Below are 110,212 nucleotides of genomic sequence, written 5' to 3'. Positions count from 1 at the left end.
GGTCCGGCACGCCGTCGCCGTCGGTGTCGGCCTCGGCGACCGTGGACGCGAAGGAATCGTTCTGGGCCGCGACGCGCTGGATGGTCGAGATGGGCCCGAGGATGCGGGGCTCGCCGTCGGCGAGCGTGATGACCGTCTCGCTCTCGCTCGCCCGGTCGCGGACCTGCTGGACGCGTTCGAGCGTGTCCGGGGCCGCGACCGACCCCTGGACGAGCAACTCCGCCTGCGAGGACTGGTCCTGCTGGAGGAACTTCCCGTTGAGGTACTCGGCGTTCTGCCGGATGTTGTACTCGCCGGGCGCGAACGGTTCTGGTAACTCTTTCATCCAGTCCGGCGGCTCCTCGGTGAGGAAGTCGCTCCGGTCGAAACTGGTGTCGACCTGGGTCGCGCCGTAGGCCCCGCCGGCGCTGACGAGCAGCGCGACGAGCAGCACCGCGACCGGGGCGCGCTTCGCGCCGATGCTCCCGACCGCGAGCAGCCTGCCGACGCCGCGGCCCTCGCCGCCGAAGGGCTTCTTGCGCCGGTCGACGCCGAACCGTTCGAGCAGGCCGTCGACCTCCACCTTGAGCGCGGGGATGAGCGCCCCGAAGACGAGGAGGGAGGCGACGATACCCGCGGCGCTCGCCAGCCCGAAGTTCTGGAGCGGCGGGAGGGGACTGGAGAGGTTCGAGAGGAACCCGATGGAGGTCGTCACGGTCACCCAGACCAGCGCGACGCCGACCCCGGCCAGGGCGCGCTTCATCGTCGCGCCGACCGAGGCGTCGGGGTCGGCCTCCCGGGCCTCGCGGTGGCGCATGAACACGTGGATGGCGTAGTCGATGGCCAGCCCGATGAGCAGGATGGGGACCGCGATGAGCGTCGTCGAGAAGTCGATGCCCATCCAGCCCATGAACCCCTGCATCCAGACCAGCACGAGCCCGATACCGAGGGTGCTGAGGACGATGTCGACGAGGTCGCGGTACGCGATGACCAGCGTGACGATGACGAGGAGGAGCGCGAGCGGCCCGATGATGGTGAAACTGTCCCCGATGGACCGGCCCGTCTCGTCGTCGACGATGCCGACGCCGAAGACGAACGACTCCTCGCCGAGGTCCTCGGCGGCGATGTCCTGCACCGCGAGCTGGCCCGCGGCGACGTCCTCGGGCAGGTCGGTGCCGCTGGTGTCGGCCGGGACCGACTGGAAGACCAGCAGGACGCGGGCGTCGGCGGTGGTCGACCCGGGCTCGTAGTCGACCGGCATGAGCGTCAGGGCGTCACCGCCGGGGGTGCGTCCCGACGAGTCGGGGCCGAGCACCCGCCCGACCAGTGCGTCGACCTCGGACTCGTTCAGGGACTCGACGGCGGATATCTGCTCGTCGAGGGTCGGCGGCGCGGCGGGTTGGCCGTCACCGCCACCTGCCGAACCGCCGGCTGCTCCGCCGCCGTCACTCCCGGCGCGTTCGCGCTGGATGGCCGCGATGGCGACCGCGTTGGAGACGTCGACGACCGCCGGCGCCTCGGCGAGCGTCCCGTCGACCGTCTCGTTCTCACGCAGTGTCTGCTGGAAGCGCAGGGTCGCGAGCAACGAGTCCTTCGAGAGGACGTTGTCGCCCCGGACGACCACCTGGACCGTGGTCCGGTTCTGGCCCTCCGTCCGGAAGTTCTCGCGGACGTAGTCGAGCTTGTCCGCGGCCTCCGTCTCGGTCTGGAAACTGTCGGTCGAGGTCGACTGGTCGACCTGCGAGGCGGCGCTCCCGACGACGAGCGTCGCCACGAACAGCAGGACGATGACGACCTTGCTGTGGGCGACGATGGCCTCGGCGATGCGGTCCGCGTTCACGGCGAGACCACCCACCCGGGCGGGCCGGACGACGGTCGGTGCGGTATCATGGTCCGGGGTTCCACGGATGGATAGAAAACCGTTATGATAAACAGGTTAGTGTATAATCCGAAACGGATTATGATTTGGCGAGCGACACGACTTTACCCCGGTCCGCACTACCCCGGCGTGTGCAGATAGTGGGGTACGAGACCGAGCGCGAGTCGCGCTTGCCGGCGCTCGTGTTCGCCGCGGACGGCGAGCCGACGCGCCAGCCCCTCGACCCCGGGACCGAACTGGCGTACACCCTCGGCGACCGGTGGTGTGCGGGTGCCCTCGCCGACGGGGAACACCGGGCCTGCGACCGGGCCGACGCGCCGTACTGTTACCAGCACCAGAGCCGCTGGCCGTGTGCGCGCTGTACCGGGGGCTGCGACAAACCGCTCGACACCTGCGAGGAGGAACACGCGGTCTACCTCGCGGCGTTCGCCCCGGACACGTTCAAGGTGGGCGTCACCCGGTCCTGGCGGCTGGAGACCCGCCTCCGCGAGCAGGGCGCCGACCGGGCGGCCCACGTCCACACCGTCTCGGACGGGCGCATCGCCCGCCAGCTGGAGGCCGAACACGCCCGCGAGGTCCCTCTCCCCGACCGGGTCCGGGTCCCGACGAAGATCGCCGGCCTGGCCGAGCAGGTCGACGAGGTGGCCTGGGAGCGCCTGCTCGGGGAGTTCGACCCCATCGAGACGTTCTCGTTCGACTACGGCCTCGACCTCGCGGCGAACCCCATCCCGGAGACGCTCCTCTCGGGGACCGTCGTCGGGGTACAGGGCCGGGTCGTCGTCCTGGAGACCGGCGGGACGACCTACGGCGTCGACATGCGCGACCTCGTCGGCCACGGCGTCGAGGAGACGGCGACCGACCGGGACCTGCAGTCCAGCCTCGGCGCGTTCGTCTAGACCGCGACCTCGCCGGTGTCGACCGCGAACTCGCGCTGCCCCACGGTGAATGTCTGGTCGCCGACCGAGAACGACGGTTCGAGGAGCAGGCTCCCGTCGACGGCCAGCGTCGACTCCCTGTCCGCTTCGCCCCCGCCCTCCTCCGCTTCGGCACTCTTCTCACCGGGGGGTGCCGGCCCGGACACCTCGACGGTCCCCTCGCCCTCGCCGGGGACGACCTCGGTCGAGAGCCCCGACGGCTGGTGGTCGAACGCCGGCGGCCACGTCACCGCCGAGAGGGTCCGCCCGTCCTCGCCCCGGCGCAACTGGAGGTTACAGCCCGCCACCGAGAGGTCCAGCCACGTGGCGTTCTCGACCGTGAGGTCGACCGTGACGGACCCGTCCTCGCGGGTCGCCGCGACGTCGACCACCGAGAGGCGGTCCTCCACCGGGCCGAACAGCCGTTCGTCGTACGACCGGGCCGCCCAGTGCCCGGCGATGGGTATCAGCCGGAGGAGATAGAACCCGACGACGATAGCGAGACGAGCGAGGAGGTAGAACGCGACCATCGCCCGCCCCTAGTCGGACCCGGCGGAAAAACGTGGGCGACCGGGGCGATACCCGGAACGAATCCGAGAGCGCCTCGGATTCCCGGCCGTTGCTCGTCCGAACCGTCCGGACAACGCGCGAGAAAAACCCTTTTCGGTCCGGAGATGGAACCCGAGGGTATGGCAGACGACGAAGACCACAGCGAAGAGGCCCAGGGCGGAGAAGCCAGCGAGGACGACGGCGAGTCCAAGTCGTTCCGCGAGCGCGTCGAGGAGATCCGACAGCGCCGCGAGGAGGAGTCCGACGAGGACCGACGCGAGCGCATGGAAGAGATGATGGGCGGCGGCCCGGGCGGTCAGGGCGGCCCCGGTGGCCCCGGCGGCATGGGCGGTGGCAACCCCTTCGCCCAGATGATGGGCGGCATGATGGGTGGCGGCCCCGGCGGCCCCGGCGGCATGGGTCGTGAACAGGAGTCCGGCTCCGACAACGAGGAACTCGTCCGCGAGGTCCGCCAGGTCCGCGACGAACTGCGCGACCAGACCCGCGCCCTCAAGCGCATCGCCGACGCGCTCGAGGACCGGTAAGCGTACCGCCACTTTTTTGCCGCAGTCCGGCACAACTTGTGTGCCGACATGTCACTCTCGGCAGTGCTGCTCTACGCGGTGCTCGACGACCTGCCAGCGCTGCATACGAGAGTCGCCCTGTCGCTCCTCCCGGTCGCGCTGCTCGGGACGGTCGTCAGGGTCGCCCAATCGTCCCCGGCCAGTGAGCGACTCGGGCTGGGACTCGCGGTCATCGCCGTGGCGCTGCTTCTCGTGACGGTCTGCGACGGGCTCAGACGGACGTGGTCGGTCAGCCCCGACCCTTACGACACGTTGTCGTAGAGCGAGGCGAGGCGGTCGACCGCGTTGTCGATGCTGACGCGGTCACGACGGGCCAGACAGTTCTCCGAGAGCCGCTCGTGGTCGGCGAGGGCCTGCTGGATACCCTCCCGGAAGCCGGTCACGTCGCCGCGTTCGAAGTGGTAGCCGGTGACGCCGTCGTCGACGGTCTCGGCGAGTGCACCGTCGTTCACGCCGACGACGGGGGTCCCGCAGGCGTTGGCCTCCAGCGCGACGAGGCCCTGCGTCTCGACCGGCGAGGGGAAGGTGAACACGTCGAGTGCGGAGTAGAAGGCGGGCATCTCCTCGCGGTCGAGGAAGCCGAGGAACCGGGCGTCGACGTCGCGTCGTCGCGCCTCGCGTTCGAGGTCCGAGCGGGCGGGGCCGTCGCCACCGAAGACGACGGTCGCGTCCAGCCCTTCGGCGGCGGCGAGGATCTGGTCGAGTTCCTTCTCGTAGCCGTGGCGGCCGGTGTAGCCGACCAGCGTCCCCGAGAGGTCGTAGCGGTCCCGGAAGTCGGTCGGGTCGACGGGCCGGAACTGCTCGATGTCGATACCGTTCGAGACGACCCGGACCGGGGTGTCGACGCCGACGACATCGGTGAGGTGTCGGCGGGTCGGCTCCGACGGCGTGATGACGAGGTCGGCCCGGTCGTAGAACCAGCGCTCGTAGCGCTTGCTGAGCTTCTGGAGGCCGCCCGCGAGCGTCTGGGAGGGGGAGATGTACTCGGCGTACTCGGCGGTCGGCGTGTGGTAGGAGGCGACGAGCGGTTTGTCCTCGGCGCGGGCCAGTCGCAGGCTGGCGAGGCCGAGCGCGAACGCGGTGTGGGCGTGGATGACGTCGGCGTTCTCGACCGCGTCGGGGATCTGGGGGGCGCCGACGCGGAAGCCCTCGTAGAACGGGAAGGGGACCGACCGGACCGGGTACTCTCCGGCATCAGGAGAGTGGCCCTCGGAGTCGGGGTAGACCACGTCCATCCACCCGTCCTCGCGGTTCCACCGGTCCCGCCAGGACTTGATGGTGTAGGTCACGCCGTTTACCGTGGGGAGATAGGTATCGGTAAAGGCCGCAACCTGTTCTGTCATTATGGCCGTAATACCCCGACGAACACTTAAAAGACGTGACTTCACTCGGAAAGGAGGTCCCGGTACGTCGCGGCCAGCTCCTCGCCCACGGTCTCGAGGCTGTGTTCCTCTGCGGTCTCGCGAGCGTTCTCGCCGAGTCTCCGTCGCAGGTCCGGGTCCTCGGCGAGGCGGTCGAGCGCCGCCTCGAACTCCGCGCTGGTCTCACAGAGCAGGCAGTCGTGACCGTCCTCGAAGTACTCGCGGAAGACGGGGATGTCCCGGAGGACGACCGCCTTCTCGCAGGCCATCGCCTCCAGCACGACGAGGCCCTGGTTCTCGACCTTCGAGGGGAAGCAGAACACGTCGCCGGCGGCGAAGGCGGCGCGCTTGTCGTCGACCCAGCCCGTGAAGGTGAGGTTCTCGGGCGGGTTCTGGGTCCACCGTCGGACGGTCTTCGAGGCGTGTGGCCCCTCGTCGTAGGTGCCGAACCAGGCGAAGTCGTAGTCGGTCGCCTGCGCCAGTTCGCAGAAGGTCGTCAGGCCCTTGCGCTCGAAGACGCTGCCGACCGCGAAGACGACCATCCCGTCGAGGTCGTACTCCTCGCGGGTCTCGTCGCGGAAGGGTTCGTGGCCGGCCATCGAGTCGAGGTCGATACCGTTCGAGATGGGCTCGATGGGGGCGTCGAGTGGATAGTCCTCGAGGACGCCCTTCGTGTACTCGGAGGGACAGAGCACGAGGTCGGCCTGCGAGTAGAACCGCTTCAGGTAGGCGCCGAGGGCGGGTGCGACCGCGTTCGAGAACCGGAAGGAGCCACGGAAGTCCTCCTTCGTCACGTGGGCGTGCAACACGAGCGGGATGTCGTTGCGCTTCGCGTGCCGGGCCACCGCCAGCGACGTCGGCCCGATCATGTTGCAGTGGGCGAGGTCGTAGTCGGCGAAGAGGTCCTCGTCGAACGCGAGGTGGGCGAAGGCGGCGTCCGGGATGGAGCCGTCGGTCCACGGCGACTCGACGACGTCTATCTCCGGGGCGGCCTTCGCCAGCGCCGCGCGCTGCTGGTCGGCAGCCGTACCGATGCCGCTTCGCTCCAACTGCGACTCGAGTTCGAGGTGATTGAGGACGCGCACTGTCGTGTCGGTCCTCGGACGACAGAAAAATAGCTTGCGACTCGCGGTGCCGGCCGACCCGACAACGGAACCCCTTTTCCCGTCCGACGGAAAGGTGCGGACAGATGACCATCGCGGAGGAGCGCATCGACCGGCTGGACGCCCTCGCCCGCGAGGCGACCCGCGCCGGCGAGTACGACCGGGCTCGCGAGTACGTCCGTCTCGCGAGACGCATCGCCGAACGGAACCGCATCCGGCTCCCCTACCGGTTCAAGCGCTTCACCTGCGATGCCTGCGACGCCTACCTTCTCCCGGGCACGAACGCCCGGACCCGCCTGCAGGACGGCCACGTCGTCGTCACCTGCGACTGCGGGCACCACACGCGATACCCGTACCGCTGAGGACGGGTCGCACGACGGGGCAACGCCCGTCGTTTGGTGAAACATTGAAACCGTTGGCCCCGAAAGCCGGGGGTATGAGTAACGAAGAGCTCCGTCGACAGGCCCACGAACTCGACGTGACGGTCTGGGTCGGCAAGGGCGGAATCGACGCGGTCGTCGACGAGTTGAAAGACCAGTTGCAGGGGAACGACCTCGTGAAGGTGAAGTTCCTGCGGGCGGCCCGCGGCGGCACCTCCACGGAGGAGCTCGCCGAGGAGCTGGCGGACCTCACGAACGCCGACCTCTTCGACGTGCGCGGGAACACCGCGGTGTACCGGTGATGTTCGGGGGAATCGTCCTCCAGCCGAGCGGCGAGGGCCTCACAGGGCTCGCGCGCACGCTCTGGCAACTCGGCGTCCCGGCCAGCTACGCGGAGGTCGTCGCGGACATCCTGCTGTTCGTCGTCGCGTTCGTCGCCATCTACGCCATCGGTCGCATCCTCGTCACGCCGGTCGTGGAGCGGTTGATGGACCGACGAGGGCTCGACAGGCACGCCAGAGTCCCGCTGCGCAAGCTCACCAACTTCGCGCTGTTCTTCGCCGCCATCGGTATCGCGTTCGCGGCGGCCGGCTTCGGCAACATCCTGACCGCCATCGCGACCATCGGCGCGGCAGCCACGCTCGCCATCGGTTTCGCGATGCAGGACGTCATCGCGAACTTCGTCGCTGGCGTGTTCATCTTCACGGACAAACCCTTCCGCATCGGCGACTGGATCGAGTGGGACGGCCACTCCGGCATCGTCGAGGACATCAGCCTGCGGGTCACCCGGGTCCGCACCTTCGACAACGAGCTGCTGACGGTCCCGAACTCGCAGCTGACCAACGGCGTCATCAAGAACCCCGTCGCGAAGGACCAGCTCCGCATGCAGTTCCTCTTCGGCATCGGCTACGACGACGACATCGACCAGGCGACCGAGATCATCGTCGAGGAGGCCGAGAAGCACGAGGACATCATGGACGACCCCGAGCCGACCGTCCGCCTCACCGAGCTGGGTGACTCCTCGGTCGGGCTCAAGTCGCGCATCTGGATCGAGGAGCCGTCCCGCGCCGACTTCGTCCGGACGCGCGGCGAGTACGTCCAGGCCGTCAAGGAGCGCTTCGACGAGGAGGGCATCGACATCCCCTACCCGAACCGCACCATCGGCGGCTCGCTGGACGTCGAACAGCTCGCACAGGTCGCCACCGCGGACGACTGACGGGCGAGACGGTCCTCTTTCTCTCTCGGGTATCGTGGATATCACCGGATAGCGACGGCGTTCCTCGGTCTGGCCGACCGGCAGAGCGACCGACGGTGCCGCCGCTATCGAACGTGAATGCGGTATGAATGGTGGACGCCTGAGATTGCCCGGCGTTCCCGGACGGGGAATCTCGGTCGTCTCCTCCACCCCGCGACCCATCGAGCGACGGGTGTCCGACGGTGAGCTGCTCACTTCCGTGCCTGACTCATTACCGCCGACCAACGACGGAGGACCATCCCTGCGGATGGGCCCCGTCGACCGCCGTCCCCGACGGACGAGGCTTCTACGTCGACTCCCGAGGCCCGTCCGGGTCTGACCGGACGCCCTCAGGATTCGGTCCCCGCTGAAGACCATATCGCGGGTAGCGAGCAGGGCCTAACTGCCCGACCTAGTCCATCCCATCGTAGCTGCTTGCCTCTTAAGGACCTTTCGACTCGGGTCGTCCACGGTGGCGAGAAATCGACCGACGCGGGCGAGACTCAGGCCGACAGCAGCCCGAGCACACGGGCGTACCAGAGGCTACAGAGCGCGATGAGGGTGCTACAGAGGAAGACGGCCCACGGGTGGTACTCCATCCAGTCCTCGGTGCCGAGGCTGCTGACGACGGCGCCCGCGTCGAGCGCCCAGAACAGCGTCAGCGCGGCCATCACGACGCCGAGGACGAGGGTGACGCCGGCGGCGAGGTCCGGTTCGGTCCGGCCCTCGCGGCCGGCCGCGAAGACGATGGCCGCGACGAGCGCGAACAGTGTGAGGTACGTCGGGGCGACGACACCGACGCCGTAGTACGTCCCGAGCCCGGAGATGGCGGTCTCGGAGAGGGTGACGTACGGGACGAAGACGGCGACCAGGAACGCGATGGCGGCGGCGATGCCGACCGTCGGCGGGGTCCGGAACCGGTTCATGGCCGAGACTCGTTGCGGGCGGGACATAAACGCCGCGAAGGCAGCAGCGCAACAGCGCGGCTGCCCCGGGCACGAGTTCGTCCCGGGTCCGGCCCTCGGTTCCGGGTTTGAAGTGTGTCGCACGTGTACAACCGCCAAAGGATGCGAGACGACTCGAAACGCGGGGCGTCCGGGCGGTCTCGCGCGCTCGCCGACAGACGGTCGCTCCTGCAGGTCGCGGCCGGCCTGGGCGTGGGCTTCGGACTCGGGACGCTCGCAGGGGTCGAACTCGCGGGCGACGATGACGGGGACGACGGCGACCGGTCCGCGTTCGGGGTGACGGAGACGACCACGACGACGCGGGAGACGCGCACCGACGAGGACCAGCCCACGAAAGTCACCATCGCCGCGGACAGCAGACTGGCGGAGGCGAGCGCCGAACTGCTGGACGAACTTCGCGCAGCAGGGCTGCCGGCCGAGGTCGAGGTAGAGGTCCTCGAGCCGCCCCAGACCACCGTCACGCGAAAGAGCCGGTACCGGCAGTTGCTGAACGCCGAGGAACCCGAGCCGACCATCCTCATGATGGATTCGGGCTGGGCCATGCCGTTCGTCCGCCGGTTCCCCTTCCCGAACCTCTCGGAACGGCTCGCCGACCCGGTCGCCTCGCGGGTCGAGGGCGAGGCCGTCGACCAGCTGCTCGCGACCGTGAGCGACGGAGCCGGGAACCTCTACGGGCTCCCGATGTTCGTGCAGGCGCCGACCATCCAGTACCGGAAGGACCTGGTCGAGAAGGCAGGCTACGACCCCGAGGGCGCGAACTGGGCCACCGACCCGCCCGACTGGGAGCTGTTCTCGCAGGTCACGAAGGACACCATGACCCAGACCGGCAAGACGGGCTACACGTTCCAGGCGAAGCAGTACATCGGGCTCCCGTGCTGTACCTTCAACGAGGTCATGTCGTCGCTGGGCGGCGCGTACTTCGGTTCGCCACGGGAGCACCTGTTCGGGCCGGTGGGGGAGCGCCCCATCACCGTCGAGGAACAGCCGGTACTGGACGCCATCCGGCTGCTCCGGTCGTTCGTCCACGGAACCGACGCGCCACACACCCTCGACCGGGTCGCCGGGGACATCGCCCCGCCCGAGGTCATCCAGTACAGCGAGGAACCGTCGCGCGAACCGTTCACCGCCGGCGAGGTCGTGATGCACAAGAACTGGCCGTACGCCATCGAGATCAACGCGAAGGAGGAGCACTTCGGGCAGGACCTCGGCGTCATGCCCCTGCCGGCGGGCGTCCCGCGGTCCGAGGCCCGCTACCCGGGGACCGGCGGGTCGGTCGCGGCCCTCGGCGGGTGGCACTTCCTGGTGAACCCCTACGCCCCGTCGAACATCAAAGAGCAGGCGTACGCGGTACTGGAAGCCTTCGCGAGCGAGCAGGTCCGACGGTTCCTCTTCACCGAACTGGGGTGGCTCCCCCCGGAGACGAGCCGCTACGGGTCGCTCCCGACCGACGCGAACCGGCTCGGGCCGTATCTCCCGCAACTCGCCTACGCCGTCGAGAACACGATGCCGCGGCCCGTGACGCCGGTCTGGCCCCCGGAATCCCAGCGGGTCGCAGAGCGCGTCCACGCCGCACTCCGGGGAGATTCGGACCCGGCGGCGGCGATGGGCTCCCTCGCCAGCGACCTCGAGACGCTGGAGTCCGAGTACGAGTGAGCAGTGCTTCGGCCGGGAAACACGTGTCTCCGAGGCGGAACGCACAACATCCCGGGGGTCGATTATCTCAGCATGGGACTCGGTTCGACCGCGAAGAAACTCCAGACGCTCGCAGAACGTGCAGAACAGCTCTACGCCCAGCTCAAGGACGTCCGGGAACGGCTCACCCAGATAGAGCAGGACGTCGACGAGACGTCGAACACCGTGCAGGGCCTCGAGACGGAACTCGCCGAACACCGGATGCTCCTCGAAGCCCTCGCCGAGAAGGAGGGCATCGACGTGGACGAACTCCTCGCCGACGGCCTCATCACGGAGGCCGAAGCGAAGGGCGACGAGGCGACCGACGCGCAAGCCGCGGCGGAGCAGCAGCCGACAGACCAGGGTTCGTCGACCGGCGACCAGGGCTCGGTCGGCTCCAGCAGCAGCGAGTAATAACACCTATCGGGCGGCGGCAACAATTGCCCGCTACATGACGACCCACGAGGAACCGCTGGACTCGGTGCTGGAGACGGTCGGTGAGACGCCGCTCGTGCGAGTGCACACCGCCCCCGACGAGGTCCCCGTGTACGCGAAGCTCGAATCGTTCAACCCCGGTGCCAGCGTGAAAGACCGCATCGGGAAGTACATGCTCGAACGCATGCTCGAGGACGGCCAGCTCGACCCCGGCGGCACCGTCATCGAGCCGACCGCCGGCAACACCGGCATCGGGCTGGCGGTCGCCGCCGGCCAGCTCGGGCTCGACGCCATCTTCGTCGTCCCCGAACGCTTCTCACTCGAGAAGCAACAGCTCATGCGCGCCCTCGGCGCCGAGGTCATCAACACGCCGACCGAGGACGACATGGGCGGCGCCATCCAGCGCGCCCACGAACTCGCCGAGGAGCTCGACAACGCGGTCGTCCCCCAGCAGTTCGAGAACCCCCTCAACACGGAGGCCCACTACGCGACCACCGGCCCGGAGATCTACGACGCCCTCGACGGGGAGGTCGGGGCGGTCGTCGCCGGCTGTGGCACCGCCGGGACGCTCATGGGTATCGCGAAGTACCATCGCGAGCAACACCCCGACACCTACGTCGGCGCCGTCGAACCGGAGGGCTCGCTCTACAGCGAGTTCAAAGGCGACCACCCGGAGGCCGACGCCTACAAGATAGAGGGCATCGGCACCCACGACATCGAGACCAACCAGCTGTTCGAGCCCGACCTCGTCGACGACGTCATCCAGGTCTCGGACCGGGCGGCCCACGAGGAGGTCCAGCGCCTCGCCGCCGAGGAGGGCCACCTCGTGGCGTCCTCGGCAGCCGCCGCGAGCGTCGCCGCCGTCGGCGTCGCCGAACGCATCGCCAGCGGCGAGATAGATGCGCCCTACGACTCGGTCGTCACCGTCTTCCCCGACTCCTCGGAGCGATACCTCTCGAAGGGGCTCTACCGGTCCTACGAGGAGTGGGAGGGCTGACCGGCCCGTCGTCGCCGCGCCGTCGGCTCAGGCGAGCCGCGAGTGCTCGACCTTGAGGCACCTGTCCTGGACGACCCGCTTTCCGGCGTCCTCCGCCTTCTTCGCCGCGTCGTCGTCGCGGATGCCCAGTTGCGTCCAGATGACCTCCACGTCGTCACGCGCCAGCGCCTCGTCCACGATGTCGGCGACCTCCTCGGACGGCCGGAACACGTCGACGACGTCGACTTCCTCCTCGACCTCGCTCAGGGAATCGTAGGCCTTCTCGCCCAGTATCTCGTCGGCGAACGGGTTCACTGGCACGATGCGGTACCCGTTCGACTGCATGTACTTCGGGATGTCGTGTGCCGCTTTCCCGGGCGAACTCGAGCAGCCGACGACCGCGATGGTGTCGTACTCGAGGATGTCACGGAGTTCCGCGTCGCTCTCGACTGGCATGGGTGAGAAGACGGGAGCGTGGCCGAAAAGGGTGCTGGTGGGAGGAACCGGCGGACGGTCTCGAATGGGCCTACTGCGTCGGGATGCCGGCCGTGTGGAGCGTCGGTTCACCGTCGTCGCTCTCCTCGACCTCGATGACGGCGTCGAACAGCTGCTTGAGCGTGTTCATCGTCTGGTCGTCGTGGGCGGTGGAGTCGATGATGTAGACGCCGAGTGCGTCCGCGGACTGGACGCGTCCGGTGAAGACGTGGAGGAAGCGGAAGACGGTCTGGAGGTCTGAGTACATCAGCAGCGTCGAGACGGAGTGGAGGAGGATCCGGTTCTTCCGGTGGCCGCGTACCTCGTAGAACTCCTCCAAGAACTCGGAGAGTTTGATACCGATACCGGTCATGTCGACCGGCGAGGACGCGTACTTGATACGGGCGTCGTCGGTGACGTTGTTCACGCCGCGCTGTTTGGTCACGCAGTCGACGATGCCGATGTCGACCGCATCGACGTCGTCGACGAGCCCCTCGTACTGGTCGAAGATCTTCTGTGCGCTGTCCTTGGTGGTGACTATGATGGTTCCCTCGCCCTGCTTGGAACCACTCGCGAGGAGGTCCAACGCGATCTGTCGTTTCCCCGTCAGCGGCGGTCCGGCGATGAGCAGGTTCGTGCCGGGAGAGAGTTCCGCGTCCGGAAGAACGTCGGCCAGGTCATACATGGCGTGTCTACATCCTCGGGTCGGGCGTCACACGGTGTCGAGCCCCGGTCCCTCGTATGGTATGAGAATACAGTATCCGGCTTATAGTACTTTTGATTAGAAGCCTCAGACCCCCATCAGGACGCGTCGCCGTCGGTGATTTTCAGCAGTTAGCCGAGCAGGACGGCGACCCGGCCGACGATGAACGCGGCGGCCGCGACGAACATCCCGTACTTGAGGTGGTTCTGGCTCGCGGTCGGGTCCGAGAAGCTCTCGTACGCCGCATACAGCATCAACGCGTCGGCCGGGGCGACGGCGACGAGGTAGGCGACCCCGAGGGTCTCCCGCAGGAACGGGATCGGACTCGCGAGTACGGCCACCACGAGCGCCCCCGTCGCGAGGACCAGCGCCCGTCGCTCGCCGATGGCCAGCGGGAGCGTCCGGAGACCCTCCTCGCGGTCGCCCTCGATGTCCTCGACGTCCTTGATTATCTCGCGGCTCACGGTCGAGAGCGCGGCGAGGGCGAACAGCGTCGCCGAGGCAGCCGGGTTCCCGACCGCCGCCCCGCCGAACAGGAAGGTGCTCCCGCCGAGGTACGCCACCAGCAGGTTCCCGAAGCCGGGTGTCCCCTTGAACCACTCCGTGTAGACCCACAGTGCGACGAGGTTGAACACCGCGATACCGATGGCCAGCGGCGGGAGGACGAGCGCGAACGCCGCCGCGACCCCGAACAGTACGACGCTGAACACCAGCGCCCCGCGAGGGCTGACTGCCCCCCGCGGAATCGGGCGGTCCGGCGCGTTGATCCGGTCGATGTCCCGGTCGAAGTAGTCGTTGATGACGTTGCCACCACCCGCGGCCAGGACGGTGGTGACGGCCGCCGCCGCGGTCCTGACGGCCGGCGCGGTCAGCCCACCCGCGGTCGTCGTCACGTCGCCACCGACGGCCACGAACGCCCCGATGAAGGTGAGGACACCGGCGACGACGGCGTTCACCGGCCGGGTCAACTCGACCAGTCCGGAGACCCGGTCGTGCACACTCATACTCCCCAGTGGCCAGTGGCACAGCAAAAAAGGCGTGATTGGTCGCGGCGTGACGGGTGTAGGGTCGCAGGCTGCGGCCACCGGTCCCGTCAGACCGCGGGTCGTGCCCGGGAGGCCGCGTGGAGCGTCAGCGAGGGACCGGCCGGCTGGCTGGCCGACAGCGTGGCGTCAGCCGGTGGCATCGTCGCGTCGGGAACGACGGCGATGCGGTTCGATTCGTTGTCGCCGATCTCGATGGTGTCCTTGTCGACGTCGACGACGTAGCTGTTGTCGCTACTGGAGTTGCTGGCCGCGTCGTTCGAGTTGTTCGACCCACCGGGCGGAACGGGATACGAGACCGAGGTGTCGTAGGCGTCGAAGTGCAACACCACGAAGTCCGTGTCCTCGGAGCCGTGGTTGAGCCTGACGACGATGATGGCGTCGTTCTCCCCGAGGTCGAACGTCCCCGACGACTCGTCGATGAGGTCGAGGCCGGTCTGGCTCTCGTAGTTGCTGATGACGTCACGGAACGGCGTCGAACTGTCCTTGTACCAGCCCGCGGTGAACTCCGAAGACGGCGGGACCGTCTCGCCGTCGACGTACGTCTCGTGGTACGTGTCGGAGGCGTTCGACTGCGACTGGTAGGTCGGGTTCGAGCTGTTGATGCCGTCGCAGGTGACGTGCCCGTACTCCTCGCCGTCGTGGGACGTGTTCTCCCACGGGTCGGTCATGTCCTCGCAGTTGTGCGAGGTCGCCGAGACCGAGAAGTAATCCCCGACGTCGATGGCGGAGATGTCGGCGGACTCGATGGTGTCGGTCCCGTCCGGTTCCACGCTGACGTTCTCGAGTTCGACGGACTGGCCGCCGAAGTTCAGCGAGAGGCTGGTGTTCTTGTGCTGGATGACCTTGACCTTCTCCTTGGTCACCTCACCCGCGATCTTCCGGAACGTCTCGTTGAGGTCCGCGGAGTCACCGACCTGCGAGAAGTTCCCCTCGGTCGCGTCGGCCATGTCCTGCAGGAGGTCCTCGTCGGTGTTGCCACCGAGTCCGATCGACTGTATCTGGATGTCTTCGGGCAGGTCCTCGGCCGCGTCGAGGACGTCGTCCTTGTCACCGTCGGGCTGGCCGTCGGTGAGGAACACCATGACCTTCTTGTCGTTGTCGCCCTGTTCCAGTTCCTGCTCTGCACGTTCGATCGCGTCCTCCATCGGGGTCCCGCCGCCGGACTGGAGGTTCAGGCTGGTGTTCGCCCCGTCGAAGTACGACCCGGCGGTCTGGATGTCGTGGCGGACCTCCGCGTTGGGGGAGTTGCTCGTGGTGAACGACACGACACCGACCCGGTCACCCCGGGACGCGTTCAGCATCCCGATGAACGTCTGCATGGCGTCCTCACGCTCGTCGTCGGGGTCGTTACCGAGGCTGTAGCGCTCGTAGTAGTTCCAGTTCGCGGATTCGAACGTCTCCCCGGGGAAGAACCACTCGGTCTGGTAACTCGGGTCGCCGATCTCCCACTCGTCCGGGTCGGGGTCGGTCGAGACGAGCCAGACCTCGCCGCTGGGGACCTGGTAGGTCTTGCTGCTGTTCTCGACCCGCCGACGGACCTGCTCGACGGCGTCCCTGTCGCCACCGTTGTCTTTCCTGAAGTCAGCCTGCCGACCCGGACCGAGCACCTCCTGGTCGGGGTCCATGTACTGTGGTTGCAGGTACTGGACCTCCCACTGCTGACCGGAAGGAACGACGTCGAAGCCCCACTTGTGGTCTCCCGGATGGACGTACGACGCGTTCTCCGGAGACTGCCACTCGCTCCAGTTCCCGTAGGTGCCGGTCGCCTCGTAGTACCCGTTGTGGAGCTTGTTGACCTCGGGACTCCCCATCGAGCCGGAGTCGTCGATGACGAACACGACGTCGAGGGGTTCGCGTTCGCCGACCTGCTTCGTCGTCTCCTCGACGTCGGCGACGACCGAGCCGGCGACGTTCACGCGCGCCTTCGACTGGTTGACGACGAGCGCGTTCTTCGACTCGTCCTCGTCGACGCCGGCACAGCCGTTCTCACCGGTGGCGCCCGAGGCACCGTCCGGACAGTCGTCGTAGTAGTCCGGGACACCGTCGAGGTCACCGTCGGAGACGTTGTTGTTCGGGTCGGCGGAGTCCGGAATCCCGTCGCCGTCGGAGTCGAGGTTCCCGGTTCGGACCGCCTCGTCGAAGTGGAGGAGTGCTCCCTTCTCGATCTCGACCTGTCCACCGACGACCGCGCCGTAGACCTCGGTGCCTCCAGTGGCGCCTTGCCCTTCGAGCACCGTCTCACCAGACGGTCCGGGTGCGTAGACGACACCGGTGTACTCAGCATCCTGCTGGAAGGTGACGTCCGCACCGGCGCGTGCGAAGGTCCAGAAGCTCGTCGAATCGTTGGTTAGATTCCCGCCGTCCAGGGACTTCACCTCCCCGCCGACCGTCACGTCGTCCATCACGAACAGGCGAACCTGCCCGTCACCTTCGACCTCGATGCGGCCCTGGATGTCCGCCGACCGGTTCACCGCGACGACAACGCTGCCGTCACTGGTGTCGAAGGTGACCGATTCGCCACTGTCGACGTCGAAGTTCTCGGTCAGGTAGACGCCGGACTCGACGGTCCCCGACTGGCGGACCGAATCGGAGTAATTCGCATCGAACACCGGCGTCTCCCGGTTGTGGTTCGAGAGCACTGCCGAGTCGACGGTGAAGGTGACCTCGTCGTCGATCGCCGGGATGACGTTGTCGGCATACTCGAAGCCACTGTACCACTTTCCAGTGACGGTCCCGTCCTTCTCTGCCGTTCCGTTGTAGGAGATGTTCCCGTAGACCTCCGAGTTCGGCTGGGAATCGACTGGCCCATCAGCCGCGATGTCGCCCTCGACGACCGCATGAGGGAGGAGCGTGACCGGCCCGTTGTTCACGATCATCGATTCCTCTCCGTTCTGGACGGGGTAGGGATTCACCGTGGAATTGTAACTGTCGATGGTTGTCCCCTTGTGGGGAGAGTTATCGCCGTTCAGTTTGATTTCGGTCGTTCCGGTCCCCCAGAGCGCGGCTCGAACCTGCGCATCACCGACGACGAACTCGTCAGGGTGGATGCTCTGGCCGAGCGGAACCGTGTAGGACATCGTGCCGTTCGAGGGGTAGTAGTCGCTCTCGAGGATGTTGCCCGCGAGTTCGTCCTGCAGGTACCGGTTCCAGGCCTCGCTGTAGGTCGAGTTCTCGACCGTTATCGTGATCGTCCGGACGCGGTCGAGCGTGCTGTTCTCGGAGACGGGGAGACAGAGGCCGCGTTCGAACGCCTCCCGCTGGCTCCGGTTCGTCGTCTTGCGCGCGGTGACCTCACCCGAGTCGTCGATGCGACCCTCGACGTCCACCACCGGGAAGTCGAGGGTGTGGATCGGCCGCTTCTCGTCCGAACTGACGCGGTACTGGAGGCTCGGTGCAGAGACCATCACCGAGCCAGCGGTCGTGTTCTTCCAGACACCACCGGCCTGGTAGGCGACGGACTCGCCGTTCTCGTTCTCGTAGATGACGGACCCGAGGTCCATCGACGCCCGGCAGGCGTCGTGCCCGTTGAGCTGGAACGATATCCGTCCGTCGTCCCGTATCTTCGCGTCCTGTGTGTCCTTTCCGGTGAGGTCGAGCGAGCTGACGTCGCCGACGTCCTGGTAGGAGAGCGTTCGCAACTTGGCGCTGGCCTCCGCCAGCGTCAACTCGGCGCTCCGCATCTCCGTACCCTGCTGGACCGAGTCGGTGACAGTCGTGGCATTGAGCAGGATGAGCCCCGACGCGATCGCGACGAGGGCCATGAGGACGACGAGGCCGACGATGGGGGAGACCCCTCGGCGCTCGCGTGTGGGTGATGGTGGTGAGGTCATGTCTCTCGGTAGTTGCTGTGTTAATACATCTCGACCTTGGATATAACTCTACTGGGGCATTAACAAAAGACATACCCCGTGGTGAAACGAGTTATTTACTTTTCTATCTGGGCCGTAACCTAGGCAGGGGACCGACCCCCTCGAAACCTCGGCCACAAGATATAAGTTGGCTATACTGTACAGGATTCGATACAATCGAGAGCGAATTCATTCGTGCTGTGAATCGAATAAACAGAAAAACGGATTGTTTCTGTTACTGTGAACGGAATGAACAGTCCGCACCCACTCGGTCACACCGGTTCAGTTATAAACGAGACGGGTCGTCAGTCGAGGAGCCCCTCGGGTGGCCCACCCGCGAGGGAGTCCCGGTCGTGTGACCCAGCGAAGTCGGGGGCGGGTCCGACCGGGACGAGCTTCTTCGGGTTGACGTCACCGTGGGTCGTGTAGTAGTGCTCCTTGATGTGGGCCATGTTCACCGTCTCGGCGACGCCCGGCAGCTGGAACAGCTCGCGGGTGTGACCCCACAGGTGGTCGTAGTCGGTGACGTGGCGGACGTTGCACTTGAAGTGGGTGTGGTAGACCTCGTCGAACCGGACGAGCGTCGTGAACAGGCAGACGTCCGCGAGCGTGAGGCGCTCGCCGACGAGGTAGCGCTGGTCGGCGAGCACCTCGTTCCAGTGGTCGAGCGCCCCGAAGAGGTCGGCCACCGCCCGTTCGTGGGCGGCCTGCGAGTCGGCGAAACCGGCGCGGTAGACACCGTTGTTGATCGGTTCGTAGATGTCCTCGATGACCGCGTCGATCTCGTCGCGGAGCGCGTCTGGGTAGAGGTCGACGCCGGTGGTCCCGAGGCCGGCCATCGCGTCCGCGAACATCTTGATCACCTCCTCGGACTCGTTGTTGACGATGGTCTCCTCCTCCCGGTCCCACAGCACGGGCACGGTCACGCGCCCGGTGAAGGAGTCGTCGGCCGCGGTGTACACCTCACGCAGGTAGTCGGCGTCCATGATGGAGTCGGTCGTGCAGTCGTCCTTCTCGGGCGTGAACTGCCAGCCGTCGGTGTCGCGGTACGGGTCGACGACGTCCATGGAGACCACGTCCTCCAGACCGAGGAGCCGGCGGACGACCATCGCTCGGTGTGCCCAGGGACACGCCCGCGAGACGTACAGATGGTATCGGTCGGCCTCGGGCTGGAACCGGGCGTCCTCCTCGTTCGAGATACAGTCACGGAAACTGGTCTCCTGCCTGTCGAACTCTCCGTCCTCGTTCGTGGTCTGGTACGCGCCTTCCCGCCACTCGCCGTCGACGAGCATGTGCATGCCCGACCGTACCCAATCAGGAGGATTAACCCCTCCGCACCCCCCAGCGACCTTCCGGTATCGACGACATCGACATGGGCGGGTTCGATGACACCTGAGGAGTTACTGCTGTTCGTCGTCCCGATGTCCGGGCCGCCCTCCTCGCCACCTGAAGCACCTACCAGCCCGCGGGCCCAGCCTCTACCTGCGGTTCGTCCCGCGGACTGCCCTATCTCGTGCGCCAGTCGCCCTGGAACATCACCCGGAGTCCCGCCCGCGAGGCGAGGTCCTCCAGTCGTGCCCGCTGGGTCTCGAGGTCGCCACCCGTCCAGAGGAACGGTCCGCTCTCCAGTTCGACAGCCGGTCGCATCGGTCGTCCATCGGGATGGACGGGCTCCCGGTGGAGGACGGCGGTCTCGTCCTCGTCGGGACAGTACGGGAGGGAGATGGACCCGGCGAGGTGGTGCTGTTCGACGAGGTAGTCGACGATCTGCCCCATCGCCCCTTCGACCGTGGAGCAACCGACCGCTCCGACGGAGGTCCGGTCCCTGAAGAACCGGGCGACGAACTCGCCGTCCCCGCCGGCCGAGGCGGCCGCGACCGTCTGGACACCGTCCTGTCTGTCGGAGGCCGAGGCAGCGTCGTCGACCGACTCCTGTGCGGGCTCGACCGAGGTCTCGGTGTCCTCTGTTTCTGCCTCGACTTCCGCAGCGTCGGAGACACCGGCTGGACCCGCTTCTGTGCCGTCTCGCGGAGTCCCGGTCGGACGACTCCCTGTGCCGTCATCCGACCGGAACGACTGGACCAGTCGCTGCACGAACTCGCGTGTCGCGGTCTCGAGGTCGGCAGCGGCAGCCCCGTCGGTCGCCGCCTGCAACTCCGTGGTGAGCGCCTCGACCAGTTCGTCGCCCGCGTCTTCGAGACGTTCTGCGGCAGTCTCGCGCTCGGCCCGGGTACGGGTGCGTGCTCGCTCGATGGCCCGCGCTCGCGTGTAGTGTTCGAGGACCGTCGACCGCTCCGGTAGTCCCTGCAGGTCGCACTCTGCCCACTCCGTCTCCCCGTCCTTCGAGCCGGCGAAGGCGAACTGCCGACCGTTCGTGAGCACGCCCCACGATACCCCGGCTGCTCGCATGGCCTCGGAGAGCTGGTCGGTGTCGTCTGTGCCGAGCGATTCCTCGGCCGGGCGCGTGAAGACGAACACGGTCGGTCTGCCGTCCGCGAGGAGCGCGTAGTCCACGGTGGCCTCGGCACCGGGGACGTGGAACGCGGCCTCGACCTCGGGGGCCCTGACGTTCCAGCCGAGGGCCTCGAGGAACGGTTCGACGAGCCTGAGCTGGGTGTTCCGCAGGCCTAGCTCCGGCGAGGTAGCGACGACCTCCGTGGCGTGTTCGACGTACTCCGTCAGGTCCGCGGGTCCCATCGTCACCTCGTTCGTCTGTGACCCGCTTGTACTTTATCACGCAGGGTCGGGTCCGACGAAGGTTTTGCCGAGACCGAAAACGGCCGTCAGGTTAATGTGGGGGTGCCGAGCCCGCCGGTATCTCCGGTTTTCACAGGTGATAATCTCCGGTGTTGTTTTATATTCTGGTACCTACCGTTTCGACCATATGCTGGGCCCGCTTCGTCGACTCATACCAAACTTTATTCGGAGAAGTTATGCGCTGAAATTCGGTATCGCGCTCCTCATAATGGGCCTGGCTGTCGGGGCGGTGGGGTTCGTCGCGACTGGCCAGATCACAGAGGAGGTCGAGAACAGCGTCAACGACAGACTCGAGGACCGTGCAGGACAGGAAGCCCGTAACTTGCGCCAGTGGGACGAACGGAACATCGTCATCACACAGAACATCGCGTTACGGGAGGAGGTAGAGAACGGCAACGAGACGCGTATCGACGCCACTCTGGAGGGGCGGACGCAGGTGTTGCAGTTCGAACGTGGCGTCCGGGACATGTACTACGTGAAGCTCCCCTCCAACACCGTCACCGCGACCACGCACAACGACCAGGAGGACGCCAAACTCGGCCAGTTGCAGACGCCGTGGGCGTCGACCCTCGCCGAGAAGACGACCGTCGACGGCGATAGTGGTATCATCTACAGCTCCTACGTCGACCACGAGGGGACGACCGTCGTCGCCTACGCCTACCCCGTGAAGGCGAGCAGTGGGAGCGAGGTCATCGTGACCACCGTCGACGTGGCCAACTACGCACAGACCATGGCCGTCGAGGACGGTGAGACGACGATGATTCTCGGTGACCAGAACGAGATCGTCTTCGCGAACACCGGGAACATGGAGGACGGCACCGTCGTCGGCAACCAGTTCACCGGCGCCAACTTCTATCAGCTCTCGCAGTCCGGGACCGGCGTCGAGCAGTTCGGGTCGGCACCGGAGCCGGTGGCACAGACGGTCGGCGGTGACTACGGCGACGACGAGTACGTGACCAGCTACGCGGCGGTGCCGGGTCGGAACATGGTCGTCACCGTGAGCGCCCCGACCGGCAACGTCTACGGCTTCGTGAACGACGTGAGCCAGTGGGGCCTGTACGCGACCCTCGCGGGGATGACCCTCATCGTCCTCGTCGGGACGGTCATCGGGCGCAACACCGCGTCCGCCATCGACCGCCTCACCTCGAAGACCACCCAGATGGAGGAGGGGAACCTCAACGTCGAGTTCGAGACCCACCGCATCGACAACATCGGGCGGCTGTACGACGGGTTCGGGTCCATGCGTGACGCGCTCCGTGAGCAGATCCAGGAGGCCCGTGACGCTCGCGAGCAGGCGGAACTCGCTCGCGCCGAGGCGGAGCAGATGAACCGCCACCTAGAGCGCAAGGCCGACGAGTACCGCGACGTGATGCAGAGCGTCTCCGACGGGGACATGACCCAGCGGATGAACGCCGAATCCGAGTCCGAGGCGATGGCCGACATCGCCCGGGAGTTCAACCACATGATCGGCGAGATCGAGGAGACCACGGCCCAGCTCAAGAACTTCGCGAACGAGGTCGCCACCTCCTCCGAGGAGGTCACGGCCTCCAGCGAGGAGGTCCGGTCCGCCTCCGAGCAGGTGACCGAGTCCATCCAGGAGATCTCCGACGGTGCGGACCGGCAGAACGACAGCCTCCAGCGCGTCAGTCAGGAGATGTCCGGCCTGTCGACCACCATCGAGGAGATCGCGTCGTCCTCGAACGAGGTGGCGGACCTGGCAGAACGGACCGCAGAGACCGGCCGCGACGGTCGCGAGGCCGCACAGGAGGCGATCGACCGGATGCAGGCACTGGAGGACAACCGCGAGGTCGTCACCGACCAGATGGGCGACCTCGAGAAGGAGATGGAGCAGATCGACGAACTCATCGACTTCATCTCAGAGATCGCCGAGCAGACGAACATGCTCGCGCTGAACGCCAACATCGAGGCGGCACGCTCGGGCAGTTCCGGCGAAGGGTTCTCCGTCGTCGCACAGGAGGTCAAGGAGCTGGCAGAGGAGACCAAGGACGCGGCCGAGGACATCGAGAAGCGCCTCGAGACCATCCAGTCGAAGACCCAGCAGTCCGTGCGCTCCGTCGAGGGCGCGAGCGAACAGATATCCGCGACGACCGAGGCGGTCGAGGAGACCGTCACGGCACTCGACGAGATTGCCGACTACGCGACGTCGACCAACACGGGTGTCCAGGAGATCTCCGCGGCGACCGAGGAACAGGCGGCCTCGACCGAGGAGGTCGTCGCGATGGTCGACGAGGCAGCGACCATCTCCGAGGAGACGACCGCGGAGGCCGAGAACGTGGCGGCCGCCGCCGAGGAGCAGACCACGGCACTCACCGAGGTCAGCAAGTCCGCGAGCGACCTCGCGAACCAGGCGTCCCGCCTCAGCGAGGCGCTGGACCGCTTCGAGACCGACGTCGACGACGTGTACGAGTTCGGCACCAGCGAGGAACTCTTCGAGGACGTGGAGACCCGCGACCCCGAAGAGATCGAGGCAGCGACCGAAGCCGTCGGCGAACTGACCGCCGGCGACAGCGACCTCGACCTCGGCGACGCGGACCCGGCACCGGCCGAGGAGCAGGAGACGGAAGCGCCGATGGACGCGCCAGCCGAGGGTCAGGGCGGGCTGGGCTCGCCGGCGACCTTCGGCGAGGAGACCACGCCGAGCCCCGACGCCGGCGACGGCGCCGCCGACGACTTCGCGCCGGTCGACGACGCGAGCTTCGGTGAAGAATCCGACGAGGACGAACTCGGCCTCGACGACGTGGACGACGTGAACGCGGACGACTACGACCTCGACGCCGCGGCGACTGCCGGGGCAGCAGCCGAGGACGACTCCGCCGCGGACTCCTTCGGTGCAGAACCCGCACCGGAGCCCGCCGACGTCGAAATCGAGGGTGACGCTGTCGAAGCGGAGGCCGGTGCGGTCGACGCAGAGGCTGAAACCGACGCACAGACGGAGTCGACGGACGCCGTCGCACCCGAGGACACCGACTCGCCCGGCATCGCCTTCGGCGAAGAGGAACCCGACGAGGCGGAGACGGCGACCGAGACCGACGAACCGGTCGAGGCCGACGACGGCCTCGAACTCGACGCGGACGCGGTCGAGGACCCGGATTCGACCGCCGACGACGAGCCGGTCGAAGCCGAGGCCGCGGCGGAATCTGGCGCCGAAGCCGACCCGCTCGCCGACTCCGCGGACCCCGGCGACTACGAGGCAGACATCGACCTCGGCTCCGACGCTGACGACGAGTTCGAGGGCTTCGAACCGTTCGAGGGCGGCGAGGAGACCGAGCCGGCAGGTGACGAGGCCGAGGTCGACGCGGCCGACGCCGAGACCCAGACCGAGACGGAAGCCGGGGTCGACACCGAGCCGAGTACCGACGACGAGGGAGAGACCGACCTCGACGCCGACGCCGGCGCCGAATCCGACGCTGCCGGCATGGAACCGGACGAGTCCAGCGACGAGTGGGAGACGGTCGACGCGGCAGCGGCGTCGGAGTCCGCAGACTGGGAAGCCGGTGAGGACGCCGACGCCGAAGGCTCGTGGGCTGCGGACGACGAGTTCGCCGCGGACGAGACGGCCGAGGCCGACTGGGAGGTCGGCGAAACCGCCGACGCGGACGCCGAGCCCCAGTACGGGGCCGACGACGAGTGGGCCGCCACCGAACCCGCAGACGCCAGCTGGGAGACCGACGAGGCACCGCCCGGCTGGGAGACCGACGACACGGCCGTCGAGGCCGACCCCGCAGACACGGACGCGGCTGTCGACAGCGACGACGCCGTCGAAGCCGACGCCGTCGAAGCCGACGCCGTCGAAGCCGACGCCGTCGAAGCCGACGCCGTCGAAGCCGACGCCGCCGAACCCGAGGCCGAGGCGGAGTCCATCGAAGCCGAGCCCATGGACGCGGCCGACACCGAGGCCGGCTCGGCTCCCGAGGCCGACTCGGTTGCCGAGGACGACTCGGAGTCGACGACGGGACTCTCCTTCGGGGCCGACGCCGAAGCGGAGACCGAGGACGAGGCCGACCGGGATACCGACGACATCGACCGCGAGCTCGGCGAGGCGCTCGACTTCGACGACGACCCGCTCGCGGAGACCACCGACGACGGCCCCGAGGAGACCGAGACGAAGGAGGTCCCCGGGATGGACGACATCGACTTCGGTGACGAGTCCGACGAGGAGGACCTGGACGTCGACGAGGAGGATGGCAGCGAGGACGACATGTTCTCGTTCGCCCAGTCCGAGCCGAACGACGACGAGTAATCCCGCGGCGCGGTCACTCTTTTCTGCTGCTCGGTCGCGTAGCGTGGGCTGTCGGCCCGAGACGTTGCTGCGGACGCTCGTGGACGGTGTGAAGGATACGGACGAGGAAGAGGTGCGAGCTACTCGCGCTGGTAGATACGGAGGCGACCGTCGAGCACGGAGAACGCCGACTTGAGCTGTGGCGGGATGGTCTCTGCCTTCCCGATGACGAGGTAGCCGTCGGGGCGGAGCGACCTGGCGATGGTCTCGAGGACCGGCTGTTTGTACTCGTTGTCGATGTAGATGAACAGGTTCCGGCAGATGACGAGGTCGAAGCCCGACTTCGACCCGTCGTTGATCAGGTCGTGCTTCGCGAAGGTGACCTTCCGTTTGACCCGGTCGGTCACCGCGAAGCGGTTCTCTCGCCTGTCGACGTAGGCGTGGAAGTTCGAGAGGAAGGTGAGCTGGTCCTCGATGTCGACGGTGCGGGTGCTGTGGTAGACGCCCTGCTGGGCGGTCCGGAGCGCCTCGTCGTTGATGTCGGTCCCGTAGATGTGGAACTTCTCGGCGTCGACCCGGGGGTCGTCGAGCGCGAGCATCGCGAGCGAGTAGGGCTCACGGCCGTCCGCACAGGCCGCAGACCAGACGTGGACGCGGTCCTCTTCGGCGGAGAGGTCCCGCAACACCGACCGGATGCCCTCCCAGACGTCGGGGTTCCGGAAGAACCCGGTGACGTTGATCGAGAGCGCGTCCAGCAGCTCCTTGGGTTCGTCGGGGTCCTCGCGGAGGATGTCGAAGTACTCGTCGTAGTCGGCCGCGCCCGTCCGGCGCATGCGCGAGGAGAGCCGCCGCTTGAGGTAGCTGTCGTTGTAATGACTGGTCGCGAACCCGATCTCGTCTTCGACGTACTGGGTGACTCGGAGAAACGCGTCCTCCTCCGTCACAGTTCCTCCACAGCGTGTTCGCTGTCCGCGGTGCGGATGCGGAGCGTGCCGGTCTCCACGTCGAACTCGACGGTCCGGCCACGCTGGCCGCCCACGTCCTCTGCGATGATGGGGACGCCGAGCTTCTCCAGTTCGTCCTTTGCGGCGGCGACGTTTCGCTTCCCGACGCCCTCGCCGAAGGACTCGAACTGGAACATGTCGCTGCCGCCCGCGATCTTGGCCTCGACCGAGGTGTACGCCGCGCCCTTCTCGACCATCCGGCGGAGCATCGCGCGGATGGCGGTGTCGGCGTACTTGCCCGGCTGGGTGTCGGCACCGTCGGCTGCGTCGCCGTCGGGGAGCATGACGTGGGCCAGCCCGCCGATACCGGAGTCGGGGTCGTACAGCGCGATGGCCAGGCACGACCCGAGCCCGTAGGACTTCAGCGTCTCCTCTGACTCCTTTCCCCGGACGACGAACTCCGAGATGCCGACCTGGACCGGCTCCGGCGCGCCGGGTTCACTGCCGTAGGTCTTCATGAGTTCTCCACTTCATCGATGGGGAAGTCTGCTTTCGTCTCGGCGTCTTCGATGCGGTCGATGTCGAGGTTGTTGAGCGCCCGTTCGAGGTCCTCCTCGTCGGGGATGGCGTAGATGGAGCAGTCGAACTCGCGGTCGTCGGCCTTGATGACCGTGTCGAAGACGAACGCGAAGTCCTGGTTCTCCCCGAGCTGGATGATGACCGGGTCGATGACCGCCGCGCCGAAGTCGTGGATGTACTGCGGGGGCGAGTGGTCGATGGTCGTGTCCAGCACGTTCGCCCACCCGTCGATGAACCCGGAGGCCATGATGTTGCCGAGTTCCTTGATGGCGCTCTTCCCGAGGTCGCCGAACTCGTCGTCGGGCGGGTTCGGGACCGTCGCCTCGACGACCTCCCGGGCCGAGCGCTCGTCGAACAGGAACAGCAGGTAGCCCGAGGGTGTCCCGTCGAGTTCGTGGGCCACGCCGACGAGCATCTCGTCGTCGATCTCCTGCGGGATGGCCTCAAGCGAGGCGAACTTCAGCCGCCGGATCTTCACGCTCGTCTCGATACCGGTGAGCGTCGTGATGTTCGAGGCGACCTCCTTCGCCCCCTGCTGTGCCATCTCGTCGAAGCCCGCGAGTTTGTCGTACTCGATGCCCCGGCTGTCGGGGTCCCCGTGCTGTTCGAGGATGTCGGCCATCGAGTCGCGTTCGGGGAACAGGTAGTGCTTGAACCCGATCTCCGTGTCGACCGCCTCGATCTGGCTCTGGAACAGCAACGCGAGGTCGCCCTCGTCGGGTGCCGCCTTGAGGTCGCCGATGAACGGCTCGGCCGTCGTCCCTTCGACGAACTCGGGGGTGGACACGTCGATGACGGTACCGAGCACGTCGGCCCAGCCGTCGATGAACCCGGCGTTCATGATCTGGCCGACCTCGGTCATCGCCGACCGGTTCATGTCGTCGAAGCCGTCGGCGTCCGATTCACCCACCAGTGTCTGGACGATGCTGAGCGCGGCGTCGCGCTCGAAGATGATCAGCGAGTGCCCCTCGAGGCCGCCCGAGAGTTCGACCCGGATGCCGACCTTGGGCACGTCGTCCTCGAACTCGGTGCGGATCTCCGAGCCGCGCATGAAGTTCAGTTTCGTGATGCCGACGCGGGTGTCCACGTCGGTCATGCGCGTCAGGCGACCCGCAGCGAGACCGGCACCTTCCCGGGCCATGTCGTAGAAGGTCCCGAGTGCGGTGATGTCCAGTTTCATGTGGGCCTGGCTTCGATGTTGTTCACCATCTCCACGAACTCTTCGAGGTTCGGGAATGCGTATATCTCCGCGTTGATGTCGTAGCTCGGTACGGTCAGGTTGGAGTCGAAGAACAGCGCGAGGTCCTCGCCGCCGAGGCCCGCGGTCCGTTCGACGATCTCGCCCGCCGGTGCGTACACCAGTTGCGGGGTCGCGATGTCGATGGTGCGGCCGAGCACGTCCGCCCAGCCGTCGATGAAGCCCGACGCCATCATGTTGCCGAGCTCCTCGACGGCCGAGCGAGCCATCTCGCCCGACACCTGCGACATGTCGTCGACCATGTCCGAGAGCATGAGCGCGGTGATCTTCTTCGCGCTCGACTCCGGGAACAGGATGAGGATGTGCCCATGGGGGGGCTCCATCAGCCGCACCCGGACGCCGACGCGCTTGCCGGCGTCCAGTTGCTTCTTGATGTCCTGGATGTCGATGAAGTTCGTCTTCGTCACCTCCATCCGGGCGTCCTCGCCTGTCAGTTTACTCATGTTGTCGGCGACCCCGTTGGTCCCGACCTTCGCCATCTCGTTGATGAAACTCAACTTCCGAATGTCGACCATCAGACTCATGATTGCCTCCTGTGATTTCGTCCGTTCATAGTGTCTTCACGTCCAGGATGTTCACGACCTCACCTTCGCCGAGCACCGTCGCCCCGCTCAGGCCGGGGATGCCGCCGAGGACGCCCTCGAACGGCTTCACGACGACCTCTTGCTGGCCGCGGACCTCGTCGCAGTGGACCGCGATGGGGCGGACCTCACCGCGGATGCGCAGGTACATCCCGTCGCCGTTGCGCGGGGTACCCGGTGTCTCGAGGGCCTCGTTCAGGCGGACCAGCGGGAGCGTCTCGTCGCCGTCGACGATGACCTCCTGTCCGTCCTCTTCGCGCACGTCGACCGCGGGGCCGATGTCGCGCACGACCTTCACCGGCACGCCGAACTCCTCGTCGCCGGACTCCACGAACAGCACGTCCGCGATAGCCACGGTGACGGGGAGCAGCAGCCGGATGGTGGTGCCCTCGCCCGGTTCGGATTCGATGCTGACCGAGCCGTCGAGGTCGTTGACGGTACTCTTGACCACGTCCATCCCCACACCGCGGCCGGAGACGTCGGTGACCTCCGACGCCGTCGACAGCCCGGGGTGGAAGACGAGTTCGAACGCCTCCGAGTCCGAGAGGTCCTCGGCCTCCTCGGCCGTGAGGATACCTTCCTCGACAGCCTCCTCGCGGAGGCGGTCGGGGTCGAGCCCGCGGCCGTCGTCTTCGACCTCGATGACGACCTGGTCGCGGGCGCGCTCGACGCTGAGGGTGATGTGCCCTTCGTCGGGCTTGTCCAGCTCTGCGCGTTCCTCGGGGGATTCGATGCCGTGGTCGACCGCGTTGCGCACGATGTGGACCAGCGGGTCCGAGATCTGGTCGAGGATGGACCGGTCGAGTTCGACCGACTCGCCCTGCATCTCGAAGGCGACCTGCTTGTCCTGTTCGCGGGAGATGTCCCGCACGACGCGCGGGAGCTTGTTCGCGACCATCTTCACCGGGACCAGTCGGACGTCCATGACGGTGTCCTGGAGTTCACCCGTCAGGTCCTCCAACTCGTCCAGTTCGTCGTCGAGTTCGCCGGGGTCGGCGCCCTCCTCGACGGTCCGGCGGAGCCGGACGCGGCTGGTGACCAGTCCCTCGACGAGGTTGAGCAGTTTGTCGACCTGTTCGACGTCGACACGGATGGACTGTATCTCGCTCTCCGTGTCGCTCTCGCTCTCCTCGTCGCCGAGGGTCTGGATGTCGACCTCGTACTCCGAGGCGTCGACGACCGGGCCGGTCGGGCCGGCGTCGGCCGTCTCGGCGTCGTCACCCTCGTCTGCCGACGGCGCTTCCGGTTCGTCGAAGTCGCCGTAGTCGAGGCCGGGGTCGTCGAAGCCGCCGCCGTAACTGCTGGCGTCGGCCGCGGTGTCGGGGCCGGCATCGAAGTCGCCGTCCCCGAGGTCGTCGCCGAAGTCGCCGGTGTCGACCGACGCCGCCGCGGTGTCGGCCTCCTCCGGCTCGTCGAGTTCGAACTCGCCGACCTCGACGTCGTCGAGGTCCGGGTCGGAGCGAGCGCGGGCCCGCTCCAGTGGCGTGAGTTCCTCGTCATCGCCGGCGGCGTCGGCGGACTCGCCGTCCGCGTCGGCCGCGTCGACGTCTTCGAGCGACGCTGCCTCGGCCTGTTCTGCGGACTCGATGTCGGCGTCTGCCGCCGCGGCATCGTCGGACTCGCCGTCCGTGATGCTCGCGTCGGCGGCCGCGGCGGCCGTCTCGGACGGGTCCGCCGCGTCGAGTTCGAAGTCGTCGCCGAGGTCGTCGCCGAAGGCATCGCCCTCGGTCGAGTCGGCGTCGAACCCGGTCGGCTCGTCGAAGCTCCCGGCCCCGAAGTCGTCCGAGTCGTCGGCCGCTTCCGGCCCGGCCGGCTCGTCGGCCTCGATGGGTGCCTCGGCCTCGACGGTGTCCGCCGGGGGACTCTCGTCGGAGACGTCCGCGTCGTCGGGCTCGTCGAGGTCGATTTCATCGACTTCCTCGGGTGCGGGAGTCTCGTCGGCCGCCTCGAGGTCGAGGTCGTCCTCGTCGGTGGATTCCTCGGCCGCCGCGGCTGCCTCGGTCTCGACGGCGTCGTCGGCCTCCGTGAGTTCGACCGGTTCCTCGTCGGCGAGGTCGTCGCCGAACTCGGCGGTGGCCGACTCCTCGGGTTCGTCGAACTCGGCGACCTCGCCGAAGTCGTCCGCCTCGTCGGCGTCCTCGAACCCGGTGTCGGTCGGCTCGTCAGCATCTTCGAACCCGATGTCCGCCTCGTCGGCCTCGGCCGCTGCGTCGGCAGACTCGGCGTCGGCCGCGTCGGCCGCTGCCGGGTCCGCCTCGATGGGGTCGGCCGTATCAGCATCGGCCGGGTCCGTCTCCACAGCGTCGGCCGGTTCGTCGCCGGTGTCGAACGCCTCGTCGACGTCGAGGCCGGAGTCCGCGTCGGCCAGTGCCGACTCGCCGTCGTCGGCGAAGCCGTCACCGAAGTCGAGGTCGTCGGACTCCTCGGCGGTCGGTTCGTCCGCGTCCTCGAACCCGGCGACGTCGTCGCCGACGAGTTCGTCCATCGTGACCTCGTCCTGGCCACTGCTGACGGCGGACTCGCCCTGGGCGAAGAAGTCGTCGTCTCGCTCCTCGAAGTCGTCGCCGAGGAGTTCGTCGAAGCCGACCTCCTCCTCGTCGGAGTACTCGTCGAACTCGAGTTCGGCGAGTTCGTCCTGGAGTTCGTCGAAGCCGACGGGGTCGACCTCCTGTTTGAGTTCCGCGAAGGTCGCCGCCGCGTCGTCGACCTCCTCGTCGGGGTCCTCGGCGGGTGCCGGTTCCGGTTCGGAATCGGCGGCGGGTTCGCCCTCGTCCGAGTCGGCCTCGTCGAACCCGAGGTCGGCCTCGGCGGCGGGTTCGCCCGTGCCTGCGGGCCCCTCCTCGAGTTCGTCACCGAAGTCGATGTCGTCGAAGGAGCCGGCGTCGCCGAGGTCGTCGAACCCGGAGACGTCGTCCATCTCCTCGACCATCGCGTCGAGGTCGTCGTACTCGTCGAACTCCGAGAGGAGGTCGTCGACGGACATGTCCTGTGCGGTCTCGGCGTCGATGTCCGCGCCGGGGTCCTCCTCGAAGAGGTCGTCGAACTCGTCCTCGACGACGGTCTGTTCGACGTTGGCGTCCTCGTAGCGGTCGGTCACCTCCGTGATGCGGTCGTCCGCGACCGCGTCGACAGGGTCGAGTGCAGCGGAGATGGCCGCCTCGCCGACGGCGCTGCCGAACACCGCGTCGACGGTGCCGTCGTAGTCGCCCGAGGCGAGGGCGTCCTCGTCCGGGACCGTCCCGAGGAGGTCGAACGCGTCCGCGAGCGCCTTCACGACCAGCCGGCCGTTCTGGCGCTCCTCGTTCTCCTCGATGGCGAGGCGGACGTGGTAGACGTCGTGGGACTCGTCGGTGAGTTCGCCGGCGGCCTCGACGGCCTCGTCGAGGGCCGGGCCGTCCGGGTCCGTGATGGTCGGGACGCCCGTCTCGGCCTCCTTGACCTCGCGGAGGCGCTCGATGGTGTCCGAGGCGTCGGTGCGGATCTCGCCGTAGGTCCGGAGGTCGTCGAGCATCGTCTCCAGCTCGTCGACGCCCGCGAAGACCTCGTCCATCAGTTCCGGCGTGACGTCGACCTCCCCGGAGCGCACCGCCTCGAGGAGGTCCTCGATGGCGTGTGCGAGGTTCGATGCTTCCTCGAACCCCATCGCACCCGCGTTGCCCTTGAGGGTGTGGGCCATCCGGAAGATGCGGCCCATCGCCTCGTCGTCGTCGGGGTCGCGCTCGAGTTCGAGGAGCGCGTTGTTCAGCTCCGTGATGTTCTCTTCGGACTCCTGCACGAAGTCCCTGAGGTACTCATCCATGGCTCTGTGCCTCCTGCGTGAAGACCGAACAGATGCCCTCGGGGATGTCGGTCGCCGAGAGCACCTGGTCGACACACCCGGTCTCGATAGCCTTCTGCGGGATACCGAAGACGGGGCTCGATGCTTCGTCCTGCGCGATGGTCGCGCCGCCGGCCTCCTTGATGGCGACCATGCCGGCCGCGCCGTCCTTGCCCATGCCGGTGAGCGTGACGCCACAGAGCGGGTCCGAGACGCGCTCGGCCGCCGTCTCCATGGTCACGTCGATGGCGGGGCGGACGCCGTGGCGGCGCTCGTCCTGGGTGAGCCGGACGCGGACGTTCCCGGCCACGTTCGAGACCACCTCCATGTGGTAGTCCCCGCGCGCGATGGCGATGTCGCCGTCGCGCAGGCGGAGCCCGTCGGTCGCCTCGTGGACGTCGTAGTTCGACAGCCTGTCGAGGCGGGCGGCGAGGCGGTCGGTGAACGAGGCCGGCATGTGCTGGACGACCAGTACCTTCGCGCCGAGTGCGACCGGCAGGTTCGTCACGATCTGCTCGACGACCTTCGGGCCGCCCGTGGACGCGCCGATGACGACGGTCGGGTGCTTGACGTACGACCGGCTGGTCGTCGCTCCGTCGCTCGATTCGTCCGTTCCGGTGCGGTCCCCGGTCTGGCCGCCGCCGGCTGCCGCCCGCGCCTTCGAACGCGACTTCATCGACGACGCGTCGACGCTGGCGACGGCCTGGACCTTCTCGACCAGCCTGTCCGCCAGGCTGGCGATGTTCGGTGAGACCTCGCCGCTCGGTTTGGCGAGGAAGTCCACCGCGCCCCGGTCCAGGGCTTCGAACGTCTCGTCGGCCCCCTTGCTCGTGTGTGCGCTGAGCATCAGGATGGGGGTGGGGTTCGTCGCCATGATCTCGGTGACGGCGTCGATGCCGTTCATGCCGGGCATCTGGACGTCCATCGTGACGATATCGGGGTCGTGTTCGGCGACCGCTTCGACTGCCTTCTTGCCGTTGCTGGCGCTGTAGACCTCGTACCCGTCGTCGGCGAGGATGTTGCCGATGACCGTCCGCATGAACTGCGAATCGTCGACAACCAGCACGCTCGTCATGCAGGGACGACGTCTTTCAGCGCTTTGCGGACGCTGGGTTCCTCGAACGGTTTGGTCACGTAGCCATCCGCACCGGCTTTGACCGCGAGCTTCATCTTCTCGCGCTGGCCAACCGATGTGCACATGATGACACGTGAACTCGGGTCGAGCTTCTTGATGGCAGCTGTCGCCTTGATTCCATTACACTTCGGCATCACGATGTCCATCATCACGATGTCCGGGTTCTCTTCTTTGTACAGTTTGACCGCTTCGGCCCCGTTGGACGCCTCTCCTACGATCTCGTACTCGTCCTCCAGAATCTGCCTGAGGAGGTTCCGCATAAAATGAGAGTCGTCCACGATGAGCACCCCTGTCGACATTCAGTTAATACACCAAGCCACGGTAGACCAAGCGTGGACATAAATGCTGTTGCCCCGTTATCAGTGGCGATAATCGGTAGAACGGACCGGTGACGGGTTGCTTACCGGCGGATTCGGACCGAACGGTTCACTCGGCTGCTTGCCCGGACGCCTGGATGAGTCCTTTGATGTCGAGCAACCCCATCGTGTCGACGACCTGACCATCGTCTTCCCGGTAGATGACCGCGGTCACGAGCGGGTGGTCGCCGGTCTCGTCCTCGGCGTGCTCGCTGGGGACGATGGACCGGAGCGGAATCAGGTCGACCCCCTCCACGTCGTCGACACGGATGCCGACACCCTGCTTGTCGGCGGCACGGTCGAAGACGATGATGCGCTGGCGGTTCAGGTCGGCCGGTTCCTCCTCGACGTGGAAGTGGACGCGGGGTTCGATGACCGCGGTGATCTCACCGCGCAGGTCCATGATGCCGTCGATGGCCGGCGAGGTCCGGGGGACGCGGGTCCACTCCTTGACCTTCACGATGCTCTTGACGGCGTCGACGCTGATGGCGAACCGGTGCTCGCCGAGGCGGAACACGACGAACCGTTCGATCTCCTCGTCCTCGTCATCGGGCGACCGGTCGCTTTGAATCTCCGTTTCGGGTTCGTCCTCCCCCTCCTCGGGGTTCTCGACGTCGATATCCAGCAACTCGTCGGGCAGGTCCGTTGACATCGTTATCGGGTATCTCCCCCGCTAGGTAAAAACGTTGACCCCCGACCCGGCCACGCTGTCCCGGACAGCCGGTCAGAGGACGGCGAGCGCCGTCCAGGCCAGGAACTGGATGGCGGCCATGGTGACCATCACGGCGACCGTGGGGAAGGGCGACCGGACGACCGTGAACCGCCGGGCGGCGACGACGGCACCCGGGAGGACGAGCAGGCTCGACCAGCCGACGGCGGGCGGGAGCAGCTCCAGCAGCGGAAGCACCGCCAGCAGGCCGAGCGAGAGGGTGGCACTGGCCAGATGGGCCCGGCGGAGCCGTGCCGGGGACCACCGCGTCGGGAGCGTCCGTTTGCCCACCGTCGCGTCGGCCTCGCGGTCGGGCCACTGCGTCGCCAGCAGGTTCGTGAACACGTAGACGGCGAACGGGACAACGGCGAGGACCGCCGGGGCGTCGACCCGCCCGCCGACCACGACGAACCCGTACAGTGGCAGGCAGATACCGCCGAGGAGCGCGTTCGTCACCTCGCCCAGCCCGCGCCAGGCGAGCGCCGGCCCGACCGAGTACGCCCAGCCGAGGACCGTGATGACGACCAGGATGGCGACGGCGACCCCGGAGAGCAATCCGACAGCCACCCCGGCGACGGTCGCGACGGTCCCGACGGCGAGGCTGCCCAGCGCCGCCCGCAGGGCGAACCGCGGTGGAAGCCCCGTCCGGGGGAGCGCCCCGCTGCCGCCGGAGAACGGGGTCGGGTCGGTCAGCGCGTCGGTCTCGTGGTCCACGTACTCGTTGACGTGGTGGACGCTCGCGGCCGTCGGCAGGAGTGCGAGACCGGCTGCCAACACCGCCGCCGGAGCGACTGCCACGCCGCGGGCCGCGGCCATGGCCACCCCCAGCCCGTAGACCAGCACGATGAGCGCGAGCTGGGAAGGTCGGGCCATCTCCCAGAGTGCGGACACCTTCTGTAACCGGGCCCGTGACATGCCAGTGGGTAGCGATTGGAGCTACCTAACACCGCGCTTCTGTTACTGTGCTTACTTTTTCAGGCTACCATAAGATTCAATTCTCATAATCGAGAATGGGTCATCGGATGGCTTCGACTAGCTGGCAGGGCAAAAGCGAGGACCACGCGACGGAGGTCCTCGCCACGCTCGGTAACAAGTACAGTGCGGAGATACTCTGTGCGGCACAGACACCCACGTCGGCACAGGAACTCAGCGAGGAGGTGGGCATCCCGATCGCGACCTGCTACCGACGTATCGAGGAACTGGTCGAGACGGGGCTGCTCCAGTGCGAGGGGCGACAGCTCTCGGACGAGGGCCGACGGACGAACGTCTACCGACGGACGCTCGACGAACTCGCGGTCGACTTCTCGGACCCGGACCCGTCGTTCTCCCGGAAGGAACGATCGGAGGCGAAGAACAGGTTACAGGACAAGATGGACGACTGACCACGCGACGTTCTCTCGCTGCCGGTGCCGCATACTGGCCAGTATCGAAGCCGACGCCGTTCTCGCCGTGGCGACTCCCGGTCCTGTCTTCGCATCAGCAGACTCAAGTGCTCCTCGGATAATATCGAGGTATGACTCCAGGCGCACTCGACGAGAGCGAGCCGCCCCTCCGCGACCTCTCCAGCCACGAGCGGACGCTCCACGTCGGCCGCGACCGCCCGATCCGAATCAGTACAGGCCATCGAATCCTCCACCACGAGGGCAAGTGCTCGCGCCCCCACGGCCACAACTACGAGATAACCGTCAGCATCACCGGGACCCTCAGCGAGGAGGGCTGGGTGGTCGACAAGGGCGACGTGACATCCATCATCGACGAGTGGGACCACCGGTTCCTCCTCGAAGCCGGCGACCCGCTCGTCGACGCCTTCGAGGCCGCCGGGGACGAGGACGGCCTCGTCGTCATCGACCACCCGCCGACGGCCGAGGTGATGTCCGTCCTCCTCGAGGAGAAGTTCATGGAGCGCCTGCCGGACAACGTCACCGACGTCGCCGTCCAGGTGGCCGAGACGGCCGAACTCTGCGGCGGGAGCGAGCTCTGAGATGCCCGTCACGAGCGAGGCACCGCACGAGAACGCCGGCGAGGCGGGCGACCTCCCCATCAACGAGCTGTTCTACTCGGTCCAGGGCGAGGGCGTCCTCGCGGGCGTCCCCAGCGTCTTCGTCCGGACGAGCGGCTGCAACCTCCGGTGCTGGTTCTGTGACTCCTACCACACCTCGTGGGAGCCGACCCACGCGTGGATGGCCATCGAGGACATCGTCGCGGAGGTCGAGTCCCACGAGCAGGCCGACCACGTCGTCGTCACCGGCGGCGAACCGCTCATCCACGACGACGTCGTCGACCTGCTGCACGAACTCGACGACCGTGGCTATCACACCACCGTCGAGACGAACGGGACCATCTACCGCGACGCGCCCATCGACCTCGCCTCCATCTCGCCGAAGTTGGCGAACAGCACGCCGACGCCGGAGACCGCCCGCGACGACGGCGAGCCGGTCGAGAGCGACGACTGGGCGGAGCGCCACGAGGCGAACCGCATCGACGTCGACGCCCTCGCCCGGCTCGTCGACGAGTACGACCGCCAGCTGAAGTTCGTGGTCACGGGCCCCGACGACATGCCCGAGATCGAGTCGCTCGTCGCCGACGTCCGGCAGGCCACCAGCGCCACCATCCGCGACGACGAGATACTGCTCATGCCGGAGGGGGCGACCCGCGACCGGCTCGCGGAGACGCGCCAGCCCGTCGCCGAACTCGCGATGGAGTACGGCTACCGGTACACACCACGCTTGCACGTGGACCTCTGGAACGACGCCCCCGAGACCTGACAGGCATCACGATGCACCAGTACCCGCCCATCCCCGACGCCGCGGACGCCCCCGCCGAGCTGTTCGAGCAGGGCCACCTCTGGCTGACCGAGCAGCTCGACGGGGCCCACCTCCGGTTCACCACGCAGGAGACGGGCGTCCTCGCCTTCGGCGACCGGACGCGTGTCTGGACCGAGGGTGAGATTCCGGAACAGTACCGCCACGCGGTCAGGCACGTCCGCGAGACGGTCGACCGCGACGCCCTGCAGGAGGCGGTCGACAGCGCGGGCGACCTCGTCGTCTTCGGGGCGGCGATGCACCGCCGGACAATCGACTACGACTGGGACCGCGTCCCGAGCTTCGTCGGGTTCGACGTCTGGGCCGCCGACCGCGACGCCTTCCTCCCGCCGGACCTCGCCGAGAAGGTGGTCGAGGGCATCGGCCTCGCGTCCGTGAACACCTTCGACCGGGAGGTCCCGGCGAAGCACTTCCAGCCCGAGAGCTACGAGGTCCCCGACTCGGAGTGGTACGACGGCCCCGCCGCGGGCGTCGTCGTCAAGAACAAGCGCGGGCTCCGGGCCAGCATCGCCTCGGACCGGCTCGACGCGACCGCTGGGCCCGAGCCGGTCGACACCTCTCCAGAAGCGTTCACCGAGCGCGTCGTCTCCGAGGGGCTGGTCCGGCGAGTCGTCCGGGACCTGACCGACCGCGCCGGTGGCTCCCCGCCGAAGGCCGAGACGGTCCACCAGCACGTCCTCGACCGCGTCTTCCGCGCCGAGTACGGCCGCCTCACCCACCACGAGAGTTCGGTCGACCCGGCCAGCGTCCGGTCCGCCGTCGCCGGCCGGGTCCAGACGCTCCTGCACCGCATCGACACCGAGACAGCCTGATATTCCACGACCATGCCAGCAGACACCGACACCACGACCGACGAATCGTCCACCGACCAGTCCGACAGGCGCGCCGTCGTCCTCGCCTCCGGCGGGATGGACTCCGCGACCGCCGCCTACGAGGCGAAGTCCCGCGGGTACGACCTCTACCTGCTCCACACGTCCTACGGCCAGAACACCGAGGACCGCGAGTACGAGTGCGCCCGCCAGCTCGCAGCCGAGGTCGACGCCGCCGACTTCCTCCACATCGAGACGGGTCACCTGAAGAAGATCGGCGCGTCGTCGCTCACCGACGACGAGATGGCGGTCGAAGACGCCGACCCCGACGCCGAAGACGACGAGATTCCGGACACCTACGTCCCGTTCCGGAACGCGAACCTGCTCTCGATGGCGGTCTCCTACGCCGAGGCCAACGACTGTGACGCGGTGTTCATCGGCGCGCACTCCGAGGACTTCGCGGGCTACCCCGACTGCCGGCCCGCGTTCTTCGAGGCGTTCGAGAACGTGGTCGACGTGGGCACGAAGCCAGAGACCGACATCAGCATCGAGGCGCCCTTCGTCGAGTGGTCGAAGACCGACATCGCCCGCCGCGGCGTCGACCTCGACGTGCCCTACGAGCACACCTGGAGCTGCTACCGGGCGAACGAACCCGCCTGTGGCACCTGTGACTCCTGTGCCTTCCGACTGGAGGCCTTCCAGAACGTCGGGGTGCGCGACCCCATCGAGTACGCCGAGCGCCCCGAGTACGCCGACTGACCTACTCCGCCGACCCTTCTTCCGACAGCCCCGGGACCGGCACCTCGACGGTCCGGTCGCTCCCGAAGAACGCGAACAGCGCGAACAGTGCGTACAGGGCCGGCTCGTCCGTCAGGACGCCGAACACGCCGAACGTCCCGAGCGCGCCCAGTCGCCAGAGTTCGAGTCGCATACGCGTGAGAGTTGGTCCCGGCAGCACTTGACAGCGAACAGTCGTTTTCACTCGGCGGGAACGTCGGCCCTCGCAGAGTCGACGTCCTCGTCGTCCGTGTCGCCCTTCTCCCGAGAGAACACGGTCAGGCCGATACCGACGAGTACCACGGCGCCACCGCCGATGGTGAGCAGGCCGGGGACCTCCGCGAACAGCGCCAGCGCGAGGAGGGCGCTCCCGACCGGCTCGCCAAGGAGCGAGACGCTCACGACCCAGGACTCCACGCGCTCCAGCACCCAGTTGACGACGGTGTGGCCGAAGATACCGGGGCCGACCGCCATCGCGAGGAACAGGGCCCACTCCCGGGGCGGGTAGCCGAGGAGGTCGTGGCCCTGCACGAGCACCACCCCGAGCAGCACCACGGTACAGGCCGCGTAGACGACGGTGACGTACGGGAACACGCGAATCCGCTGGCGGAGCGACCGACCCGCCAGCACGTAGCCGGAGGCCATCGCGGCCGCCAGCACCGCCAGCACGTTCCCGAGCAGGGGCGCACTGGCCCCCGAGTTCGAGGCGGCGTCGAGGCCCATCAGCGACGCGCCGAGGACCGCGATGAGGATGCCGACGACGGTCTTCGTCGTCACGCGCTCGTCCAGCAGCGCCCACCCGCCAAGCGCGACGAAGAGGGGTTGCGTCTGGACGAGCGTCGCACTGGCTGCGATAGTGGTCAAATCGAGGCTCACGAACCAGAGCGCGAAGTGCGCCGCGAGCGCGACACCCGCGACCAGGGCGACGCCGAGGTCCTTGCGGCCGATGCGTTCGAAGTCGCCGGAGCCCCGCCGCAGGGCGATGGGGGCGACGATGGCCGTCATGAACGCGACGCGGTAGAGCGCCTTCACGGTGCTCGGGGCCTCCGAGAGGCGGACGAGCGGGGCGCTCGTGCTGACCGCGAGGACGGCCACGACGAGGGCGACCCACGGCGGCACGTCGTCGGTTCTGGCGGCGAGTCCGGCGAACACAGAGCCATCGATGCAACCGCCCACCATACTGCTTGCGGAACCGGCACGCCGGCGGCGAATCGCGGGGGTTTACCCCCTCCACCGAGTGCGACCCCACGTGGACGAAGAGACCACCGGTGCGTTGCTCGTCGTCGTCTCCGCGGTCGGCTTCGGGACTCTCGGTATCTTCGGCAAGCTCGCCGAGGCCGCCGGCCTGACAGTCCCGACGCTGCTCGCCGCCCGATTCGTCATCGCCAGCCTGCTCGTCTGGGGAGTCCTGAGTATGCGTGGCAACGCCAGCGTCCTCACGGGGCGCGGGCTCGCGGTCGCTCTCGGCCTCGGGACTCTCGGCTACGCCCTGATGAGTGGTCTCTACTTCGTCGGGCTGGGCTACCTCACGGCCGGACTGGCGGGCATCGTCCTCTACACCTACCCGGCGTTCGTCGTCTGCCTCGCGCTCCTGAGCGGGCGCGAGACCGTCACGCCCCGGCTCGTCGCCGCGCTCGTGCTCTGTCTCGCCGGGGTGGCGCTGGTCCTCGGCGTCGACCCGGCAGGTGCGGACCCACTCGGCGTGACCATCGTGCTCGCCGCCGCGGTCGTCTACGCCGGCTACATCACCGCCAGCGGGATGGCACTGGACTCGGTCCGGCCCCGGACGCTGACGGCGCACGTCCTGCCCGCAGCCGGCGGCGCCTTTCTCGCGGTCGGGAGCCTGACCGGGACGCTGTCGGTCCCTGCGGGCCCGGCCCAGTGGAGCGTGGTGGTCGGCATCTCGCTCGTCGCGACCATCGTCCCCATCTTCGCCTTCTTCGCGGGCATCCAGCGCGTCGGCGCGAGCCGCGCCAGCGTCCTGAGCACGGTCGAGCCGGCCGTGACGGTCGCGCTGGGGGCGGTCTATCTCTCGGAACCCGTGACGGTGACGACCGTCGTAGGTGGGGTGCTGGTGCTCGCCGGTGTGGTGCTGGCGCAGTCGTAGCGGAGACTGGTTCTACGTCCCGGGCCCGTCCTTCGTCGCGGTCGGCCGGAAGACGTAGAACAGCGGCCCCGCGACGAAACTCCATGCGACCGCGCTCACGACGACGGCGGAGACGTAGGCCGCGGCCCACGGTGCACTCCAGCCGTCTGCCAGCGTTTTCGCGACCATCATGACTGGCAACAAGACGTAGAAACCACCCAGTATCAGGGCAGCCTCACGTGTCGAGTCCGACGCGATGAGCAACGGGACGCCGAGACCGACGAGTCCGAACGATGCCTTGAGCCAGGGTTCCCCGGAGAGGAGCAGGTGGCCGCCCGCGGCTGCGGCGAGTATCGAGACGGACGACACGGCCAGAAGACGAGTGAAATTACGGTCTGGCAGCCAGTCAACCGACCGCCAGAGCGTTCCAGTGACCCCGAAGACGACCAGCACGACACCGGTCGAGAACAGCCAGTCGAGGTTCGTCCAGAGACCGCCGCCCGGGAGTGACGGTCCTCCGAGAATCGCAAGCCCCGAGAGCGTCGCGAGGCCGTACCTGGTCGTGTCCTGCACAGTCGACCTTCCCCGCAAAAATGTAAGTACTTTGTGTGGAACCCGCCGGGGTCACTCCGCGTCTTCGGGCGTGTCGAAGTCGTGGAAGTGCTCGCCCTCCTCCTTCGAGAGGATGTTCAGGGCGGCGGCCGCACCGTCCCCGGCGGAGATGATGGCCTGCCACTCCTGGTCGCGGACCATCGCGCCGGTCGCGTAGGCGTCCGCGACGCTCGTCTCCATGGAGACGCCCACGTCGACCACGTCGCCGTCGAAGTCACAGCCGAGGCCCTCGGCGAGGTCACGGTTCGCGCCGGTCGCGAGCACGACGTAGTCCGCCTCGTACTCGTCGTCCGCTGTGGTGACGGTGAAGCCGTCGCCGGCGGCCTCGACGCCGGTGACCTCCTCGCCCTGGTGGCGGTCGACGCCGAAGTCGTCGACCTGCTCGCGGGCGTCGTCCATGAACGCCGAGCCGTCCTCGGACTCGATGCCGAGGTAGTTGAATAGATGAGCTTTGTGCATCCAGGTCCCGTCGGTGTCGAAGACGGTCGTCTCGAGGCCGTTCTTCGCGGTGAACAGGGCGGCGGACAGTCCTGCCGGTCCGCCACCGACGACGACTACGTGAGCCATGCGCAGTGATAGCACGCCACGGCAGAAAAGGGTCGTGCTACCCCGACGCCAGTGCCGGTACCTGGGTCAGGACTCGAGCAGTTTCTTCGTCGCCCTGTGGCGCGCCCGGAACATGGGCTCGAAGCCGACCCAGGCCAGCGGCCCCGCGATGTCGCCGAGGCCGCCCAGTGGCAGGCGGTACTCCACCCGGTCCTCGACCTTGGTGCCGCCGTCGGTCGCGTAGAAGCTATGGGTGTGGACCCACTTCCGGAAGGGGCCGCCGCGCATCTCGTCGCGGAAGAACGCCGCGCCGTCGTCCTCCTCGCGCTCGGTGATGACGGAGGTCCAGCGCTGGCGCGGGCCGACGTTCAGGGGGCGCATCGACATGTCGATCTCGGCGCCGGGTTCGAGGATGCCGGGGTCCGGGTCGCCGTCGGGGCCGGTGACCGATTCGACGCGGAGGTGCATCCAGTCGGGCGTGAGGGCTTCGAGGCCGGAGACCTTCGAGTGGAACTCCCAGACGTCCTCGAAGGGCGCGCGGACGACGGTCTCGCGGCGGTAGGTAGGCATGGACGAGGGTAGGGCCAGCGCCGGGAAAAGAACGCGGGATGCGGAACCGGGCGTCGCGGTGGCCCGCGCAGTCGACGGCTACTTCAGTCGCTCCTGCAGGAACGACGGGTGGGCGGCGGTCACGCCCTCGATGGCGAGGATCTCGTCGTGGATGACGTCCCCGAGCGCGTCACCGTCGGCCGCCCGCACCTCGGCCATCAGCATGTGGTCCCCGCTGGAGGTGTACAGCGACTCGACCGAGTCCAGCTCCTTCAGGGTCCGGGTGGTCTCGACGTAGCTCCCACTGTCCACGTCGATGCCGACCATGGCGATGGACTGGCTGGAGAGCTTCTTCGGGTCCACGTCGGCGGAGTAGCCGACGATGACACCCTCGTCCTCCAGTTTGCGGATGTACTTCCTGACCGTCGGTTTCGAGACGTCCGCCCGGTCCGCGATCTCGGCGTAGGAGGCCTGGGCATCCTCTTCGAGAACCGACAGGATGCGGTCGGCCGTCGACTGCGTACTCATAGTAGACAGATTTTCCCACGCGGAAAAATATCTTTTGAATCCGTGAACCGGACCTCGCGGGGCGAGGCAGCCGGTCGGGGCCGCGATTACTTGTGGCGGTCGAGCAGGTCGTAGCTACGCTCCCAGTCGTAGTCGTCGTCGAAGTAGCGCTCGGCGAGCGGCTCCTCGGGCATCTCACCGACGTCCTTCTTCTGTGCCTGGTAGGACTCGGCGTCCTCGTCGACGTAGTAGCGACCGGTGAGGACCGTCCCCTCGTAGAGCTGGGTCTCGGTCTCGTACATCATGCGCGAGGCCTCCTCGCGGTCGTGGATGTCGTGCTCGTAGTCGTCCGAATCCTGGATGTCGATGTAGGGGACGTACTGGCGGGCGTCCTTGTTCCAGGTCGGGCACTGGGTGAGGAAGTCGACGTGCGCGAAGCCGTCGTGCTCGATGGCCTCCTTGATGATCTCCTTGGCCTGGTTCGGGTTGACCGCGGCGGTGCGGGCGATGTACGTCGCACCCGAGGTCAGGGCCAGCGAGAGCGGCCGGATGGGGGTCTTCGTGTTCCCGTGGGGCGTCGTCTTCGACTTGTGGCCCTTGGGCGAGGTGGGCGAGGTCTGGCCCTTCGTCAGGCCGAAGACCTCGTTGTTGAACACGATGTAGGTCATGTCGTGGTTCTCCCGGGCGGTGTGCATGAAGTGGTTCCCGCCGATACCGTAGCCGTCACCGTCACCGCCGGCGGCGATGACCTCCAGGCCGTCGTTGGCGAGCTTCGCGGCACGCGCGACGGGCAGGGAGCGGCCGTGGATGGTGTGGAAGCCGTAGCTGTCGAGGTAGCTGTTCAGTTTGCCGGAACACCCGATACCCGTGACGGTCAGGACCTCCTCGGGGTTCAGGCCGACCTCCGGGAGCGCCTGCTTCAGCGCCTTGAGGACACCGAAGTCACCGCACCCCGGACACCAGGTCGGCTGGGGTTCGTTCGTCGGTGTGAACTCGTCGCGGTCGATCTCGCGGTCTTCTCCGATTGCGTTGAATGCACTCATGATCTAATCACCTGCTGCGGGCTCGATACGGACCTGAGAGGCCGGTTCCTCGGAGCCGCCGTCGAGGTTGATCTCGTAGCCCTCGACGATCTCGGCGGGCTCGAACGGGTTGCCGTTGTACTTCAGCAGCGAGGAGAGCTTCTCGCCGTAGGCGCCGAGCTCCTTCTGGAGCAGGCCACGGAACTGGGCCGTGGCGTTCATCTCGACGACCATGGCCTCCTCGACGCTCTCGAGGAACTCGGTGACCTCGGTCTCCGGGAACGGCATCATGTCGGAGACGCTGATGGCCCTGACGGAGTGGCCGTCGTCGTTGAGGCGGTCGACGGCCTCCTTCACGCTACCCTGGGAGGAGCCCCAGGTGATGATACCGTAGTCGGCCTCGTCGGGGCCGAAGTAGGTCTGCTGGGTCTCGTGTTCCTCGTTCAGCTCCTCGCGGATGGACTCGAGCTTGCGCTTGCGGCGGTCCATCTGGAGGACGCGGTTGTCCGGGTCCTCGGCGATGTGGCCCGACGGCCAGTGCTCGTTACCCGACGCGAGGTAGCGACCGCCCTTCTGTCCCGGCAGGGAGCGCGGGCTGACGCCGTTCTCGGTCTCGTCGGGGTCCGACTGGAAGCGCTTGAACTTGCCGGCGACGTCGTGGGCCGCCTCGGACAGTTCCTCCTCGGTGAGCGTCGAGCCCAGGCTCGCGTCGGGCTCGCGGTCGAAGAAGCTCTCGTCGAGGTTCTGGTTCTCGCCGGAGAGCTTCTGGTCGTAGATGAGGATGGTCGGAATCTGGTACTCGTAGGCGATGTGGAACGCCATGCGGGTCTGCTCGTACGCCTCCTCGATGTTGCCCGGCGCGAAGACGACGCGCTGGGAGTCGCCCTGGCTGGTGTACAGGACGTGTTCGAGGTCACCCTGCTCGGGCTTGGTCGGCATCCCGGTCGAGGGACCGGCACGCATGGACTCGATGAGGACGAGCGGCGTCTCGGTCATCTCGGCGAGACCGAGCGGCTCGGACATGAGCGCGAAGCCACCGCCGGACGACCCGGACATGGCCTTCGCGCCGGCGTGGCTGGCGCCGACGGCCAGGGCGGCCGCGGCGATCTCGTCCTCGACCTGCTCGGAGATGCCGCCCATCTGGGGCAGGTTCTGGGACATGATGGTGAACACGTCGGTCCACGGGGTCATCGGGTAGCCGGCGATGAAGCGGCAGCCGGCGTCGATGGCACCGTAGGCGATGGCGTTCGACCCGGAGACGAGGACCTGCTCCTCGTCGTGCTCCCCGGTGGGGACGCGCAGGTCGTGCTCGAAGTCGAACTGCTCCTCGGCCATCTCGTAGGCCTCCTCGAGGATGGCGAGGTTGTTCTCGAGGATGTCGCCGGACATGGCGTCCGTCATGAGGTCCTCGATGTGCTGGAGGTCCATGCCCAGCAGTGCGGCGGTGACGCCGACACCCGCGGTGTTGCGCATGACCTCGCGACCGTGCTCCTTCGCGAGGCCGCGAAGGTCGAACGGGTAGAGGTGCCAGCCGTTCTCCTCGGCGCGTTCCTCGAGGTTCAGCTCCTCGATGTCCTCCTCGTCGAAGAGGCCGGTGTCGTAGACGATGATGCCACCCTCACGGAGCTCGTCGAGGTTCTCCGAGAGCGGCTTGATCTCTTCGTCACCGTAGACGGCTTCTTCCTTCGGGTTACGGGCGAACGAGTCGCCAAGGGCGAGCAAGCAGTTGTACCCGTCTCCCCGAGACTGTACGTCGTCCCCAGATGCGCGGATCTCCACGTAGGTGTGGCCGCCGCGAATGCGCGACGGATAGTGTCGGTGTGTGAAGATATGCAGCCCGGCACGCATCAGGGCTTTCGCGAAGTTCTGGCTCGTCGAGTCGATCCCGTCACCGGAACCACCTGCGATTCGCCAGATAAGTTCATCATCAGTCATGCTCGGTAATCACGGCCCCTCGTTGAGACCTTTGTATCCTAAAGTTCGAATGAGTGCGACTAAAGCCTTTGCTATACATTAGCACGGATTAATTGTGATAAACACCGGAACTCGTTGCAAATTTTGCGAGGCTTGCTAGCAGTACTCACCTGATGGTTAGCGTTCACTAATCCGCTCGAACCGCGTAGGTCACCCATGAGTTCGGAGACCAGACACCCACTGGAGAGCAGGGAGACGGGCCTGCCGGTCCGGGTGACGCGGACCCGCCCGCTCGAACGACGGTTCCGGTACGCGCTGCTCGGGCCACTGACGAACCTCCTGTTGCGAACGTCGCTGCGCCGTCGGTTCGACGACGCCCTCACGCTCGCCCGGGTCGTCGACCCGGAGACGGGCACGGCACGGACCGTCAGGGTCGGCGTCCACCACCTCCCGCACAACGAGAACCGGCTCTACATCATCGGCCGCGGGGACTGGTGGGAACCGCTCACGGCGGGCGGGACGCTCTCGCTGCTGCTGGACGACGAGTGGCAGGTGGTCGCCGCGACCGTCTCGAACCGTCGGCGCTCTGTCGCCCGGTTCGCCCGCGACTACGTCGCAGCCTACGGGCGCGACGCCGGGAAGCGGATCGGTGTGCTGGTCGAGGGCAGCGGAGAGCCCATCCGGGCGCACTTCCTGCGGGCACTCGAGGAGACGGCCCTCCTGACCATCGACATCGACGACGACGGCGACGGTGGGGCGAGTGAACGAGAGTACGGTGGCCCGTTCATGCCCGCCAGTTCGTCGCGCTGAGTAGTACCCTTCCTCCAGCACCTATCTGCGGGCTGAGGCCCGCGTTATCACCACGCGTCTCCTACCTTCTGCATGGCATCGTCGGCCGCCGAGGCGCCCATCCGGGTCGAGCGCGTCCAGCCCGCGCCACGCCCGCTGGTCAGGCTGGTCAACCCGGTGGTCCGGCTGGTGCTCGCCTCGCCGCTCCACGTCTTCCTCAGCAGGTACTTCTGTCTCATCAGGTTCGCGGGGCGGCGGACCGGTCGCGAGTACTCCATCCCGGTCACCTACTGGGAGGGCGACGCCGACGAGGACTACGACGTGGCGGTCGTCACGCGCTCGAACTGGTGGAAGAACTTCCAGGGCGGCCACGAGGTTCGACTCCGGCTCCGTGGCGCGACGGTCCACGGCGTCGCGACCGCGGTTCCCGACGACCGCGAGGTCGCCCGGTTCGCCCGGGCACGGCTGGCGGAGAGTCCGGCGAACGCCCGCCTGCTGGGGCTCAGAATCGAGGGGCACCGGCTCCCGACCGTCGACGAACTGCGGCCGGCGGTCGCCAACACGGTGTTGCTCCGCATCACGGTACTCGACAACGACTGAGGGTGCTCGACAGCGCCCGAGCCGACCGACTCACTCCGGCTTCGACGGGTGGTAGTCGGTGTCGTACTCGCCGACCTTGCCATCGACGCGGTCCGGGTTGATGCGCCCGCCCAGGAGCATGAAGTCGACGAGCGTCAGCGCAAGCATCGACTCGACGACCGGGACGCCACGCGGTGGGAGGACCGGGTCGTGCCGGCCGATGACCTGCGCCTCGACCTCCTCGCCGGTCTCCCAGTCGACCGTCTTCTGCTTCTTCGGGATGGACGTCGGCGCGTGCAGCGTCACCTCACCGTAGATTGGTTCGCCGGTGCTGATGCCGCCCTGGATGCCGCCGTGGTCGTTCTCGACCGGCTTCGGGTCGCCGTCGGGCCCGAACTCCCAGTCGTCGTTGCGCTCGCTCCCGGTGTAGCGGCGGGCCTCGCGGCCGAGGCCGAACTCGAAGGCGGTCGCTGCCGGCACCGCCATCATCGCCTGGCCGAGGCGGGCCGACAGCGAGTCGAACCGGGGCGCCCCGAGGCCACGGGGGACGCCACGGACCTCGAAGTAGATGCTGCCGCCGATGGAGTCGCCCTCCTTCTGGTACTCACTGATGCGGTCGCGCATCTCCGCGGCCGTCTCCGGGTGGGCACACCGCACCTCGTTCTCCTCGGTGTGTTCGAGCATCTCCTCCCACGTCACCTCGGGCGCCTCGATGTCGCCGATCTGGTTGACGTGGGCCTTGAACTCGATGCCCTCCTGTGCCAGTAGCTTCTTCGCGATGGCGCCGGCAGCGACCCAGTTCACCGTCTCCCGGGCGGAGGAGCGCCCGCCACCGCCCCAGTTGCGCGTCCCGAACTTCGCGGAGTAGGTGAAGTCGCCGTGGCTCGGCCGCGGGGCCGTGATGAACGGCTCGTACTTCTCGGAGCGCGCGTCCTTGTTCTCGATGACCATCCCGATGGGGGTGCCCGTCGTGTAGCCGTCCTGCACCCCGGACTTGATGGACACCGCGTCGGGCTCGCCCCGACTCGTGGTGATCATCGACTGGCCTGGCTTGCGGCGGTCGAGCTCTCGCTGGATGTCCTCCTCCTCGAGTTCGAGGCCGGCGGGACAGCCGGAGACCGTCACGCCCATCGCCTCGCCGTGGCTCTCGCCGAAGGTGGTCACCTGGAAGAGGCGACCGAACCGATTCCCGTTCATACCCCCGTTTCCGGTTCCCGGGGATTTAGGTGTTGTACAAGGTGCAAGAAGCGACTGTTCACGGCGCCGACTCCCGAGCATTCGAACGCGAAGACGGGGCCAGTCCCCGCATGCCCCCGTGAGCCGCCCCTGCACGGCCTGCGGTCGTGCGACACTCCGTGCAGGGGAACCGCCTCGTCACGAGCCCGCAAGAGACTCCACGTCGCCTGTTCGCCATCTCGCGCCGGCCGGCCAGCGGCCGCCAGCGCCGTCACTCCAGCACGGTCGAGAGCCTGCTGACCGCCACCTGCGTCAGCATCTCGTCGGGGTGCATCCCGCCGTGCATCCCGACGAACCCGAGTTCGTCCGGTTCGTGGTCGCCCCACCACGTCCCCAGGTCCCGATGCGTGAGGACGAGGTCGCCCAGCCGTCGCTGGAACGGCTCCGAGGGCGGCACGTCGCCGAACAGGTCGCCCTGGAGCACCTCCTCCCGGTCGAAGACCCGCGCGTCCAGTTCCGCCCGGAGCTGTGTCGCTACCGCGCCGGATGCGCCCTCGCTCAGGTACAGGTGGACGTTCCGCGGGCTCCCCGCGAAGCGGACCGGAGCGTCGTCTGCGTCTCGCGCCAGGGATTCGACCAGCCAGTCGAACCCATCGAGGTCGACGTTCCGGTCCGGGTCGGTGTCGACGTGGCCGTGGTCCGCGGTCAGCACCAGCAACGTCTCCGCGGCGGTCTGGTCGTCGACTCCCGAGAGCGCCCGCTGTACCGTCTCGAATACGTCGCCGACGGTCTCGCGGTAGGCCGTGGACCGCGTCCCGGTCTGGTGGGCCTCGTGATCCACGTGGGGCAGGTAGAGATAGTGGTACGCAGGGCCGTCGGCCGCGGCCATCGCTTCGTCGAGCACCCCGGGCACCTCGTCGAGCGACTCGTACTGGTGTCTGGTGACGCCCTCCGGGACCGAGGGGAACGGGACGACGTGATGCGTATCGACGCCGGCAGCCGCGAGGTCCGTGTAGAGCGAGTCCGCGTTCGCGACAGAATCCCGGGCGAACTCGGGGTCGGTTCCGTCCTTGTAGTGGAACGGCAGCGCCTCGTAGGAGCGGCCGACCTCGGGGTCGAACACGTTCCACCCCACGACGCCGTGCTCGGCCGCCAGCGCACCGGTGTGGAAGGTCGTGATGGCGGCTGCGGTCTCGCTCGGGTAGATGGACGTCAGTGGCGTCACCCGGGCGCGCTCGCTCAGCGTCCCGAGGAACCGGTGGTGCTCGCGTTCGCGCTGCCACTGCGCCCAGCCGAACCCGTCGACGAGCACGACGAGGACGTTCTCGACGTCGGTGGGGACGTCGTCGAACACGTCTCCGGGGAGGGTCCGCCCTGTGTCGACGCCGAAGAGGGACGTGAGGCTGTGCGGGAGGTTCCCGAAACAGTAGCCGTCGTAATCGGGGAAGAGATAGCCGTCCTGGAGGAGGTCGTCACGGAGTTCGGCCGCGACAGCACTGCGGAGCATGGTCGACCCGTACAGGACCCGCCGAAAAGATGCTACCGGTCCGACACGACGGGGGCGCGGTTCGCGCTCGCGACTACCGGCGAACGTCCGCGCCCAGCTCGTAGAGCAGGTCGAAGAAGTTCGGGAAGGAGACGTCCACGTGTTCGGCGCCCTGGATGGTCGTCTCGCCGTCGGCGACGAGGCCGACGAGCGACAGCGCCATCACGATGCGGTGGTCGCCGCGTCCATCGACGGTCGCGCCCGCCAGTTCCGACTGGTCGCCGTGGACGACCAGTTCGTCCTCGTGTTCGGTGACGCTGGCGCCGAGTTTCGTCAGCTCCTCGGCCATCGCGGCGACGCGGTCGGTCTCCTTGTACCGGACGTGCTCGGCGTTCACGATACGGGTCTCACCGTCCGCGATGGCGCCGAGGGCGGCGATGGTCGGGAGCAGGTCGGGAGTGTCGCCCACGTCAACCGTCACGCCGGAGAGGGCCGAGTTGGCGACCGTGATCGTCCCCGCGTCCCGGTCCCAGTCCACGTCGGCACCCATCCGCTCCACGATGTCGACGATGGCGGTGTCGCCCTGTGCGCTGGGCTGTGCGCCCTCGACGACGAGTTCGTCCTCGGCAGCGACCGCCCCGGCCCCGAGGAGGTACGAGATGGACGAGAAGTCGCCGGGCACGGCGTACTCGCCATCAGGGTCGTAGGCCTGCCCACCGGGGACGCTGAAGCCCTCGTCCGTCTGCGTTGCCTCGACGCCGAAGGACTCCAGCACGTCGAGGGTGATCTGGACGTAAGGTGCGGACTTCAGCTCGGTCTGGAGATCGACGTCGATGCCGTCCTCGGTGACCGCACCGGCCATCAGCAGGGCGGTGATGTACTGCGAGGAGACGTCGCCCGGTATCTCGACGGTGCCGCCTGCGATGGGCCCCTTGATGACGAGTGGTGCCTGGCCGTTCCCGCGCGTGCTCTCGGCACGCCCGCCGAGTTGTTCGAGGGCGCCCAGAAGCGGCCCCTGGGGTCGCGAGCGCAGCGACTCGTCGCCCGTCAGGACCGTGAGACCGTCGGCGAGGCCGGCGGCCGCGGTCACCAGCCGCATCGTCGTCCCGCTGTTCGCGCAGTCGAGCACGTCGGCCGGCACTGCGGGCTGGCCGTCGAACCCCGTCACGTCGAGGCCGTCGTCGCCCCGGTCGACTGTGCCACCGAAGCCCTCGACTGCGCGCATCGTGGCCCGCGTGTCGGCGCTCACCAGCGGGTCGCGAACAACGGCCTCGCGGGCGAACCCGGCCGCGAGGATGGCTCGGTGCGTGTAGCTCTTCGAGGGCGGGGCTCGGGCGGTGCCCTTCACCGTCGACCGCGTGAGAGAGACGTCCATGGACCAGACGACGACCGGTCGTGGCAAAGACCTCCCGGTTGCGGTGACATTCCCACGGATCGGGGGCAGCCGTCATCGAAAAGATCCTGCCGCGGTATCGTCCGGTTACTTCGCCGTGCTGGCGACCTCGACCACGTCTGCGCCACCGGCGTTCTTCTGCACGCTCTCGATGTTCTTCTTCGCGCTCGCCTTCGAGCTGTAGCTCTCACCGCCCGTCGCGATGATGTTCCCGTTGTCGTGGCGGAGCCGCCAGCGGTACTCCCCCTTCCTGTCCGTGAACAGTTCGAACGTGGCTTTTGCCATACGCGCGGTAGGCTCGCAGTAGGAATAAGGAAATCTGCCGCGTGGTGAGACTCGTGTTAACAGACCAGTCGGAGCACAAGATATTCTATCCCGCGAGACGGAGATAGGGGCATGCCGGGAGGAGACGGATCGTTGCTTGCACTGGACCTACATGTCCACAGCAACGCGTCCTACGACGGTCACGAGCCCGTCGAACTCGTTCTCGAACACGCCGCGGACATCGGCCTCGACGGCGTCGTCATCACGGACCACGACCGCATCGAGGCGTCTCGGCACGCGGCGGAGGTCGCCCACGAGTTCGGCCTCGTCGGTATCCCCGGCGTCGAGGTCTCGACCGCCGACGGCCACCTGCTCGCCATCGGGGTCGACGAACGCCCGCCCCGCGGCGAGCCACTTGCAGAGACGGTCGAGACCGTCCGTGAGCACGGCGGCGCTGCCGTCGTCCCTCACCCGTTCCAGCGCACGCGCCACGGCGTGCGCAAGTCCAGACTCACCGACTGCGACGCGGTCGAGGTGTACAACTCGATGGTGTTCACGGGCTACCAGAACCGGCGCGCGCGGCGGTTCGCCGACAAACACGGCTACGGACAGGTCGGCGGCAGCGACGCCCACTACCTGATGAATGTCGGCCGAGCCTACACCGTCTTCGAACTCGAGGAACCCGTCGAGAGCGCCGCCGAGGTCTCTCCCGACCAGCTCGTCGACGCGCTCCGCGCCGGCCAGACCCGCGTCCACGGCATCCGCACCCCGATCCTCCAGAGCACACGCCAGTACGCCATCGGTGCCTCGCGCAAGACCCTGTACGAGGTCACCTCGCGCCTGCCCTACGTGGCTGCCCGGCCGCGTGCCATCGCGGACTTCATGTCTGATTCCTAGCGGTCTGTCGGCGACTTCCTGATAATTGCTACCGTCGACCAGCAGCATTTAATGCAGACAAATCCGGTATTTTATAACGCATAGCGAATCTAATTCCAGACACCAATCGATGAAACAATTGGTTCTGGTGACGATCCTCGTTACGTCTCACCTGACGATGGCTGTGCCGCTCGCGAACGAACATCCTGCAACTGTCGCGATGGACACCGGCGACAACGAACCGCCACTCGCTGACGCTGGCCTCGACCAGTCGGCGACCCTCGGCCGCACGGTCGAACTGGACGGCCGCGGGTCGCTGGACCCCGATGGGACCATCGAGTCCTACCAGTGGACCATCCAGAGTCCCGGTGGCAGGACTGTCACACCCGCCTGTGGGAGTTGTGCGAAGACGACGTTCCGCGCCAACGAGACCGGGACGTTCACCGTCTCGCTGACGGTGACAGACGACGACGGCTCCTCCAGCCGTGACACGCTCTACGTGCGGGTCGCCGGCGGAAGCGGCCCAGCGATCTCAGTGACCGGCCCCGCGAGCGTGGAGCGGGGCAACGCGACGACGGTGGACGCGACGCTCCACCGCGGGTCTGCACCACTCGACCGTGTCGAATGGTACGTCGACGGGTCGCTCGCCGCGAACCACTCCGTCGCCACGGCGGGACGCGACAGCATCTCGCCCGCCTTCCCCAGCACCGGCCGCCACACCGTTCGTGCCGTTCTCTACGACCGACAGGGTCGGACCAGCACCGATACGGTCGGTATCAACGTGGTGGACCCCGCTGCGTCTTCCGGCAACAACAGTACCTCGACACCCCCGTCGACCGGTGGCAGCGGTGGAAGCGGTGACCCCACACTTGCCTCCCAGTACGACCCGACCGTCTCCGGGAGCAAGCTCGTCACCGGCGACCAACCACTCATCGCCGACTACTCCCTCGCGAGCGCACCCCCGGCAGCCGTCGTCGACGACATCACGTGGTTCGACGCTGCAGGCGCCCGCGGTGAGGACACGAGCACGAGGATCTCGTGGGAACCCGGCGACCACCAGCTGTTCGCCGTCGTCACCTACACCGACGGGTCGAACGACGTGGCGACGTTCGCCGATGGGACGACCGCCGTCGTCGCGGACCCCGCCCCAAGGGTCGGCCTCATCAACATCGACGGCGAGAACCAGGTCGCCGGCGACCTCGTCACCAGCGACGACTACGGGAACCTCATGTCAGTTACCGTCACCGTCGACGACCGAACCGTATTCCACGAGGAGGGAACTCGCGGCGGGCGGAACCCGACGCTCGGTGACTCGCGGAGTTCCTGGTTCAGTTTCGAAGACATCGAACCGAATCGGACGTACACGGTGACGTTGACCGCTGTCGACGGTCGTGGACAACGCTCGACGACCGACAGGGAGGTCACGGCCGTCGGAGAGATAGAGATCGTCAGTGCCGGGTTCGTGAACGGCCCCGTGGACTCGCACCACTCGCGTATCGACCCGGACCGGTACACTGCGCACCACATCGTGGAGGTCGATTTGAACGGGCATGATGCTGAGGACGTCTCAATGTCATATTCGTTCTCTTCACCTCTAATTAAACAACTAAGTAAAAATAGTAGAGTTGAACAGCATTGGACCGGAAACACCCGGGTTGTATTTGAGTCCAATTGGTCAGGATATGTCCCAGACAGTCATCACATCCGATATGATATTAATGGGGCCGGTGGGTCTGGTGCTCACCCGAAGTTGTCTAGCACGTTTGTCGTGGAACCGAGCAATCCAGAACTTCGGTTAACCACAGAAACTCATGGGACAGAACCCATCGGGCAACAGTGGGGCATCATCGTCGATGCTACAGAATCATTCGACCCAGACCATACGCAGCTCGAGTATGACTGGTTAGGCGGTGCGGAACACGTTCCCGGTAACCCTGGTATTGGTCGGTTCAGATCCAGGGAATCGGGTGGCCTGGTCGTCTCCGACCAGAACCGGGGACGTGTTGGAAAGAACTGGAGCTTCCTAGACCACTTCGTCCCTGGGATTGAGAGCATCGAAAAGACCAACAGCGGCCCGTTCAACGCGACGGATACGGTTCGCTTCCACGTGGCGTCCGAGCCATGGGCGTTCACCAAGACCCGGGAAGAGTACCGTGTCGACCTCGACTTCGTTACCGAATCGAGGCACGTCGATATCGTCTCGCAGGGACAGGTCACGGTGCCACAGTCAGAGGTTCCTCAACATGATACGACCGACCGCCTCCAGCGTCAGGTCGCGACTATCGAGGTACCTGCAGCAGCGCTTGCGGCGGGTCGTACTCCGCCCGAAATTGTTCTCCAGAACACAGCGAACCCAGAGAGAAGCAGGTCGAGTACGAGGCTGCCGGCACTCGATATCGAACTCAACGTGACGAACGCGACACTGTACGAGAACCTCACGGTCGAGAGCATCGCCTACCGGGTCGAGCGAGACAACGTCACGCTGAACGAGTCCGTCGACGACGGGCTCGAACTGCGAAGATACCTCTCGCAGGGATACGAAATCGCCGACACCCGGGAAGTGACGACGGGGATCAAACTCGAACGTTACGAGGAGGTCAGGGTCAGGAAGACCAGCCGGAAGTCGTTCGGATCTGCGAGTAACCGCCGGCGGTTCCTCCGAATTCACCCGGACTGGGTCGACACAGGCCGAGAGGTGGAGACCAGACAGGAATCTGTGACGAGGACGGAGTGGCGCAGGTCCAAATCAGGTGACGGTACCTTCACCGGCGAGACCAAGGAGGAGACGGTCCCTGCGCAGAAGCGGACGGTGAAGCAGTTCGAGTACGAGGTGCAGAAGACCAGGACCGTCGATGTAGAGGTGGAAAAGACGGTGGAAGTCACCAAGCAGGTCGAAATCGAAGTCGAGGAAGAACGCTGTAACCCTATAGTCGGGTGTTACATCCACACCGTCACCAAGACCGTCGAGAGAACGGTCACAGAGACCAGAACGGTGACCGTCGAGCGTGAGAGGAATTACTGGGACACGGAGAGATACTGGGGGAGAACCGCACACAGCCCCCAGCACACCTTCACTGGAAAGACGAAGAAGATCACCGTTAGACCTTCGTATGACCGGACGCTGTATGAGTTCGCAATCACCGAGATTGAGACGGTGCGCGAGACGACATATTTTGCATCCAACCATCATGTTGTGACTGAGAAAGCATGGGTCCCCTACACGACTGTCTCGGATCCCAGAGAGGCTGCTAAAGCGGTCCGCCAACGCAACATCCGGGCCAACGGCTCCACCACCGAAACCCGCTGGACTGTCTCTAAGCAAGGGACCGCTGTCAGGACAGTCGCAGAGTTCGAAGACGAAGAGGACGTCGTCGAAACCATCGCGATAGTTTCTGGCACCGAGAAAAAGAAAGAATTTATCCATTCACTTGGCGAAGAGAGGATTATTCAGACTAAAGAGTTCAGGAAGGAGTTCCGACAAGATGGAGCATTCTCTGTGGGTGGTATTGTCAGGAGGTTCACTGATGGAGGTAATAGCTGCAACAGTACTGGAGAGTGTACCGAATGAGGGCCATTCTAACAATCGTATTTGTTATGCTGCTGATTACTCCCATTCCAGCAGTAGCCGAGGAATCTGGTGATATCTTTAGTAATAACACCGAAAGTGAAATTCCAGAAAAGACTGTAAAATTATATTCTGACCAAGGAATAAAGTTCACTGTAGAATTTTATCCTAGTAATTTAACAATCACGACCAAAGCCGTAAACCCGGGTCAACAACGCGTTGAAACTGCCCTGTATATACGTGTAGACCGGACCACTGTTGTGAACTCATTGTTTAATATATCGTCTGGAGAGACGATAAAGAACTCCCATCAATTGAGTGGTATAATTGCGGGTGATGTAGATTCCCACAATGTCATCATATCCACCTTCAATGACTCTGAAGAGTTCAATTACACGCTCAACATCTCCTCCAAGAACCCCAACGGCGTCGAACTCCCCGAGATCGAGAACGTCGAGGTCGACACCGCAACTATCGACGGTGAGGAGACGACAGTCGCACGCGTCACCATCACGAACGAGGGGCAGGTCCAGTACCTGACCAACGTCCGTGTCACGTCGCTCCAAACGCACTCGGACCCCTACGAGGCCAGGGTCCCGATGAACGGGAGTCGACGGACACTCGTCATTCCGCTCGAGGAGGACCCGGAGATGAGAGTGGCGGGTGAGGTCCGACTGTACACGGGGTGGATACACAACCAGTCGGACATCCAGGACCAGGTCGAATTCGCCGGGACACCTGCGGGTGAGACCGAGGTCTGGGACCGCGAGTTCGAGCCGATCATGACCCACTACGCGACCGTGCCGGACGACGAGGTCTACCAGTACGAGAACGAGACGGTGAAACAGCAGAACGACGCAATCTGGCGGGAGCGACTCGAACCGGTCGCTGTCGCGGCCGGTGCGCTGCTCGTCGGGTTCGTGGTACTGGTGTCGGTGCTCTCTCGGTTCCGGTCGTAATCTAGAGCTTCTCCCGGACCGCTCGCGTTATCTCGTCGACGTCGAACTCGTCTTCGGACTTGTCGAAGACGGTCTCGCCGTCGACGCGGACCTCGAAGATGCCGTGGTCGCCAGTCCGGAGGGTGACGGCATCAAGCTGTTCGCCGAAGGTCTGGAGGAGGACGTGCTGCAGGTCCTCCGCGCGGTTCAGGAAACCGCAGGGAACGCAGTACTCGATCTCGACGTGGGGCATAGCCGATACTCGTGGCTCCGCGGATGAAAGCCGTTCGGGTCCTGGCACCCCGTCACTCCGAGAGGTAGGTCTGTGCGAGCGCGTCGAGCGATTCGTGGTGCTCGGTGGTGTGCGGGGCGGTGAGTGGGGAGACGCTGATGCGGCCGTCGACGACCGCGCGGCGGTCGGTGCCCTCGGGGTCCGGGATGTCGCCGGAGGCCATGCGCTCCCAGACGCGGTCGTGGAGGGAGACGGTGCCGTCGGTGATGGTCGCGTCCATCTCGTACATGTGCGAGGGGTTGGTCACCTCCAGTGGGGCGGGTTCCTCGCCGGGGAGGGGCGCGTTGACGTTGAGGTAGTCGACCTGTTCGAAGACGCCGGCGCCGAGGGCGTGTCGGGTGAGGTAGGTCGCGGCGCGGGTCGCCTCGCGGTAGTCCTCCTTCGGGACCTCGACCTCGGACCAGGCGCGGTCCTCGTCGGGGTCGATGGGGACGTACAGCGAGACGGCGATAGCGGGGACGTCGAAGAAGGCGGCCTCGACGGCGGCGCTGACGGTGCCGGAGCGACCGAGGACGTAGTGCCCGAGGTTCGCGCCCTTGTTCGCACCGGAGACCACGATGTCGGGGTCGGGACCGAGGGACTGGAGCCCGGCGACGACGCAGTCCGCGGGGGTGCCGTGGACCGCGTAGCCGAGCTCGTGTTCTTCGACGTCGACCTTGTTGGACATGGAGCGTCCGACGGCGCTCTGGTCGTCGGCGGGGGCGACCGCGGTGACGTTGCCGACCTCGCCGAGGGCGTCGTAGAGGGCGTGGAACCCCGGGCTGTCGATACCGTCGTCGTTGGTGAGGAGGATCTCGGGCGAACCGCTCATGGCGGAAGCGACGGAGGGGGTCGGCAAAAGGGCACCGTTCGGGGAACTGGCCGGTGGGCTGTCGAAGCCGCCGGCTCAGTCCGCGCCCGCCGGCTGCACACCGCCGGTGTCGGGCATCCGCTCTTCGGGGGTGAGGTAGCACTGCGGGTCGGGCGCGAAGGGGTCGTCGTGGACGGCGAGCGACCGGAGGGGCGACCCACCCTTGCAGATATCGGCGTACTGGCAGTCGGTACACCGGCCCTGCAGCCGGTCCTCGCGGTTCCGAAGTGCGTTCACGAGGGGGTTGGAGTCGTCCTCCCAGATGTCGCCGAAGGAACGGTCGCGGACGTTGCCGAGGCTGTAGGACTGCCAGAACTGGTTGAGGTGGACGTTGCCCTGGTAGTCGATGTCGGCGACGCGCTCGCCGGCGGGGTCGCCGCCGTTGGTCTCAAGGTAGCGCCGGACGGTCCGGGCGCGCTCCTCGCTCATCTCGCGGCGGGCGTACTCGGTGATGAAGCCGGCGTCGGCGTAGTTACCGACCAGGAGCGTCTCGATCTCGTGGCCGTCGTCGTGGTAGGCACGGGTGAGGTCACAGACCTCCCTGACGGCCTCCCGTCTGGCCTCGGTCGAGAGGTCGGTGTCCGAGATGTCCGCGCCCCTGCCACCGTAGGCGAGGTGGTAGAAGCAGAACCGGTCGAGGCCGGTGTCTGCGAGCAGGTCGACGATGTCGCGCAGGTCGTCGCGGTTGTGCTGGGTGATGGTGTACCGGAGCCCGGTCTTCAGGCCGGCGTCGAGGCAGTGTTCGATGCCCCGGACGGCGGCGTCGAAGGCGCCGTCCTGCCCGCGGAAGTGGTCGTTCGTCTCGGCCATCCCGTCGACCGAGATGCCGGCGTAGGCGAGGCCCGCGTCCGCGAGTTGCTGGGCCCGTTCGTCGGTGATGAGCGTCCCGTTTGTCGAGAGGACGGGTCGGAGGCCCACGTCGGCGGCGTAGTCGACGAGTTCGACGAGGTCGGGCCTGACCAGGGGTTCACCGCCCGAGAACAGCACGACGGGGACGCCGTAGTCCGCGAGGTCGTCGAGGAGTCGCTTGCCCTCGGTGGTGGAGAACTCGCCGTCGGCCCCGCTGTCGCAGGCGCTGGCGTAGCAGTGCTCGCAGTAGAGGTTGCAGCCACGCGTCGTGTTCCAGACGACGACCGGGCGGCGCTGTTTCTCCTCGGATATCTGTTCTTTGTCCGATTCGTCGGCGGCGTCGTACCGGAGGCCGTCGCCCTCGGCGTCGAGCCCACACAGTAGCTTCGAGACGGATATCATGGTTCGTGAGTTCGTGCGTGTCAGTCGCCCGCGGGGGTCGCGGCCTCGTCGAGCGTCGAGGGGGTGAAGCGGTGCACCGCGTCGGCCGGGCAGAGCCAGAGGTCCTCGGCGGTAAAGGAGAACAGCGCGGCGGCCTGCTCGTAGGCGAGGTCCCAGGTGTCCGCCGTGACGCTGCCGACGTGCTGCATGGGGTCGGTGCTCGTCTCGCGGACGAAGACCTCCCACTCCGAGCCGTCGGTCGCTCGCGGTGCATCGCTGACGCGCTTTCGGTCCTCCGCTGGCATACTCGCGGCTTTGGGAGGGACTCAAAAGGCACTCTCGCAGATTTTCATCGGCTGAGAACGAGGGTGAGGATGTTCGGGTCGAGAAGGTACACCAGCAGTCAGACCGGCTTCGGAATCCGGTCGACGACGGTCTCCTCGTCCACGACGAGGTTGTACGCCTCCTCGTCGTCGTTCCACAGCGCGAGGACGGACTCGAACGCGAGCAGGTCGCCGTAGGCCGCCGCGTGGAGGTCGCGGTTGAGGCTGGTCTCCTTCACCGAGACGGCGTAGTGGTCGGTGTCCTCGGAGCCGTCGCCGATCTTGAACAGGGGGTTCGCGTCCGGTTCGGCGAGGTTGTGCGAGAGCTTGACCGCGAGCAGGTCGATGCGGTTCGAGACGTGGGTGTCCATGTCGGCCATCCGGGCGTAGCTGTCCGCGCTGGGGGTCACGTCGAGGATGCACGCGCCGTCCCTGCGGAGGAGGCTGTAGGAGAACTGCACGTCGACGTTGCAGAACTCGCCCGGCTCGTGGCCCCCGTCGTCTTCCGGGGTCGCCTCGTCGAGTCGTCGCTGTGTCTCCGGGGTGGCGAGGTCCGGGCGCACGTCGAACGACCAGCCGCGGTCGCTCGGTTCCTCGGTGGGCCAGAGCCGGACCGTCGGCGAGTAGACCGTCGCCTCGTCGGTGACGGCGCGTTCGACCTCTCGAAGCCCTGTGCTGGTGTTCTTGTCGGCGGGCGCGAGCGCGAGTATCGACCCGTCGTCCGCGAGGTGGTCGAGGTACTTCCGGACCACGGCCTCGGGGTCTTCGAGTTCGTTCAGGACGTTCCCGAACAGGACGAGGTCGTACTCGCCTTCGGGCTCGAACGCCTCGGCGGTCGTCTGCGTGATGCGGGTGTGGAAACTCGGCGCGGTGCATTCGAGCAGGCGGTCGAGGACCCCGGTCGCGGCCGACGGCTCCACGGCGTGGTAGTCGACCAGCGTCTCCTCGGGCAGGAAGTCGTGCAGGCCGAGCGCCGGCCCGCCGACGCCCGCACCGACGTCGAGGACGCGCAGGGTCCGGGGGAGCAGTCGCTTCGCGACGAGGTCGTTCAGTACGTACTGGACGGCCGCGTAGAAGTCCGGCAGGTGGTAGATGGCGTACCCGAGGGAGGCGACCTCGTCGTACTCGACCTCCCGGCGGCGGTAGTAGTCGTCCTTGAGCCGCCGGATGGTGGTTCGGAGGGTGTCGCCGGAATCGCCCTCGGCCCAGTCGAGGCCGAAACGCTCGACGAGCAGGTCCTGGAGCTCCTGGTCGTACACCTCCGGGAGCGCCTCGACCGTCTCGACGGTCGTCGTCACCGGGTCCTCGGGGACCGGCGCGAACGTCCCGTCCGGGCGTTCGACCAGTCCGAGGTCGAGTGCCTCGTCGCGAAGCGTCTGGCGCACGATGGCGGGATGGGGTTGCCCCTCGACGTACTCGTACACCTCCTCGGGGTCGATGGGTCTGACGTTCTTCAGGTACTTCGCGTTCGCGACGATGTCGTCTCGCTGGGTCATTCTGGGGACTCGTCCGTCTCGTCTGTGGTGTCTCGGTCGGTCGCCTGTGCTATGTCGCTGTCGTGGTGTGCTCGCCCGGCTTCCCGGTAGAGTGCCGCGAAGGCGTCGCTATATTCGTCGGGCTGTTCGTCGTGGTCGCCCGCGGCAGCGGCGATTCTGCTCGCCGCGTCGGCCACCTCGGCCGCCCCGCCGAAGACGCGCTGGATGCTCGCGTAGACGTGCTCTTCGCCGCCGGTCACCTGCCCGACGAGGTCGTCGAGCACGGCCGAGACCGGGGTATGGAACCGGTCGTCGACCTCGTCGGCCGCCAGTCCGTAGGCGAGAATCGCGGCGTGGGCCTTCGCCTGGACCGAACGCATCGCCTCGTCGTGCTCGGCGACGGTGGTCTCGAACACGTCGTTGCCGGCGTCGGTCATCGCCTCGCGGACCGCGTCCGTGACCGGCCCTGGCGAGTCCGCGACGACCGGGACGTTCCCCGGCGCGTTCTCGGGCGCGAAGAGGGGGTGGAAACTCACCCGCTCCAGGTCGGGGGCGTGCTCGCGCATCGCCTCGACGGGCGTCGCCATCTCACCGGTGACGTCGTAGATAGCCTGCTCGGCCGTCCCGGCGTGGTCTGCGATGGCCTGGGCGACGACCGTCATCGGGACCGCGAGGCAGACCGCCTCGAACGTCTCGTCGGTGTCGAGCGCGACGGCCCGCCCACCGACGGTGGCGGCCGCTGCCTCGGCGGCTGCCGGGTCGGTGTCGGCGAAGGCGACGTCGCCGGGGACCGTCTGCGCTACCCAGCGACCCATCGCGCCCGCGCCGACGACCAGTGTCGTCATCGAAGTCGGGTAGCGCACGGGTTCTGAAAAGGAGTTCGGTCGGTCAGATCCAGCCGGCGTACACGAACAGCACCGTCGTCAGCACGATGAGTCCGAGGATGATGATGATGAGCCAGTTGAACGCCCCACCGGGGGTGAATGCGCGAAGTTCCATGATCTTACCTCACTCTACCGCGAGGGAGTTTTTAAGCCTTGATAACCGCCGTGCCGGCGGCGCTCGGTGGTGATACGAGGGCCGCGTCGGCGGCGGCGGCTCAGTCGACGACGAGTTCGATGGGGTAGTCGGTCAGGTTCTCGTAGCCGTCCTCGGTGACGACGACGATGTCCTCGATGCGGACGCCGCCGACGTCGGGGTCGTACAGACCCGGCTCGATGGTGATGACGTGACCGGGTTCGAGCTCCTCGCCGCGGATACTGATGGAGGGGCCCTCGTGGACGTCGAGGCCGACGCCGTGGCCGGTCGAGTGGATGAACCCCGTCTCGGTCTGCGGGTCGGTGAAGATGGTCGGGTAGCCCGCGTCCTGGTAGACGTCGATGACGGCCTGGTTGACCGCCTCGCCGGTCGCGCCCGGTTCGACCGCGTCGAGGGCGGCCTTGCGGGCCTCGTCGGTGACCTCGTACCACTCGCGCTGGGTCTCGGATGGCTCGCCCTTGAGGAAGGTCCGGGTCATGTCGGAGTGGTAGCGCGAGGCCTTGTGCCGCGGGAAGATGTCCACGATGACGAACTCGTCGGCTTCGAGGGGGCCGGAGCCGCGGTCGTGGGGGTCCGCGGCGTCCTGCCCGCAGGCGACGATGGTCTCGTCCAGCGAACAGTCGTGGCGAAGCAGGGTGATCTCGATCTCCTGCTTGACGAACTCGCTGGTGAGGGGTTCGTCGGCGTCGGGGCGGTAGAGGACGCCGTCCTCGACGCTCGCCTCGCGGACGAGCTCCTCGGCGCGGGCCATCGCGGCCTCGTTGGCGCGCTGGGCCTCGCGCACGTGGTCGACCTCCTCGTCGGTCTTGACGGCCCGGATGTCGTCGACGACGCCGTCCTCGTCGGGCCTCACCGTGAAGCCGTCATCGCGGAGCTTGTCGGCCGCGCCGACGCCGAAGTCCGTCTCGACCGCGAGCGAGGAGACGCCGAGGTCCTCGAGGAACTCGCCGATGACGACGAAGAAGGCGTCGTCGCCGTGTTCCTCGCGCTTGGCCTGGATGTCGTAGTCGCCGTGGCGTTTCACCACGTCGGCCCGACCCTCTTTCTTGGCGCGCCCGTACTCCAGCGAGGAGACGAGCACGCCGATGGCGTCGGGCGTGTAGACCGCGAAGAACGGATCCGGTGCGCCGAAACCGGTCGTGTAGTAGAGGTTGGAGTTCGACTCGTCGTCGAGGAACGCGTACCCATCGAGCCCCTCGTCTGCGAGGAACTCGTCGAGGGCGGCGAAGTCGGGTTCCATGTTGCTCCCCTGCACGGCCAGCCGCCAAAACGGTCCCGGTTCCGGGCGTCCGTTCGCGACAGGCCCCCAGCCCTGTCTCAGCCCAGCACCTTCACGTCCACGCGATGGTTCTCCGTCGGCAGGTCCAGTTCGACCGTCTCGACGAAGTGCTCGCGGACCTGCTCGCGCCACGTGGCCAGCTCCTCGGCGTGTCGCTCGTGGTGCGCCTCCACGTCGTAGTCCCCGTCGGGCTCGGTCTCGTGAGCGTGCGGGTACGCGGGAGCGTCCTCGGCGACCAGTTTCCCCGGCGGGATGCGAATCGGCCCCGGTCCGTCACCCCCGTCGTCGGCCGGTTCGGCGGTCTGGACGAGGTGGATGCGCGCCCGGACCCGGCCCGCGAAGGGGGCCGTGACCCGGAGGACCGCGTCGCGACCCTGCTCGGTCGCCTCCAGTGCGGTGACCACGTCGTCGGCGTGGACCGCGATGGACCGGATGTCGGTCGGGTCGTGGCTCTCGCCTGGCATACCCGTGTCTGCGTGGCTGACGCTATTGAGGCCAGCGGTCGGAAAAGGGGCGACCGGTCAGGGCTTGTGCGTGAACAGCAGTACGTCCCCCTCGTGGGTCGTCACGCACAGGTCCAGCATCTTGCTCAGCTCGAGACTGTTGTACTCGTCTTCGCAGACGACCAGGTCGTCGAACGGCTCCTCGCAGGCCGGACACGCCATCGCCACCGTGTTCTGGTAGGTCTTGACGCCGCCGACGGTCTCCCGGGGAGTCACCGACTGTACGAGCTCCTCGTAGGTCTCGTCGTCCATGGCACGAGGTGCGGGCCGTGGTGTGATAACTCTTGGCGGTGGTTCCCGGGTCGTGAAGCCGACCATCGCGTCCGTGCCGGGACTCGCTGGGTGGGGCACGACGGAATCGCCCCGTGATAATATATAAACCCCGCGTATAGGCTGCAATATCGATAGGTCCCTTCCATGCAAAGGTTACGGTGAGAACAGTCATGGCCGCCGACACCACCGCAGCCTGCGCCTGGAACCACGGCGAATGCGAGGGGACGCCCTTCTGTCCGCCGCGCTGCCCCCGGTTCGTCGACAAGCACGGGCACCCACTGCTCGTGGTTCCCCTGACCGACGAACACGTCGAGCCACTCGTCGAGATGTACACCGACTACGCCCCGGAACACCGCTCGATGGGCCTACCACCTATCCGCGAGAGCGAGATCCGCCGGTGGCTCGACCGCCTCCGCGAGAACGGGACCAACGTCGTCGCGGTCGACGGAGATCGGGTGCTCGGCCACGCCGGCTTCGCGGGCGGTGCGAACGGCCTGCCCGAGTTCCTCGTCTACGTCCACCAGGACGCCCACGGCCGTGGCATCGGGACGGAACTGACCAAGCACGCCATCGCCTACGCTGCCGACTCGGAGCACGACGGGTTGTGCCTGCACGTCGTGGACGACAACGAGGCCGCGATTGCGGTGTATCGCAGGCTGGGCTTCGAGGTCACGAAGCGTGAGGGGAACGAGTTGCGGATGGAACTGGACTTCGGGCAGGAGGTTGCGGAAGAGGTTCGGTTGGCGCCTGCGGAGCGGTCTCCCGCGCTAGCCTGACCCGTCGAGATCCCACAGAACCGACCGCAAAGCGCTTTACACTGGATTGATATATCTCGACACCACAATGAGGTGGACGTCACGGCGAGGAGTCCTCGAAACACTTGCAGGTAGTACCGTCCCAGCCCTGACCGGTTGTCTCCGGCTGGAGAACGGTGGGGGGTCGACCACCCGAACAGCCGTCACCGACACAGCCACGCGCACCGATCCGTCGTCGTTCCAGGAACGGTTCGAAGACGGTTCGTACGACGACTCGTGGCGGATTCTCTGGTTACAGAGCGGCGGCTTCGACGGCCCGCAACAGGGCGAGCGACCGCCGTTGAACGAGTGGACTGTGAAAGAAACCTCGACGTTGGAGGGCTCGTACGCGTTACATCTCCATAGCGAGGCAGACGGTAACGGACTCGTCACGGCCGACCCGGTCATCGAAATCGACGGCGACTTCGATTTCGAATACTCGTTCCGGACTCCGGACCCCGATAACCGTGGGGTCCACGTCGACCTTGTCGACGTATCCACGTACGGCAGTCGGACTGACCCCGTCACCGACACGATTCCGCACCTCAAAATCGGGTCGGCACGTCGGCAACCGGCGAACGGGAAAGCAGTCTTTCATGCGCTTGGGACATCGACCGAGGTCTCGTTTGAAACGTTCGACCCACGGACCCAACACCGGATACGGGTCGAACGCCGAGGTGACACCGTAATCGGCTACCACAACGACACGGAGATCGCCCGTGGGTCGGTCGACTTCTCGGAGACGGCCCTCGACGTCGAGGCACCCCATCAACTCGTGTTCAGGTCCAGCGCCAGCTATGGTGACGAGTCTTACCTCTGGCTCGACGACATCTCGTTCACCACCGTGTAAATCAGGTTCCAGTGTTCCGTTGCTGACCGACCCGAGTCACTCACGACCCTGACCCGCCGTTGATTCGGTGTGTCACTCGATACTACTGGGGTTAAGTCGGTACGTCTGTTCGCTGGTGAACACGTAGAGCGCATCGTCCGAACCAGTGACCGCCTGAACTTCACCGCCGACGAGGAACTGCCCGACCGGCCTCCCGGTCTCCGCGTCCACAGCGACCAGGCGGTCGTCGGTCTCGCGCTCGGAGGTCCAGACCAGCCCAGCCGCGATTGCCGGTGTCGTCTCGACCTCACTCTCCATCTCGTACCGCCACAACCGGTCTCCTGTCTCCCTCGCGATTCCGTAGAGCCCGTGGTCTCTCGCCCCGAAGTACACTCCGCTGTCGGTCAGTGCGATGCCAGTCGAGAGGCTCTCTGACGGCTCTGCTGTCCACAGATGGCTGAACGACGAGAGAGTTACGGCGTCTACCCAATCCAACCCGGGGATGTAGATGCTGTCGTCGCCGAGTAACGGACGGTGGGTTCCTGACGGTGCCTCACCGACGACCGACCCCTCGGTGGTCCGAACCCGGAAGCCGATATTCGGGGTTCCAACGTACACGGTCTCGTCGAACGGCTCCGATAGCGTTCTCGGCAGAATGGGATCATATCCGGTCGCCTCCCTGAGCGCTGCTTTCGATTGGTCCCACCGCCACGTCCCGTCTTCTCCGGCCAGACAGCCGACGCCGCTTGCGTCGTCGCTACTCTCTCCACTCCAGGCAACGACGACCGAGTCGTCGGTGAGGCTGACGGCCTCGACGGTGGAATCTAGCGACTGTGTCCATCGGGTCTCCCCGGTCGATACGTCGAGGGCGTGGAGCGTCTCGTCGTCGGTCGCTGCGGTGAGAAATGACCGGTCTGGCATGACCTGGACGGTCTCTGGGCGGTCGATGTGGTCTCCGAGTTCCCGAACCCATTCGCGCGTCCCACTGTCGGGGTCCAGCCGAGTGACCGTCCCCGTGTTACCGCCGACCGTGTAGAGGCCGTGCTCCGCGACGAGTGTATTCGTCCGCCTCGGCAGTCCCGTTATGTCCCTGAAGGGGTTATCTACGTTCCAGACCACGTCCATACCGAGTGCCGGGAGCGACTCTGGTGGCGACGACGGCACCGTGTCTGTACCGGCCGTGCCCGTCTCCGCCCCTGTCTGGGTGCCATTACGGGATGTACTCCTCGTCGAACTTGACTCGTCTAATCGCAGGCACCCAGCGGCCCCTCCGACCACGCCGACAGTAAGGTGTCGAAGAACGCTTCTACGATTGAATTTGCGCCCCACGCTTCTGGTTCGAGAGGTCAGAAATATATAACTTATCCTGGATGGGTCTGGCCAGCGATGGTCTGCCGACCTCGGCGCAGTCCCAGATGATGTCTACCAACTCGACGAAACCGAACTAACACAAAACAGGACTCGCCGGGAGTCCCTTGAGCGAGCGAAGCGAGTGAAAGGGACTACGGCGAGTCCACTGACTGACCGAGTGAAACGAGGGAAGGAAGTGGACTCGCCGGGATTTGAACCCGGGGCCTCTCCCATGCCAAGGGAGTGATCTACCTCTGATCTACGAGCCCTCGAACGCATTCATTAGTTGGTCGGGGGGTATTGATAAACCTCTCGAATCAAGTCGGCGACGGCACCGCCTCCCGTGTCGGCGCTTCACACGAAACGGTGGTGTCTCGCGCGAGCGAGTAGAAACCCTTTAGAGGCGCACCAAGCAACCAACACGCGGGAACAGCACGGCCGTAAATCTGACTCGCCGGCGGGCTTCCGCCGGCTTGGGATTACGGAGGTGCTCCCGACAGGGACAGCTGTCTCTGTCGGATTCACACGTCTTTCGCGGTCTGTTGTTCCTATCATCTACCAATGGCCAGAATGCACACCCGCCGTCGCGGCAAGTCCGGTTCGGACCGACCCGTGACGGATGAACCCCCGGAGTGGAGTGACGTCGACGCCGAGAAGATCGAAGAGCGCGTCGTCGAACTGGCAGAGCAGGGCTACGAGCCGTCCCAGATCGGCATGAAGCTGCGCGACGAGGGCGTGACCGGCACACCCGTCCCCAACGTCAAGCTGGCGACGGGCAAGAAGGTCACCGAGATCCTCGAAGAGCACGACGCCGAGCCCGACCTGCCCGAAGACCTGCGCAACCTGATGGAGCGTGCTGTTCGCCTCCGTGCACACATGGAGGAGAACCAGCAGGACTTCCAGAACAAGCGCGCACTCCAGAACACGGAGTCGAAGGTCCGCCGCCTCGTCTCGTACTACCGCGGTGACGAGCTGGACGCCGACTTCGAGTACTCCTACGAAGAAGCCGAAGAACTCCTCGAAGAAAGTAACTGAGCTGCATGTCGCACTCGAGTCGCACCGCCGACGGGGCCGCCGACGCCGCCAGTGACATCGCTGGCGCACTGCGTCGGGCCTCGTTCGTCCACGTCGTCGCCCGCGCGAGCGGAGACGCAGTCGCTGCCGCAGGGCTAGTCGCGAGAGCGCTGGGCGACGTGGGGACGCCGTTCCAGGTGAGCGTCGGCCGGACGGTCGACGCGCGCACGGAGCGGGTGGCCCGGGACGAGCGAGACGCCGAGACGACCGCGCTGGTCGTCGGGTCGTCCGAGGCCGAGGCGTATCACCTCGACCCCGCGGACGAGCCGGCGAGCGTGGCCGCGTGGCGGCTTGCTGGCGACCTCGGTGGCGCGCCGGATTCGGTGCTGGCACTGGCCGGCGCCGTCGCGGCGGGCGTGACGCCCGGCGCGGGCGCGACCGAGCGACTCGTGGAGGCGGCCGAGACGAGCGGGCGACTGGTCCGCCGTCCCGGCGTGGCGATACCGACCGACGACGTGGCAGACGGCCTGGCAGCCTCGACGCTGGTGCACGCGCCCTTCTCGGGCGAGCGTGCAGTCGCAGACGAGCTGGTTGCCGACCTCGACATCGCGGACGAGCCGCAGGTAGACGACGATGCGCGGCGCACGCTGGCGTCGCTGGTCGCGGTCGAGACGGTCGGTGCGGACGACGCCACGACGCGGGCCGGGGACGTCCTCGAACGGGCGGTCCGGCCCTACACCACGCCCGACGGTCGGTTCGCCACGGTCGGCGGCCTCGCGGACGTGCTCGACTGTGCGGCAGTGGGCGCCCCCGGTACGGGCGTGGCGCTGGCGCTCGGGCACGACGTGCGCGAGGGCGCGCTGGACGCGTGGCGCGAGACGGCCCACGCGGCCCACGAGGCCGTCCGCGAGGCGACGACGCACCGCTACGACGGCGTGTTCGTCGCCCGCGTGGACGAGGCGCCGGTGCAGGTCGCGGCCCGACTGGTCCGTGACTTCCGGTCGCCGGAGCCGGTCGCGCTGGTCGTCGGTGACGACGAGGCAGCCGCCGCAGCCGTGGACGACCGCGACCTCGCGGGCGTCGTGGCGCGGACGGTGACCCAGACCGGCGGGTCGGCCGACGGTACGTCACGGACCGCCTACGCGACCTTCGAGTGCGAGACCAAGCAGTTCATCACCGCCTTCAGGGAGGCACTATGACACGACGCGCGACGATCCGGACCGAGCACGACCGCCCCGAACTGGTGGCGGCCGCGATCCGCCCGGACAACACCGCAGAGATGGAGACACACGTCGAGGAGGGCGCCGTCGTCACCCGCATCGAGCGGGAGACGACCGGGGGCCTGCACTCGACGGTCGACGACTACGTCGTGAACGTCGACGTCGCGTCACGAGTGGCACAGCACGCAGAGCAACAGACCACACACAAATCATGAGCGAACGATCCGTTTCCCGCAAGAAACAAGAGAAGCGGTGGTACACGCTCCACGCCCCCGAGATGTTCGACCGGGCGGAGCTCGGTACCACACCCGCAGATGAACCGGAGAAGGTGCTCGACCGCACCATCGAAACCACCCTCGGTGACCTCACCGACAACGCGAGCGAGAACAACACGAAGCTCAAGTTCAAGGTGACCGACGTCGGCAGCGACGCCGCGTACACCGAGTTCGTCCAGCACGAGCTGACGCGTGACTACCTCCGTAGTCTCGTCCGCCGTGGCGCGTCCAAGATCGACGCCCACATCACCGTGCTGACGAAGGACGACTACCGCGTCCAGATCCAGCCCGTCGCGTTCACCACGAAGAAGGCCGACCACAGCCAGGAGCGCGCCATCCGCAAGACGATGATCCAGATCGTCCGCGAGGCCGCCCGCGAGCACACCTTCGAGGACGTCATCGACTCCGTCGTCGAGGGTCGACTCAGCTCGGCCATCTACGGCGAGGCGAAGACCATCTACCCGCTCCGCCGGGTGGAGATCCAGAAGGCGACCCTCGAGGCCCACCCCGAAGAGGTGGCCGCCGAGGAGGAGGCTGCCGTCGACGTCGACGAGGAGGACGTCGCAGTCGAGGCCGAGGAGGCCGAGGCTGCCGACGAAGACGAGGAGTAAGTCGCGACGCGAGTCGCCGACGGATTATTTTTCGACGACGATACGACCGACCATCCCGCCACGCTCGTGCGGGACGCAGACGTAGTTGTACGTCCCGGGAACCTCGAACGTGTGCGAGTAGGACCCGCCGGAGGGGATGGCGCCGCCGCGCTTGCCGAACCAGGCGTCCCGTGCCGCTTCCTCGGAGTCGAAGCCACCGGAGGCGAAGTACGCGGCGTCCTCGGGGATGGCGTTCCCGTAGGCGGTGACGGTGTGGGCCTTGCTGGAGGTGTTCTTCCACGTGACGGTGTCGCCGACGCTGACGGTGTACTCGTCGGGCAGGAACGCGCTCGCGCCCATGCCGACGTCACAGCCCTCAGCGCAGTTGAGCCGCGAGGTGGAACCGACGGCGAGACAGCCGGCGAGCCCGGCCAGTGTCGAGCCACTCACCGCGGCGAGGAACGTGCGGCGGTTCATGGTGGGGGCTTGGGAACTCCGCAATATATGCGCCGCGGTCCGCGCTCGGCGAGCCGGCGGCGAACCCCCGGCAATCGTCGCCGGCGCCCGGAGACCGAAAGAGCGTAAAACCGGGCCAGCCAACCGGGGTGATATGTTGCCACGGTTCGTCGGCCGCCTGAGTCTCGCCGACGTGGTGACGACTGCGAACGCGTCGCTCGGGTTCGTCGCGGTCGTCGTCGCGTTCCAGGACGTGGAACTGGCGGCGAGACTCGTCCTGCTCGCGGGTATCGCGGACGGGCTCGACGGCGTGGTCGCGCGCTACTCCGGCGGGTCGAAGGTCGGCCCGTACCTCGACTCGCTGGCGGACGTGGCCTCGTTCTCGGTCGCGCCCGCGGTGCTGGTGTACGCGACGGCGTCGGCGACCTGGACGGTCTCGTTCGACGCGCTCACCGCGCGGGCGGTCGCGGCGATGGTCCTCCCCGCCCTGTTCGTGGCGATGGGCGTCGTCCGCCTCGGGATGTACACCGCCTACGACACGGCCGACGAGTACACCGAGGGCGTCCCGACGACGCTCGCGGCGACCATCCTCTCGGCCGCCGTGCTCTGTGGCATCACCTCGGCCGCGCTCTTGCTGGCGGCCACCGGCGCGTTCGTCTACCTGATGGTCTCGACGGTCCGGTACCCGGACCTGCTCGCCCGCGACGCCCTGCTGATGGGCGTCGTCCACGGGCTCGCGGTGCTCTTCCCCTACTTCTACGGCCGGACGTTCCCCTGGGCCATCCTCACGCTGGCGCTCGCGTACCTGCTCGCGGGACCCTGGTTCTACTGGCGCGGGGGGCGCGTGCTGGCGAAGTGGTATGGAAACGCTTAGGAACACGCTGGCCCGAGTTGCCCGCATGAACGTGACGGCAACGGGGGCCAATCATGAGTGAGAACGAATCCGATGCCGATGCCGACGCCCAGTCCGAGTCCGAGGACGTGAGTGTCGAGTCGCTGGAGGAGCGACTGGACGCGATCGCCGCGGACCTCGAAGATGCCGAGACCGAAGCCGACCTCGACGACGTCGAGAGCGACCTCGACGCTGTCGCGGCCGACCTCGAGGACGCCGACCTCCCCGAACCGGAGGACGACGACGAGGACGACCCGGCCGAGGAGCTCGACTCCCGCATCTCGGACCTGCGCGACGACCTCGAGGAGGCGCGCGGCCCGTACGCCGAGGAGGTCGTCGAGGACATCGAGGAGGCGACGTCCACCATCGAGGACACCCGCTGGACCGAGACCGGCGAGGACGAGGTCGTCGACGCGGTCGAGTCCTTCCTCGCGACCGACGAACTCGACGTGAGCGCCTCGGTGAGCGAGGTCGACGAGGCCGCCGACGCGCTCTCGGAGGCCGTCGACGCGGTCGAGTCCCAGAACCTCGACCCCGACGAGGACGCCGAGACCATCGCGGCCCTGCTCGAGGCCAGCCAGACGCTGCTGGACGACCTCGAGGCGGCAGAGGAGTGGGACGACCTCTCCGTGCGCGAGCAGCTCGACTTCCACGGCTTCTACGACGTGCTCGACCACCGCAAGGACTTCCCGCCCGAGTGGCACGCCATCAAGGTGTTCGAGCGCGAGATGGAGGCCGAGAAGATCCTCATCGGGCTCGATATGTTCGATTCCGACTTCATGGAGGAGCACTGCATGGAGGCACTCGAACGCCTCGGCCCGGAGGAGGCACTCGACGCCATGCAGCAGAAGGCCCAGCGCCGCGACAAGATGGCCATCTCGGTCCTCGGCAAGATCGGCTCCGAGGAGCCCGTCGAGATGCTGCTGGACTACGTCGACGCCGACTCCGACCCGGCGCTCCAGAAGGTGACGTTCAAGGCGCTCGGCGAGATCGGCGCCGAGGACGCGGTCCAGCCCCTCGCGAACAAACTCGCCGTCGAGAACGAGATCATCCGGTCGCGCGCCGCCCGCTCGCTCGGCCTCATCGGTGACACCCGGGCCGTCGAGCCGCTCGCGGACGTCCTCGAGGAGGACGAGGACGACACCGTCCGCGCCAGCGCCGCCTGGGCGCTGAACCAGATCGGGACCGAGGACGCGCTCGAGGCCGTCTCCGGCTACAGCGACGACCGTTCGTTCCTCGTGCAGGACGAGGCCGAGAAGGCCGCCGTCGTCGAGGACGAGCCCGAGACCGCCGCGTAAGCGACCCCCACTTTCCGACCTTTCTTATACCAGCGAGCGGCCAGCATCGGCGTGCTCCGGTCGCTCGCGCTGCTCGCGCTCGTCTGTACCGCGCTGGTAGCACCGGCTCTCGGCGCGGCCGGAGCTGGCGGCCCGCAGTCGGCCGCAGTCGGGTCCCCGGCTCCAGAGACCGCCACGGCGCCACCGGAGAACCAGACCGGTCCCCGCATCGTCGCGGTCGCGCCGAACCCCGCAGCCGCGGGCGACCACGGCGAGTACGTCGTGGTCGCGTTCCCCGACCGCACGGACCTCTCCGGGTGGACGCTCGGTGACGACGAGGAGACGGCGCGGCTCCCGAACGTGACCGTCTCGGGTCGCGTCGCACTCACCGCCGAACCGGCCGCGCTCCGCGACGACGTGGCCGACCGGGTCGTGGCGGTTCCCGACTTCCCCGCGCTCGCGAACGGCGGCGAAAGCGTCGTCCTCGCCGACGCGGACCGCGTCGTCGCCCGGTTCACGTACGAGCGCGCGCCGGAGGCCGAGGCGTGGACCGGCGACCGCTGGGTGCCCTACGGCGCGACCGACTTCGCGCCCGCCACCAGCGGCCCGACGACCGTCCGGGCCTTCGTCACGCCGGACTCACGGGTGCCACTCGACGCGATACACGACGCCGAGGAGCGGGTCCTCCTCGCCGGCTACACCTTCACGTCGGCCCGGGTGACCGACGCGCTCGTGGCCGCCGCCGAGCGAGGTGTGACCGTCCGGGTGCTGGTCGACGGCGCACCGGTCGGGGGCGTCAGCGAGCACCAGGTCGCGCGACTGGACCGGCTCGTCCGCGCCGGCGTCGCGGTCCGCGTCCTCGACGGCCCCCGCGCCCGCTACGACTTCCACCACGCGAAGTACGCGGTCGCCGACGACCGGGCGCTCGTGCTCACGGAGAACTGGAAGCCCTCGGGCACGGGCGGGCGGGCCAACCGCGGCTGGGGCGTCTCCCTCCGCGAGGGGCCGACCGACGCGCTGGCAAGGGTGTTCGCGGCGGACTGGGCGGCCCACGACGCGCTCCCCTGGCGGTCGGTCCGGGGCGACGTGGACCCGGTCCTCCCGGACCCGGCGACCGGCGACTACCCCTCGCGCATCGACGCGCGGACCGTGCCGGTCGAGCGCGTCACCGTCCTCGTCGCACCGGACAACGCCGAGTCACGGCTCACCCACCTCGTCCGCACCGCGAACCACTCGGTCCGGGTCGAGCAGATGGCGGTCGGGAGCGTCGAGACACCGCTGGTCCGGGCCGCCATCGCGGCCGCCCGGAACGGCACCCGGGTCCGCATCCTGCTGAGCAGCGCGTGGTACGCCGAGGAGGAGAACGCCCGCGTCGCGGCCCAGCTCGACCGACTCGCCGCCCGCGAGGGGCTCGACCTCGACGCGAAGCTCGTCGACCCCGACGGTCGGTTCGCGAAGGTCCACGCGAAGGGCGTGGTCGTGGACCGCCGCCACGTCGTCGTCGGGAGCGTCAACTGGAACAGCCACTCCCTGCGGGAGAACCGCGAGGTCGCGGTCGTCCTCACCGGCGACGAGGTGGGCGCCTACTACGCGGACGCCTTCGACGCCGACTGGTCGACGAACCGGGACGTTCCATCCGTCCTGCTGGTCGCCGCGGCGGTCGCGGCCGGGGGCGTCGCGGTGGTCCTGTACCGGCGGGTCAGGTTCGAGACAGGTAACGACTGCGTCAAGCCGCCGCGGGACCTCTGAAGAGCTATGAGCACCGCGGCTGCCCGCGACTTCGCGGTCCTCCACGAGGTCGCACAGACCGTCTCCGCCGCCGACACGCTCGACGACGCACTCGCGTCGACCGTCGAGATCGTCTGCCAGCACACCGACTGGCGCTACGCCGAGGTGTGGCGACAGGTGGACGGCCGCCTCGAACTGGGCCCCACGTGGTACCAGCCGGACCGCCGGTTGCGACGCTTCCACCGGGACTCGCGGGACCGCACCTACGAACGTGGCGAGGGACTGCCGGGTCGGGTCTGGGAGACACAGGAGCCGGAATGGATCAGGGACGTGGCTGCCGTCTCCTCGGCACGGTTCCACAGGCGGGGCGCCGCCGTGGCCGCGGGGTTCCACGCTGCACTCGGCGTCCCCATCGTCGACCAGGAGACCGTCGTCGCCGTCCTCGTGTTCCTGCTCGACGAACCGCGTCGCCGGACCGAGCGCATGGTCGCCCTCGTCGGGACCGTCGCCATCCTCGGTGGCCTGTTCGCCCAGAAGGAGCGGTTCGAGGCGGCGGCGCGGCGACAGCAGACCATCGCCAGGTGCTTCGAGGCGAGCCCGGTCGGCATCGTCATCTTCGACACCGACGGCACGCTGGTCGACCTGAACGACCAGGCCGCGTCCATCCTCGGCCAGACGGCGCAGTCGCTCGCCGGGACGCACTGCACCGAACTCGGCCTCGACCCGGTGGACGCGGAGGGAGAATCACTGGCGCGACCCGCGCTCCCGGTGGAACGGGCGATCGAGGAGGACAGGTGCATCTACGGCGTCCAGTGTGGCATCACCACGCCGACGGGGGAGCGATGGGTCGTCGCCAACGCGGCACCGGTCCGGGACGAATCGGGCCGGGTCGAACAGGTCGTCGTCGCCATCGAGGACCTGACGAGCCAGCACGTCTGGGAGCAGGAGATCGCCCGGCAGAACGAGCGACTCTCGCGGTTCGCCGGCGCCGTCTCCCACGACCTCCGCAACCCGCTGTCGACCGCGCGGACCTCGCTCCTGCTCGCGAAGGGCGAGTGCGACAGCCCACACCTCGACCGCATCGAGGGGGCCCTCGGCCGGATGGACGCCATCATCGACGACGTGCTCTCGCTGGCGCGCGGCGGGAGGGCCGTGGTCGATCCATCGTCGGTCTCGCTGGAGGCCGTCACCCGGGCGGCCTGGGCCTCGACGGTGAACGCCGACGACGCGACCCTCTCGGTGGCCGAGGACAGGACGCTGCTTGCGGACGAGGAACGGCTCCAGCGACTGCTCGAGAACCTCTTCCGGAACGCCGTCGAGCACGCGGGCCCGGACGTGACGGTCCGTGTCGGGGCGATGGATGGTGGGTTCTTCGTCGAGGACGACGGCCCCGGTATCCCCGAGGGAAAGCGCGAGAAGGCCTTCCAGCCCGGGTACACGACTCGACAGTCGGGGACCGGCTTCGGGCTCGCACTCGTCGACGAGATCGCCTGCGCCCACGACTGGTCCGTCACGCTCACCGACGCGGCGACCGGCGGGGCCCGGTTCGAGTTCACCGTCGAGTGACGACCCGGCCCGAACACGCCAAGCCCGTGGCCCCCGTCTCTACGACTATGTCTACCGGGACGAACAGCGTCGGGAACTACGAGCTCCTCCACGAGGTCGCCCAGGCGGTCGCGAGTGCCGACTCGTTCGAGGCCGCGCTGGCGGACACCGTCGCGCTCGTATGTCGCTCGACCGCCTGGATGTACGGTGAGGTGTGGACCGTCGATGCCGACCGCGACGAACTCGTCCCGAGCGACGTCTGGTACGGGTCGGGCGACGCGGTGGCGGCCTTCCGGCGGGTCACCGAGCAGACGACGTTCCCGGCCACGGTCGGCCTGCCGGGGCGGGTGTGGGCCACCGGCGAGGTCGAGTGGATCCCCGACGTCTCCGACACCTCCCCGGAGTTCTTCATCCGCGCGACCGCGGCCCAGGACGCCGGGCTCAAGGCCGCCGTCGGCGTCCCCATCGTGGACCTCGACGAGGTCATCGCCGTCCTCGTCTTCTTCACGGGTGAACCGAAACCGACCGACGAGCGCTGGGTCCGGCTCGTCTCGACCATCGGCATCCTCGGGGGGCTCTACGCCCGCAAGGAGCGCGTCGCCGAGCTCGCCGAGCAGGCGGAGGAACTCGAAGAGCGCATCGAGGCCAGCCCGGTCGGCGTCGTCGTGTTCGACCCGGAGAAGCGCGTGGTCGACGTGAACGCGCAGGCGACCCAGATACTGGGCCTCGCCGAGGCGGACCTGCGCGAGACGGGGTACGACGAACGCCGACTCGAGTACCTCGACAGCGAGGGCCACCCGGTCGAACAGGACGAGATGCCGGTCGCGCGGGTCCTCGAGACCGGGTCGCCAGTCCGGGGGAGCCAGCTGGGCCTCGCGACGCCGCAGGGGGACCGCTGGCTCCTGGTCAACGCCGCCCCCGTGACCGACGACCGTGGCGTGGTCGAGGAGGTGGTCGTCGTCATCGAGGACATGACCAGCCGGCACAGCTGGGAGGAGGAGATCGAACGCCAGAACGAGCGGCTCTCGCAGTTCGCCAGCGCCGTCTCCCACGACCTCCGCAACCCGCTGTCGACGGCCGCGACCGCGCTGGCACTCGCCCGGGAGGACCCGTCGGACCGGAACTTCGACATGGTCGAGCGCGCCCTCGGCCGGATGGACGCCATCATCGACGACGTCCTCCAGCTCGCCCGGGAGGGACGGACCGTCATCTCGCCGACCGCGGTCTCGCTGGCCGCGATGGCCGGGCAGGCGTGGGAGTCGATCCAGCCGCCCGACGCCACCCTCGAGGTCGTCGGCGACCTGACCGTCGTCGCGGACCCGGACCGCCTCCAGCGCCTGCTCGAGAACCTCTTTCGCAACAGCATCGAACACGGCGGGCCCGCGGTCACGGTGCGTATCGGCGCGACCGCGGACGGCTTCTTCGTCGAGGACGACGGTCCCGGCATCCCGGCCGCGGAGCGCGACACCGTGTTCGAGCTGGGCTACACGACCGGCGACTCCGGTACCGGCTTCGGCCTCGCCATCGTCCGGGAGATCGTCAACGCACACGACTGGGAGATCTGCGTGACCGGAAACGACGCGGGCGGGGCTCGCTTCGAGGTGACGGTCGGGTAGGAGAGATCGAGAGAACAGCAGCGAATCGCAGGCGGTCGCTCAGTCGTCCGAGAGCGCCGACATGGAGGAGACGTCCTCGTCGATGTCGGCCTCGGCCATCTTCTCGACCAGCGCGTCGATGACCTCCTCGCGCCGGCCCTTCACGAACTTGATGGAGCCGACGACGAGGTGGCCTCCGCCGGAGACGCCGCCGCCGACGATCTCCTCGTCGAGTTCGGTGACCATCCGCGGGATGTCGAGGCGGACGCCGTCGGAGCGCAGGACGGCGAAGTCCGGCCCGTACCCGATGGTGATGACGGGGTCGCCCGTCTCCTGGACCTTGCGGTCGTGGATCTCGCCCGTCGTCTTCCCCGGTGCGGGGTAGGTGAAGCGGTGGGCGTAGTTCTCCACGTCGATGCGGTAGAGGTGTGCGCCGTTGTCGAGGTTCTCGTGCTCGAGGTGGGGCATCGCCGCGTCGAGCTGGTCCTCGACCTCGTCGCGGGCGCGCCCGGCGAGGAAGTCGACCAGTTCCTCGTGGCGGTCGCGGTCGTCACAGGCGACGTTGAGCACGTCGTCGATGAGGTGGCGGCCGGAGTCGTAGCGCAGCCAGTGGGCGACGTAGTCCAGCGCCTCGCTGATGTCGCGCAGGTCGTCCTCGTCGTAGCCCTCCTCGGCGGCGAGGTCGAGGTAGTCCTCCATGACCTCGGCCTTCGAGCGGTCCGCGAGGCCCGCGACGGCGGGCACGTGGCGGATCTCCTCGGTCATGTCGGGGTAGATCATCCGGGCGAGTTCGACGCACATCATGCCGGTCGTGATGCGGTAGTCCTCGCCGTAGGTGTACGGGTTGACGTGGGCCGAGAGGAGCGGTTCGACGGCCTCGGGGTCCGGGTGGTGGTGGTCGACCGCGACGATGGGGATGTCGTAGTGCGCGAGCGTCTCGTACGCCGGCACGTCCTCCTCGGTCGACCCGTTGTCGAGCATGAGGACGAGCGGGAGCTTCTGGCCGTGCTTCGCGCGGTCCTCGAGCGCGTAGTTCAGGTCGCGGGTGGCGTCCTCCATCTCGTAGAAGGGCGCCTTCGAGGGGAGGCGCTTGAACAGGTGACGGGGCGCCTCGGGGTCCTCGTGGACCTCGGCGATGAAGCGCTCGATGGCCTTCTGGACCGGCACGGAGGCGCACATCCCGTCGCCGTCGGCGTGGTGGCGGACGCGGATGGGGCGGCCCTCGATGACGGTCTTTCGCAGCAGGCGGGCGACCTCGCGGAGGTCGTCGCGGAGCTTCTCGAACGCGTCCCACTCGACGAGTGGCTCGACCTCGTGGGGTTCGGCCCACGTCTCGAGCGCGTCGTCGAGGCGGGTCTGGACCTGCTCGGCCTCCTCGCCCTCGAGCTGGGTCAGGCTCCCGACCTCGAGCTGGGTCGTGCCCTCGCGGGTCTCGACGATGCCGGTGACGCGGACCACGTCGTCGACCGCGACGTCGGGGTAGGCCCGGACGCCGGCGGACTCGAACGCGGCCGCCGGGACGACGCCGTGTGCGTCCCGGACCTGGAAGATGGTCGGGCCGCCGGTCTGCTTGATCTGCGTGACGACGCCCTCGACGTGGACCTGTTCGCCGAGGCTCGCGTCGAGCGCGGTGGTCGCCGTCGGACGGTACTCGTGGCTGACGGGCTGGACGACGAAGTCCTCGAGGTCGACGGTCTCGAAGGACATGTCGCCGTCCTCGCGGACGTTCTCGAGCTCGACGACGAGCTCGTCACCGACCGCGTAGGTGCCGCTGAGTTTGGACTCGTGGACGAGTCCGGAGACCGAATCAGAGAGGTCGACGAAGACGCCGTATTCGACGATACCGTTGACGGTCGCGAGGTAGGGGGTCTCCTCCTCGACGTCCTCGACGGTACAATCGGGAGCGAGGTCGTACACGACGGTGTCGCCCCCGTCGTCGTCGGCGGCGTCGCCGACAGAGTCGGATGTCATCGTTACGGGTTCGTTTGCAACGACCGGGTATAACGCTTGTCAAGACGAACGAGGGTTTCGGAACGTTTAGCACCGACGAGGCGCGAGAGTCGGGCATGGGACTGTTCGACCGGTTCTTCAGACGCAAGGCGGTCGTGGGCATCGCCCGCGACACCATCGAGTTCGCGCTGGAGGCCGCGGAGGACACCCACCCGAACGAGTACATGGGCATGCTCCGGGGGACCGACGCCCGGAAACTGGGCCTCGACATGGACGGCCACGTCGTCACCGACGTGCTCGTCATCCCGGGCACCACCTCCAACCCGGTGAGTGCGACGCTCGACTCCAACATGATTCCGAACGACATGCGCGCACTCGGGAGCATCCACTCCCACCCCAACGGCGTCCTCCGGCCGAGCGACGCGGACCTCGCGACGTTCGGGCAGGGGACCGCCCACATCATCATGGGGGCGCCCTACCGCGAGGGCGACTGGCGGGCGTTCGACCAGGAGGGCGAGCCACGCGACCTCCCGGTGCTGGACGTCGACCTGCCCGACCCGGAATCCTTCTTCGACTTCACGCAAGCGGACATCGACGCGGAACTGCGAGATTGATATGACAGGGAACACCACGACCGTCATCGCACAGGGCACCTTCGACATCCTGCATCCCGGCCACGTCCACTACCTCTCCGAGGCGGCGGCGATGGGGGACGAACTCCACGTCATCATCGCCCGCCGCGAGAACGTGACCCACAAGGCGAAACCCATCCTCCCCGACCGCCAGCGCCGCGACATGGTCGACGCGTTCGAGATGGTGACGGAGGCGCACCTCGGCGACACCGAGGACATCTTCGTCCCCATCGAGCGCATCGACCCCGACTACATCGTCCTCGGCCACGACCAGCACCACGACGAGGCCGCCATCGCCGACGCCCTGGCGACCCGCGGCATCGACTGCGAGGTGCGGCGGGCCTCTGCCCGCGAGAAGCGCTACGACGACGAACTGCTCTCGACGGGGCGTATCATCGACCGGATTCTCGAACAGCGCACCTGAGCGACCGCCGATTCTGTCCCTGCCCTGCCCACGTTTCCCGAGAAGCCACCGGCTCGGCGAGTCGAGGTCGAGAGAACGTTCAGAAGAGGGTCGATTCCTGCCTACAGGTAGCCGGCGTCAGCCAGCCGCTCGACGCCCTCGCGCAGGCGCTCCTCGCTGGCCGCGTAGGAGAGCCGCGCGTAGCCCGGCGTGCCGAAGGCACTGCCCGGGACGGTGGCGACGTGAGCGTCCTCGATGGCCCCCTCGCACCACGCGGTGTCGTCTTCATCGACGGGCAGCATCATGTAGAACGCGCCGTCCGGGACGGCCACGTCGACGCCGTGTTCGGCGAACAGGTCGACGAGCAGGTCGCGGCGCTCCTCGAAGGCGTCGCGCATCTCGGCGACGGCCTCGTCGGTGTTCCGGAGCGCCTCGACGCCCGCGTGCTGGACGAAGTTCGTCGCACAGGAGACGGAGTGGCTGTGGAGCTTGCCCGCCTCGCTGACGAGTTCCTCGGGGGCGGCGAAGTAGCCCAGGCGCCAGCCGGTCATCGAGTAGGCCTTGGAGAAGCCGTTGACCGTGATGGTGCGGTCTTCCATGCCCTCGAGCGTGCCCAGGCTCGTCATCTCGACGCCGTAGGTGATCTCCTTGTAGATCTCGTCGGAGATGACCGCGAAGTCGTGTTCGACGGCGAGGTCGCGCACGCCCTCGAGTGCGGCGTCGGAGTAGACCGCGCCGGTCGGGTTCGACGGCGAGTTCACGACGAGGAGTTCGGTGTCGTCGCTGACGGCGTCGGCGAGGTCGTCGAGTGCCGGTTCGAGCTGGAAGTCCGCATCCGAGAGGTCGACGCGGTTCAGCGAGCCGCCGGCCATCTTCACCATCGCCTCGTAGGACACCCACGCCGGGTCGAGGAGGACGACCTCGTCGCCGTCGTCGATGAGGGCCTGGATGACCTCGTACAGCGCCTGCTTGGCGCCCGGGGTCACGATGATGTTCTCCGAGCCGTACTGTTCGAGGCCGTCGCCGTGGAGCTTCTCCACGATGGCCTCCTTGAGGTCCGGGATACCATTCGAGGACGTGTAGCCGGTGTGGCCGGCTTCCATGGCGTCCTCGGCGGCCTGCACGATGTTCTCCGGCGTCGGGAAGTCCGGCGCGCCGACGCTCAGGTCCACCACGTCCACGCCGTCGGCCTCCAGCGCCGACGCCTTGTTCGAGATGGCCAGGGTTGCGGACGGTTCGACTCTCGTTACGCGGTCTGCGAATTCCATGCTCATAGTCGTTCTACCAGTTTGACAGCACCCTCGACGGCCGATTCCGCGTTCTCGACGCGTTCGTACGCCTCGGCCGCGCTCATCCCCGGACCGATGATGCCGAGCGTGACGGGCTTGTCCCGCTCCAGGCTCACGTCGGTCAACTTCTGGGCCGTCGCGTGCCCGATGACCTGGTCGTGGTCGGTGTCGCCGGTGACGATGGCACCGAGGACCGCGACCGCGTCCACGTCGTCGCGGCGGGCCAGACGGTCCGCCGCGAGCGGCGAATCGTACGCACCCGGGACGTACACCGTCTCGACGATGTCAGCACCGGCCGACGCGGCCGCCTCGCGGGCGGCCTCCTCCATCTGCTCCGTGACGGGCGCGTTGAACTCCGCGACCACCAGTCCGAGCGAGGTCATACCTGTGGGGTGGCAAGGGTGCATGAAAGTTCTACCGTTACAGTCGATACTGGTCGGGTTCGCCGGTTCCCGGGGACGGGTCGACTACTCGACGGGGAAGCGCAGGATGGCCCCGACACCGCCGGCGTCGGCGAGCCGGTCGTGCCCGTCGGCCTCGTCGGGGACGACGACGAACTCGCCTCCCTGCTCGACGGTCCGGCGCTCCACGAGTCGGCGTGTCTCCGCGGCCATCGAGTCGACGGCGAGGACGGTCTCGGCGGCCTCGTATTCGAGTGCCTCGTCGATGCCTTCCTCCCCGACGACGGCCGCCTCGTCGCTCTCGAGGGCGGCGAAGAGCCGGTCCAGTCGCGTCTCGACTCGCTCGCGTTCGGTGGCCTCTCGGCGGTCGTGGGTCTTCGCGGCCAGTTCTTCGAGGCCGGCCTCGGTCGCCTCACCGACAGCGACGGCGTCGGCCAGTACGCGCTCCTGGAGGCGATGGTCGAGGTACTCCTGCTCGAGGAACTCGGTCGCGGTGACGCTGGACCCGCCGACGAACAGCCCCACGACGGGGTCGGCGTCTGGCTCGCCGGGCGCGGCCTCGGCTCGGAAGTCGTCGTCGGGGTCCTCGTCCATGAGGACGACACCGGCGCGCTCGGCGACGGACTCGAAGAAGTCGCGTCGCACCTCCTCGCGGTCCTCGAGGCTGCCCTCCATGGGGTTGTCCTCGGTGGTGTCGCTCTCCATGGTGGTGACGTGCTCGACCGAGTCGCCGGCCGTCCGGCCGATGGCCGCCTTCCCGTGTTCGACGACGAGCAGGCCGTACGTCTCGGTGTCGGTGGTGACCCCGAGGGGCTCGACGTCGAACGCCGCGTCGCGCTCCAGCGTGGCGCCGGAGACGGGGGCGGTGAGGTCGTCGAAGGTGTGGATCACGGTGTCGCCGTCGACGATGCCCGCGTAGACCGCGAGGCCGTTCGACGGCGTCTCGTCGTAGTCGTCGAGGACGTGCCGGGTCGCCTCGAGCGCCTCCCGGGTGGGCTCGCTGACCGCGTCGCGGTCGAGCTGTTCGGCCTCGGTGTGGGCCTCCTCGATGCGCCTGCGAGCTTCCCCGATGGGTGTTCCTGGGCGGACGGCGAACGAGACGAGTCGCTGCTCGTCGACGTCCGTGGTCGATACCGCTGCCAGCCGGTCGTGGATGTCGTCTGCTGTGGACATGGATTGCGTCCAGAACGTCGTCACCGGGATTTCGGCTCCCCGAGGGGAGGGGCTTCGGCTTGCGAGTGCAGCGTCGGGGTCGTCCGTGGATGCGACCCGTCGAGTCCAGGCCGCCGGCTCACGGCAGGACGCCCGCCACCAGCCACCCGACCGCGACCGCAGCCAGCGACAGCACCAGGGTCCCGACCGCGTTCGACGTCGCCGCCCGCCGTTGTCCCGAGTCCCACCGGTCCACGGTCTCGAAGCCGAAACTGGAGAACGTGGTGAAGGCGCCACACGCACCGGTCCCGACGAACAGCGCCACGTCGCCGCCCGCGCCGGCGAAGGTCACCAGCCCGAGGACGAAGCTCCCGAGGACGTTCACCGTCAGGGTCGCCCGCGGCACCGGGTCGCCCTCGCGCTTGAGGCGTGTGTACACCCAGTGGCGCAGCACCGCCCCGAAAGCGCCCCCGACCCCGACCAGATACGCGGGTGCAACGTCTACCATCAGGCATCCACCTCCGCGGCGAACGAAAGGGCGAGCCAGCGGCCGATCACGACCCCGGCGAAGCCCAGTGCGTAGTTCGCACCGACGTTGGCGAGGGCGAGCAGGGGCGCACTCGTCGCGGTCTGGACCGCGAAGGTGCTGTAGGTGGTGAACGAGGAGAGGAAGCCGGTGCCGATTGCGACCCGGAGCTGGCGGGAGAAGACGCCGACGTGGACCTCCTCGTAGAGGACGAACCCCAGCAGGACGCAGCCACAGACGTTGGCAACGAGGGTGCCGACCAGTCCCGTCGGGAGGCCAGACAGGCCCTGGTCGACGACGAACCGGGCGTTCGCCCCGGCGAAACCACCCAGCGCGACGAGCGCGAGCGTCTCGACGGTCGCGAGTGGGTGGTCGTCGGTCATCGGCCCGGAATCCAGCGCGGGCGCACTAAAACCCGCCGAGTTCGGTCGGAATCCGGCTACGCGTCGGTCGTCGCCGTCGCCGTCGACTGCGCCTGTTCGATGGCCGCGAGCACGTCGTCGGCCGCGGCAAGGCCGGTGTGGCGCCAGGCATCCTCGCCCGCCCCGGCACCGGGCGGGAAGACCAGCATCGTCGGCAGCCCGCGCACGTCGTGGCTCCGGGCGGTCTCGCCACTGGCGTCGATGGCGACCGGCCAGGTGCCCTCGTACTCGGTCCAGAACGCCGCGACGGTGTCGCGGTCGGTCTCAGCCGTGATGGAGAGGACGAACACGTCCTCGCCGACCACCTCGCGGACGGACCGGAGTTCCGCCATCTGGGGCTTGCACGGCGCACACCACGTCGCGAAGAAGTCGAGGACGACGACCTGCTCGGGCGGGTGGACCGGGACGACGCCGCCGGGCGAGCCACCCACGTCGAGGGCGTCGAGTTCGCCCGGGCCGGGGCCGCCGCCGGTGCCGCCGAGACTTCCCAGACAGCCCGCCAGCCCGGCCAGCCCGGTGGCACCCGCGGTGAGCAGTCGGCGTCTGGAGGCGCGCATAGGTGGCGGTACGACGGAGCCCACCATCTTCTCTCTGGGTGTGTGAGTCGGTGACGCACGACCGCGAGAGGTCTTTGCCCGTGCTCCCGTCACTCCCTGCATGGAGCGACGACGCTTCCTCGAACGGCTGGGTACGGCCGGGCTCGCCGGCGCCGGGTTCGCGGGGAGCGTCGGCCTCGCGGGCTGTCTCCAGCTGGGCGCACAGGAGGCGGGCGTCTCGACCGGCCCGGCACCTGCCGGCCCGGGGCGGCCGAGTGCGGCCGACCTGCCGGTCCCGAAGTCCGACCTCGTCCGGGGGGCACTGAAGGACGCCATCCCGGCCATCACGGAACCCGCCTTCGCCGACGACTGGGCCGGCATCCGGTTCGAGGCCCGCACCGAGTTCGGCGAGGTGCTGCCCATCGAGCCGCGACTCCACCCGAAGGACGAGGTCATCGGCCTCGCAGTCGACGGGGTCGCGCGGGCGTACCCCCTGCGGGTCATGCGCTGGCACGAGATCGTCAACGATGTGGTCACGGACGACCCGCTGGCCGTCACCTTCTGTCCCCTCTGCGGGTCGAGCGTGGTCGCCGAGCGCGAGGTGGCGGGCGAGGCGACGGTCTTCGGCGTCTCGGGCTGGCTCTGGCACTCGGACCTGGTGATGTACGACGAGGCGACCGAGAGCCTCTGGAGCCAGGTCATCGCGACCGCCATCCGGGGACCGCGGACCGGCGACGAGTTGCCGCTGCGGCCGGCCACCCGGACGACCCTCGAACAGTGGCGCGCGGCCCACCCCGACACCGAGGTCCTCCTCCCGGCGCCCGAGTCGCTGACGGTGAAGGGTGCGGTCACGCGGGACGTGAACCGCGACCCCTACGCCGGCTACGAGTACTCGGCGGTCATCGGGCTGGAGAACACCGACTTCGACGACGACCGGCTGCACCCGAAGGCGCTGGTCATCGGCGTCGTCGCGGGCGACGTGACGCGAGCGTATCCACTCTCGCACGTCGCCGACGCGGGCATCGTGCAGGACGTGGTCGGCGGGCTCCCGGTCGTCGTCGCCGCGACCGACGACGGCACCCTGGTCGCCTACGACCGCCGACTCGACGGCGAGACGCTGCGGTTCAGGCAGGGGCCGACCGGCGACCTCCGGGCCGGTGGCTCGCGCTGGACCCTCGCGTCCGGGCGGGCCATCGACGGTCCGTTCGAGGGGCGGACGCTGGCGTCGGCGACGCCCTACCCGCCGATGTTCTGGTTCGCGTGGGCCTCCTTCGCGCCCGAGACGGGGGTGTACGGATGACCCGACGGGCTGGCTCGGGGGCGCCCCACTCTCGCCGCCGGGTGCTCGCCGCGCTGGCGACCGGGGTCGCTGGTAGCATCGCGGGCTGTGCAGGGTTCGGGGCCGGTGGCGAACCTGACATGGGGACCACGACCCGAGACGAGACGCGGACGCCCGGCCCCTACACCGACCTCTCGCTGGCCGAACAGGGCTTCCCCGCGACCATCTGCTCGGAAGAGGTGATTCCCGCTGCCCTCGCCGAGATAGACGACCCCGCGTACGCGAGCGACTGGGGCGACCACGAGATTCCGGCCCAGTACGGCCCCGACCGCACCATCGGCGACTCACGGACCGTCGTCGGGCTGGAACACGACGGGGAGGCGCGGGCCTACCCGCTCTCGATACTCTGGTACCACGAGGTCGTCGACGACTGGCTCGGGGACCTGCCCGTGCTGGTCACGTACTGCCCCATCTGCACGTCCGGGCTCGTCGCGGACCGACGCGTCGGCGGGCGGGCCGAGGCGACCAACTTCCAGGCGACCGGCCTGCTCTGGCGCCCGCCCGGCGTCCAGACCGGCGCCGCCGAGGACGCCGGCAGAGCCTGGGCTGCGTCGGTGAACGACAGCTCGCCGGACCAGCGGGTGCGGGTCGCCGGCAACCTCGTACTGGCCGACGACGCGACCGGCAGCTACTGGAGTCAGTTGCTCGGGGAGGCCATCTGCGGGCCCCTCGGCGGAGAGCGGCTCGATATCGTCCCGTCGACGATAACGGACTGGCGGACGTGGCGGCGAGAACAGCCGGAGACGACGGTGGTGCTCCCCCCACCGCACTCGGGGACCAGGTCGCCGTCGGGCGGCGGCGACGCGAGTGCGAGACGTGAACCCGGAACGCGGTCCTAGAAGACGTACTCGTCCTCGTGGCCCATCATCCCGTCGTCCTCGAACCCACCGCCGGGTTCGTCGTCCTCGATGGGGCCACTCGTCTTGTAGGCCTTCAGCCCGGTCGACAGGAGGTCCTCGATGGCCTCTTCACGGTTCACGAACTCGCCACGCTCGACCATCTGGGTGATCTGCATCTCCAGGTGTTCCGGGATGTTGATCTCGACTTTCGGCATTTCTGGTAGGGGCTTCGGTGATGTTGTATTTAAGCCTGACGGGGAGATGTACTGGTCGCGCCGCGACCCCGGAATCCGCAAGAGGGCGAGGCCATCGACCTGTTCCGTCACGCCTACAATCCCGGAGGCCGGATAAACGAGCATGACTGTCCAAGACGTGACCGACCTGTACGAGGAGTTCGGGTCGGACCGCCTCCCCCCGGGCCAGCGCGAGACCTCGAAGTTCCCGGTGCTCTCCAAGAGCGGGACACCGCCGTTCGACCCCGAGACGTGGGAGTTCACCGTGACGGGCGCCGTCGAGGAGGAGCTCTCGTTCACCTGGGAGGAGTTCCAGGAGCTCCCGAGCGTGACCCAGCGACAGGACTTCCACTGCGTCACCGGCTGGTCGAAGTTCGACTGCGAGTTCACGGGCGTCACCTTCCCCACCCTCGCGGAGCTGGCCGGCGTCCAGGACGACGCCTGCCACGTCATGTTCGCCGGCATGGACGACTACACGACCGACCTGCCTCTGGAGCAGTGCATGCGCGAGGAGGTGCTGTTCGCGTGGGACTTCGACGGCGAGCCCCTCCCCCGCGACCACGGCGGCCCGCTCCGGGTCGTCACCCCGCACCGCTACGCCTACAAGGGCGCGAAGTGGGTCGACGGCGTCGAGTTCCTCACCGAACCCGAGCGCGGCTACTGGGAGCTTCGCGGGTACTCCGACAGCGCGAACCCCTGGAACGAGGAGCGCTACAGTTAAATCCGGGACCTGTTTCGGATGGACACCTTTTAGCAGACGTGTTCCTGAGTCTACGGCAATGGAACGAGCGCGTAGCGAGGGTACGGTGACGGCACCGGCGGTCGGGAGCGAGGGTGTGCTCGTCAGCCGGAGCCGTCCCATCGACGACGTCTCCTATCGGGCGTTCCTCGCCTCACGCGAGCCGCCCCGCCTCCACTGGGCCAACTTCGAGGGCCTCGAACTGGCCGGTGCGGGGGCCGCGGCCCGGCTGACCGCGAGCGGGCCGGACCGCTTCGAGCGCATCCGCGCGAGCGCCCAGACCCTCTTCGACGACGCCGACTGCACGAACGCGGACGCGCCGCGCCCCCGGCTGGTCGGGGGGTTCGCCTTCAGTGACGACCACGAACCGACCGAGACCTGGGCCGGCTTCGGCGCGGCCGAGTTCCTCCTCCCGGAGGTCCAGCTCACCCGCACCGACGACGGCACCTGGCTGACCGTGAACCGCTACGGGCGACACGTCGACCCGACCAGCGTCGAGGCCCAGCTGGACCGGGCCGCCGACGCGGTCGCCGACCTGCCCGCGATGCGACCCCGCGGCGGGACCCCCGGCGTCGTCTCGACCCGGCGGACCACGACCAAGGACGTCTGGACCGACCAGGTCGCCGACGCCGTCGACCGCATCAACGCGGGCGACCTCCGGAAGGTCGTCCTCGGCTGCGCGCTGGAGGTCGACCTCGCCGCAGAGGTGGACCTGCCGGACGTGCTCGAACGCCTGCGCCGCACCTACCCGAACTGCTATCGCTTCCTCGTCCAGCCCACCGACGAGGCCGGCTTCCTCGGGGCACCCCCGGAACGCCTCGTCAAGAAGTCCGGGCGACAGGTCCTGACCGAGGCACTGGCCGGGTCCGTCGGCCGTGGCGGCACGCCCGAGGCCGACGAGACCCTCGCGCAGTCGCTCGTGGACTCCGAGAAGATACAGCACGAACAGCGCCTCGTCGTGGACACCATCATGACCCAGCTCGAACCCCTCGGCGACGTGACCGAGGGCGAGCAGACGGTGCGCAAACTGAACAACATCCAGCACCTCCAGACGCCCATCACCGCCGACCTCCACGAGGACGGCCACGTCCTCGACATCGTGGAGGCGCTGCACCCGACGCCCGCCGTCGGCGGGCTCCCGCCCGAGACCGCCGCCGAGACCATCCGCGAGGTCGAGACGTTCGACCGCGGCTGGTACGCCGCTCCCATCGGCTGGTTCGACGCTGACGGCGACGGGGAGTTCCTCGTCGGCATCCGGTCCGGCGTCGCCGGCGGCCGCCGGGCGACCCTGTTCGCCGGGAACGGCATCGTCGCCGACTCCGACCCGCAGGAGGAGTGGGACGAGATCCAGCTGAAGTACCGCCCGCTGCTCGACGAACTGGAATGACGGGCGACGATTCTGGGGACGACGCCCGCCCCGACGCCGAGTACCCGAACCGCAACACGCTGTGCGCCGAGACGCTGGTCGACGAGCTGGCGGAGGGCGGCCTGTCCGCGGTCTGCATCGCCCCCGGGAGCCGGTCGACACCCCTCACCGTCGCCTTCGCGAACCACGACGACGTGCAGGTGTTCTCCCACCTCGACGAGCGCTCGGCGGCCTTCTTCGCGCTCGGGCGCGGCCGCCGGACCGGCGAACCCACAGCACTCGTCTGTACCTCCGGGACCGCCGCGGCGAACTTCCACCCGGCGGTCATCGAGGCCAGCCAGGCGCGGGTGCCCCTGCTCGTCCTCACCGCCGACCGCCCGCCGGAACTCCGCGACTCGGGTGCGAACCAGACCATCGACCAGGAGAAGCTCTACGGGGATTCGGTCCGGTGGTACCGCGACCTGCCCGAGCCGGAGCCGACCCCGCGGAAGCTCAGGCGCCTCCGGACCGACGCGGCCAGGGCGCTGGCCGAGAGCGAGGGCACCCCGATGGGACCGGTCCACCTCAACTGCCCGTTCCGGAAGCCGCTGGAGCCGGTCGACGTGCCCGGCGACGTGCCGGCCGACTGGGACGAGGGCGACACGCGAGCCTCGGCCGGCCGCGAATCCGGCCCCTACGTCGCCCGGAGACAGGGGCGCCCGACGCTCTCGGACGGCGACCTCACCGCACTCGCACGGGCGGTCGACGACGCCGCGACGGGCCTTATCCTCGCCGGCCCGGCCGACCCGGCCGACCTGACGGACGCCGGCGTAGCTGGGGGCGCAACCGGCGCCGGCGACACCGCCGCCGCCATCGCCAGCCTCGCCCACGAGACGAACTTCCCCATCCTCGCGGACCCGCTCTCCGGCGTGCGGTTCGGCCCCCACGTCGGCGACGCCCCGGTGCTTGGCGGCTACGACGGCTACCTCCCGGCACAGGACATCGACCCCGACCTCGTGCTGCGGTTCGGCGCGTCGATGACCTCGAAACCAGTCCGGAAGGCGCTCGCCGACAGCGACGCGCGACAGGTGCTGGTCGACCCTGCCGGGGAGTGGCGCGACGCCGAGTTCGTCTGCTCGGACCTCGTCGTCGCCGACCCCGGCGAGACGGCGCGCGCCCTCGCCGGAGCGGTCGAGTCGCCGGGCGACCCGGCGTTCCGCGACGACCTGGTCGACACCGAATCGCGGTACTGGTCGCTCCTCTCGGACGAGATGGACCGCGATGCACTGGAGGGCGCGGTGCTGGAGACCGTCTTCGCCGCGGCACCCGACCCCGCCACCGTCTTCGTCTCGAACTCCATGCCCATCCGGGACGCCGACCGCTTCGGGCGTCCCCGCGAGGCCGCCCTCACCGTCCTCGCGAACCGCGGCGCGAGCGGCATCGACGGCGTGCTCTCGACCGGGCTGGGCGCCGGGTCGGCGACCGACGACGACCTCGTGGTCGTCACGGGCGACCTCGCGTACTACCACGACATGAACGGCCTGCTGGCGCTCGCACGCTGCGGCGTGGACGCCACCATCGTCTGTCTGAACAACGACGGCGGTGGCATCTTCCACCTGCTCCCCATCGAGGCGTTCGACCCGCCGTTCACCGAGCAGTTCAAGACGCCCCACGGCCTCGACTTCGAGCCGACCGGCGACCTGTACGACCTCGACTTCCGGCGGGTGGCGCCCGGCGAGTTCGCGTCGGCCTACACCGACGCCCTCGGCAGCGACGGGACGACCGTCGTGGAGGTCGACTTCGACGCCGAGACCAGCCACCGCGAGCGCGAGCGGGTCCGGGACGCGGTCGTGGCCCAGCTCTGACTCACGCCTCGAAACTGCCAGTCTACTTATCACGGTCCACCCGGTTGACGCCAGTATGCAACGACGCGAAGCACTCGCTGCGCTGGCGAGTGCGCTGACCGGCGCCGGTTGCCTGCGCCTCCAGGACGGCGTCTCGACCGGCACACGGACGCTGCGACCGACGGACGCGGAGACCGGGACGGGGACCGCCACGGTGGGGACGACCGAAACCGGGACCGACACCGACACCGAGACGACGACAGACGCACCGCCACAGGGCCCGCCGGTGACCGGGGAGAGCCGTTCCTTCGCGTACGACCCGGCCAACACCGGGTACTCCGGCGGCGCCGGCCCGGCCGAGAAACCCGGCGAGGGGTGGACCGCCTCGTTCTCGGAAGCGATCCGGACCGTACCCGCACTGGTCGACGAGACGCTCTACGTCGCGGCCGACTGGCTCGCGGCGTACGATGCCCGGAGCGGCGAGGAACTGTGGACCACGTCGAGCGCCGCACGCGTCTCCCCGAGCGTCGCGGACGGACTGGTCTTCGGCGCGGACTACGGAAGCGTGAAGGCGTTCGACGCCGAATCCGGGAGTCTGGAGTGGTCGGCCTCGACCGGGCGACCGAACGGGCTGACGGTCGCCGACGGGACCGTGGTCACCGGCACCGCAGCGGGCGTCGAGGCACTGGACGCGGCCTCGGGCGACAGCCAGTGGTCGGCGCTCTCGGGTGTCGACATCGATACGGCGCCGGCCATCGCGAACGGGACGGTGTTCGTCGCCGACCGACCCCGCGACCGGCCCGGGCGCGTCTACGCCTTCGACCTCGCCTCGGGCTCGAAGCAGTGGGAGTACGAGGTAAGTGCCGAGGACGGAAGCGGCGCACACTACTACTTCATCGGCGAACCCGCCTACAGCGACGGAACGGTCTACCTCGCCTGCGAGAACCGCGTCGCCTACGCCGTCGACGCCGAGACGGGTGAGGAGGTCTGGCAGACGACGACGAACGGCGGCATGAACCCGGCGCCGGCGGTCGCCAGGGACACCGTCTACGTCGGCCACGACGGCGGCAGCGTCATCGCCCTCGACCGCGCGACGGGCGAGCAGCGGTGGGAGGGTCGGGGCGGTACCGGTTCGGTCGTCTCGAACGTCGTCGCCACCGAGGAGAGCGTCTTCGCGGTCGACGACTCCGGGCTGCTGGTCGCCTACGACCGCACCACCGGGGACGTCCGGTACAAACTCGGGCTGACCCGGTCCAGGACCCGGTGTGGCCCACTCGTCACCAGCGACTGGCTCTTCGTTGGCGACGGCGACGGGACCCTGCACGCGTTCACGACGGGGAACTGAGGACCTTCGCGAACAGCATCGCGTACCCGAAGGGAATCCAGACGGAGCCGAGGACGAACAGGCCGTGCAGGGAGAGCCAGGCGACGCCGACGGCGGCAAGCCCGAGCGGGACGACGACGCTGAGGGCGGCGAAGCCGAAGACGGAGACGCGCGGGATCGTCAACAGGTAGACCAGCAGCAACAGCATGCACGCCCCGACCGTCAGGTTCACCGCCAGCCCGACGGGTGCGACGGTCGTGTAGGCCATGAAGGGGTACATGAGGAAGGTCGCGACGACGATGACCATCGTGTTCTGCGAGATGTTCACGCGCCCTGCGTCGGCGTCGATGTCCTCGTCGTCCCAGTCGTGGACGGAGAACCCCTCGAACTCGTCGTCCTCGTCGTCCTCGGCGACGTGCTCGCGCCGGGTGTTCGTGCCGGTCCGGCGGCGCTGTTCGCTCTGCTCGCCGACGAACCACTCCGCGGCGGACCCCGTCGAGCCGCCGTCCGCGGTCGCCTCCTGCTCGTCGTCGCCGACGTAGTAGCTCCGGTTGGTCTCGTTGCCGGTGCGGGACGACCGGCGGTCGGACCCGGGGTACTCCTGCCGGCGGTTGCGGCTCTGGTAGCCGTCGTTCGGGCCGTCGTCGGCCGGGTCGTCGGCGGGCCGGTCCCTGCCCTGCTGACCGACGCCGCCTGGGCCGCCGAAACTCGAGACGTACGCCTCGTGGCCGAGGCGGTCGTACCGGGCGCGTTCGTCGGGGTCGCCGAGGACCTCCTCGGCCTCGGCCACGCGCTGGAACGCCTCGGCCGCGTCCGGGGCGTCGTTCAGGTCGGGATGCGTCTCCTTGACGCGCTCGCGGTAGGCGTCGCGGATGGCATCCTGGTCGGCGTCGTGGGCGACGCCGAGTACGTCGTAGAACGTCTCCGGCATGCGGTCGTCTCTCTCGCCCTGACATTTGCGAGTCCCTGATAAAAACCCTACTGCCGACGGGGTGGCGGCGTGCCGGTCGATGACAGCAGACTGAAGGACGCGTGGCCGAATCGAGACACCGTGCTCACCGTCTCGACGCTGGTCGCGTTCGTCCCGGCCGCGCTCGCGGTCGTGCTCGCGCCCGGCCCGGACACGATGGTCGTCCTCGCCCGGGGCCTCGGCGGGGGCCGCCGCGCCGGCCTCGCCGCAGCCTGCGGTACCGCGACCGGGGTCCTGTTGCACACGCTGGCCGCGGTGGCCGGGCTCTCCGTGCTGCTCCAGACCTCCGCGGTCGCGTACCGGGTGCTCACCTACGTCGGCGCGGCCTACCTCGTCTACCTCGGTGTGCAGACCATCCGCGACGACGAGGAGTTCGACGTGTCGGCGGCGGCCGTCGCCGGAGACGGTTCGCCCCGGCGTGCCTTCCGGCAGGCGCTCGCGGTGAACGTCTCGAACCCGAAGGTGGCGGTGTTCGTCCTCGCGTTCCTCCCGCAGTTCGTCCCCGCGGGGACCGCGGCTCCCGGCGAGATGCTCACCCTCGGCGTGGTGTACGCCGCCCTCGGCCTGCTCTACCTCGGCCTCCTCGCCGCGTTCGCCAGCCAGGCGCGGCGCGTCGTGGCCCGGTCCGAGCGCCTGCCCCGGGTCCTCCGGGCCATCAGCGGCAGCGTCCTCGTCGGGTTCGCGGCGCTGCTGGTGCTCGACGGCCGCCACGCCTGACGTCGGCAGTGGCGGGCCGAGCCGAGCCCGCACCGGTCGACACCCGGACGGGAACCTATTTTTACGCGCCGGCCGGAGCCACGGACGATGGTTTCCGAACTCTTCGACCCCGAGGCGTGGGAGGCGATCGACCTCGACCTCGACGACATCACCTACCACCGCGCCGTCGACTCGGGCACGGTCCGCATCGCCTTCGACCGCCCCGAGGTCCGCAACGCGTTCCGGCCCGGCACGGTCGACGAACTGTACGACGCACTCGACCACGCCAAGCGCCAGACAGACGTGGGCTGTGTCCTCCTCACCGGGAACGGCCCCTCGCCGAAGGACGGCGGCTGGGCGTTCTGCTCCGGCGGCGACCAGCGCGTTCGGGGCGGCGCCGGCTACGAGTACCAGGGCGACGACGCCGAGAAGGAGTCCGCCTCGAAGTCGGGTCGCCTGCACATCCTCGAGGTCCAGCGTCTCATCCGGCACATCCCGAAGCCGGTCATCTGCGTGGTCCCCGGCTGGGCCGTCGGCGGCGGCCACTCCCTCCACGTGGTCTGTGACATGACCATCGCCTCCGAGGAGCACGCGAAGTTCCTCCAGACCGACCCCGACGTGGCGAGTTTCGACGCCGGCTTCGGGTCGGCCTACCTCGCGAAGCAGGTCGGCCAGAAGAAGGCCCGCGAGATATTCTTCCTCGGGAAGACCTACGACGCCGAGGAGGCCGCCGACATGGGCATGGTGAACGAGGCGGTCCCCCACGAGGAACTGGAGGAGACGGCGCTGGAGTGGGCCGAGACCATCAACGACAAGTCGCCGACCGCGGTCCGCATGCTGAAGTACGCCTTCAACATGACCGACGACGGCATGATCGGCCAGCAGGTCTTCGCGGGCGAGGCGACCCGGCTGGGCTACATGACCGACGAGGCCCAGGAGGGCCGCGACGCCTTCGTCGAGAAGCGCGACCCGGACTTCGACGACTACGAGTGGCACTACTGAACCGCCCCTGACGGCGCAGTCGGCACCGGCCCGGCGGTGGTTTGAATATGCTACCGAACCACACGGTCTGCCGGGGGGAGCGTCATGACAGACCGCGAGCCGGTGAGCGTCCTGCTTCCGACCATCAGGTGGACAGTCGCGTGTGACCAGCTGGCCGACCAGCTCCGCGAGGGCGACGAACTCTTCGTCATCTGCGACAGCGAGGCCGACCCCGTCGCGGACCACGACCCGCCGGAGGGGGTCGAGATACTCGTCGCTGGCGACCCGGAGGGCTGCTCGGGGAAGGCGAACGCCGTCGCCTGCGGGCTGGACCACGCCACCAACGACCGGTTCGTCTGGACCGACGCGGACTTCGAGCGCGACGCGGACTGGCTCGACCGGCTCGTGGCCGAAGGGGAGGCCCACGGCCCGGCCTCGGCCGTCCCGTTCTGGTACGGTGACGGATTCTGGGCGCTCATGGAGCCGTGGACCGCGATGTTCTCGACGCTGTTGATGTACCTCGGCGTCGGGAGTACGGCCAACATCGGCTGGGGCGGCGGGCTCACGTTCACCCGGGACGAACTCGACTGCAGCGTCGCGGCACTCGCCGACGAACTGCGACAGGTCCTCAGCGACGACGGGCTCGTCTCGCAGCACCTCGGCGACGTCCACCACGTCAGGTCGATGGTGACGCCCGTCGAGGTCCCCGGCGACCTGCGGACCACCTACGCCAGGGTCGTCCGGTTCAACCGGCTCACACACGTTCACGAGGGGATGCACGGCGACCTCGTCGTCGCGACCGGGCTGGCCGTCGCCGGCGGGCTGTTCCCGTTCGTCGTCGCGCCGGCGGTGACGCTGGCGACCGGGGTGGCCTACGCCATCCTCGGGCTCCGGCGCCCGACGTTCCTGCTCTCGTTCCTCGGCCTGTTCCTCGTCCCGCTGGCCATCCTCGCCGGGATGGTCGTCACCGAGTTCGAGTGGGCCGGGCGCCGGTACCGGCTGGCGGACGAGTACGAGGTCACGGTCGTCGGTCCTGCCAGCTGAGGAATATCTTCTGTCGGCCGCGGGGGCATCGGATAAAACAGTTTCCCAGCCCTGTGTCGCGGATGCACCAGTCCCGAACGCGGAATGCCGTGTCCGGAGCAGAGTCACGTGTATGTCGACGACGACAGAAACCGCACAGCAGTTCGATGCATCGACCGGCAACTGGCGCGCTGGCGTCCTCGGCGGCATCGGGGGCGCCCTCGTGATGGGTGCCCTCGTCCTCGCCATGAACGCGGCCACGCTCGAGGTGGCGATTCCTTCGCTGTACACGCTCGCGCCCCCCGCCAGCGCGGGGCTCGGGCTCGTGGTCCACGTCTCCCACGGCGCGGTCCTCGGCGTGGTGTTCGCCGGCCTCGTCGGCGCCTTCGACCTCGACTCGCTCGGCGGACAGGTCGGCCTCGGTGCCGCCTGGGGCGCCGTGACCTGGGTCGTCCTCGCCGCCCTCGTCATGCCGGTGTGGCTCGACGTGGTCGGGTCGCCCGCGAACCCGCCGCTGCCGAACTTCGCCATCCCGTCGCTGCTCTGGCACGTCGTCTACGGGCTCGTCCTCGGCGGCGTGTACGCACTGGTCGAGGACGCGGTCTGAGGCGACCGCGACCCGGCCAGCCTGCAATCGTTCTTTCACCTTGACGTGTCCTTTTCCCGATGTGGCGTCTCTGTCCAGCCACGATGCGACAGAGACTCGCCGCCCTGTGTTGCTGCCTCCTCGTGCTCTCGGCCGGCTGCGTCGGCCAGCTCGGGAGCACCGGCGGCCCCGGCGACACGACGGAACCGCCCACGACCGACCCCGGGACCGGAACCGACACCACCGACCCCGATGACGGCGCCTCCCTGAACGGGACGCTCGCCGAGCCGACCACCTGCGACCAGGTCTGGGTGAGCTACTGGGGCACCGGCAACACGGCCGAACTCTGGCAACAGGGCAACGTCCACGTCGGCTGGACCGTCCCCGCGAACACGAGTATGCTGTTCGTCGCCTTCGAGGAGGGGACCGTCCTCGGGGCGGACCACGTCCGGTTCGAGGGCGGGACGGTCACCGCCGACGGGGCCGCCGTCCCCATCGGTGATCTCTCCGGGGAGCACGACGTCGCCGTCGTCGCGGTCGTCGACACGAACGAGAACGGCGAGTACGACCCCGACGTGGACCGGCCCTGCCAGAACGAGGACGGCGACCTCGTCTGGACCGACTGGGTGCGGTTCGACTTCCCGGTCGGCCAGCCGGCCGACGACGACGGGACGAAGACCGGCGCCTGATTCCGCAGTCCCCACCATCCACCCGCGACCGACTCCCGAACCAGACCCCCGCGAACCACAGCGGCTTTTTCATCGTCGCCCTAACCACCGGGCAATGACCGACACGGCGACTGCGGACATCTCGAAGACGAAGGCGTGGGTGATGGCCGCGCGGCCCCAGACGCTGCCGGCGGCCGCCGCGCCAGTCATCGTCGGCACGGCCGTCGCCTACTACAGCGACGTGTTCGCGGCCCTCCCGGCGGTGATGGCGTTCGTGGGTGCGGCGCTCATCCAGGTGGGGACGAACTTCGCGAACGACTACTACGACGCGAAACAGGGCGCCGACACCGACGACCGCGAGGGGTTCACCCGGGTCACCCAGTCCGGCCTCATCGAGGCCGACGAGGTGAAGCGGGCGATGCTGGTGACCTTCGCGGTCGCCATCGTCACCGGGAGCTACCTCGTCTGGGTCGGCGGTATCCCCATCCTCGTCGTCGGCCTCGTGAGCGTTGCCTCCGGCATCGCCTACACCGGCGGGCCGTACCCGCTGGGGTACAACGGTCTCGGCGACCTGTTCGTCTTCGTCTTCTTCGGGCTGGTCGCCGTCACCGGGACCTACTACGTGCAGGCCGCGGCCGCGAACCCGGACTACGGCCCCCTCGGGACCGGCCTCCCGCCCCTGCCGGACCTGCCCCTCGCACTGCTCGCCAGCCTGCCCATCGCGGCCATCTCCACGAACATCCTCGTCGTGAACAACGTCCGCGACCGGGAGGAGGATTCCAGAACCGGGAAGACGACGCTGGCGGTCGCCTTCGGCTACCGGTTCGCCCGCGGCGAGTTCCTCGCGATGCTCGCCATCGCCTACCTCACGCCGGTCGCGCTCGTCCTCGGGTTCGACACCCCGGCGACCGTCCTCCTGCCCCTGCTCTCGCTGCCCCTCGCGGCCACCGTCACGCAGACGGTGCTCACCCGGACCGACGGGGCGGCGCTCAACCCGGCGCTGGAACGCGTCGGCCAGTTGCTCGCGCTCTACGCGGTCCTCTCCGGCATCGGGTTCGCACTGCCAGCACTGCTCCCGGGGGTGGTCTGATGCGGGCCGAGACACGGGAGTTCTCGGTGTCGCTCTCCCGACCGCTCGCAACCGCGAAGGGCGAGATGACCGAGCGCGAGGGCGTCCTCGTCCGCGTCTCCGACGGCGACCACGTCGGCCTCGGGGAGGCGATGCCACTGCCGGGCTGGACCGAGTCGCTGGCGGAGTGCCGGGCCGCCCTCGACGACGCGACCGAGCGCATCCGCAACGAGGAGGCCGCCCTCCGCGAGGACCTCGCCGCCAACCCGGCCGCGAGACACGGTATCTCGCTCGCGCTGGCCGACCTCCGCGCGAAACAGCACGACCGACCGCTCTACAAGATCCTCGGGCGGCGCGCCACCCGCGACGTGGTCCCGGTGAACGCCACGGTCGGCGACTCCGCCCCCGTGGACACCGCGGCAGCCGCCGAATCCGCGGTCGAGCAGGGCTTCGACTGCGTGAAGGTGAAGGTCGGCGCGCGGGACCTCGCGACCGACGTCGAGCGCGTCGAACAGGTCCGCGAGGTGGTGGGCGACGACGTGGCCATCCGGGCCGACGCCAACGGGGCGTGGACCCGCGACCAGGCCGAGGACGCCTTCGACGCCTTCGCCGAGGCTGCCGTCCAGTTCGTCGAGCAACCGCTCGACCCTGACGACCTCGCCGGCCACGCGGCCCTGCGAGACCGCCCCGGCCCGGTCGGGGTGGCCCTCGACGAGTCCCTCGCCGCGCACCCGGTCGAGACCGTCCTCGACGCCGACGCGGCCGACGTGGTCGTCCTCAAGCCGATGGCCCTCGGCGGGGTCGAGAAGGCCCGACAGGCCGCCCTCGCGGCCCGTGACGAACAGGTCGCGACCGTCGTCACGACCACCATCGACGCGGTCGTGGCCAGGACCGCCGCGGTCCACCTCGCGGCCTCGTTCCCGGGCGTACTCACGAGCGGCCTCGCGACCGCGGAGTGGCTCTCGACGGACCTCGGGCCGGACCCCTGCCCGGTCGAACACGGGACCATCCGGGTCCCAGACGGCCCCGGCCTCGGCGTCCGCGGGGTGTGGGACGAGTGAGTGGCGTCCCCGTCGAGTGGCCGACCCGGGACCTCCTGTCGGTGCGGGCGGACACGACGCCGGAGCGGACCGCCATCGTGGATGCCGACGCCGGCGAGTCGTGGACCTACCGCGACCTCCACCACCGCGTCCACGACGTGGCGGCCCGGCTGGACGACTTCCCCGGCGACGGCCGGGTCGGGCTCCTGCTCGACCGCCGGGTCGCGGTCCCGGTCGTCCTCTTCGCGGCGATGCGCCGCGCGAGTTCGGTCGCGCTGTTCGACCCCACCCGTCCTGCACGTGAACTCGCGAGCCAGTTCGACCGCGCCGACTGTCGTGTCCTCGTCTGCGGCGACGAGACCGAGGAACTGGCGCGCGAGACGGTCACTGCTGCCGACGCCGACTGCCCGGTCGCCAGCGTCGACGACCCGGAATCGAGTGCCGTCGAACCGATCCACGACGACACCTCGGCGGTCGCGATGCCGTATCCCCTCTCGCGGACGAACGAACAGGTGCTCCTGTTCACCTCGGGGACCACGGGCCGGCCCAAGGGCGTCCGGCTGACGGTCGGGAACCTCGTCGCCAGCGCGACCGGGTCGGCGTTCCGCCTCGGCGTGACCCGGGGCGACCGCTGGCTGGTCTGCCTGCCGACGTACCACATGGGCGGGCTCGCCCCGTTCGTCCGGGCGACCCTGTACGGGACCGGGGTCGTCCTCCAGCGCGAGTTCGACCCGGAGACGACGGCGCAGGTCATCTCGGACCACGACGTGACCGGCGTCTCGCTCGTGCCGACGATGCTCCGGCGGTTGCTGGACGACGGCTGGACCCCGCCCGAGCACCTCCGGTTCGTCCTGCTCGGCGGGGCCGCCGCCTCGCAAGCTCTGCTCGACCGTTGTGCCGACCGGGACGTGCCGGTCTACCCGACCTATGGGATGACCGAGGCGGCCTCGCAGATAGCGACCGCGACCCCCGAACAGGCCCGCGAGTATCCCGGGACGGTTGGCCAGCCACTCGTGACGACGACCGTCCGCGTGCTCGACGAGTCGGGCGACCCCGTCACGACCGGCGAGACGGGCGAACTCGTCGTCGACGGTCCGACCGTCACCCCGGGCTACCTCGACGACGCACAGACCGAGGCCGCCTTCTCGGAGCACGGGTTCCACACCGGCGACGTGGGCTACCGGGACGGCGACGGCCGGCTCTGGGTGACCGGGCGGGTCGACGACCGCATCGTCACCGGCGGCGAGAACGTGGACCCGTCGGTCGTGGCCGACGCGATCCGGTCGCACGACGCCGTCGACTCGGTCGCCGTGGTCGGCCTCCCGGACGAGGAGTGGGGCGAACGCGTGGCCGCACTGGTCGTCGCTGCTGCTGGTTCAGAACTCGCTGCTGGCGACATCGAGGGCCACTGCCGGGGGCGACTCGCTCCGCACCAGGTACCGAAGACGGTCGGGTTCACCGACGAGATTCCCCGGACTGCGTCGGGGACCATCGACCGCGAGGCGGTCCGGGAACTGCTGGAGAAAGAGCGGTGAGATCCGCGGGGTGAGACGCCCTACGACGGGGTCGGCGCGCCGTGTTCGTCGACCTCGCCCTCGACGATTCGCGTCGAGGAGATACGCTCGCCCTCGGCGTCGCGGACCAGCGGGACGACCACGGCGATGAGTTCGTCGAAGTCGTTCTCCCGGCGCGTCTCGTTGATGTCCGCCGTCTCGGGGTACGTCTCCGGGGAGACGACGACCCCGTCGAGGTCGTGCTCGGTCGCCGCGAACGCGTCCTCGGAGGCGATCTTGCGGATCTCGAGGGGGCGGCCCCAGAAGTTCATGTCGGTGAGCTCGCGCTTGAGCACCTGCTCGCGTGCCTCGAACGAGGGGACCTCCCGGTCCCGGGACTCCGACGCGAAGGCGTCACTCGTCAGTCCGACGACGACCCCGTCGGTCCCCAGCTCGAGGGCGGACTCGAAGAGGCGTCGGTGGCCATCGTGAATCGGCCCGAACGTGCCCGCGACGGCGACTCGCATAACACCATCCCTAGGGAGTGCAGGAACATACGGCTACCGGACGTTTTTGTCGTCTCACACCCTACCGCCGGGCGTGTGTACCCTCACCATCGCCTGGCGCGTGTTCGACGAGCCGGTCGTCGTCGCGGCGAACCGTGACGAACTGCTCGCCCGCCCGGCCCGTCCCCCGAGCGTCGTCGAGACCGACCCCGTCGTCGTCGCCCCCCGCGACGAGCAGGCCGGCGGTACCTGGGTCGGCGTCACCGAGCACGACCTCTTCGTCGGCGTGACGAACCGCTGGGTCGACGCCGACCTCGCCGGGGAGCGTTCGCGGGGCCTGCTCGTCCGGGACGCGCTCCGCCAGCCGAGTGCCGCGGCAGCACGGGCCCTCGTCGAGGAGGCGGTCGCCGACCACGAGTACCAGGGCTTCAACCTCGTCGTCGCCGACCCCGAGGACGCCTTCCTCTTCGAGTGGGACGGCGAGCTCACCGTCACCGCCCTCGACCCCGGCGTCCACGTCGTCGTCAACGTCGGCGCGGACGACACCTTCGAGATTCCGAGCCACCGCGCCGATATCGCCCGCGAGCAGGCCGAGAACGCCCGCGCGGTCCGGGCCGAACTCCAGCCCCGCGACGCCGAGACGGCGGTCGAGTGGCGCGACCGCGCCGCCGCCGTCCTCGGCGACCACGACTTCGGCGTCTGCGTCCACGACCCCGAGGGGCGGTACGGGACGCGTTCCTCCTCGCTCATCGTCCTCGGCGACACGGTCGACTACCGCTGGGCCGACGGCCCGCCCTGCGAGACGACACACGAACCCGTTGACCTCGAAGGGCAGTTTTAAGCGATTCGACACACGTCTTTCAGACGTGATAGCCATGCCTACGACGACATGGGGGTGTTCGCTGTGAGCGTCGCCGAGGAGGACCTCACCGAGGAGGAGCTGGCTGGCCTCGAGCTCGTCCGCGAGACCGGCGGCATCCACCAGAGCGACTTCTGGAAGGAACTCGACGTCTCCTCGCGCAAGGGCTCGCGCATCGTCGAGTCCCTCGTCGAGAAGGAACTCGTCGACCGGGAGGAGACGGTCTACAACGGCCACAACACCTACTTCATCCAGCCCGTCGCCGCGGACCTGGAGTTCTCGCTCCTGATGGCCGGCGACATGCTCTCGCCGTTCATCGGCGAGGAGGAGGCCGACCCCCAGAGCGACGCCTTCACGCAGTGGATAATGAACCTCGCCTACCAGTAGCGAGAGAAGGATCTTTTCGCGTTCGTTCTACGCCGTCGGGTGTGACCGTTCGATGAGCACGAACGGGTCGCGTTCGCGGTTGTAGTACCCGACGTCGCCGTCGATCGCCTCGATGATGCGACGGTGTACCTCGCGGGCCGCCCGCCCCTCGTCGGGACTGAGGTTGTGGTTCTCGCGGAGCCGCCGCCAGAACATCCCGTCCAGCCAGAACAGCGTCTCGTCGTTCGACTGGTACACCTGCTCCCCCTGTTCGTCGAGCGTCTCCGGGCCGAGCCCGCGGCCGGATAGCTGTGCCCGTGCGAGGACGGCCACCAGCTGTCGACGCGAGATGGGTGCGTGCAGCGCCACCTCGTCGATGAGGTCCCCGTAGTAGTCCTCGACGAGGTCACAGGCCCGGGAGAACTCGTCGAACTCGACGTCTGTGTCTTTGGCAATTCTCATCTGGAATCCCCCTGGTCACCGCTGTCGACCAGTCGTTACCGTTGGTATGAGAAATGTCCGCATAACTGTTGTGGTTGCATTAGTGTCCAACCGGGTGTTGAAAAGGGAGACGGGAAGACGACGACCGAACTCAGGCCAGCGCGCTGCCGGCCCGGATGATCGTCTCCGACCTTTTTCCACGTCGGGTCGGCGGAGCGACCGCTCGTGGAAAAAGCTCGGCCAAAAAACCGGCGGCAAGCCGCCGGTGAACCGCACTCGCGGTACTCGTGCGGACGACCCCCGTCTTCAGGCCAGCGCGCTGCCGGCCCGGATGATCGTCTCCTCGTCGAACTGCTTCCCGACGAGCTGGAGCCCGACCGGGAGGCCGTCGGTCTCGCCCGCCGGCACCGAGATGGCGGGGAGGTTCGCGAGGTTCACCGGGACCGTGTTGGCGTCGGCGAGGTACATCTTCAGCGGGTCCGAGAGGGACTCGCCGAGCTTCATCGGCGGGACGGGCATGGTCGGCGAGGCGAGCACGTCGGCGTCCTCGAATGCCTCGTCGAAGTCCTGCTCGACCCAGGCACGGGCGTCCTGTGCCTTCTTGTAGTACTTGTCGTGGTAGCCGGCGGAGAGGGCGTAGGTGCCAAGCAGGACGCGCCGCTTGACCTCGGGGCCGAAGCCCTCCTCGCGGGCCCTCCCGAAGACCTCGTTCCAGTTACCGTCGTAGCCGCCCGAATGTCCGTACCGGACGCCGTCGAACCGCGCGAGGTTCGAGGACGCCTCGGACATCGCGATGACGTAGTAGGCCTGCACGGCGTACTCGACGGACTCCAGCGAGACCTCGTGGTACTCGGCGCCCTGCGATTCGAGCTCGTCCAGCGCGGCGTAGAACTGCTCTTTGACGCCCTCGTCGGCACCCTCGACGAGTTCGGTCGGGACGCCGATGCGGAGACCGTCGACGTCGCCGTCGGCCGCGGCAGCGTAGTCCGAGTCGGCGCCCGCCTCGCGGGTCGTCGCGTCGCGGTCGTCCGGGCCCGCGATGACGTCCAGCAGTTCGGCGGCTGCTTCCACGTCGGGGGCGATGGGACCGATCTGCTCCAGCGAGTTCGCGTAGGCGACGAGGCCGTAGCGCGAGACCAGCCCGTAGGTCGGCTTGATGCCGACGACGCCGCAGAACGCGGCGGGACAGCGGATGGAGCCACCGGTGTCGGAGCCGAGCGCGAGGTCGGCCTCGCCGGCGGCGACGGCCGCGGCGGAGCCACCCGAGGAGCCGCCGGGGACGCGGCCCTCGGCGACGGGGTTCTCGGTCGGACCGAACGCGGAGGTCTCCGTCGTCGTGCCCATCCCGAACTCGTCCATGTTGGCCTTGCCGACGATGGTCGCGCCGGCGTCTTTCAGGCGGGAGACGACGGTCGCGTCGTAGGGGGGAACGTAGTCGTCGAGCATCGCGGAGCCACAGGTGGTCCGGACGCCCTCGGTCGAGATGTTGTCCTTGACGGCGACGGTCCGGTCGGCGAGGGGCCCGTCGGCCGCGCCCTCGATGGTCTCCTCGGTGATGAATATCTGGCTCATGAGACGTTCGGACCCTTGAAGAAGCCGTCTTCGGTCTCCTCGGCGTTGCGCAGGGCGTCCTCGCGGTCGAGGCACTCGCGCTCCTCGTCGGGACGCATGACGTTCACGAGGTCGGCCTCGTGGTCGACCTCGGGTACCTCGTCGAGTGCGTCGAAGTACTCGAGGATGTCCGCGAACTGCTCGGCGAACTCGTCGACCTCGTCGTCGGCGAGGTCGACGCGTGCCAGGTCCGCGACGTGCCGGACATCCTCTGGACTGGCGGACGTGTCGCTCATGGTCGACCAGACTGGGTTCGCCCGAGTAAGGGTTTCGATACGGGGGCGGGCCGCCGGTTCGCGCCGGGGCGACACGTCGCTTCGACCGGGAGCAGCCTCGCCGGCAAGAAACTATAAACCGGGTGTTGGTTCTGCGCAGTTACCCCGTGGTTACCACTTTCGAGAAACCTGCTTTCCGATTCGTTACAAAATAATCCAGTTCGCCTAACTGTATTGGCCCAAGAGTTTAAGTCGCCCAGAACGCAACAGATATTACAACGACCGTTCTCCGCCGCATCCGCGGTAATCCCCCACCCATGACCGATACGAGTATCCGACGCCAGCAGGCCGACGAGAGCCGAGCGAACCGAACAGAGGAGACAGAGACACAGGAACACGAGACCGTCTGCCCCGAGTGTGGCGGCGACCTGCTCACCGACAGCGAACACGGCGAGGTCGTCTGCAACGACTGCGGCCTGGTCGTCGCCGAGGACAACGTCGACCGCGGCCCGGAGTGGCGCGCGTTCGACTCGAAGGAGAAGGACGAGAAGTCCCGCGTCGGCGCCCCGACGACGAAGATGATGCACGACGAGGGCCTCTCGACCAACATCGGCTGGCAGGACAAGGACGCCTACGGCCGCCAGCTCAGCTCCAGTCAGCGCCAGAAGATGCAGCGCCTGCGCACCTGGAACGAGCGCTTCCGCACCCGTGACTCCAAGGAGCGCAACCTGAAGCAGGCACTGGGCGAGATCGACCGCATGGCCAGTGCGCTGGGCCTCCCGAAGAACGTCCGCGAGACCGCCTCCGTCATCTATCGCCGCGCCCTCAACGAGGACCTCCTCCCCGGGCGCTCCATCGAGGGCGTCTCGACGGCCTCGCTCTACGCGGCGGCCCGCCAGGCCGGCACGCCCCGCAGCCTCGACGAGGTGACCAACGTCTCCCGGGTCGACCGCGACGAGATCGCCCGGACCTACCGCTACGTCGTCCGCGAACTCAACCTCGAGATACAGCCCGCCGACCCCGTGAGCTACGTCCCCCGCTTCGCCAGCGAACTCGGTATCTCCGACGAGGGCGAGCGCCGGGCCCGCCAGCTCCTGGAGACGGCGAAACGCGAGGGCATCCACTCCGGGAAGTCCCCCGTCGGCCTCGCCGCCGCGGCCGTCTACGCCGCCTCGCTGCTGGCCAACGAGAAGGTCACGCAGAACGAGGTCAGCGAGGTCGCGAACATCTCCGAGGTCACCATCCGGAACCGCTATCACGAACTGCTCGAGGCGGAACAGCCGCTCTGAGACGACGCGGGTTCGAACCGACGACTCAGCGGTAGTCGGCGTCGGTCCGCAGCCTGTCCTTCCCGTAATCGTACAGTCCGACCAGCGACAGCACCACCGTCCCGAAGACGGCGATCCAGAACCCGACGAGGATGTAGAGGTCGTCGCGGCCCCCGGCGCAGTTCAGGACCTCCGTGCCCTCGATGGGGTACAGTTCGCCCTCGTACTGGACGGTCCGGTTCGCCAGCTCCCCGCGGTACTGCTCGGGTTCGACGAACGCGGTCCGGTTCTCCTCGACGACGGTCTGGACGGCCTGCTGGACCGGCTCGGAGAGGTTCCCGGCCTCGACCACCGTCCGGTTCTCGGTGACGCTGCGGTTCACGTCGATGGCGTAGTCCGCGGTGCACTCCTCGGGCGTGGTCAACCCGACGCCGACGATGGCGACCCCGAGCAGGAGCACGACCGCACCGACCGCGTAGAGGTACCGTAATCGCACGTTCGAATCGCCGGGCCACGTCGACAAAGGCGTTCCGTCCTGCGCGCAGACGCCCGGGACCGACGCCTACAAGCCGACCCGTCCGGACCGTTCGGCCATGGAGACGACCCGCCACTTCGTCGCGACCGTCTACGTGGTCAACGACGGCGCCACGCTGCTTCACGAGCACGAGAAGCTCGACATGTGGTTCCCGCCGGGCGGCCACGTCGACCGGGCCGAGACGCCCCACGAGGCGGCACTCCGGGAGACCTGCGAGGAGACGGGCCTCGACGTCGACCTCGTCGCACCAGAGGGCGACATCGAGTCCGACACGGTCCGGTCCATCCCGCGACCACAGCACCTGCTGCTCGAGGACATCAACGTCTGCGACGGGCAGGTCGGCCACCAGCACGTCGACCACATCTACTACGGCGAGGCGGCGTCCCGCGACCTCGACCCGGCCCCGGGCGAGACCCCGGTCGACGCGTGGGAGTGGTTCACGGCGGACCGCCTGCAGGCGGCAGCCGACTGGCTGGAACCGGACGTGGTCGAGATCGGGCAGCGCGCCATCGCGGCGGTCGGAGCCGACGTCGACACCAGCAACGGAGACGCACACTGACGCTGCCCATCGCGTGTGGAAATCGCCGGCATCTGGCGCGAGAGGTGCTCTCGACTCGACTCAGGGGATAGACGGCCGCGCCAGTTTAATAGTTAGAAACCCAACTATATTCCATGAGCTGTGTGAACTGTTCCGCCACCGACCCGACCGCCTTCACGCTCATCACCCACGCCGAGGACCGGCACACGAGCGTCGAGCTGACGTTCTGTTCCGGGACCTGCCTCCGAGCGTGGACCTGAGGACGCGTCACGCCGTGGCGTCAGGCCGTGGGGCCACCCCATGGCCTCACACCCGCGATTCCACGTAGCGCGTCACGTGGTCGTCGAGTCGCCGTTTGAACCCGGCCTGTCGCGCGAGCCGGTCGAGTTCCCGCGCCACGAGACTCCCGTACTGGACCGCCTTCTTCTCCCGGAACGCGACCGCATCCGGGAGCCAGTCACGCGCGGCCAGCCGGAGTGCCTTCTTGCGTTCCCCGCGCCCGTCGACGAGCAACTCGCCGGGCAGCCGGAGCGCGGCCGCGACCACCGCGTCGTGCAACAGCGGCGCGACCGGTTCGACGCCGGCCGCCCGCAACCCGAGCACGTCGCGTTCGAGCTGGTTCGGCAGGGTACCCATCAGCTCGCGGGCCGCGGCCCGGACCGTCGTCGCCTCGACCCGGGGGTCGTCGGGTGCGCCGGCCACCTTCGCGTAGCCGCCGAACAGTTCGTCCGCGCCCTGCCCGACCGCCAGCCGGTCGTAGCCGTCGGCGGCGACCTGCTCGGCGACGAGATACAGCGGGAGCGCGATGCCGACGTCCATCGCGTTCGTCCGGCCGGTCGCCTCGGCGACGGCTGGAACCGCCGCAGCCAGCCGGTCGGTCGTCAACTCGACCACCCGTAACTCGACGTCCATCAGTTCGGCAGCGCGCCGGGCCTGGGCGAGGTCGTGGCTCTCCGGGAAGCCGACGACGTAACAGGGTCCGTCGACCAGTGCGGCGACCAGCGCGGAGTCGACGCCGCCGGAGAAGGCGACCGCCGTCTTCCCGTCCCTGGGGAGGGTCGCCGCGCTCTCCCGGATGGCCGCCCGGACGTTCTGGACAGCCGCACGTCGGTCCTGTTCTGGCTCCAGCGACGGGAGCGTCCACTGTCGACGCTGACCATCGTCGGTGACGTACGAGCCGGGAGCGACCGCCTCAGGGTTGGAAAGTTCGGTCGGGTCGAACGCCCAGTCACCCGTCGCCGGGTCCGCGAAGAGCGGGTAGCGCCCGAGGACGTCCCTGACGAGCCTCCCGTCGAGTTCGCCGGCGAACCCGGCCGTCCCGGGCAGTGGCTCGTCGTCGTCGACCGCCCGTCGAACGACCTCGGCAGACGCGCCCTGCAGTGTCACAGGAGGAACTCCTGCAGCCGGTTCTTCACGCGGCGTTTCGCCCCGCTCGCGGCCTGCTGGAAACTGATGCGCCACGGCGTCCGCTTGCCCTCGACCGTGGTCCGCCCCTCGCGGATCGCGTCGAGGATGGCGTCGGCGCTTCGCTCGTCTGCGCCGACGCGGGTCACCGCCTGCCCGACCATCTCGCTGATGTGGGCGTCGCTCCCGGCCGTCATCGGCAGCCCGAACTGCTCGGCGAAGCGCTTGGCCTGCCGGTTCGACCGCCCGGTGAGCAGGCGCGAGTTGTACACCTCGATGGCGTCGGCCGTCGCCAGCTCCTCGCGCGTGATGTTCTCCATGACGCCGCTCCGGGACTCCTGGAACGGGTGCGGGACCACCGCGATGCCGCCGTGGTCCCGGATGAACGTGAGCGTCTCGTCGAATGGCATCCCGACCGGCACCTTCTCCTCGACACCGAGTGCGAGGACGTGGCCGGCCGCGGTCGTCACCTCCATCCCGGGGATGCCGACGAGGCCGTACTCGGGGGCCTTCCGGACGGCCTCGAGGCTCGCGTCGATCTCGTCGTGGTCGGTCACCGCCAGCGCGTCCAGCCCGACCGCCGCCGCCTGCTGCAAGAGAAGCTCGACGGGGTCGTGACCGTCGTACGAAAGCGCGGAGTGGCAGTGCAACTCGACCGATAGCACGGGTAGGCGTAGTCGTGGGTGGGTCAAAAGCGCCTCGGTCTCTGCATTTCACGAACAGTCGAACATACCGTACCGGGGATAGCTCCTCGCTACCCTACGGTGTCTGCCTTTCGGAGAAACAGTAGAGAAGGGAACAGAAACGAACCGGTGCATCCCCGGTTCAGCCGAGGATGTAGTCGAGCCTGGGGTACTTCTCGATGAGCTTCTCGCCACCGAGTTCGTAGTTCTCGATGAACGTGTCCAGGCCGAGGATCCGGCCCGCCCCGAAGGCGGCGACGGCCAGGAACAC

The 110,212-nt window shown here is 68.1% G+C and carries 111 protein-coding genes, 1 tRNA gene, 1 other RNA gene and 2 pseudogenes (1 of these 115 cut by a window edge); 53 read left to right on the top strand and 62 right to left on the bottom strand.

The genetic code is table 11. The features are described 5' to 3' along the window. On the bottom strand, window positions 1-1,819 hold the 5' portion of the coding sequence (locus NOV86_RS00575; RefSeq protein ID WP_267639276.1) for an efflux RND transporter permease subunit. 797 nt of this gene lie to the left of the window's left edge; the window shows 1,819 of its 2,616 coding nt (coding positions 1-1,819); the start codon lies at window positions 1,817-1,819; its stop codon lies beyond the left edge, outside the window. A gap of 170 nt (window positions 1,820-1,989) precedes the next feature. Here NOV86_RS00575 and NOV86_RS00570 point away from each other — a divergent pair, with 170 nt between their 5' ends. Further along, the gene (locus NOV86_RS00570) at window positions 1,990-2,754 is read left to right on the top strand and encodes a DUF2797 domain-containing protein (protein ID WP_267639275.1); all 765 of its coding nucleotides are present in this window, start codon (window positions 1,990-1,992) and stop codon (window positions 2,752-2,754) included. Here NOV86_RS00570 and NOV86_RS00565 read toward each other — a convergent pair. Then, complete coding sequence (locus NOV86_RS00565; RefSeq protein WP_267639274.1) at window positions 2,751-3,302, bottom strand: hypothetical protein; 552 nt, start codon at window positions 3,300-3,302, stop codon at window positions 2,751-2,753. The genes NOV86_RS00570 and NOV86_RS00565 overlap by 4 nt on opposite strands. 159 nt (window positions 3,303-3,461) lie before the next feature. Between NOV86_RS00565 and NOV86_RS00560 the strand changes: the two genes are divergently transcribed. Both NOV86_RS00560 and NOV86_RS00555 read left to right on the top strand, forming a co-directional pair. After that, window positions 3,462-3,866, top strand: coding sequence for a hypothetical protein (locus NOV86_RS00560; protein ID WP_267639273.1), 405 nt, complete (start codon window positions 3,462-3,464; stop codon window positions 3,864-3,866). A gap of 48 nt (window positions 3,867-3,914) precedes the next feature. Further along, window positions 3,915-4,166 carry a hypothetical protein gene (locus NOV86_RS00555; RefSeq protein WP_267639272.1) on the top strand — a complete coding sequence of 84 codons (252 nt, stop codon included), beginning with the start codon at window positions 3,915-3,917 and terminating at the stop codon, window positions 4,164-4,166. On the opposite strand, the gene NOV86_RS00550 is transcribed toward NOV86_RS00555, so the two are convergent. Further along, window positions 4,148-5,248, bottom strand: a complete 1,101-nt coding sequence (locus NOV86_RS00550; protein ID WP_267639271.1) for a glycosyltransferase — start codon at window positions 5,246-5,248, stop codon at window positions 4,148-4,150. The genes NOV86_RS00555 and NOV86_RS00550 overlap by 19 nt on opposite strands. Window positions 5,249-5,289: 41 nt before the next feature. Continuing rightward, the gene (locus NOV86_RS00545; protein WP_267639270.1) at window positions 5,290-6,351 is read right to left on the bottom strand and encodes a glycosyltransferase family 4 protein; all 1,062 of its coding nucleotides are present in this window, start codon (window positions 6,349-6,351) and stop codon (window positions 5,290-5,292) included. A gap of 104 nt (window positions 6,352-6,455) precedes the next feature. Here NOV86_RS00545 and NOV86_RS00540 point away from each other — a divergent pair, with 104 nt between their 5' ends. The 3 genes from NOV86_RS00540 (at window position 6,456) to NOV86_RS00530 (ending at window position 7,965) form a co-directional block, all read left to right on the top strand. Further along, entirely contained in the window at window positions 6,456-6,731 is a 276-nt protein-coding gene (locus tag NOV86_RS00540) for a ribonuclease P protein component 4 (protein ID WP_267639269.1), read from the top strand. A 74-nt stretch (window positions 6,732-6,805) separates the two neighbouring features. Further along, window positions 6,806-7,051 carry a YhbY family RNA-binding protein gene (locus NOV86_RS00535; protein ID WP_267639268.1) on the top strand — a complete coding sequence of 82 codons (246 nt, stop codon included), beginning with the start codon at window positions 6,806-6,808 and terminating at the stop codon, window positions 7,049-7,051. Next, window positions 7,051-7,965: a mechanosensitive ion channel family protein gene (locus NOV86_RS00530; RefSeq protein ID WP_267639267.1), complete on the top strand. Its 915-nt coding sequence runs from the start codon at window positions 7,051-7,053 to the stop codon at window positions 7,963-7,965. The genes NOV86_RS00535 and NOV86_RS00530 overlap by 1 nt, the downstream gene beginning before the upstream one ends. Window positions 7,966-8,094: 129 nt before the next feature. On the opposite strand, the gene ffs is transcribed toward NOV86_RS00530, so the two are convergent. Together ffs and NOV86_RS00520 are read right to left on the bottom strand one after the other, a co-directional pair. Next, an RNA gene (gene ffs, locus NOV86_RS00525) (signal recognition particle sRNA) lies at window positions 8,095-8,406 on the bottom strand. Window positions 8,407-8,486: 80 nt separating this feature from the next. Further along, window positions 8,487-8,909 (bottom strand): DUF7548 family protein, encoded by a 423-nt coding sequence (locus tag NOV86_RS00520; protein ID WP_267639266.1) that lies wholly within the window; start codon window positions 8,907-8,909, stop codon window positions 8,487-8,489. A gap of 141 nt (window positions 8,910-9,050) precedes the next feature. Here NOV86_RS00520 and NOV86_RS00515 point away from each other — a divergent pair, with 141 nt between their 5' ends. From NOV86_RS00515 to NOV86_RS00505, 3 genes are all read left to right on the top strand, one after another. After that, on the top strand, window positions 9,051-10,601 hold the full coding sequence (locus NOV86_RS00515; protein ID WP_267639265.1) for an extracellular solute-binding protein: 1,551 nt from the start codon (window positions 9,051-9,053) through the stop codon (window positions 10,599-10,601). Window positions 10,602-10,673: 72 nt separating this feature from the next. Continuing rightward, window positions 10,674-11,033, top strand: a complete 360-nt coding sequence (locus NOV86_RS00510; protein WP_267639264.1) for a DUF5798 family protein — start codon at window positions 10,674-10,676, stop codon at window positions 11,031-11,033. A 37-nt stretch (window positions 11,034-11,070) separates the two neighbouring features. Further along, window positions 11,071-12,051, top strand: coding sequence for a PLP-dependent cysteine synthase family protein (locus NOV86_RS00505; RefSeq protein ID WP_267639263.1), 981 nt, complete (start codon window positions 11,071-11,073; stop codon window positions 12,049-12,051). A gap of 27 nt (window positions 12,052-12,078) precedes the next feature. Here NOV86_RS00505 and NOV86_RS00500 read toward each other — a convergent pair whose 3' ends face one another. The 6 genes from NOV86_RS00500 to NOV86_RS00475 form a co-directional block, all read right to left on the bottom strand. Next, on the bottom strand, window positions 12,079-12,486 hold the full coding sequence (locus NOV86_RS00500) for a CoA-binding protein (protein ID WP_267639262.1): 408 nt from the start codon (window positions 12,484-12,486) through the stop codon (window positions 12,079-12,081). A 70-nt stretch (window positions 12,487-12,556) separates the two neighbouring features. Continuing rightward, complete coding sequence (locus tag NOV86_RS00495) at window positions 12,557-13,189, bottom strand: RAD55 family ATPase (RefSeq protein ID WP_267639261.1); 633 nt, start codon at window positions 13,187-13,189, stop codon at window positions 12,557-12,559. A 149-nt stretch (window positions 13,190-13,338) separates the two neighbouring features. Further along, complete coding sequence (locus NOV86_RS00490; RefSeq protein WP_267639260.1) at window positions 13,339-14,211, bottom strand: geranylgeranylglycerol-phosphate geranylgeranyltransferase; 873 nt, start codon at window positions 14,209-14,211, stop codon at window positions 13,339-13,341. An 89-nt stretch (window positions 14,212-14,300) separates the two neighbouring features. Continuing rightward, on the bottom strand, window positions 14,301-18,083 hold the full coding sequence (locus NOV86_RS00485) for a DUF7289 family protein (protein WP_267639259.1): 3,783 nt from the start codon (window positions 18,081-18,083) through the stop codon (window positions 14,301-14,303). A gap of 323 nt (window positions 18,084-18,406) precedes the next feature. Then, window positions 18,407-19,399 carry a glutathione S-transferase family protein gene (locus NOV86_RS00480; RefSeq protein WP_267639258.1) on the bottom strand — a complete coding sequence of 331 codons (993 nt, stop codon included), beginning with the start codon at window positions 19,397-19,399 and terminating at the stop codon, window positions 18,407-18,409. Window positions 19,400-19,607: 208 nt separating this feature from the next. Next, the gene (locus tag NOV86_RS00475; RefSeq protein ID WP_267639257.1) at window positions 19,608-20,798 is read right to left on the bottom strand and encodes a type I restriction enzyme HsdR N-terminal domain-containing protein; all 1,191 of its coding nucleotides are present in this window, start codon (window positions 20,796-20,798) and stop codon (window positions 19,608-19,610) included. Window positions 20,799-21,930: 1,132 nt separating this feature from the next. On the opposite strand from NOV86_RS00475, the pseudogene NOV86_RS23370 reads away from it, so the two are divergent. Continuing rightward, window positions 21,931-23,274, top strand: a pseudogene (locus NOV86_RS23370) (methyl-accepting chemotaxis protein); the annotation flags it as partial. A gap of 1,964 nt (window positions 23,275-25,238) precedes the next feature. On the opposite strand, the gene NOV86_RS00465 reads toward NOV86_RS23370, so the two are convergent. The 9 genes from NOV86_RS00465 to NOV86_RS00425 form a co-directional block, all read right to left on the bottom strand. Next, window positions 25,239-26,042 carry a CheR family methyltransferase gene (locus tag NOV86_RS00465; RefSeq protein WP_267639255.1) on the bottom strand — a complete coding sequence of 268 codons (804 nt, stop codon included), beginning with the start codon at window positions 26,040-26,042 and terminating at the stop codon, window positions 25,239-25,241. Further along, on the bottom strand, window positions 26,039-26,560 hold the full coding sequence (locus NOV86_RS00460) for a chemotaxis protein CheD (protein WP_267639254.1): 522 nt from the start codon (window positions 26,558-26,560) through the stop codon (window positions 26,039-26,041). Before NOV86_RS00460 ends, NOV86_RS00465 begins: the two co-directional genes overlap by 4 nt. Continuing rightward, window positions 26,557-27,801 carry a chemotaxis protein CheC gene (locus NOV86_RS00455; RefSeq protein WP_267639252.1) on the bottom strand — a complete coding sequence of 415 codons (1,245 nt, stop codon included), beginning with the start codon at window positions 27,799-27,801 and terminating at the stop codon, window positions 26,557-26,559. Before NOV86_RS00455 ends, NOV86_RS00460 begins: the two co-directional genes overlap by 4 nt. Next, window positions 27,798-28,403 (bottom strand): chemotaxis protein CheC, encoded by a 606-nt coding sequence (locus tag NOV86_RS00450; RefSeq protein WP_368408714.1) that lies wholly within the window; start codon window positions 28,401-28,403, stop codon window positions 27,798-27,800. The genes NOV86_RS00455 and NOV86_RS00450 overlap by 4 nt, the downstream gene beginning before the upstream one ends. Window positions 28,404-28,428: 25 nt before the next feature. Then, window positions 28,429-32,259: an Hpt domain-containing protein gene (locus NOV86_RS00445; RefSeq protein ID WP_267639251.1), complete on the bottom strand. Its 3,831-nt coding sequence runs from the start codon at window positions 32,257-32,259 to the stop codon at window positions 28,429-28,431. Continuing rightward, window positions 32,252-33,352, bottom strand: coding sequence for a chemotaxis-specific protein-glutamate methyltransferase CheB (gene cheB / locus NOV86_RS00440; RefSeq protein WP_267639249.1), 1,101 nt, complete (start codon window positions 33,350-33,352; stop codon window positions 32,252-32,254). Before cheB ends, NOV86_RS00445 begins: the two co-directional genes overlap by 8 nt. After that, on the bottom strand, window positions 33,349-33,711 hold the full coding sequence (gene cheY / locus NOV86_RS00435) for a chemotaxis protein CheY (protein ID WP_267639248.1): 363 nt from the start codon (window positions 33,709-33,711) through the stop codon (window positions 33,349-33,351). The genes cheB and cheY overlap by 4 nt, the downstream gene beginning before the upstream one ends. A 127-nt stretch (window positions 33,712-33,838) precedes the next feature. Continuing rightward, window positions 33,839-34,420, bottom strand: a complete 582-nt coding sequence (locus tag NOV86_RS00430; RefSeq protein WP_267639246.1) for a chemotaxis protein CheW — start codon at window positions 34,418-34,420, stop codon at window positions 33,839-33,841. 72 nt (window positions 34,421-34,492) lie between these two features. Next, entirely contained in the window at window positions 34,493-35,392 is a 900-nt protein-coding gene (locus NOV86_RS00425) for a prenyltransferase (RefSeq protein ID WP_267639245.1), read from the bottom strand. A gap of 107 nt (window positions 35,393-35,499) precedes the next feature. Between NOV86_RS00425 and NOV86_RS00420 the strand changes: the two genes are divergently transcribed. The 5 genes from NOV86_RS00420 (at window position 35,500) to queC (ending at window position 38,867) form a co-directional block, all read left to right on the top strand. Further along, window positions 35,500-35,859, top strand: coding sequence for a winged helix-turn-helix domain-containing protein (locus NOV86_RS00420; RefSeq protein WP_267639243.1), 360 nt, complete (start codon window positions 35,500-35,502; stop codon window positions 35,857-35,859). Between the two features lie 131 nt (window positions 35,860-35,990). Then, window positions 35,991-36,458, top strand: a complete 468-nt coding sequence (locus tag NOV86_RS00415) for a 6-pyruvoyl trahydropterin synthase family protein (RefSeq protein ID WP_267639241.1) — start codon at window positions 35,991-35,993, stop codon at window positions 36,456-36,458. A 1-nt stretch (window position 36,459) separates the two neighbouring features. After that, window positions 36,460-37,242, top strand: coding sequence for a 7-carboxy-7-deazaguanine synthase QueE (locus NOV86_RS00410; RefSeq protein ID WP_267639240.1), 783 nt, complete (start codon window positions 36,460-36,462; stop codon window positions 37,240-37,242). Window positions 37,243-37,253: 11 nt separating this feature from the next. Beyond that, window positions 37,254-38,111, top strand: coding sequence for an RNA ligase family protein (locus NOV86_RS00405; RefSeq protein WP_267639239.1), 858 nt, complete (start codon window positions 37,254-37,256; stop codon window positions 38,109-38,111). A gap of 12 nt (window positions 38,112-38,123) precedes the next feature. Continuing rightward, entirely contained in the window at window positions 38,124-38,867 is a 744-nt protein-coding gene (gene queC, locus NOV86_RS00400) for a 7-cyano-7-deazaguanine synthase QueC (RefSeq protein ID WP_267639237.1), read from the top strand. A gap of 1 nt (window position 38,868) precedes the next feature. On the opposite strand, the gene NOV86_RS00395 is transcribed toward queC, so the two are convergent. Both NOV86_RS00395 and NOV86_RS00390 read right to left on the bottom strand, forming a co-directional pair. Beyond that, the gene (locus NOV86_RS00395) at window positions 38,869-39,039 is read right to left on the bottom strand and encodes a hypothetical protein (protein WP_267639236.1); all 171 of its coding nucleotides are present in this window, start codon (window positions 39,037-39,039) and stop codon (window positions 38,869-38,871) included. A 47-nt stretch (window positions 39,040-39,086) separates the two neighbouring features. Next, a complete protein-coding gene (locus tag NOV86_RS00390; protein ID WP_267639235.1) occupies window positions 39,087-40,037 on the bottom strand; it encodes a DMT family transporter in 951 nt (316 codons plus the stop codon). Between the two features lie 97 nt (window positions 40,038-40,134). Here NOV86_RS00390 and NOV86_RS00385 point away from each other — a divergent pair, with 97 nt between their 5' ends. Further along, complete coding sequence (locus NOV86_RS00385) at window positions 40,135-40,992, top strand: DMT family transporter (protein ID WP_267639234.1); 858 nt, start codon at window positions 40,135-40,137, stop codon at window positions 40,990-40,992. Window positions 40,993-41,004: 12 nt separating this feature from the next. On the opposite strand, the gene NOV86_RS00380 is transcribed toward NOV86_RS00385, so the two are convergent. From NOV86_RS00380 to NOV86_RS00355, 6 genes are all read right to left on the bottom strand, one after another. Continuing rightward, window positions 41,005-41,544, bottom strand: coding sequence for a hypothetical protein (locus NOV86_RS00380; RefSeq protein ID WP_267639233.1), 540 nt, complete (start codon window positions 41,542-41,544; stop codon window positions 41,005-41,007). 51 nt (window positions 41,545-41,595) lie between these two features. Next, window positions 41,596-42,150 carry an NAD(P)/FAD-dependent oxidoreductase gene (locus NOV86_RS00375; RefSeq protein ID WP_267639232.1) on the bottom strand — a complete coding sequence of 185 codons (555 nt, stop codon included), beginning with the start codon at window positions 42,148-42,150 and terminating at the stop codon, window positions 41,596-41,598. 66 nt (window positions 42,151-42,216) lie between these two features. Next, window positions 42,217-42,699 carry an SRPBCC family protein gene (locus tag NOV86_RS00370; RefSeq protein ID WP_267639231.1) on the bottom strand — a complete coding sequence of 161 codons (483 nt, stop codon included), beginning with the start codon at window positions 42,697-42,699 and terminating at the stop codon, window positions 42,217-42,219. A gap of 78 nt (window positions 42,700-42,777) precedes the next feature. Then, a complete protein-coding gene (gene lrpA1, locus NOV86_RS00365) occupies window positions 42,778-43,206 on the bottom strand; it encodes an HTH-type transcriptional regulator LrpA1 (protein ID WP_267639229.1) in 429 nt (142 codons plus the stop codon). 86 nt (window positions 43,207-43,292) lie between these two features. After that, window positions 43,293-44,228, bottom strand: a complete 936-nt coding sequence (locus tag NOV86_RS00360; RefSeq protein WP_267639228.1) for a thiamine pyrophosphate-dependent enzyme — start codon at window positions 44,226-44,228, stop codon at window positions 43,293-43,295. A 3-nt stretch (window positions 44,229-44,231) separates the two neighbouring features. Continuing rightward, window positions 44,232-46,142: a 2-oxoacid:acceptor oxidoreductase subunit alpha gene (locus NOV86_RS00355; protein ID WP_267639227.1), complete on the bottom strand. Its 1,911-nt coding sequence runs from the start codon at window positions 46,140-46,142 to the stop codon at window positions 44,232-44,234. A gap of 195 nt (window positions 46,143-46,337) precedes the next feature. Between NOV86_RS00355 and NOV86_RS00350 the strand changes: the two genes are divergently transcribed. Next, a complete protein-coding gene (locus NOV86_RS00350; RefSeq protein WP_267639226.1) occupies window positions 46,338-46,931 on the top strand; it encodes a hypothetical protein in 594 nt (197 codons plus the stop codon). A 72-nt stretch (window positions 46,932-47,003) separates the two neighbouring features. Continuing rightward, complete coding sequence (locus NOV86_RS00345) at window positions 47,004-47,510, top strand: nitroreductase/quinone reductase family protein (RefSeq protein ID WP_267639225.1); 507 nt, start codon at window positions 47,004-47,006, stop codon at window positions 47,508-47,510. Between the two features lie 30 nt (window positions 47,511-47,540). Here NOV86_RS00345 and aroC read toward each other — a convergent pair whose 3' ends face one another. The 4 genes from aroC to NOV86_RS00325 all read right to left on the bottom strand — a co-directional run bounded on the left by aroC (window position 47,541) and on the right by NOV86_RS00325 (window position 51,829). After that, on the bottom strand, window positions 47,541-48,686 hold the full coding sequence (aroC, locus tag NOV86_RS00340; protein WP_267639224.1) for a chorismate synthase: 1,146 nt from the start codon (window positions 48,684-48,686) through the stop codon (window positions 47,541-47,543). Window positions 48,687-48,936: 250 nt separating this feature from the next. After that, window positions 48,937-50,172, bottom strand: a complete 1,236-nt coding sequence (locus NOV86_RS00335; RefSeq protein ID WP_267639223.1) for an alkaline phosphatase family protein — start codon at window positions 50,170-50,172, stop codon at window positions 48,937-48,939. 73 nt (window positions 50,173-50,245) lie between these two features. Beyond that, complete coding sequence (aroA, locus tag NOV86_RS00330; RefSeq protein ID WP_267639222.1) at window positions 50,246-51,526, bottom strand: 3-phosphoshikimate 1-carboxyvinyltransferase; 1,281 nt, start codon at window positions 51,524-51,526, stop codon at window positions 50,246-50,248. Window positions 51,527-51,631: 105 nt separating this feature from the next. Continuing rightward, window positions 51,632-51,829, bottom strand: coding sequence for an HVO_2922 family protein (locus NOV86_RS00325; protein ID WP_267639221.1), 198 nt, complete (start codon window positions 51,827-51,829; stop codon window positions 51,632-51,634). A gap of 111 nt (window positions 51,830-51,940) precedes the next feature. Between NOV86_RS00325 and NOV86_RS00320 the strand changes: the two genes are divergently transcribed. The 3 genes from NOV86_RS00320 (at window position 51,941) to NOV86_RS00310 (ending at window position 57,208) form a co-directional block, all read left to right on the top strand. Then, window positions 51,941-52,705, top strand: a complete 765-nt coding sequence (locus NOV86_RS00320; protein ID WP_267639220.1) for a CehA/McbA family metallohydrolase — start codon at window positions 51,941-51,943, stop codon at window positions 52,703-52,705. A 109-nt stretch (window positions 52,706-52,814) separates the two neighbouring features. Continuing rightward, window positions 52,815-56,252, top strand: coding sequence for a PKD domain-containing protein (locus NOV86_RS00315; RefSeq protein WP_267639219.1), 3,438 nt, complete (start codon window positions 52,815-52,817; stop codon window positions 56,250-56,252). Continuing rightward, window positions 56,249-57,208 (top strand): hypothetical protein, encoded by a 960-nt coding sequence (locus tag NOV86_RS00310; protein ID WP_267639218.1) that lies wholly within the window; start codon window positions 56,249-56,251, stop codon window positions 57,206-57,208. Before NOV86_RS00315 ends, NOV86_RS00310 begins: the two co-directional genes overlap by 4 nt. Before the next feature lies 1 nt (window position 57,209). Here the strand turns inward: NOV86_RS00310 and NOV86_RS00305 are convergent, their stop codons facing one another. The 9 genes from NOV86_RS00305 to NOV86_RS00265 form a co-directional block, all read right to left on the bottom strand. Then, complete coding sequence (locus tag NOV86_RS00305) at window positions 57,210-57,440, bottom strand: Rdx family protein (protein ID WP_267639217.1); 231 nt, start codon at window positions 57,438-57,440, stop codon at window positions 57,210-57,212. Between the two features lie 52 nt (window positions 57,441-57,492). After that, entirely contained in the window at window positions 57,493-58,290 is a 798-nt protein-coding gene (gene surE / locus NOV86_RS00300) for a 5'/3'-nucleotidase SurE (RefSeq protein ID WP_267639216.1), read from the bottom strand. A 75-nt stretch (window positions 58,291-58,365) separates the two neighbouring features. After that, a complete protein-coding gene (locus NOV86_RS00295; RefSeq protein ID WP_267639215.1) occupies window positions 58,366-59,580 on the bottom strand; it encodes a TIGR04347 family pseudo-SAM/SPASM protein in 1,215 nt (404 codons plus the stop codon). A gap of 20 nt (window positions 59,581-59,600) precedes the next feature. After that, entirely contained in the window at window positions 59,601-59,864 is a 264-nt protein-coding gene (locus tag NOV86_RS00290) for an Htur_1727 family rSAM-partnered candidate RiPP (protein ID WP_267639214.1), read from the bottom strand. A gap of 98 nt (window positions 59,865-59,962) precedes the next feature. Continuing rightward, the gene (locus tag NOV86_RS00285; RefSeq protein WP_267639213.1) at window positions 59,963-61,378 is read right to left on the bottom strand and encodes a small ribosomal subunit Rsm22 family protein; all 1,416 of its coding nucleotides are present in this window, start codon (window positions 61,376-61,378) and stop codon (window positions 59,963-59,965) included. Then, complete coding sequence (locus tag NOV86_RS00280; protein ID WP_267639212.1) at window positions 61,375-62,202, bottom strand: prephenate dehydrogenase/arogenate dehydrogenase family protein; 828 nt, start codon at window positions 62,200-62,202, stop codon at window positions 61,375-61,377. The genes NOV86_RS00285 and NOV86_RS00280 overlap by 4 nt, the downstream gene beginning before the upstream one ends. 254 nt (window positions 62,203-62,456) lie before the next feature. Beyond that, complete coding sequence (locus NOV86_RS00275) at window positions 62,457-63,635, bottom strand: M24 family metallopeptidase (RefSeq protein ID WP_267639211.1); 1,179 nt, start codon at window positions 63,633-63,635, stop codon at window positions 62,457-62,459. Window positions 63,636-63,712: 77 nt separating this feature from the next. Then, complete coding sequence (locus tag NOV86_RS00270) at window positions 63,713-64,138, bottom strand: DUF8009 family protein (RefSeq protein WP_267639210.1); 426 nt, start codon at window positions 64,136-64,138, stop codon at window positions 63,713-63,715. A 57-nt stretch (window positions 64,139-64,195) separates the two neighbouring features. After that, entirely contained in the window at window positions 64,196-64,429 is a 234-nt protein-coding gene (locus NOV86_RS00265) for a DUF7385 family protein (RefSeq protein WP_267639209.1), read from the bottom strand. Between the two features lie 179 nt (window positions 64,430-64,608). On the opposite strand from NOV86_RS00265, the gene NOV86_RS00260 reads away from it, so the two are divergent. Together NOV86_RS00260 and NOV86_RS00255 are read left to right on the top strand one after the other, a co-directional pair. Further along, a complete protein-coding gene (locus NOV86_RS00260) occupies window positions 64,609-65,226 on the top strand; it encodes a GNAT family N-acetyltransferase (protein WP_267639208.1) in 618 nt (205 codons plus the stop codon). Between the two features lie 67 nt (window positions 65,227-65,293). After that, entirely contained in the window at window positions 65,294-66,094 is an 801-nt protein-coding gene (locus tag NOV86_RS00255) for a hypothetical protein (protein ID WP_267639207.1), read from the top strand. A 72-nt stretch (window positions 66,095-66,166) separates the two neighbouring features. Here NOV86_RS00255 and NOV86_RS00250 read toward each other — a convergent pair whose 3' ends face one another. Both NOV86_RS00250 and NOV86_RS00245 read right to left on the bottom strand, forming a co-directional pair. Beyond that, the gene (locus NOV86_RS00250) at window positions 66,167-67,198 is read right to left on the bottom strand and encodes an outer membrane protein assembly factor BamB family protein (protein ID WP_267639206.1); all 1,032 of its coding nucleotides are present in this window, start codon (window positions 67,196-67,198) and stop codon (window positions 66,167-66,169) included. Window positions 67,199-67,620: 422 nt separating this feature from the next. After that, window positions 67,621-67,692 (bottom strand) — tRNA-Ala (locus NOV86_RS00245). A gap of 292 nt (window positions 67,693-67,984) precedes the next feature. Between NOV86_RS00245 and NOV86_RS00240 the strand changes: the two genes are divergently transcribed. The 4 genes from NOV86_RS00240 to NOV86_RS00225 are packed head-to-tail and all read left to right on the top strand — an operon-like array spanning window position 67,985 to window position 70,543. Next, window positions 67,985-68,458 (top strand): 30S ribosomal protein S15, encoded by a 474-nt coding sequence (locus NOV86_RS00240; RefSeq protein WP_267639205.1) that lies wholly within the window; start codon window positions 67,985-67,987, stop codon window positions 68,456-68,458. A gap of 5 nt (window positions 68,459-68,463) precedes the next feature. Beyond that, a complete protein-coding gene (locus NOV86_RS00235; protein WP_267639204.1) occupies window positions 68,464-69,636 on the top strand; it encodes an exonuclease RecJ in 1,173 nt (390 codons plus the stop codon). Next, window positions 69,633-69,872, top strand: coding sequence for a KEOPS complex subunit Pcc1 (locus NOV86_RS00230; RefSeq protein ID WP_267639203.1), 240 nt, complete (start codon window positions 69,633-69,635; stop codon window positions 69,870-69,872). The genes NOV86_RS00235 and NOV86_RS00230 overlap by 4 nt, the downstream gene beginning before the upstream one ends. Then, window positions 69,869-70,543 (top strand): 30S ribosomal protein S3ae, encoded by a 675-nt coding sequence (locus tag NOV86_RS00225; RefSeq protein WP_267639202.1) that lies wholly within the window; start codon window positions 69,869-69,871, stop codon window positions 70,541-70,543. The genes NOV86_RS00230 and NOV86_RS00225 overlap by 4 nt, the downstream gene beginning before the upstream one ends. Window positions 70,544-70,567: 24 nt before the next feature. Here NOV86_RS00225 and NOV86_RS00220 read toward each other — a convergent pair whose 3' ends face one another. Next, on the bottom strand, window positions 70,568-70,999 hold the full coding sequence (locus NOV86_RS00220; RefSeq protein WP_267639200.1) for a plastocyanin/azurin family copper-binding protein: 432 nt from the start codon (window positions 70,997-70,999) through the stop codon (window positions 70,568-70,570). A gap of 133 nt (window positions 71,000-71,132) precedes the next feature. Here NOV86_RS00220 and NOV86_RS00215 point away from each other — a divergent pair, with 133 nt between their 5' ends. The 5 genes from NOV86_RS00215 to NOV86_RS00195 are packed head-to-tail and all read left to right on the top strand — an operon-like array spanning window position 71,133 to window position 78,036. Next, window positions 71,133-71,852, top strand: coding sequence for a protein sorting system archaetidylserine synthase (locus NOV86_RS00215; protein ID WP_267639199.1), 720 nt, complete (start codon window positions 71,133-71,135; stop codon window positions 71,850-71,852). 53 nt (window positions 71,853-71,905) lie between these two features. Beyond that, window positions 71,906-73,168, top strand: coding sequence for a HEAT repeat domain-containing protein (locus NOV86_RS00210; protein WP_267639197.1), 1,263 nt, complete (start codon window positions 71,906-71,908; stop codon window positions 73,166-73,168). A 51-nt stretch (window positions 73,169-73,219) separates the two neighbouring features. Next, the gene (locus NOV86_RS00205) at window positions 73,220-74,896 is read left to right on the top strand and encodes a phospholipase D-like domain-containing protein (protein ID WP_267639196.1); all 1,677 of its coding nucleotides are present in this window, start codon (window positions 73,220-73,222) and stop codon (window positions 74,894-74,896) included. 6 nt (window positions 74,897-74,902) lie between these two features. Next, entirely contained in the window at window positions 74,903-76,441 is a 1,539-nt protein-coding gene (locus NOV86_RS00200) for an ATP-binding protein (protein ID WP_267639195.1), read from the top strand. Between the two features lie 47 nt (window positions 76,442-76,488). Beyond that, window positions 76,489-78,036: a sensor histidine kinase gene (locus tag NOV86_RS00195; protein WP_267639194.1), complete on the top strand. Its 1,548-nt coding sequence runs from the start codon at window positions 76,489-76,491 to the stop codon at window positions 78,034-78,036. A gap of 39 nt (window positions 78,037-78,075) precedes the next feature. On the opposite strand, the gene han is transcribed toward NOV86_RS00195, so the two are convergent. Next, window positions 78,076-79,986 carry a Hef-associated nuclease gene (han, locus tag NOV86_RS00190; protein ID WP_267639192.1) on the bottom strand — a complete coding sequence of 637 codons (1,911 nt, stop codon included), beginning with the start codon at window positions 79,984-79,986 and terminating at the stop codon, window positions 78,076-78,078. A 95-nt stretch (window positions 79,987-80,081) separates the two neighbouring features. Here han and NOV86_RS00185 point away from each other — a divergent pair, with 95 nt between their 5' ends. Both NOV86_RS00185 and NOV86_RS00180 read left to right on the top strand, forming a co-directional pair. Then, complete coding sequence (locus NOV86_RS00185; protein WP_267639191.1) at window positions 80,082-80,579, top strand: Mov34/MPN/PAD-1 family protein; 498 nt, start codon at window positions 80,082-80,084, stop codon at window positions 80,577-80,579. Window position 80,580: 1 nt separating this feature from the next. Then, complete coding sequence (locus NOV86_RS00180) at window positions 80,581-81,021, top strand: FAD synthase family protein (protein WP_267639190.1); 441 nt, start codon at window positions 80,581-80,583, stop codon at window positions 81,019-81,021. 101 nt (window positions 81,022-81,122) lie between these two features. On the opposite strand, the gene NOV86_RS00175 is transcribed toward NOV86_RS00180, so the two are convergent. The 6 genes from NOV86_RS00175 to NOV86_RS00150 all read right to left on the bottom strand — a co-directional run bounded on the left by NOV86_RS00175 (window position 81,123) and on the right by NOV86_RS00150 (window position 85,347). Further along, a complete protein-coding gene (locus NOV86_RS00175) occupies window positions 81,123-82,274 on the bottom strand; it encodes a pyridoxal phosphate-dependent aminotransferase (RefSeq protein ID WP_267639189.1) in 1,152 nt (383 codons plus the stop codon). Further along, window positions 82,271-82,672 (bottom strand): 6,7-dimethyl-8-ribityllumazine synthase, encoded by a 402-nt coding sequence (gene ribH, locus NOV86_RS00170; RefSeq protein ID WP_267639188.1) that lies wholly within the window; start codon window positions 82,670-82,672, stop codon window positions 82,271-82,273. Before ribH ends, NOV86_RS00175 begins: the two co-directional genes overlap by 4 nt. A gap of 84 nt (window positions 82,673-82,756) precedes the next feature. Further along, window positions 82,757-83,863, bottom strand: coding sequence for a hypothetical protein (locus NOV86_RS00165; RefSeq protein WP_267639187.1), 1,107 nt, complete (start codon window positions 83,861-83,863; stop codon window positions 82,757-82,759). A gap of 118 nt (window positions 83,864-83,981) precedes the next feature. Then, window positions 83,982-84,350, bottom strand: a complete 369-nt coding sequence (gene crcB / locus NOV86_RS00160) for a fluoride efflux transporter CrcB (RefSeq protein ID WP_267639186.1) — start codon at window positions 84,348-84,350, stop codon at window positions 83,982-83,984. Further along, window positions 84,350-84,751, bottom strand: a complete 402-nt coding sequence (locus NOV86_RS00155; RefSeq protein WP_267639185.1) for a fluoride efflux transporter FluC — start codon at window positions 84,749-84,751, stop codon at window positions 84,350-84,352. Before NOV86_RS00155 ends, crcB begins: the two co-directional genes overlap by 1 nt. A 56-nt stretch (window positions 84,752-84,807) precedes the next feature. Continuing rightward, a complete protein-coding gene (locus tag NOV86_RS00150; RefSeq protein ID WP_267639184.1) occupies window positions 84,808-85,347 on the bottom strand; it encodes a TlpA family protein disulfide reductase in 540 nt (179 codons plus the stop codon). Window positions 85,348-85,447: 100 nt separating this feature from the next. Here NOV86_RS00150 and NOV86_RS00145 point away from each other — a divergent pair, with 100 nt between their 5' ends. Continuing rightward, window positions 85,448-86,626, top strand: a complete 1,179-nt coding sequence (locus NOV86_RS00145) for a DUF3179 domain-containing protein (RefSeq protein ID WP_267639183.1) — start codon at window positions 85,448-85,450, stop codon at window positions 86,624-86,626. After that, entirely contained in the window at window positions 86,623-87,504 is an 882-nt protein-coding gene (locus NOV86_RS00140) for a DUF3179 domain-containing (seleno)protein (RefSeq protein ID WP_267639182.1), read from the top strand. The genes NOV86_RS00145 and NOV86_RS00140 overlap by 4 nt, the downstream gene beginning before the upstream one ends. Here NOV86_RS00140 and NOV86_RS00135 read toward each other — a convergent pair. Then, a complete protein-coding gene (locus tag NOV86_RS00135) occupies window positions 87,501-87,719 on the bottom strand; it encodes a ribbon-helix-helix domain-containing protein (RefSeq protein ID WP_267639181.1) in 219 nt (72 codons plus the stop codon). The genes NOV86_RS00140 and NOV86_RS00135 overlap by 4 nt on opposite strands. Window positions 87,720-87,861: 142 nt before the next feature. On the opposite strand from NOV86_RS00135, the gene NOV86_RS00130 reads away from it, so the two are divergent. From NOV86_RS00130 to NOV86_RS00115, 4 genes are read left to right on the top strand one after another with little or no spacing between them, the layout of a single operon-like run. Then, complete coding sequence (locus NOV86_RS00130) at window positions 87,862-88,458, top strand: sulfite oxidase-like oxidoreductase (protein ID WP_267639180.1); 597 nt, start codon at window positions 87,862-87,864, stop codon at window positions 88,456-88,458. A gap of 58 nt (window positions 88,459-88,516) precedes the next feature. Next, complete coding sequence (locus tag NOV86_RS00125) at window positions 88,517-89,863, top strand: isochorismate synthase (RefSeq protein ID WP_267639178.1); 1,347 nt, start codon at window positions 88,517-88,519, stop codon at window positions 89,861-89,863. After that, window positions 89,860-91,686: a 2-succinyl-5-enolpyruvyl-6-hydroxy-3-cyclohexene-1-carboxylic-acid synthase gene (menD, locus tag NOV86_RS00120; RefSeq protein ID WP_267639177.1), complete on the top strand. Its 1,827-nt coding sequence runs from the start codon at window positions 89,860-89,862 to the stop codon at window positions 91,684-91,686. The genes NOV86_RS00125 and menD overlap by 4 nt, the downstream gene beginning before the upstream one ends. A 55-nt stretch (window positions 91,687-91,741) precedes the next feature. After that, window positions 91,742-93,010: an outer membrane protein assembly factor BamB family protein gene (locus NOV86_RS00115; protein ID WP_267639176.1), complete on the top strand. Its 1,269-nt coding sequence runs from the start codon at window positions 91,742-91,744 to the stop codon at window positions 93,008-93,010. Here the strand turns inward: NOV86_RS00115 and NOV86_RS00110 are convergent. After that, window positions 92,994-93,920, bottom strand: a complete 927-nt coding sequence (locus tag NOV86_RS00110; RefSeq protein WP_267639175.1) for a J domain-containing protein — start codon at window positions 93,918-93,920, stop codon at window positions 92,994-92,996. The genes NOV86_RS00115 and NOV86_RS00110 overlap by 17 nt on opposite strands. Window positions 93,921-93,989: 69 nt before the next feature. Here NOV86_RS00110 and NOV86_RS00105 point away from each other — a divergent pair, with 69 nt between their 5' ends. The 8 genes from NOV86_RS00105 (at window position 93,990) to NOV86_RS00070 (ending at window position 101,557) form a co-directional block, all read left to right on the top strand. Next, entirely contained in the window at window positions 93,990-94,676 is a 687-nt protein-coding gene (locus tag NOV86_RS00105) for a LysE family translocator (protein WP_267639174.1), read from the top strand. Between the two features lie 87 nt (window positions 94,677-94,763). Then, complete coding sequence (locus NOV86_RS00100) at window positions 94,764-95,657, top strand: 1,4-dihydroxy-2-naphthoyl-CoA synthase (RefSeq protein WP_267639173.1); 894 nt, start codon at window positions 94,764-94,766, stop codon at window positions 95,655-95,657. Between the two features lie 84 nt (window positions 95,658-95,741). After that, a complete protein-coding gene (locus tag NOV86_RS00095; RefSeq protein ID WP_267639172.1) occupies window positions 95,742-96,680 on the top strand; it encodes a glycosyltransferase in 939 nt (312 codons plus the stop codon). 112 nt (window positions 96,681-96,792) lie between these two features. Next, window positions 96,793-97,266, top strand: a complete 474-nt coding sequence (locus tag NOV86_RS00090; protein ID WP_267639171.1) for a histidine kinase — start codon at window positions 96,793-96,795, stop codon at window positions 97,264-97,266. A gap of 83 nt (window positions 97,267-97,349) precedes the next feature. Beyond that, a complete protein-coding gene (locus NOV86_RS00085; protein ID WP_267639170.1) occupies window positions 97,350-97,934 on the top strand; it encodes a hypothetical protein in 585 nt (194 codons plus the stop codon). A 94-nt stretch (window positions 97,935-98,028) separates the two neighbouring features. Beyond that, window positions 98,029-99,003 carry a 1,4-dihydroxy-2-naphthoate polyprenyltransferase gene (locus NOV86_RS00080; RefSeq protein ID WP_267639169.1) on the top strand — a complete coding sequence of 325 codons (975 nt, stop codon included), beginning with the start codon at window positions 98,029-98,031 and terminating at the stop codon, window positions 99,001-99,003. Next, window positions 99,003-100,043 (top strand): o-succinylbenzoate synthase, encoded by a 1,041-nt coding sequence (gene menC, locus NOV86_RS00075; RefSeq protein ID WP_267639168.1) that lies wholly within the window; start codon window positions 99,003-99,005, stop codon window positions 100,041-100,043. The genes NOV86_RS00080 and menC overlap by 1 nt, the downstream gene beginning before the upstream one ends. Beyond that, entirely contained in the window at window positions 100,040-101,557 is a 1,518-nt protein-coding gene (locus NOV86_RS00070; RefSeq protein ID WP_267639167.1) for a class I adenylate-forming enzyme family protein, read from the top strand. The genes menC and NOV86_RS00070 overlap by 4 nt, the downstream gene beginning before the upstream one ends. A 20-nt stretch (window positions 101,558-101,577) precedes the next feature. Here NOV86_RS00070 and NOV86_RS00065 read toward each other — a convergent pair whose 3' ends face one another. Further along, window positions 101,578-102,042, bottom strand: a complete 465-nt coding sequence (locus tag NOV86_RS00065) for a phosphopantetheine adenylyltransferase (protein ID WP_267639165.1) — start codon at window positions 102,040-102,042, stop codon at window positions 101,578-101,580. A gap of 73 nt (window positions 102,043-102,115) precedes the next feature. Between NOV86_RS00065 and NOV86_RS00060 the strand changes: the two genes are divergently transcribed. Continuing rightward, window positions 102,116-102,862, top strand: coding sequence for an NRDE family protein (locus tag NOV86_RS00060; protein ID WP_267639164.1), 747 nt, complete (start codon window positions 102,116-102,118; stop codon window positions 102,860-102,862). 48 nt (window positions 102,863-102,910) lie between these two features. Next, window positions 102,911-103,267, top strand: a complete 357-nt coding sequence (locus tag NOV86_RS00055) for a helix-turn-helix transcriptional regulator (protein ID WP_267639163.1) — start codon at window positions 102,911-102,913, stop codon at window positions 103,265-103,267. A 27-nt stretch (window positions 103,268-103,294) separates the two neighbouring features. On the opposite strand, the gene NOV86_RS00050 is transcribed toward NOV86_RS00055, so the two are convergent. The 3 genes from NOV86_RS00050 to gatC all read right to left on the bottom strand — a co-directional run bounded on the left by NOV86_RS00050 (window position 103,295) and on the right by gatC (window position 105,534). After that, the gene (locus NOV86_RS00050; protein WP_267639162.1) at window positions 103,295-103,708 is read right to left on the bottom strand and encodes a DUF8048 family protein; all 414 of its coding nucleotides are present in this window, start codon (window positions 103,706-103,708) and stop codon (window positions 103,295-103,297) included. 285 nt (window positions 103,709-103,993) lie between these two features. Beyond that, window positions 103,994-105,259: an Asp-tRNA(Asn)/Glu-tRNA(Gln) amidotransferase subunit GatA gene (gene gatA, locus NOV86_RS00045; protein WP_267639161.1), complete on the bottom strand. Its 1,266-nt coding sequence runs from the start codon at window positions 105,257-105,259 to the stop codon at window positions 103,994-103,996. Next, the gene (gene gatC, locus NOV86_RS00040) at window positions 105,256-105,534 is read right to left on the bottom strand and encodes an Asp-tRNA(Asn)/Glu-tRNA(Gln) amidotransferase subunit GatC (protein ID WP_267639160.1); all 279 of its coding nucleotides are present in this window, start codon (window positions 105,532-105,534) and stop codon (window positions 105,256-105,258) included. The genes gatA and gatC overlap by 4 nt, the downstream gene beginning before the upstream one ends. A 296-nt stretch (window positions 105,535-105,830) precedes the next feature. On the opposite strand from gatC, the gene NOV86_RS00035 reads away from it, so the two are divergent. Beyond that, window positions 105,831-106,802, top strand: coding sequence for a transcription initiation factor IIB (locus tag NOV86_RS00035; RefSeq protein ID WP_267639159.1), 972 nt, complete (start codon window positions 105,831-105,833; stop codon window positions 106,800-106,802). Window positions 106,803-106,827: 25 nt separating this feature from the next. On the opposite strand, the gene NOV86_RS00030 is transcribed toward NOV86_RS00035, so the two are convergent. Then, window positions 106,828-107,277, bottom strand: coding sequence for a DUF7979 domain-containing protein (locus NOV86_RS00030; protein WP_267639158.1), 450 nt, complete (start codon window positions 107,275-107,277; stop codon window positions 106,828-106,830). A 97-nt stretch (window positions 107,278-107,374) separates the two neighbouring features. Between NOV86_RS00030 and NOV86_RS00025 the strand changes: the two genes are divergently transcribed. Both NOV86_RS00025 and NOV86_RS00020 read left to right on the top strand, forming a co-directional pair. Beyond that, complete coding sequence (locus tag NOV86_RS00025) at window positions 107,375-107,875, top strand: NUDIX hydrolase (protein ID WP_267639157.1); 501 nt, start codon at window positions 107,375-107,377, stop codon at window positions 107,873-107,875. Between the two features lie 113 nt (window positions 107,876-107,988). Then, window positions 107,989-108,114 (top strand): hypothetical protein, encoded by a 126-nt coding sequence (locus NOV86_RS00020; protein ID WP_267639156.1) that lies wholly within the window; start codon window positions 107,989-107,991, stop codon window positions 108,112-108,114. A 46-nt stretch (window positions 108,115-108,160) separates the two neighbouring features. Here the strand turns inward: NOV86_RS00020 and NOV86_RS00015 are convergent, their stop codons facing one another. The 3 genes and pseudogenes from NOV86_RS00015 to NOV86_RS00005 all read right to left on the bottom strand — a co-directional run. Next, window positions 108,161-109,234 (bottom strand): asparagine synthase C-terminal domain-containing protein, encoded by a 1,074-nt coding sequence (locus NOV86_RS00015; protein ID WP_267641692.1) that lies wholly within the window; start codon window positions 109,232-109,234, stop codon window positions 108,161-108,163. Between the two features lie 2 nt (window positions 109,235-109,236). Further along, window positions 109,237-109,923: a PHP domain-containing protein gene (locus tag NOV86_RS00010; protein WP_267639155.1), complete on the bottom strand. Its 687-nt coding sequence runs from the start codon at window positions 109,921-109,923 to the stop codon at window positions 109,237-109,239. Window positions 109,924-110,083: 160 nt separating this feature from the next. Then, window positions 110,084-110,212, bottom strand: a pseudogene (locus tag NOV86_RS00005) (DoxX family protein); the annotation flags it as partial.

It is taken from the genome of Haloarchaeobius amylolyticus (assembly GCF_026616195.1).
In the GTDB taxonomy this organism is placed as follows: Archaea; Halobacteriota; Halobacteria; order Halobacteriales; family Natrialbaceae; genus Haloarchaeobius; species Haloarchaeobius amylolyticus.
This window is presented reverse-complemented; position numbering and strand designations above follow the sequence as displayed.

Excerpts from the sequence above, each read along its gene's own strand:
- NOV86_RS00565 (WP_267639274.1), bottom strand. The coding sequence starts at position 3,302 with ATGGTCGCGTTCTACCTCCTCGCTCGTCTCGCTATCGTCGTCGGGTTC.
- NOV86_RS00560 (WP_267639273.1), top strand. The coding sequence starts at position 3,462 with ATGGCAGACGACGAAGACCACAGCGAAGAGGCCCAGGGCGGAGAAGCC.
- NOV86_RS00555 (WP_267639272.1), top strand. The coding sequence starts at position 3,915 with ATGTCACTCTCGGCAGTGCTGCTCTACGCGGTGCTCGACGACCTGCCA.
- NOV86_RS00550 (WP_267639271.1), bottom strand. The coding sequence starts at position 5,248 with ATGACAGAACAGGTTGCGGCCTTTACCGATACCTATCTCCCCACGGTA.
- NOV86_RS00540 (WP_267639269.1), top strand. The coding sequence starts at position 6,456 with ATGACCATCGCGGAGGAGCGCATCGACCGGCTGGACGCCCTCGCCCGC.
- NOV86_RS00535 (WP_267639268.1), top strand. The coding sequence starts at position 6,806 with ATGAGTAACGAAGAGCTCCGTCGACAGGCCCACGAACTCGACGTGACG.
- NOV86_RS00530 (WP_267639267.1), top strand. The coding sequence starts at position 7,051 with ATGTTCGGGGGAATCGTCCTCCAGCCGAGCGGCGAGGGCCTCACAGGG.
- NOV86_RS00520 (WP_267639266.1), bottom strand. The coding sequence starts at position 8,909 with ATGAACCGGTTCCGGACCCCGCCGACGGTCGGCATCGCCGCCGCCATC.
- NOV86_RS00515 (WP_267639265.1), top strand. The coding sequence starts at position 9,051 with ATGCGAGACGACTCGAAACGCGGGGCGTCCGGGCGGTCTCGCGCGCTC.
- NOV86_RS00510 (WP_267639264.1), top strand. The coding sequence starts at position 10,674 with ATGGGACTCGGTTCGACCGCGAAGAAACTCCAGACGCTCGCAGAACGT.
- NOV86_RS00505 (WP_267639263.1), top strand. The coding sequence starts at position 11,071 with ATGACGACCCACGAGGAACCGCTGGACTCGGTGCTGGAGACGGTCGGT.
- NOV86_RS00500 (WP_267639262.1), bottom strand. The coding sequence starts at position 12,486 with ATGCCAGTCGAGAGCGACGCGGAACTCCGTGACATCCTCGAGTACGAC.
- NOV86_RS00495 (WP_267639261.1), bottom strand. The coding sequence starts at position 13,189 with ATGTATGACCTGGCCGACGTTCTTCCGGACGCGGAACTCTCTCCCGGC.
- NOV86_RS00490 (WP_267639260.1), bottom strand. The coding sequence starts at position 14,211 with ATGAGTGTGCACGACCGGGTCTCCGGACTGGTCGAGTTGACCCGGCCG.
- NOV86_RS00485 (WP_267639259.1), bottom strand. The coding sequence starts at position 18,083 with ATGACCTCACCACCATCACCCACACGCGAGCGCCGAGGGGTCTCCCCC.
- NOV86_RS00480 (WP_267639258.1), bottom strand. The coding sequence starts at position 19,399 with ATGCACATGCTCGTCGACGGCGAGTGGCGGGAAGGCGCGTACCAGACC.
- NOV86_RS00475 (WP_267639257.1), bottom strand. The coding sequence starts at position 20,798 with ATGGGACCCGCGGACCTGACGGAGTACGTCGAACACGCCACGGAGGTC.
- NOV86_RS00460 (WP_267639254.1), bottom strand. The coding sequence starts at position 26,560 with ATGAAGACCTACGGCAGTGAACCCGGCGCGCCGGAGCCGGTCCAGGTC.
- NOV86_RS00455 (WP_267639252.1), bottom strand. The coding sequence starts at position 27,801 with ATGAAACTGGACATCACCGCACTCGGGACCTTCTACGACATGGCCCGG.
- NOV86_RS00450 (WP_368408714.1), bottom strand. The coding sequence starts at position 28,403 with ATGAGTCTGATGGTCGACATTCGGAAGTTGAGTTTCATCAACGAGATG.
- NOV86_RS00445 (WP_267639251.1), bottom strand. The coding sequence starts at position 32,259 with ATGGATGAGTACCTCAGGGACTTCGTGCAGGAGTCCGAAGAGAACATC.
- cheB (WP_267639249.1), bottom strand. The coding sequence starts at position 33,352 with ATGACGAGCGTGCTGGTTGTCGACGATTCGCAGTTCATGCGGACGGTC.
- cheY (WP_267639248.1), bottom strand. The coding sequence starts at position 33,711 with ATGTCGACAGGGGTGCTCATCGTGGACGACTCTCATTTTATGCGGAAC.
- NOV86_RS00430 (WP_267639246.1), bottom strand. The coding sequence starts at position 34,420 with ATGTCAACGGACCTGCCCGACGAGTTGCTGGATATCGACGTCGAGAAC.
- NOV86_RS00425 (WP_267639245.1), bottom strand. The coding sequence starts at position 35,392 with ATGTCACGGGCCCGGTTACAGAAGGTGTCCGCACTCTGGGAGATGGCC.
- NOV86_RS00420 (WP_267639243.1), top strand. The coding sequence starts at position 35,500 with ATGGCTTCGACTAGCTGGCAGGGCAAAAGCGAGGACCACGCGACGGAG.
- NOV86_RS00415 (WP_267639241.1), top strand. The coding sequence starts at position 35,991 with ATGACTCCAGGCGCACTCGACGAGAGCGAGCCGCCCCTCCGCGACCTC.
- NOV86_RS00410 (WP_267639240.1), top strand. The coding sequence starts at position 36,460 with ATGCCCGTCACGAGCGAGGCACCGCACGAGAACGCCGGCGAGGCGGGC.
- NOV86_RS00405 (WP_267639239.1), top strand. The coding sequence starts at position 37,254 with ATGCACCAGTACCCGCCCATCCCCGACGCCGCGGACGCCCCCGCCGAG.
- queC (WP_267639237.1), top strand. The coding sequence starts at position 38,124 with ATGCCAGCAGACACCGACACCACGACCGACGAATCGTCCACCGACCAG.
- NOV86_RS00395 (WP_267639236.1), bottom strand. The coding sequence starts at position 39,039 with ATGCGACTCGAACTCTGGCGACTGGGCGCGCTCGGGACGTTCGGCGTG.
- NOV86_RS00375 (WP_267639232.1), bottom strand. The coding sequence starts at position 42,150 with ATGGCTCACGTAGTCGTCGTCGGTGGCGGACCGGCAGGACTGTCCGCC.
- NOV86_RS00370 (WP_267639231.1), bottom strand. The coding sequence starts at position 42,699 with ATGCCTACCTACCGCCGCGAGACCGTCGTCCGCGCGCCCTTCGAGGAC.
- lrpA1 (WP_267639229.1), bottom strand. The coding sequence starts at position 43,206 with ATGAGTACGCAGTCGACGGCCGACCGCATCCTGTCGGTTCTCGAAGAG.
- NOV86_RS00360 (WP_267639228.1), bottom strand. The coding sequence starts at position 44,228 with ATGAGTGCATTCAACGCAATCGGAGAAGACCGCGAGATCGACCGCGAC.
- NOV86_RS00355 (WP_267639227.1), bottom strand. The coding sequence starts at position 46,142 with ATGACTGATGATGAACTTATCTGGCGAATCGCAGGTGGTTCCGGTGAC.
- NOV86_RS00350 (WP_267639226.1), top strand. The coding sequence starts at position 46,338 with ATGAGTTCGGAGACCAGACACCCACTGGAGAGCAGGGAGACGGGCCTG.
- NOV86_RS00345 (WP_267639225.1), top strand. The coding sequence starts at position 47,004 with ATGGCATCGTCGGCCGCCGAGGCGCCCATCCGGGTCGAGCGCGTCCAG.
- aroC (WP_267639224.1), bottom strand. The coding sequence starts at position 48,686 with ATGAACGGGAATCGGTTCGGTCGCCTCTTCCAGGTGACCACCTTCGGC.
- NOV86_RS00335 (WP_267639223.1), bottom strand. The coding sequence starts at position 50,172 with ATGCTCCGCAGTGCTGTCGCGGCCGAACTCCGTGACGACCTCCTCCAG.
- aroA (WP_267639222.1), bottom strand. The coding sequence starts at position 51,526 with ATGGACGTCTCTCTCACGCGGTCGACGGTGAAGGGCACCGCCCGAGCC.
- NOV86_RS00325 (WP_267639221.1), bottom strand. The coding sequence starts at position 51,829 with ATGGCAAAAGCCACGTTCGAACTGTTCACGGACAGGAAGGGGGAGTAC.
- NOV86_RS00320 (WP_267639220.1), top strand. The coding sequence starts at position 51,941 with ATGCCGGGAGGAGACGGATCGTTGCTTGCACTGGACCTACATGTCCAC.
- NOV86_RS00315 (WP_267639219.1), top strand. The coding sequence starts at position 52,815 with ATGAAACAATTGGTTCTGGTGACGATCCTCGTTACGTCTCACCTGACG.
- NOV86_RS00310 (WP_267639218.1), top strand. The coding sequence starts at position 56,249 with ATGAGGGCCATTCTAACAATCGTATTTGTTATGCTGCTGATTACTCCC.
- NOV86_RS00305 (WP_267639217.1), bottom strand. The coding sequence starts at position 57,440 with ATGCCCCACGTCGAGATCGAGTACTGCGTTCCCTGCGGTTTCCTGAAC.
- surE (WP_267639216.1), bottom strand. The coding sequence starts at position 58,290 with ATGAGCGGTTCGCCCGAGATCCTCCTCACCAACGACGACGGTATCGAC.
- NOV86_RS00295 (WP_267639215.1), bottom strand. The coding sequence starts at position 59,580 with ATGATATCCGTCTCGAAGCTACTGTGTGGGCTCGACGCCGAGGGCGAC.
- NOV86_RS00290 (WP_267639214.1), bottom strand. The coding sequence starts at position 59,864 with ATGCCAGCGGAGGACCGAAAGCGCGTCAGCGATGCACCGCGAGCGACC.
- NOV86_RS00285 (WP_267639213.1), bottom strand. The coding sequence starts at position 61,378 with ATGACCCAGCGAGACGACATCGTCGCGAACGCGAAGTACCTGAAGAAC.
- NOV86_RS00280 (WP_267639212.1), bottom strand. The coding sequence starts at position 62,202 with ATGACGACACTGGTCGTCGGCGCGGGCGCGATGGGTCGCTGGGTAGCG.
- NOV86_RS00275 (WP_267639211.1), bottom strand. The coding sequence starts at position 63,635 with ATGGAACCCGACTTCGCCGCCCTCGACGAGTTCCTCGCAGACGAGGGG.
- NOV86_RS00270 (WP_267639210.1), bottom strand. The coding sequence starts at position 64,138 with ATGCCAGGCGAGAGCCACGACCCGACCGACATCCGGTCCATCGCGGTC.
- NOV86_RS00265 (WP_267639209.1), bottom strand. The coding sequence starts at position 64,429 with ATGGACGACGAGACCTACGAGGAGCTCGTACAGTCGGTGACTCCCCGG.
- NOV86_RS00255 (WP_267639207.1), top strand. The coding sequence starts at position 65,294 with ATGAGGTGGACGTCACGGCGAGGAGTCCTCGAAACACTTGCAGGTAGT.
- NOV86_RS00250 (WP_267639206.1), bottom strand. The coding sequence starts at position 67,198 with ATGGACGTGGTCTGGAACGTAGATAACCCCTTCAGGGACATAACGGGA.
- NOV86_RS00240 (WP_267639205.1), top strand. The coding sequence starts at position 67,985 with ATGGCCAGAATGCACACCCGCCGTCGCGGCAAGTCCGGTTCGGACCGA.
- NOV86_RS00235 (WP_267639204.1), top strand. The coding sequence starts at position 68,464 with ATGTCGCACTCGAGTCGCACCGCCGACGGGGCCGCCGACGCCGCCAGT.
- NOV86_RS00230 (WP_267639203.1), top strand. The coding sequence starts at position 69,633 with ATGACACGACGCGCGACGATCCGGACCGAGCACGACCGCCCCGAACTG.
- NOV86_RS00225 (WP_267639202.1), top strand. The coding sequence starts at position 69,869 with ATGAGCGAACGATCCGTTTCCCGCAAGAAACAAGAGAAGCGGTGGTAC.
- NOV86_RS00220 (WP_267639200.1), bottom strand. The coding sequence starts at position 70,999 with ATGAACCGCCGCACGTTCCTCGCCGCGGTGAGTGGCTCGACACTGGCC.
- NOV86_RS00215 (WP_267639199.1), top strand. The coding sequence starts at position 71,133 with ATGTTGCCACGGTTCGTCGGCCGCCTGAGTCTCGCCGACGTGGTGACG.
- NOV86_RS00210 (WP_267639197.1), top strand. The coding sequence starts at position 71,906 with ATGAGTGAGAACGAATCCGATGCCGATGCCGACGCCCAGTCCGAGTCC.
- NOV86_RS00200 (WP_267639195.1), top strand. The coding sequence starts at position 74,903 with ATGAGCACCGCGGCTGCCCGCGACTTCGCGGTCCTCCACGAGGTCGCA.
- NOV86_RS00195 (WP_267639194.1), top strand. The coding sequence starts at position 76,489 with ATGTCTACCGGGACGAACAGCGTCGGGAACTACGAGCTCCTCCACGAG.
- han (WP_267639192.1), bottom strand. The coding sequence starts at position 79,986 with ATGACATCCGACTCTGTCGGCGACGCCGCCGACGACGACGGGGGCGAC.
- NOV86_RS00185 (WP_267639191.1), top strand. The coding sequence starts at position 80,082 with ATGGGACTGTTCGACCGGTTCTTCAGACGCAAGGCGGTCGTGGGCATC.
- NOV86_RS00180 (WP_267639190.1), top strand. The coding sequence starts at position 80,581 with ATGACAGGGAACACCACGACCGTCATCGCACAGGGCACCTTCGACATC.
- NOV86_RS00175 (WP_267639189.1), bottom strand. The coding sequence starts at position 82,274 with ATGAGCATGGAATTCGCAGACCGCGTAACGAGAGTCGAACCGTCCGCA.
- ribH (WP_267639188.1), bottom strand. The coding sequence starts at position 82,672 with ATGACCTCGCTCGGACTGGTGGTCGCGGAGTTCAACGCGCCCGTCACG.
- NOV86_RS00165 (WP_267639187.1), bottom strand. The coding sequence starts at position 83,863 with ATGTCCACAGCAGACGACATCCACGACCGGCTGGCAGCGGTATCGACC.
- crcB (WP_267639186.1), bottom strand. The coding sequence starts at position 84,350 with ATGGTAGACGTTGCACCCGCGTATCTGGTCGGGGTCGGGGGCGCTTTC.
- NOV86_RS00155 (WP_267639185.1), bottom strand. The coding sequence starts at position 84,751 with ATGACCGACGACCACCCACTCGCGACCGTCGAGACGCTCGCGCTCGTC.
- NOV86_RS00150 (WP_267639184.1), bottom strand. The coding sequence starts at position 85,347 with ATGCGCGCCTCCAGACGCCGACTGCTCACCGCGGGTGCCACCGGGCTG.
- NOV86_RS00145 (WP_267639183.1), top strand. The coding sequence starts at position 85,448 with ATGGAGCGACGACGCTTCCTCGAACGGCTGGGTACGGCCGGGCTCGCC.
- NOV86_RS00140 (WP_267639182.1), top strand. The coding sequence starts at position 86,623 with ATGACCCGACGGGCTGGCTCGGGGGCGCCCCACTCTCGCCGCCGGGTG.
- NOV86_RS00135 (WP_267639181.1), bottom strand. The coding sequence starts at position 87,719 with ATGCCGAAAGTCGAGATCAACATCCCGGAACACCTGGAGATGCAGATC.
- NOV86_RS00130 (WP_267639180.1), top strand. The coding sequence starts at position 87,862 with ATGACTGTCCAAGACGTGACCGACCTGTACGAGGAGTTCGGGTCGGAC.
- NOV86_RS00125 (WP_267639178.1), top strand. The coding sequence starts at position 88,517 with ATGGAACGAGCGCGTAGCGAGGGTACGGTGACGGCACCGGCGGTCGGG.
- menD (WP_267639177.1), top strand. The coding sequence starts at position 89,860 with ATGACGGGCGACGATTCTGGGGACGACGCCCGCCCCGACGCCGAGTAC.
- NOV86_RS00115 (WP_267639176.1), top strand. The coding sequence starts at position 91,742 with ATGCAACGACGCGAAGCACTCGCTGCGCTGGCGAGTGCGCTGACCGGC.
- NOV86_RS00110 (WP_267639175.1), bottom strand. The coding sequence starts at position 93,920 with ATGCCGGAGACGTTCTACGACGTACTCGGCGTCGCCCACGACGCCGAC.
- NOV86_RS00100 (WP_267639173.1), top strand. The coding sequence starts at position 94,764 with ATGGTTTCCGAACTCTTCGACCCCGAGGCGTGGGAGGCGATCGACCTC.
- NOV86_RS00095 (WP_267639172.1), top strand. The coding sequence starts at position 95,742 with ATGACAGACCGCGAGCCGGTGAGCGTCCTGCTTCCGACCATCAGGTGG.
- NOV86_RS00090 (WP_267639171.1), top strand. The coding sequence starts at position 96,793 with ATGTCGACGACGACAGAAACCGCACAGCAGTTCGATGCATCGACCGGC.
- NOV86_RS00085 (WP_267639170.1), top strand. The coding sequence starts at position 97,350 with ATGCGACAGAGACTCGCCGCCCTGTGTTGCTGCCTCCTCGTGCTCTCG.
- NOV86_RS00080 (WP_267639169.1), top strand. The coding sequence starts at position 98,029 with ATGACCGACACGGCGACTGCGGACATCTCGAAGACGAAGGCGTGGGTG.
- menC (WP_267639168.1), top strand. The coding sequence starts at position 99,003 with ATGCGGGCCGAGACACGGGAGTTCTCGGTGTCGCTCTCCCGACCGCTC.
- NOV86_RS00065 (WP_267639165.1), bottom strand. The coding sequence starts at position 102,042 with ATGCGAGTCGCCGTCGCGGGCACGTTCGGGCCGATTCACGATGGCCAC.
- NOV86_RS00055 (WP_267639163.1), top strand. The coding sequence starts at position 102,911 with ATGGGGGTGTTCGCTGTGAGCGTCGCCGAGGAGGACCTCACCGAGGAG.
- NOV86_RS00050 (WP_267639162.1), bottom strand. The coding sequence starts at position 103,708 with ATGAGAATTGCCAAAGACACAGACGTCGAGTTCGACGAGTTCTCCCGG.
- gatA (WP_267639161.1), bottom strand. The coding sequence starts at position 105,259 with ATGAGCCAGATATTCATCACCGAGGAGACCATCGAGGGCGCGGCCGAC.
- gatC (WP_267639160.1), bottom strand. The coding sequence starts at position 105,534 with ATGAGCGACACGTCCGCCAGTCCAGAGGATGTCCGGCACGTCGCGGAC.
- NOV86_RS00035 (WP_267639159.1), top strand. The coding sequence starts at position 105,831 with ATGACCGATACGAGTATCCGACGCCAGCAGGCCGACGAGAGCCGAGCG.
- NOV86_RS00025 (WP_267639157.1), top strand. The coding sequence starts at position 107,375 with ATGGAGACGACCCGCCACTTCGTCGCGACCGTCTACGTGGTCAACGAC.
- NOV86_RS00020 (WP_267639156.1), top strand. The coding sequence starts at position 107,989 with ATGAGCTGTGTGAACTGTTCCGCCACCGACCCGACCGCCTTCACGCTC.